The sequence below is a fragment of the Picosynechococcus sp. PCC 8807 genome, assembly GCF_001693295.1.
In the GTDB taxonomy this organism is placed as follows: domain Bacteria; phylum Cyanobacteriota; class Cyanobacteriia; order Cyanobacteriales; family MRBY01; genus MRBY01.
The window spans coordinates 2,910,187-3,025,529 of the sequence record NZ_CP016483.1 but is presented as its reverse complement, the minus strand read 5'-3'; the positions used below and the strand labels follow the sequence as shown (position 1 = coordinate 3,025,529).

General features: G+C 49.3%; 103 protein-coding genes, 2 tRNA genes and 3 rRNA genes (1 of these 108 running past the window's edge). 57 read left to right on the top strand and 51 right to left on the bottom strand.

Features of this window, described 5'->3' with window-relative positions:
* Positions 1–39: 39 nt before the first annotated feature.
* From AWQ24_RS14485 to ggpS, 6 genes are all read right to left on the bottom strand, one after another.
* Positions 40–717, bottom strand: a complete 678-nt coding sequence (locus AWQ24_RS14485; RefSeq protein WP_065717229.1) for an ATP-dependent Zn protease — start codon at positions 715–717, stop codon at positions 40–42.
* Positions 718–742: 25 nt separating this feature from the next.
* Positions 743–1,339 (bottom strand): molybdenum cofactor guanylyltransferase, encoded by a 597-nt coding sequence (locus AWQ24_RS14480; protein ID WP_065717228.1) that lies wholly within the window; start codon positions 1,337–1,339, stop codon positions 743–745.
* Positions 1,332–1,967 (bottom strand): phosphoribosylanthranilate isomerase, encoded by a 636-nt coding sequence (locus AWQ24_RS14475; protein WP_065717227.1) that lies wholly within the window; start codon positions 1,965–1,967, stop codon positions 1,332–1,334. The genes AWQ24_RS14480 and AWQ24_RS14475 overlap by 8 nt, the downstream gene beginning before the upstream one ends.
* Before the next feature lie 126 nt (positions 1,968–2,093).
* On the bottom strand, positions 2,094–3,035 hold the full coding sequence (locus AWQ24_RS14470) for an NAD(P)H-dependent glycerol-3-phosphate dehydrogenase (RefSeq protein ID WP_339367123.1): 942 nt from the start codon (positions 3,033–3,035) through the stop codon (positions 2,094–2,096).
* A 196-nt stretch (positions 3,036–3,231) separates the two neighbouring features.
* On the bottom strand, positions 3,232–4,932 hold the full coding sequence (gene glpD / locus AWQ24_RS14465; protein WP_065717226.1) for a glycerol-3-phosphate dehydrogenase: 1,701 nt from the start codon (positions 4,930–4,932) through the stop codon (positions 3,232–3,234).
* Between the two features lie 137 nt (positions 4,933–5,069).
* On the bottom strand, positions 5,070–6,572 hold the full coding sequence (gene ggpS / locus AWQ24_RS14460; protein WP_012308437.1) for a glucosylglycerol-phosphate synthase: 1,503 nt from the start codon (positions 6,570–6,572) through the stop codon (positions 5,070–5,072).
* A gap of 103 nt (positions 6,573–6,675) precedes the next feature.
* Between ggpS and AWQ24_RS14455 the strand changes: the two genes are divergently transcribed.
* Entirely contained in the window at positions 6,676–6,936 is a 261-nt protein-coding gene (locus tag AWQ24_RS14455; RefSeq protein ID WP_157096878.1) for a hypothetical protein, read from the top strand.
* Positions 6,937–7,462: 526 nt separating this feature from the next.
* A complete protein-coding gene (gene gghA, locus AWQ24_RS14450; protein ID WP_198161490.1) occupies positions 7,463–10,012 on the top strand; it encodes a glucosylglycerol hydrolase in 2,550 nt (849 codons plus the stop codon).
* 56 nt (positions 10,013–10,068) lie between these two features.
* On the opposite strand, the gene AWQ24_RS14445 is transcribed toward gghA (AWQ24_RS14450), so the two are convergent.
* The 4 genes from AWQ24_RS14445 to AWQ24_RS14430 form a co-directional block, all read right to left on the bottom strand.
* Positions 10,069–11,187: a mannan-binding protein gene (locus AWQ24_RS14445; RefSeq protein WP_065717223.1), complete on the bottom strand. Its 1,119-nt coding sequence runs from the start codon at positions 11,185–11,187 to the stop codon at positions 10,069–10,071.
* A 190-nt stretch (positions 11,188–11,377) separates the two neighbouring features.
* Positions 11,378–13,057 (bottom strand): PLAT/LH2 domain-containing protein, encoded by a 1,680-nt coding sequence (locus tag AWQ24_RS14440; RefSeq protein WP_065717222.1) that lies wholly within the window; start codon positions 13,055–13,057, stop codon positions 11,378–11,380.
* A gap of 426 nt (positions 13,058–13,483) precedes the next feature.
* Complete coding sequence (locus AWQ24_RS14435) at positions 13,484–15,382, bottom strand: hypothetical protein (RefSeq protein WP_065717221.1); 1,899 nt, start codon at positions 15,380–15,382, stop codon at positions 13,484–13,486.
* Positions 15,383–15,451: 69 nt separating this feature from the next.
* A complete protein-coding gene (locus AWQ24_RS14430) occupies positions 15,452–16,345 on the bottom strand; it encodes a hypothetical protein (protein WP_065717220.1) in 894 nt (297 codons plus the stop codon).
* Positions 16,346–16,401: 56 nt separating this feature from the next.
* Here AWQ24_RS14430 and AWQ24_RS16480 point away from each other — a divergent pair, with 56 nt between their 5' ends.
* Positions 16,402–16,620, top strand: a complete 219-nt coding sequence (locus tag AWQ24_RS16480; protein ID WP_198161489.1) for a hypothetical protein — start codon at positions 16,402–16,404, stop codon at positions 16,618–16,620.
* 78 nt (positions 16,621–16,698) lie between these two features.
* Here AWQ24_RS16480 and AWQ24_RS14425 read toward each other — a convergent pair whose 3' ends face one another.
* The 3 genes from AWQ24_RS14425 to AWQ24_RS14415 form a co-directional block, all read right to left on the bottom strand.
* Positions 16,699–17,328 carry a DUF1353 domain-containing protein gene (locus AWQ24_RS14425; protein ID WP_083993551.1) on the bottom strand — a complete coding sequence of 210 codons (630 nt, stop codon included), beginning with the start codon at positions 17,326–17,328 and terminating at the stop codon, positions 16,699–16,701.
* Positions 17,329–17,425: 97 nt separating this feature from the next.
* A complete protein-coding gene (locus AWQ24_RS14420; RefSeq protein ID WP_065717218.1) occupies positions 17,426–18,616 on the bottom strand; it encodes an MFS transporter in 1,191 nt (396 codons plus the stop codon).
* A gap of 160 nt (positions 18,617–18,776) precedes the next feature.
* Positions 18,777–20,210, bottom strand: a complete 1,434-nt coding sequence (locus AWQ24_RS14415) for an MFS transporter (protein ID WP_065717217.1) — start codon at positions 20,208–20,210, stop codon at positions 18,777–18,779.
* Between the two features lie 120 nt (positions 20,211–20,330).
* Between AWQ24_RS14415 and AWQ24_RS14410 the strand changes: the two genes are divergently transcribed.
* The 5 genes from AWQ24_RS14410 to AWQ24_RS14390 all read left to right on the top strand — a co-directional run bounded on the left by AWQ24_RS14410 (position 20,331) and on the right by AWQ24_RS14390 (position 26,696).
* Entirely contained in the window at positions 20,331–20,567 is a 237-nt protein-coding gene (locus AWQ24_RS14410) for a hypothetical protein (protein WP_030007702.1), read from the top strand.
* A gap of 179 nt (positions 20,568–20,746) precedes the next feature.
* A complete protein-coding gene (gghA, locus tag AWQ24_RS14405; protein WP_065717216.1) occupies positions 20,747–23,095 on the top strand; it encodes a glucosylglycerol hydrolase in 2,349 nt (782 codons plus the stop codon).
* Between the two features lie 78 nt (positions 23,096–23,173).
* The gene (gene glpK / locus AWQ24_RS14400; RefSeq protein WP_030007700.1) at positions 23,174–24,682 is read left to right on the top strand and encodes a glycerol kinase GlpK; all 1,509 of its coding nucleotides are present in this window, start codon (positions 23,174–23,176) and stop codon (positions 24,680–24,682) included.
* Between the two features lie 112 nt (positions 24,683–24,794).
* Positions 24,795–26,045: a glucosylglycerol 3-phosphatase gene (gene stpA, locus AWQ24_RS14395; RefSeq protein WP_065717215.1), complete on the top strand. Its 1,251-nt coding sequence runs from the start codon at positions 24,795–24,797 to the stop codon at positions 26,043–26,045.
* Positions 26,046–26,120: 75 nt separating this feature from the next.
* Positions 26,121–26,696 carry a Uma2 family endonuclease gene (locus tag AWQ24_RS14390; RefSeq protein WP_065717214.1) on the top strand — a complete coding sequence of 192 codons (576 nt, stop codon included), beginning with the start codon at positions 26,121–26,123 and terminating at the stop codon, positions 26,694–26,696.
* Between the two features lie 20 nt (positions 26,697–26,716).
* Here the strand turns inward: AWQ24_RS14390 and ccmA are convergent, their stop codons facing one another.
* On the bottom strand, positions 26,717–27,571 hold the full coding sequence (ccmA, locus tag AWQ24_RS14385; protein ID WP_012308426.1) for a heme ABC exporter ATP-binding protein CcmA: 855 nt from the start codon (positions 27,569–27,571) through the stop codon (positions 26,717–26,719).
* Between the two features lie 97 nt (positions 27,572–27,668).
* Between ccmA and AWQ24_RS14380 the strand changes: the two genes are divergently transcribed.
* The 6 genes from AWQ24_RS14380 (at position 27,669) to AWQ24_RS14355 (ending at position 33,925) form a co-directional block, all read left to right on the top strand.
* Entirely contained in the window at positions 27,669–28,556 is an 888-nt protein-coding gene (locus tag AWQ24_RS14380; protein WP_030007698.1) for a glycerophosphodiester phosphodiesterase, read from the top strand.
* A gap of 26 nt (positions 28,557–28,582) precedes the next feature.
* Positions 28,583–29,029 (top strand): hypothetical protein, encoded by a 447-nt coding sequence (locus AWQ24_RS14375; protein WP_065717213.1) that lies wholly within the window; start codon positions 28,583–28,585, stop codon positions 29,027–29,029.
* A 76-nt stretch (positions 29,030–29,105) separates the two neighbouring features.
* A complete protein-coding gene (locus tag AWQ24_RS14370) occupies positions 29,106–30,722 on the top strand; it encodes an RluA family pseudouridine synthase (RefSeq protein ID WP_065717212.1) in 1,617 nt (538 codons plus the stop codon).
* Positions 30,723–30,924: 202 nt separating this feature from the next.
* A complete protein-coding gene (locus AWQ24_RS14365) occupies positions 30,925–32,043 on the top strand; it encodes a response regulator (RefSeq protein WP_065717211.1) in 1,119 nt (372 codons plus the stop codon).
* A gap of 218 nt (positions 32,044–32,261) precedes the next feature.
* Positions 32,262–32,930, top strand: a complete 669-nt coding sequence (locus tag AWQ24_RS14360; protein ID WP_065717210.1) for a Mo-dependent nitrogenase C-terminal domain-containing protein — start codon at positions 32,262–32,264, stop codon at positions 32,928–32,930.
* Between the two features lie 92 nt (positions 32,931–33,022).
* Positions 33,023–33,925 carry an acyl-CoA desaturase gene (locus tag AWQ24_RS14355; protein WP_065717209.1) on the top strand — a complete coding sequence of 301 codons (903 nt, stop codon included), beginning with the start codon at positions 33,023–33,025 and terminating at the stop codon, positions 33,923–33,925.
* A gap of 21 nt (positions 33,926–33,946) precedes the next feature.
* Here AWQ24_RS14355 and AWQ24_RS14350 read toward each other — a convergent pair whose 3' ends face one another.
* Both AWQ24_RS14350 and hemW read right to left on the bottom strand, forming a co-directional pair.
* Positions 33,947–34,885 carry a GDP-L-fucose synthase gene (locus AWQ24_RS14350; RefSeq protein WP_065717208.1) on the bottom strand — a complete coding sequence of 313 codons (939 nt, stop codon included), beginning with the start codon at positions 34,883–34,885 and terminating at the stop codon, positions 33,947–33,949.
* Positions 34,886–34,915: 30 nt separating this feature from the next.
* Positions 34,916–36,106 (bottom strand): radical SAM family heme chaperone HemW, encoded by a 1,191-nt coding sequence (gene hemW / locus AWQ24_RS14345; RefSeq protein WP_065717207.1) that lies wholly within the window; start codon positions 36,104–36,106, stop codon positions 34,916–34,918.
* Between the two features lie 187 nt (positions 36,107–36,293).
* On the opposite strand from hemW, the gene AWQ24_RS14340 reads away from it, so the two are divergent.
* The 3 genes from AWQ24_RS14340 to AWQ24_RS14330 all read left to right on the top strand — a co-directional run bounded on the left by AWQ24_RS14340 (position 36,294) and on the right by AWQ24_RS14330 (position 39,238).
* Positions 36,294–37,373, top strand: a complete 1,080-nt coding sequence (locus AWQ24_RS14340) for a PIN/TRAM domain-containing protein (RefSeq protein WP_065717206.1) — start codon at positions 36,294–36,296, stop codon at positions 37,371–37,373.
* 46 nt (positions 37,374–37,419) lie between these two features.
* Positions 37,420–38,130, top strand: coding sequence for a DUF1176 domain-containing protein (locus AWQ24_RS14335; RefSeq protein ID WP_065717205.1), 711 nt, complete (start codon positions 37,420–37,422; stop codon positions 38,128–38,130).
* 124 nt (positions 38,131–38,254) lie between these two features.
* On the top strand, positions 38,255–39,238 hold the full coding sequence (locus AWQ24_RS14330) for a hypothetical protein (RefSeq protein WP_065717204.1): 984 nt from the start codon (positions 38,255–38,257) through the stop codon (positions 39,236–39,238).
* On the opposite strand, the gene nagA is transcribed toward AWQ24_RS14330, so the two are convergent.
* Complete coding sequence (gene nagA / locus AWQ24_RS14325) at positions 39,235–40,398, bottom strand: N-acetylglucosamine-6-phosphate deacetylase (RefSeq protein WP_065717407.1); 1,164 nt, start codon at positions 40,396–40,398, stop codon at positions 39,235–39,237. The genes AWQ24_RS14330 and nagA overlap by 4 nt on opposite strands.
* 22 nt (positions 40,399–40,420) lie before the next feature.
* On the opposite strand from nagA, the gene purE reads away from it, so the two are divergent.
* On the top strand, positions 40,421–40,945 hold the full coding sequence (gene purE, locus AWQ24_RS14320; protein WP_065717203.1) for a 5-(carboxyamino)imidazole ribonucleotide mutase: 525 nt from the start codon (positions 40,421–40,423) through the stop codon (positions 40,943–40,945).
* Between the two features lie 41 nt (positions 40,946–40,986).
* Positions 40,987–41,211 carry a YgiT-type zinc finger protein gene (locus AWQ24_RS14315; protein ID WP_065717202.1) on the top strand — a complete coding sequence of 75 codons (225 nt, stop codon included), beginning with the start codon at positions 40,987–40,989 and terminating at the stop codon, positions 41,209–41,211.
* A 10-nt stretch (positions 41,212–41,221) separates the two neighbouring features.
* On the opposite strand, the gene AWQ24_RS14310 is transcribed toward AWQ24_RS14315, so the two are convergent.
* The 5 genes from AWQ24_RS14310 to AWQ24_RS14290 all read right to left on the bottom strand — a co-directional run bounded on the left by AWQ24_RS14310 (position 41,222) and on the right by AWQ24_RS14290 (position 45,789).
* Complete coding sequence (locus AWQ24_RS14310; RefSeq protein WP_232318833.1) at positions 41,222–41,917, bottom strand: YkvA family protein; 696 nt, start codon at positions 41,915–41,917, stop codon at positions 41,222–41,224.
* A gap of 40 nt (positions 41,918–41,957) precedes the next feature.
* Positions 41,958–42,692, bottom strand: a complete 735-nt coding sequence (locus tag AWQ24_RS14305) for an ABC transporter ATP-binding protein (protein ID WP_062436324.1) — start codon at positions 42,690–42,692, stop codon at positions 41,958–41,960.
* A gap of 107 nt (positions 42,693–42,799) precedes the next feature.
* A complete protein-coding gene (locus AWQ24_RS14300; RefSeq protein ID WP_012308408.1) occupies positions 42,800–43,159 on the bottom strand; it encodes a phage holin family protein in 360 nt (119 codons plus the stop codon).
* A gap of 80 nt (positions 43,160–43,239) precedes the next feature.
* The gene (locus tag AWQ24_RS14295) at positions 43,240–43,998 is read right to left on the bottom strand and encodes a hypothetical protein (RefSeq protein ID WP_030007683.1); all 759 of its coding nucleotides are present in this window, start codon (positions 43,996–43,998) and stop codon (positions 43,240–43,242) included.
* A 201-nt stretch (positions 43,999–44,199) separates the two neighbouring features.
* On the bottom strand, positions 44,200–45,789 hold the full coding sequence (locus AWQ24_RS14290) for a glycoside hydrolase family 57 protein (RefSeq protein WP_065717201.1): 1,590 nt from the start codon (positions 45,787–45,789) through the stop codon (positions 44,200–44,202).
* A gap of 271 nt (positions 45,790–46,060) precedes the next feature.
* On the opposite strand from AWQ24_RS14290, the gene AWQ24_RS14285 reads away from it, so the two are divergent.
* Positions 46,061–47,248, top strand: coding sequence for a histidine kinase (locus AWQ24_RS14285; protein WP_012308405.1), 1,188 nt, complete (start codon positions 46,061–46,063; stop codon positions 47,246–47,248).
* On the opposite strand, the gene patD is transcribed toward AWQ24_RS14285, so the two are convergent.
* Entirely contained in the window at positions 47,214–47,585 is a 372-nt protein-coding gene (gene patD / locus AWQ24_RS14280) for a heterocyst frequency control protein PatD (RefSeq protein ID WP_065717200.1), read from the bottom strand. The genes AWQ24_RS14285 and patD overlap by 35 nt on opposite strands.
* 307 nt (positions 47,586–47,892) lie before the next feature.
* Here patD and AWQ24_RS14275 point away from each other — a divergent pair, with 307 nt between their 5' ends.
* Together AWQ24_RS14275 and AWQ24_RS14270 are read left to right on the top strand one after the other, a co-directional pair.
* On the top strand, positions 47,893–50,160 hold the full coding sequence (locus tag AWQ24_RS14275) for a bifunctional (p)ppGpp synthetase/guanosine-3',5'-bis(diphosphate) 3'-pyrophosphohydrolase (protein WP_065711539.1): 2,268 nt from the start codon (positions 47,893–47,895) through the stop codon (positions 50,158–50,160).
* Between the two features lie 119 nt (positions 50,161–50,279).
* A complete protein-coding gene (locus tag AWQ24_RS14270) occupies positions 50,280–51,350 on the top strand; it encodes a diguanylate cyclase domain-containing protein (protein ID WP_065717199.1) in 1,071 nt (356 codons plus the stop codon).
* Here AWQ24_RS14270 and AWQ24_RS14265 read toward each other — a convergent pair.
* The 4 genes from AWQ24_RS14265 to AWQ24_RS14250 all read right to left on the bottom strand — a co-directional run bounded on the left by AWQ24_RS14265 (position 51,328) and on the right by AWQ24_RS14250 (position 56,500).
* Entirely contained in the window at positions 51,328–52,194 is an 867-nt protein-coding gene (locus tag AWQ24_RS14265; protein WP_065717198.1) for an NAD(P)-dependent oxidoreductase, read from the bottom strand. The two genes, AWQ24_RS14270 and AWQ24_RS14265, sit on opposite strands and share 23 nt — an antisense overlap.
* A 250-nt stretch (positions 52,195–52,444) precedes the next feature.
* A complete protein-coding gene (locus AWQ24_RS14260; RefSeq protein WP_065717197.1) occupies positions 52,445–54,166 on the bottom strand; it encodes an iron uptake porin in 1,722 nt (573 codons plus the stop codon).
* 306 nt (positions 54,167–54,472) lie between these two features.
* On the bottom strand, positions 54,473–54,751 hold the full coding sequence (locus AWQ24_RS14255; RefSeq protein WP_012308399.1) for a 4a-hydroxytetrahydrobiopterin dehydratase: 279 nt from the start codon (positions 54,749–54,751) through the stop codon (positions 54,473–54,475).
* A 363-nt stretch (positions 54,752–55,114) separates the two neighbouring features.
* Positions 55,115–56,500: a TldD/PmbA family protein gene (locus AWQ24_RS14250; protein ID WP_065717196.1), complete on the bottom strand. Its 1,386-nt coding sequence runs from the start codon at positions 56,498–56,500 to the stop codon at positions 55,115–55,117.
* Positions 56,501–56,735: 235 nt separating this feature from the next.
* On the opposite strand from AWQ24_RS14250, the gene AWQ24_RS14245 reads away from it, so the two are divergent.
* The 3 genes from AWQ24_RS14245 (at position 56,736) to AWQ24_RS14235 (ending at position 59,060) form a co-directional block, all read left to right on the top strand.
* Positions 56,736–57,698 (top strand): orange carotenoid protein N-terminal domain-containing protein, encoded by a 963-nt coding sequence (locus tag AWQ24_RS14245; protein WP_012308397.1) that lies wholly within the window; start codon positions 56,736–56,738, stop codon positions 57,696–57,698.
* 111 nt (positions 57,699–57,809) lie between these two features.
* Positions 57,810–58,523, top strand: coding sequence for a fatty acid desaturase (locus tag AWQ24_RS14240; RefSeq protein ID WP_065717195.1), 714 nt, complete (start codon positions 57,810–57,812; stop codon positions 58,521–58,523).
* A 210-nt stretch (positions 58,524–58,733) separates the two neighbouring features.
* Entirely contained in the window at positions 58,734–59,060 is a 327-nt protein-coding gene (locus tag AWQ24_RS14235; protein ID WP_030007673.1) for a hypothetical protein, read from the top strand.
* Here AWQ24_RS14235 and AWQ24_RS14230 read toward each other — a convergent pair.
* The 3 genes from AWQ24_RS14230 to AWQ24_RS14220 all read right to left on the bottom strand — a co-directional run bounded on the left by AWQ24_RS14230 (position 59,052) and on the right by AWQ24_RS14220 (position 61,935).
* Entirely contained in the window at positions 59,052–60,005 is a 954-nt protein-coding gene (locus tag AWQ24_RS14230) for a ribonuclease Z (RefSeq protein WP_065717194.1), read from the bottom strand. The genes AWQ24_RS14235 and AWQ24_RS14230 overlap by 9 nt on opposite strands.
* Positions 60,006–60,168: 163 nt before the next feature.
* Positions 60,169–61,368, bottom strand: coding sequence for an argininosuccinate synthase (locus AWQ24_RS14225; protein ID WP_065717193.1), 1,200 nt, complete (start codon positions 61,366–61,368; stop codon positions 60,169–60,171).
* 180 nt (positions 61,369–61,548) lie between these two features.
* A complete protein-coding gene (locus tag AWQ24_RS14220; protein WP_065717192.1) occupies positions 61,549–61,935 on the bottom strand; it encodes an endonuclease domain-containing protein in 387 nt (128 codons plus the stop codon).
* A gap of 296 nt (positions 61,936–62,231) precedes the next feature.
* On the opposite strand from AWQ24_RS14220, the gene AWQ24_RS14215 reads away from it, so the two are divergent.
* Together AWQ24_RS14215 and AWQ24_RS14210 are read left to right on the top strand one after the other, a co-directional pair.
* Complete coding sequence (locus AWQ24_RS14215) at positions 62,232–62,831, top strand: type IV pilin-like G/H family protein (protein ID WP_065717405.1); 600 nt, start codon at positions 62,232–62,234, stop codon at positions 62,829–62,831.
* 196 nt (positions 62,832–63,027) lie between these two features.
* A complete protein-coding gene (locus tag AWQ24_RS14210; protein ID WP_083993549.1) occupies positions 63,028–63,672 on the top strand; it encodes a type IV pilin-like G/H family protein in 645 nt (214 codons plus the stop codon).
* A 38-nt stretch (positions 63,673–63,710) separates the two neighbouring features.
* Here AWQ24_RS14210 and AWQ24_RS16735 read toward each other — a convergent pair whose 3' ends face one another.
* The 3 genes from AWQ24_RS16735 to AWQ24_RS14200 form a co-directional block, all read right to left on the bottom strand.
* Positions 63,711–63,809: a hypothetical protein gene (locus AWQ24_RS16735; RefSeq protein WP_071932327.1), complete on the bottom strand. Its 99-nt coding sequence runs from the start codon at positions 63,807–63,809 to the stop codon at positions 63,711–63,713.
* Positions 63,810–63,940: 131 nt separating this feature from the next.
* Positions 63,941–64,303 carry a DUF5615 family PIN-like protein gene (locus tag AWQ24_RS14205; RefSeq protein ID WP_065717190.1) on the bottom strand — a complete coding sequence of 121 codons (363 nt, stop codon included), beginning with the start codon at positions 64,301–64,303 and terminating at the stop codon, positions 63,941–63,943.
* Entirely contained in the window at positions 64,300–64,530 is a 231-nt protein-coding gene (locus AWQ24_RS14200; RefSeq protein ID WP_012308388.1) for a DUF433 domain-containing protein, read from the bottom strand. The genes AWQ24_RS14205 and AWQ24_RS14200 overlap by 4 nt, the downstream gene beginning before the upstream one ends.
* Before the next feature lie 115 nt (positions 64,531–64,645).
* On the opposite strand from AWQ24_RS14200, the gene AWQ24_RS14195 reads away from it, so the two are divergent.
* Positions 64,646–64,936, top strand: coding sequence for a hypothetical protein (locus tag AWQ24_RS14195; RefSeq protein WP_065717189.1), 291 nt, complete (start codon positions 64,646–64,648; stop codon positions 64,934–64,936).
* A 221-nt stretch (positions 64,937–65,157) separates the two neighbouring features.
* On the opposite strand, the gene AWQ24_RS14190 is transcribed toward AWQ24_RS14195, so the two are convergent.
* Positions 65,158–66,447, bottom strand: a complete 1,290-nt coding sequence (locus AWQ24_RS14190; RefSeq protein ID WP_065717188.1) for a proton extrusion protein PcxA — start codon at positions 66,445–66,447, stop codon at positions 65,158–65,160.
* A gap of 153 nt (positions 66,448–66,600) precedes the next feature.
* Here AWQ24_RS14190 and AWQ24_RS14185 point away from each other — a divergent pair, with 153 nt between their 5' ends.
* The 3 genes from AWQ24_RS14185 to AWQ24_RS14175 all read left to right on the top strand — a co-directional run bounded on the left by AWQ24_RS14185 (position 66,601) and on the right by AWQ24_RS14175 (position 72,391).
* Positions 66,601–68,718, top strand: coding sequence for a hypothetical protein (locus AWQ24_RS14185; protein ID WP_232318830.1), 2,118 nt, complete (start codon positions 66,601–66,603; stop codon positions 68,716–68,718).
* Positions 68,719–69,067: 349 nt separating this feature from the next.
* Complete coding sequence (ilvB, locus tag AWQ24_RS14180) at positions 69,068–70,843, top strand: biosynthetic-type acetolactate synthase large subunit (protein ID WP_065717187.1); 1,776 nt, start codon at positions 69,068–69,070, stop codon at positions 70,841–70,843.
* 114 nt (positions 70,844–70,957) lie between these two features.
* Complete coding sequence (locus tag AWQ24_RS14175; protein ID WP_065717186.1) at positions 70,958–72,391, top strand: FAD-binding domain-containing protein; 1,434 nt, start codon at positions 70,958–70,960, stop codon at positions 72,389–72,391.
* On the opposite strand, the gene AWQ24_RS14170 is transcribed toward AWQ24_RS14175, so the two are convergent.
* Entirely contained in the window at positions 72,388–73,170 is a 783-nt protein-coding gene (locus tag AWQ24_RS14170) for a photosystem II S4 domain protein (protein ID WP_065717403.1), read from the bottom strand. The two genes, AWQ24_RS14175 and AWQ24_RS14170, sit on opposite strands and share 4 nt — an antisense overlap.
* Positions 73,171–73,349: 179 nt before the next feature.
* On the opposite strand from AWQ24_RS14170, the gene ftsY reads away from it, so the two are divergent.
* Positions 73,350–74,957 carry a signal recognition particle-docking protein FtsY gene (gene ftsY / locus AWQ24_RS14165; protein WP_198161486.1) on the top strand — a complete coding sequence of 536 codons (1,608 nt, stop codon included), beginning with the start codon at positions 73,350–73,352 and terminating at the stop codon, positions 74,955–74,957.
* Positions 74,958–75,081: 124 nt separating this feature from the next.
* Here ftsY and AWQ24_RS14160 read toward each other — a convergent pair whose 3' ends face one another.
* Entirely contained in the window at positions 75,082–75,417 is a 336-nt protein-coding gene (locus AWQ24_RS14160) for a hypothetical protein (protein ID WP_065717185.1), read from the bottom strand.
* A 40-nt stretch (positions 75,418–75,457) separates the two neighbouring features.
* Here AWQ24_RS14160 and AWQ24_RS14155 point away from each other — a divergent pair, with 40 nt between their 5' ends.
* Positions 75,458–76,375, top strand: coding sequence for a histone deacetylase (locus AWQ24_RS14155; protein ID WP_065717184.1), 918 nt, complete (start codon positions 75,458–75,460; stop codon positions 76,373–76,375).
* Here AWQ24_RS14155 and AWQ24_RS14150 read toward each other — a convergent pair.
* A complete protein-coding gene (locus tag AWQ24_RS14150; RefSeq protein WP_065717401.1) occupies positions 76,369–77,508 on the bottom strand; it encodes an anhydro-N-acetylmuramic acid kinase in 1,140 nt (379 codons plus the stop codon). The two genes, AWQ24_RS14155 and AWQ24_RS14150, sit on opposite strands and share 7 nt — an antisense overlap.
* Positions 77,509–77,648: 140 nt before the next feature.
* On the opposite strand from AWQ24_RS14150, the gene AWQ24_RS14145 reads away from it, so the two are divergent.
* From AWQ24_RS14145 to AWQ24_RS14115, 7 genes are all read left to right on the top strand, one after another.
* The gene (locus AWQ24_RS14145; RefSeq protein WP_065717183.1) at positions 77,649–79,400 is read left to right on the top strand and encodes an ABC transporter ATP-binding protein; all 1,752 of its coding nucleotides are present in this window, start codon (positions 77,649–77,651) and stop codon (positions 79,398–79,400) included.
* Positions 79,401–79,811: 411 nt separating this feature from the next.
* Positions 79,812–81,300: ribosomal RNA gene (locus AWQ24_RS14140) — 16S ribosomal RNA — on the top strand.
* Positions 81,301–81,421: 121 nt separating this feature from the next.
* Positions 81,422–81,495, top strand: a tRNA-Ile gene (locus tag AWQ24_RS14135).
* A 39-nt stretch (positions 81,496–81,534) separates the two neighbouring features.
* Positions 81,535–81,610, top strand: a tRNA-Ala gene (locus AWQ24_RS14130).
* Positions 81,611–81,816: 206 nt separating this feature from the next.
* Positions 81,817–84,628: ribosomal RNA gene (locus AWQ24_RS14125) — 23S ribosomal RNA — on the top strand.
* 79 nt (positions 84,629–84,707) lie between these two features.
* Positions 84,708–84,825, top strand: a 5S ribosomal RNA gene (gene rrf / locus AWQ24_RS14120).
* The 16S, 23S and 5S rRNA genes sit together here with 2 tRNA genes alongside, the layout of an rRNA operon.
* 191 nt (positions 84,826–85,016) lie before the next feature.
* Positions 85,017–85,454: a PPC domain-containing protein gene (locus AWQ24_RS14115; RefSeq protein WP_012308375.1), complete on the top strand. Its 438-nt coding sequence runs from the start codon at positions 85,017–85,019 to the stop codon at positions 85,452–85,454.
* Here AWQ24_RS14115 and cobS read toward each other — a convergent pair.
* Positions 85,434–86,222, bottom strand: coding sequence for an adenosylcobinamide-GDP ribazoletransferase (cobS, locus tag AWQ24_RS14110; RefSeq protein ID WP_065717182.1), 789 nt, complete (start codon positions 86,220–86,222; stop codon positions 85,434–85,436). The genes AWQ24_RS14115 and cobS overlap by 21 nt on opposite strands.
* A gap of 303 nt (positions 86,223–86,525) precedes the next feature.
* Between cobS and AWQ24_RS14105 the strand changes: the two genes are divergently transcribed.
* The 3 genes from AWQ24_RS14105 (at position 86,526) to AWQ24_RS14095 (ending at position 88,363) form a co-directional block, all read left to right on the top strand.
* Positions 86,526–86,981 (top strand): hypothetical protein, encoded by a 456-nt coding sequence (locus tag AWQ24_RS14105; protein WP_030008237.1) that lies wholly within the window; start codon positions 86,526–86,528, stop codon positions 86,979–86,981.
* Positions 86,982–87,062: 81 nt separating this feature from the next.
* Positions 87,063–88,199: a tRNA guanosine(34) transglycosylase Tgt gene (gene tgt / locus AWQ24_RS14100; protein WP_157096877.1), complete on the top strand. Its 1,137-nt coding sequence runs from the start codon at positions 87,063–87,065 to the stop codon at positions 88,197–88,199.
* A gap of 26 nt (positions 88,200–88,225) precedes the next feature.
* Positions 88,226–88,363 (top strand): photosystem II reaction center protein K, encoded by a 138-nt coding sequence (locus tag AWQ24_RS14095; RefSeq protein ID WP_012308371.1) that lies wholly within the window; start codon positions 88,226–88,228, stop codon positions 88,361–88,363.
* Positions 88,364–88,463: 100 nt separating this feature from the next.
* Here AWQ24_RS14095 and AWQ24_RS14090 read toward each other — a convergent pair whose 3' ends face one another.
* Both AWQ24_RS14090 and AWQ24_RS14085 read right to left on the bottom strand, forming a co-directional pair.
* A complete protein-coding gene (locus AWQ24_RS14090; RefSeq protein WP_065717180.1) occupies positions 88,464–89,024 on the bottom strand; it encodes a glutathione S-transferase family protein in 561 nt (186 codons plus the stop codon).
* A 43-nt stretch (positions 89,025–89,067) separates the two neighbouring features.
* A complete protein-coding gene (locus AWQ24_RS14085) occupies positions 89,068–89,532 on the bottom strand; it encodes a hypothetical protein (protein ID WP_065717179.1) in 465 nt (154 codons plus the stop codon).
* Positions 89,533–89,729: 197 nt separating this feature from the next.
* On the opposite strand from AWQ24_RS14085, the gene AWQ24_RS14080 reads away from it, so the two are divergent.
* The 3 genes from AWQ24_RS14080 to AWQ24_RS14070 all read left to right on the top strand — a co-directional run bounded on the left by AWQ24_RS14080 (position 89,730) and on the right by AWQ24_RS14070 (position 92,518).
* Positions 89,730–90,446 (top strand): hypothetical protein, encoded by a 717-nt coding sequence (locus AWQ24_RS14080; protein ID WP_232318829.1) that lies wholly within the window; start codon positions 89,730–89,732, stop codon positions 90,444–90,446.
* A 148-nt stretch (positions 90,447–90,594) separates the two neighbouring features.
* Positions 90,595–91,560, top strand: coding sequence for a tyrosine-type recombinase/integrase (locus AWQ24_RS14075; protein WP_065717177.1), 966 nt, complete (start codon positions 90,595–90,597; stop codon positions 91,558–91,560).
* Between the two features lie 115 nt (positions 91,561–91,675).
* Positions 91,676–92,518, top strand: coding sequence for a tetratricopeptide repeat protein (locus AWQ24_RS14070; RefSeq protein WP_065711483.1), 843 nt, complete (start codon positions 91,676–91,678; stop codon positions 92,516–92,518).
* A gap of 45 nt (positions 92,519–92,563) precedes the next feature.
* On the opposite strand, the gene ald is transcribed toward AWQ24_RS14070, so the two are convergent.
* Entirely contained in the window at positions 92,564–93,652 is a 1,089-nt protein-coding gene (gene ald / locus AWQ24_RS14065) for an alanine dehydrogenase (protein WP_065717176.1), read from the bottom strand.
* 233 nt (positions 93,653–93,885) lie between these two features.
* Between ald and AWQ24_RS14060 the strand changes: the two genes are divergently transcribed.
* From AWQ24_RS14060 to AWQ24_RS14040, 5 genes are all read left to right on the top strand, one after another.
* Entirely contained in the window at positions 93,886–95,433 is a 1,548-nt protein-coding gene (locus tag AWQ24_RS14060) for an AAA family ATPase (protein ID WP_065717175.1), read from the top strand.
* Positions 95,434–95,618: 185 nt separating this feature from the next.
* Positions 95,619–95,819: a hypothetical protein gene (locus AWQ24_RS14055; protein WP_065717174.1), complete on the top strand. Its 201-nt coding sequence runs from the start codon at positions 95,619–95,621 to the stop codon at positions 95,817–95,819.
* 111 nt (positions 95,820–95,930) lie between these two features.
* Positions 95,931–96,455 carry a phycobiliprotein lyase gene (locus AWQ24_RS14050; protein WP_065717173.1) on the top strand — a complete coding sequence of 175 codons (525 nt, stop codon included), beginning with the start codon at positions 95,931–95,933 and terminating at the stop codon, positions 96,453–96,455.
* A gap of 167 nt (positions 96,456–96,622) precedes the next feature.
* The gene (locus AWQ24_RS14045; protein ID WP_065717172.1) at positions 96,623–97,987 is read left to right on the top strand and encodes an NAD-dependent succinate-semialdehyde dehydrogenase; all 1,365 of its coding nucleotides are present in this window, start codon (positions 96,623–96,625) and stop codon (positions 97,985–97,987) included.
* 49 nt (positions 97,988–98,036) lie between these two features.
* Positions 98,037–99,674, top strand: coding sequence for an acetolactate synthase large subunit (locus AWQ24_RS14040; protein ID WP_030007761.1), 1,638 nt, complete (start codon positions 98,037–98,039; stop codon positions 99,672–99,674).
* Here AWQ24_RS14040 and cobA read toward each other — a convergent pair.
* Both cobA and AWQ24_RS16475 read right to left on the bottom strand, forming a co-directional pair.
* Positions 99,657–100,439 carry a uroporphyrinogen-III C-methyltransferase gene (gene cobA / locus AWQ24_RS14035; RefSeq protein WP_065717171.1) on the bottom strand — a complete coding sequence of 261 codons (783 nt, stop codon included), beginning with the start codon at positions 100,437–100,439 and terminating at the stop codon, positions 99,657–99,659. The two genes, AWQ24_RS14040 and cobA, sit on opposite strands and share 18 nt — an antisense overlap.
* A 234-nt stretch (positions 100,440–100,673) precedes the next feature.
* Entirely contained in the window at positions 100,674–100,814 is a 141-nt protein-coding gene (locus AWQ24_RS16475; protein ID WP_012308359.1) for a hypothetical protein, read from the bottom strand.
* 178 nt (positions 100,815–100,992) lie between these two features.
* Between AWQ24_RS16475 and gshA the strand changes: the two genes are divergently transcribed.
* The 5 genes from gshA (at position 100,993) to AWQ24_RS14005 (ending at position 106,484) form a co-directional block, all read left to right on the top strand.
* Positions 100,993–102,138 (top strand): glutamate--cysteine ligase, encoded by a 1,146-nt coding sequence (gene gshA / locus AWQ24_RS14030; protein ID WP_065717170.1) that lies wholly within the window; start codon positions 100,993–100,995, stop codon positions 102,136–102,138.
* Between the two features lie 56 nt (positions 102,139–102,194).
* Entirely contained in the window at positions 102,195–102,650 is a 456-nt protein-coding gene (locus AWQ24_RS14025) for a tRNA (cytidine(34)-2'-O)-methyltransferase (protein ID WP_065717169.1), read from the top strand.
* A gap of 749 nt (positions 102,651–103,399) precedes the next feature.
* Complete coding sequence (locus tag AWQ24_RS14015; protein WP_012308356.1) at positions 103,400–105,361, top strand: LysM peptidoglycan-binding domain-containing M23 family metallopeptidase; 1,962 nt, start codon at positions 103,400–103,402, stop codon at positions 105,359–105,361.
* Between the two features lie 145 nt (positions 105,362–105,506).
* Complete coding sequence (locus tag AWQ24_RS14010) at positions 105,507–106,244, top strand: dienelactone hydrolase family protein (protein ID WP_065717167.1); 738 nt, start codon at positions 105,507–105,509, stop codon at positions 106,242–106,244.
* A gap of 24 nt (positions 106,245–106,268) precedes the next feature.
* Positions 106,269–106,484: an RNA-binding S4 domain-containing protein gene (locus AWQ24_RS14005; RefSeq protein WP_012308354.1), complete on the top strand. Its 216-nt coding sequence runs from the start codon at positions 106,269–106,271 to the stop codon at positions 106,482–106,484.
* 16 nt (positions 106,485–106,500) lie between these two features.
* On the opposite strand, the gene AWQ24_RS14000 is transcribed toward AWQ24_RS14005, so the two are convergent.
* The 7 genes from AWQ24_RS14000 to AWQ24_RS13970 all read right to left on the bottom strand — a co-directional run bounded on the left by AWQ24_RS14000 (position 106,501) and on the right by AWQ24_RS13970 (position 112,641).
* Positions 106,501–107,745 (bottom strand): VWA domain-containing protein, encoded by a 1,245-nt coding sequence (locus AWQ24_RS14000; RefSeq protein WP_065717166.1) that lies wholly within the window; start codon positions 107,743–107,745, stop codon positions 106,501–106,503.
* 137 nt (positions 107,746–107,882) lie between these two features.
* Positions 107,883–109,541 carry an EAL domain-containing protein gene (locus AWQ24_RS13995; RefSeq protein ID WP_065717165.1) on the bottom strand — a complete coding sequence of 553 codons (1,659 nt, stop codon included), beginning with the start codon at positions 109,539–109,541 and terminating at the stop codon, positions 107,883–107,885.
* Positions 109,542–109,683: 142 nt separating this feature from the next.
* Positions 109,684–110,334, bottom strand: a complete 651-nt coding sequence (locus tag AWQ24_RS13990) for a cupin domain-containing protein (protein WP_062436245.1) — start codon at positions 110,332–110,334, stop codon at positions 109,684–109,686.
* 4 nt (positions 110,335–110,338) lie between these two features.
* Positions 110,339–111,550 carry a M20 family metallopeptidase gene (locus AWQ24_RS13985; RefSeq protein WP_065717164.1) on the bottom strand — a complete coding sequence of 404 codons (1,212 nt, stop codon included), beginning with the start codon at positions 111,548–111,550 and terminating at the stop codon, positions 110,339–110,341.
* A gap of 92 nt (positions 111,551–111,642) precedes the next feature.
* Positions 111,643–111,930 (bottom strand): TMEM165/GDT1 family protein, encoded by a 288-nt coding sequence (locus AWQ24_RS13980; protein WP_030007751.1) that lies wholly within the window; start codon positions 111,928–111,930, stop codon positions 111,643–111,645.
* Between the two features lie 79 nt (positions 111,931–112,009).
* Positions 112,010–112,327 (bottom strand): TMEM165/GDT1 family protein, encoded by a 318-nt coding sequence (locus AWQ24_RS13975; protein ID WP_012308349.1) that lies wholly within the window; start codon positions 112,325–112,327, stop codon positions 112,010–112,012.
* Positions 112,328–112,416: 89 nt separating this feature from the next.
* Positions 112,417–112,641 carry a hypothetical protein gene (locus AWQ24_RS13970; RefSeq protein ID WP_045442321.1) on the bottom strand — a complete coding sequence of 75 codons (225 nt, stop codon included), beginning with the start codon at positions 112,639–112,641 and terminating at the stop codon, positions 112,417–112,419.
* A 53-nt stretch (positions 112,642–112,694) separates the two neighbouring features.
* Here AWQ24_RS13970 and AWQ24_RS13965 point away from each other — a divergent pair, with 53 nt between their 5' ends.
* Positions 112,695–113,738, top strand: a complete 1,044-nt coding sequence (locus tag AWQ24_RS13965; RefSeq protein ID WP_065717163.1) for a fatty acid desaturase — start codon at positions 112,695–112,697, stop codon at positions 113,736–113,738.
* Between the two features lie 205 nt (positions 113,739–113,943).
* Here the strand turns inward: AWQ24_RS13965 and AWQ24_RS13960 are convergent, their stop codons facing one another.
* Positions 113,944–115,343 carry the 3' portion of an ammonium transporter gene (locus AWQ24_RS13960; protein WP_065717162.1) on the bottom strand. The gene runs 55 nt beyond the window's last position, so 1,400 of the gene's 1,455 nt are visible here — the last part of the coding sequence; its start codon lies off the right edge, out of view; the stop codon is at positions 113,944–113,946.

Below are 115,343 nucleotides of genomic sequence, written 5' to 3'. Positions count from 1 at the left end.
GCTTGTCAACAATACTTGCTTTTGAGTTTGATCAAGTCATTAGGCTTGGGATTCGGTATTTAAGAGGGAAAAGCATTCTTCTAAGGAGGCGCGTTCAGCCATTGCAGTGACCAAATTTTGGTAAGCGTCTTGGTGGCGATCCAAAAGGTTTTTCGCTTGGAGTAGGGCCCATTGCTCCCGTTGTTGGTAGCTGGTGACAGAAATGCCGAGTTTGGCTAACAGTTGGCGGAGTTGGTGGCGGTCGTTGGCTCCCCCCAGGGCTTTTCCGTAGATACTCGTTTCAGCGGCGATGCCCGCCATGAGGGTGGTGCTGAGACGTTCGAGTAAAAGATTCATCTGCTGGGGATTTTTGAGGGAAGCTTCGACGCTTTCGAGATCAAAACTGACGCCTCCCTGGCCCATTTGGCCCTGCTTAATCGCTTCCCAAGGGGTAAGGCTGTAGCCCGTAATCGGAATGCTGAGGAGATAACCCGCCAAGAAATGGCCCGCTTCGTGGTGCAAAATGCGTTGGCGCTGTTCGGCGGGGGTAAACAAATCAAGGAATAAGGTCATGCCTCGCCCTTGCCAATTGAACGTATCCACGGTGGCAAAGGCCATCACGGCAGCGGTAATGCCAGCGGGGACAAAGGGAGACAACTGAAAAATCCCTCCCAAAAGGCTGGTCATGGTCATCAAGAAAACACCGATGGCGATTAGGTTAAGGGCGGTTTGTTGCATGGCACTGGGTTGGTCAATTGATTGGCTACGGCGAGGGCGGTTGCGTCTTCAAGGTAGCGAAATCGGCGGGGGTGTTGCAATTAAAGAGCATTGCTGGGTTGGCGATCGCCAGCGGGAAAACAGGCACAGTGGCTAACCATTTTTGAAAAGAGCACCCCCCTTGATCGATAAATTGTTGGAGCGAAGTTTGGGCCGTATTGCGATAGAAACCACAACAGGGCTCATAAAATTGCCCCTGATTGACGAGGGCGGCTGTGTACCTTGTGGGAATTTCGTCTAGTTGCTGAATCCATTGCTCTAATTGCCCCTGATCAAGCTTGGGTAAGTCACAGGCGAGCAGTAAAACCCAGCCCTGGAGATTGAGGGTTTTCATACCCTGATGTAAAGCAACGAGTCCCCCCTGTTGAGCCGGATCATCGAGCCAGTGGACAGTGGCGCTGAGATAGGGTTGGTAGCGATCGCGCCAGGGGGTCAAGAGATAAATTTCGTCACTGAGGGCCGTGGCTATCTCAAGGGTACGCCGGAGCAGGGTTTGTTCACCCCATTGCAAAAGGGCTTTGTCGGTGCCCATGCGCTGGCTTTTCCCACCAAGCAAAATAAATATTGGCACAGAATTAGGCATGGAGGGGCTGGAGGGCGGCCATCAAGGCTTGAACTTTGCTGAGGTCTTTAATGCCGGGGGACAGTTCTACGCCGCTCGATAGGTCAATGCCATCGGGATGCAGTTGGCCCAGGGCGACGGCAATATTATCGGGATTGAGCCCCCCCGCGAGGAACCAAGGAATTGCTGGGCGAAATTGGCGCAGATCATCCCAATTAATCTGGTGGCCCGTCCCGCCGAGTTGTTGGGGATCGTAGGCATCGAGGAGCAGCGCATCGACCACGGTTTCATATTGTTTCGCCCGGGCCAAAGAATGGCGATCGCGGATTCGCAGGGCTTTAATAATTTCGAGGTCGGGCCGTTGCTGGCGGAGTTGCTGGCACAACTCTGGGGATTCATCGCCGTGGAGTTGGGCGGTGGTGAGGTTGCCCTGACTAATGATTTCCAGCATTTCAGGCAATGTCTGGTTCGCGAAAACACCCACTTTGCCAATGTGCGCGGGCAAGGCTTCCGTCAGGGCTGCCAGTTGGGTGGGCGTCACATACCGGGGCGATTTTTGGACACAAATAAATCCCAGATCCGTTACTCCCACCTTGGCGATCGCCTGGGCCTGATCTATCTGGGTCAGCCCACAAATTTTTATCCGCATGAAAGTTCTCTACGCCATAACCATGGTGCGAATTTAGCACAACACCACAAAAAAAAGAGGCGGCGATCGCCCCTAATCATGTTTGAAATCTTTGTAACTAGAGCTCTGGGGCCATAGAGATTACTTTTATTCCAGCAGATCACAGGCCTCTGGCTTCAGATCCCGTTCCATCAACATTGTCACCGCTTCCATGGGCGTAATTTTCCCCTTGAGAAGACGATAAACTTGCCGGGAAATGGGGATCGGAATTTCCTCACGGTTAGCCAGATCAAGCAATACGGCGGTGGTATTTACCCCTTCGGCGGTACTCCCCAGCTCTTCGAGAATCTGTTCGAGGGATTTGCCCTGGGCCAGACCGTAGCCCACGCGATAGTTGCGACTGAGGGGACTGGTACAAGTAGCAAGCATATCTCCCAGCCCTGCAAGACCCAGGAAGGTTTCCGGCTGGGCTCCCAGGTGCGCCCCTACGCGAATCATCTCCGGTAACGCCCGCGTAATTAAAGCTGATTTGGCATTGGTGCCGAGCTTGAGGCCTTCGCAGACCCCTACGGCGATCGCCATGACATTTTTCAGAGTGCCGCCTAATTCAGTGCCCAGGGGATCGTTGTTGGTGTAGACCCGGAAACAGTCGGACGCAAACACTTCTTGGACAGTTTCTGCGGCCTCTAGGTCAGTGCTGGCTACTACCGTCGCGGCGGGCAAACCAGCTTCAATTTCCTTCGAGAGGTTCGGCCCCGATAACACGACTACTGGGTGGTCAGGGAAAGTTTCTTGCCAAATTTGAGACGGAGTCCGGGTGGTCTTGGGATCTAAACCCTTGGTGGCCGTCACAATAATTGCCTTGGCGGGGAGGGAAATCGCCTTGAGTTGCTCTGCTACATCGGATACCCCCTTCATGGAGATGGCCGAAATGATGATGTCAGCGTCGGCGATCGCCTCTTCGAGAGAAAGCTCACCCCGGCGCGACCAGAGCCGCAGATCATGGTCATTCACGGCGGCTAGGGTGGCGAGGGCGGAACCCCAGGCCCCAGTCCCCAGCATGGCAATGGTTTTACGGTTTGTATTCACAGACTTTAGACGTATTGTCGGGACAACAGTATTAAGGGATTGGGCGTCTTGGTCAAGGTCATTGGGAGAAATGGTTGTCATCTATCTTCTCAGAAAAATCGGGTCTAACAAACTTGAGTCGGGAACGAGAACAACGCCAACCGCCTACCGGTGAAGTTGTTTGCTTTAGTGTAAGTAAGAATCTACGGCAAAACCGTTAGGAATAAACTTCTGTTTTTGAGGCCTGGGCCTGGGCCTCAATGCGATAGTCAGGCAGACAATTCTGTTCAATGAAGGTTTTGTAATCGGCCACTTGGCGATCGCCTTCGGCATCATCCCAACCACAGTGGGTTTTGAGGGTCTCCACGAGGGTCGGCAGGGCATCATAGCCGTAGTTCGCCAACATCGCGAGGGTGGTGCGGCGGCGGCAAATATCCTTGAGGTTATAGGCCAACTCAGAGCGCACCGCATAGACTGCTTGGGCCTTAATATCTGGGAGATAGGGCACTAGGCGATCGCCCAGGTCAGGGGCATCATCTACAAGGGCGAGGACTTCCGGGGCTTTAGCGCCATACATCCGGAACAGATGTTGGATCGTGGTGCGATCAACCGTGGGCGTATAACGACGGATCATGGTCTCAATGATGTGGGAATCGGCGGCGATCGCCCCCGGTAAAGTCCGTTTGCGGGTGGGACAAGGGGGAGCGGGACGATTCAACTTGCGGTAGACCAAATCCACCATTTCTTCGCCCACTTGCCGATAGGTGGTTAGTTTTCCGCCAATTAGGGAAATAAGATTTCTTGCCCCTTCAGGACTATGGTCAAACAAAATATGACTGCGGGTAATGCTGCCGGGTTTTTTGTCCCCCACATAGGGTAAGGGCCGCACCCCGGAATAGGTAAAGCGAATATCAGCCCGACTGAGCTGGGCCGATGGTAACACTCGGTTGGTTTCGGCGAGGAGATAATCGATTTCGTCGTTGTCGGCCTTCACATGATCGAGGCTCCCGGTATATTTCAGATCCGTGGTGCCAATGAGGTATTTACCCAACCAAGGAATGATGAAATAGGGGCGATTATCGCTGGCCGCTTCCACATAGAGGGCCGCTTGGGGAGCTCCAGGAAATGGATCAACGACAATGTGGCTTCCCTTGGTACCACCCATTTTTTGTTCTGTGCCGATGGGTTTAGCTTCGCCGGCGGCGCGGCCTAACTGACAGACTTCATCAACCCAGGGGCCGGAGGTATTTACGACCATGCTGCCTTTAGTTTGAACCGTAAAGGTTTGGCCCGTGAGTTGATCTTCACAGGCGATCGCCTGAATTGTAGCGGTATTCTCATCCCGTTGGAGAGCTGTGACGGCGGTGTAATTTAAAACCGTGGCCCCCGCTGCCTGGGCATCCAAAATATTTTCTAAACAGAGTCGCTCGGCGTATTCTACCTGGCCGTCGTAATATTGGGCGGCCCCAACCACATCCTGCGATCGCACCGTGCGGAAAAGATTCTGGAACTTGCGGGCGCTCAACATCCGGTGGGAGGGTACCGTTTTATCAAAACTCAAAATATCGTAGAGCAACATCCCTGCTTGGATGAGCCAGTAGCCCCGGGCCGCCCCTTTGTAGAGGGGGATCGTCATTTGAAGGGGTTGCACCAGGTGGGGCGCGGTACGCAGGAGCACTTCTCGCTCGTGGAGGGACTCCCGCACCAAATGAAACTCTAAATACTCTAGGTAACGGAGGCCCCCATGGATCAGACGGGTAGACCAACTGGTGGTGCCACTGGCGAAATCTTCCTTTTCAATGAGCAAGGTTTTTAAGCCCCGTAAGGCCCCGTCCCGGGCGATCCCAGCGCCATTAATGCCGCCACCAATGATGATTAGATCGTAGGTTGTGTTTTGAATGGTTTGAAAATCTCGCATTATTCAGGTTGGGAATTAGGGTCAAACTTGTGCGGTTAGTTGGCTTGGGTCATGACTGGTGCAATCCACCGTTTTTGTCTCACTACCCAACCCAGGGGATTTTGATGGCGGCGATCGCCTCTCCCCCAGGTTAAGACCTAGACGGGGGTCGGCTCCTTACCCAGGACTGCCGTTGCTTTGGCTTCCCGGAACATATGATTGGCCCACTGCTGCACGTCATAGCGTTGGATCGCCTGGTACATACTCTTCATGCGCCGTTGTTGTTCCTCGACGGGCATGGCCAGGGCTTGATCAATGGATTCATCCATCCGCTTCGCCGCGTAAGGATTGGTGAGGATCGCATCGGGCAGTTCCACCGCTGATCCCGCAAATTCTGACAGGATCAAGACCCCATCATCGCAACCATGGGCGACCACATACTCTTTGGCGACCAGATTCAAGCCATCCCGCAGCGGCGTAATCCAGGCAATATCTGCGGCCCCAAAGAAACCGAGAAGTTCCTCGTAGGAGAGGGCACTGGTAAAGAGCAAAATCGGAGTCCAGTTCAACTTGGCAAAGCGACCATTGATCCGACCTACGAGTCGCTCAATTTCACTTTGGGCGTTTTTATAAACTCTCATCCCAGAGGCAGCCTTGGCCGCGGCAACCACCAGATTCACCTTGGTTTGCAACTCCGGTCGCCGTTCTAGTAGGCGTTCATAGCAGACCAACATTTCCTTGGTGCCCTTCACGTAGTCCACCCGTCCAGCGGACAAAATCAGCTTGTTGCTGCCTAGTTCTTCCCGGATTTTGCGAATTCGCTCCTGGGTACTGGCTTTCTCTACTTGGGCGCGGATCTGGGTGGGGTTTGTGCCCACGGGGAAAGCATCCAAATTCACCAGGTGATCTTTGTATTTCAACTGGGTGGTAATTTCGGGTTCTGCGAGGGCGGTACCCACCGCAGTAAAGGCATGCTCATCGACGGGCACTTGGCGGGTAATTTCGACCTTGCGCAAACTCCGGGCGACGGCGACAAAATTTTGCACATAGCGGGGCAGATGGAAGCCACACAGGTCACAGCAGAGGAGACTATCTACGATCGCTTCACGCCACGGCAGAATGTTAAAAATATCAACACTCGGAAATGGCGTGTGGTGGAAAAAGGCAATTTTAGCGTTGGGTTTCTTCTGGCGGATGAAGTAGGGGGTCAGCCAGAGATTGTAATCATGGACCCAAAAGAGGGCGTCATCGTCGGCATCTTCGCAGGCAGCCTCGGCAAACATCTCGTTGATTTGTTTGAAGTTTTCCCAGTCCGAGGAGTCGTAGGTAAACTGCCAGGGGAAGGAGTGCAGAATCGGCCAGAAGGCTTCTTTTGAGGTGATGTGATAGAAATTTTTAACCTGGTCGGCGGACAAGGGGATACGGTGAACCACGGAGTTTTCCTGACCGGGAAATGCCATCTTGGCTTGGAAATTTTCTTGTTGTTTGCCAGAGATTTGTTTCCAAGCGACCCAGGTGCTTTGTTCGGCATTGGCAAAGAAGCTTTTGAGGGTCGGCATGATCCCGTTAGGGCTTGTTTTGTCACGGTAGAAGGTTTTACCGTTTTCGCGCACCTCATCATAGGGTTCCCTATGGTAGAGAATGACGAGAGAAGATTTCATTAAGACCTCCAGGGGTTGGTATGGTTCAGATAAAAAAAGGCCGCTTGCGGTAACAATGGGCCTGTGTCCAGCAGATGTTGTGGGCCGGGGGCACCGGGTAAAAATGATTTGCAACCTGGATCTTGGGGGGCAAACCGTTGGCGATCGCCGTTACACAGTACCCAAATCAACCATTGGCTCTAGCCTTGAACTCACTCCCCACAACCAGAGGCACAACACTGGGGCAATGCTCACCAACAAATATTTAGAGGCCCAGTGTAAAGGGCGTTGCCATTATTTCCCGACGAACGGCAAATTTAGTGGGGAAGCTCACCTGGGGAAGCTGGGTTTCAAAACTTCCGAGGGCTTGTTTCATGGGCCGTAAAAACTACAAAAATGGTCGATAAATGGCCATCGTATTCAATTGGACACTTTTTCATTATAACATTTTTCTCAGTTTATGTTTTTGGCTGAGTTAGTGATGGCTTGCCGGAGGGAAAGATAATGATTTATTATGGGTGGGACTTTTTATTTAAACGGTTATCTGTGGGGTGAAAGCCCGTCGAAAGGTTAATCTTTCGGGCAAAACTTAATCTTAAATTAAGGTGGTTTTAAGCTCAAAAAATCGATGCATCACAAAGATTCCTGATGCTTTCTGAAGTAATTAAGGTATGAATAGCCGCATTTTAAAGTGATTTTTTGGGGGCGATCGCCGATAAATTGATAGTCGAAAAAATAATTTGATTCTGTCAGGATATATTGATTTATCTCATCGACTCATCAGTTATCTTTGCTGTTTTGCGATCAAAAGATAAGTCATTCGGCAGATGCGAGGATGCATGGGTTGGCAATGGGCGATCGCCCCAGGCACCCGATCCGATGAATTAGTTGTTGTTACGGTTACTTAGATAGTGAATACGGCCTCTCAAATTCAGCTTAGCGAAGCAGACACCCAAATTTTGTTAGATTGGGCAGCCCAAGTGACCCATTCCAATGAAAGTTATTTCCACAAGGGGCAACGCCTCGCCAAACGCTTGGGGGCCCATTACCGGGCGGATGGCCTCACGGAGATCGGTTTCTGGACACCGGAACTGGCAGGGGAAGTGATCCAAACAAACCGCGACATCTTCTTGGAAGTCTTTACCCCCCTCGAAGCGGTGGACTTTAGCGCCCCCAGCCAAACCATTAAGTGCCGCCGGGACTGTGTAGAACTCAAACAGCAGGGGGAATTCTGTTGGGGTGTGGTTGCGGGGATGCACCCAGGCACGAGGGAGCAAATGGGCTCTCTGTATTGGTTGCGCTACTGCGATCGCCTCCAGAATGAAATTTCGATCATCCGCGACGTTTTGGCCTATTCTCTGCCCTATGGGGTTTTTGGGCCAGCGGAACTCTACGACATGGACAGCCTCCAGGGGCAACGAACAGACCTTGCCTATTTTGAGGCCCATTCGACCCCCCTCGACCCCGACCAAGCCCCCTGGGAACGGCCGATCCTCGATGATGCCAATGAAGTGCTGCCCCGGGTGCCAGCCCCTTTAAATATTTTGCAGGTTCACCTCAAAACAGCCTCCCCCGAAGGAACCCTGGCGGGCCTGACCCAAGTTTACCAGCGTCTCTCGGAAAAGATTGCTGCCGGAGAACCCCTCACCGCTGCCGAACAAAATTATGTCGGTTACGACGCGCTGCAATTGCTCCCCATTGAACCCACCATTGAATATCGCCTTGAGGGGGACAACCGCCACCACGAATTTTTTGCGATCGCCCCCAATGAAGCTATTGAAACCGGAGAAATGGCCTGTGGCCTCGAAGTAGAAGTCACCCTCCGCAAGGCCAAAACCCAAAATTGGGGCTATGATGTGCCGATTTTAGGGTCGGCGGCGACCAACCCAACGATCCTCAGTAGCCTCCGTCCCGATGAATTGGTGGACTTTATCAGTACCCTCCATAATTTTGCGGAGGGGCCGATCCAAATTATTTATGATCTGGTCTATGGCCACGCGGACAATCAATCGTTGGAGCTCCTGAACAATCAGTACCTCAAAGGCCCAAATATGTACGGGCAGGATCTGAACCACCAATTACCCCAGGTGCGGGCGATCCTTCTAGAGTTGCAACGGCGACGCATTAACTCCGGGGCTGACGGTATTCGCATTGATGGCGGGCAAGATTTTCGCTTCTTTAATCCCCTTTCCGGTCGCGTTGAGCAGGATGATGCTTATCTGTTGGCGATGAGTGATGTGATTCAGGATATTGGCGATCGCCAACGGTTACTCTTTACTATTTTTGAGGACGGTCGGCCCTGGCCCGAAGAAGGTTGGGAAAATTCTTCAACCTATCGCGATTTGATTGAATTGCGCCCAGAATCCTACCAGTGGGGGCCATTGATTTTTGCCCACAATACACCCACCATCGAAGGGTTTTGGGATTACAAATGGAACCGCATTATTGAAGTGATGTTCCAAGGCGATCGCTGGATCACCGGTTGTGCCAACCACGATACGGTGCGTCGGGGGAACCAAATCGATGCCCAAGCCGCCGCCATTAACTGGCATTTGGGCGCGACCCTCAACGAAGTTATTTTAAATGCCTACGATAATCCGGCGACTACCCTCTGGGTCTATGGCTTTATGCCCGGCCTGCCGATGGATTTTATTAATTCTTTGATGCGGGCACCCTGGGGCTTTTTCCGCAATACTGACGAACTTTATGGGGTCAAAGTCGCGGCGGAAGAAGTGGGCTTTTTGGACTGGCAGATTACTCCTGAATTATTTGCTAAACCCTGGGCCTTTCGGCATCTCAAACAGTTGGGCTTTGAGGATCTAGATTTTCTGAAGCGGTTTATGCGCGCCTTGAACGAGGCGATGATCGTCACAGATTACGATTTACAGAAAACCGCCGATCTGTGCCAACGCTGTATCGGCAATCCCGACGGGGTCTGTGAAGTTAAACCGATGCAAGAAATTGGGGAGTCCGATCACCAGGCTTTCCTCGACCATTTAACGGTGCCGAAACTGAAGACCATTGCCATGGCGTTTATGGAGGATGGCCACGAAACCTGTCGGGTTTCCCATTATCTCGACCGGGTTGATCCCGCCCAGACAGAATTTAATTTAGCCCTGCGGGAATATCGTCGCGCTCACCCTTGGCTGCGAGAAAATCTCCAGGAAGGCGATCGCTTTAATCGTCTCAGCAACGAAGAACACACAATCTTTTACGGTTTGCGCACGGAACCTCTTGCCGAAGAGAACGATCAAACCCCAGAGCAAATCGTGATGGTGACCCACATGGGCGGCGAACCAACCACCATTACCCTCGGTGATTGGCTCCAGTTGGATCTTTCTGAATGGCGTGTGGCGATCGCCACCCCTGGTTTAGACATTGGTCAAACAGAAGATGCGCTGAAGATCTTTGAATTAAAAGATAGCCAAGGCCTCGTTCTTGAGCGTATTTTTGACGAGTAAAAGCTAATGGTCTTGTTAGATCATTAATCCTAGAACCATCGAATGATGTTGCAAAATCAGAAAAGATAGGTTGCAGATAGTCCATAATGATCTGACAAGTCACGCACCATTGTTCCACCAAATAAATTCAAGAAATCACCTTTCCCTGGCAGTTCATACTGGGAGGTTGTACGAAACTTTGTAAGATCAAGTGTTGTGCGATTCGGTTGAATACTTTCATTACTGACTAATACATAGTCTAGCCATTCAGATGGATCATTTGGATAGCGATATTTTGCGAGATCATTCATGCGAGGATCAAAAGTATAACCCTGGGGAATATTTCCTAAAAACTGAGCATTTAAAGTCTCAAGAGCATTGTCATATTCAGCAGTTTGATAATTAAAGTTCAGGTCACCAGCGATAATGATTGCTTCCCCTCGTGCTTGTGCACCCCCTGTTTTTTGATTAATAAAAGTCTCCAATTGCCTTAATTGATTTGCTCTGACACCGCTATTTTCCGTATCTGCTTGTAGATGAGTCCCAAAAATATGATAGATGATCCCTTCTTTGTTAATTTTGGCGTACACAGCCCCCTTATTGGATTGACAATCAAAGCCACTACAATCAGAAAAAATAATCTGGTCAGTTGCCATGATCGGCCAACGACTTTGCAGATATACCCCACCATCTTCTAGTTTTCCATTATTTGTATCTACTACTTCAGTAGCAGAGAAATACCCCGCTTCTTTTAAACTGCGCGATAAGTTGTTTCGAGCTTCATTATCGAAGGCTTCATTAATGACAATGACATCCCATGGGTTTGAATTACGAATCGCTGTGGCAATTTCTTGGGCGCGGTAATTTTGCATGAGATTGCCTTGGCCGGGAATATTGCGGCTTAAGAGCATTACATTGTAATTGAGAATAGAGAAACTTTTGCTCTCAAGATTATTTGAAAATTCAAGCTGGCAGACAGACATAACCCCTGAAATCGTTGTCCACCAGTGACCAGTCCAGGTTCCTCCTTCTTCTTGGGCGAGTCGGGGACACTTGATATTCGCATCACTTTGATTCCAAATTGGTCCAGCTTCAACGGCGCGAATGGTATTTGCAGTTGCAGGTAAACTCAAAGAAAATAGGAGGCTAATCGTTGAAGTTGTGAAACAGGAAAAGAGAGCAAGTTTGTTAAACATAATTTTTGTCGCTTTGAATAGTAATTTTGTTGCTTTATCAAGGTGTATTTTGGAGTTGAATTTGACCTAAGTAATATTTGATCCGCTTACTTTGTGTTTGAGATGCTTACCGTAAAATACTTGATAAGTAAAATAGGCTCCTTGTTTTGAAGCCCTTAGATTACTAATTTGTCAATCGTCATATCCGGTATTAGCGGTAGAAAGAAGTCACAGCATATAGATCACTCTTCGGCTCGTTATTTTGTCCATAGGAGATCATCTTGCGGTAAACATCCAACTGAAGCTGAACATTCCGAGAGGGATCATTGAGATAGATAGACCAGTCGTCGCGTCCTGTTTCCTGGAAGGTAAATGTTACTTGACCGTTGGCATTGAACTCTTGCCAAACTCCGGGACTGGTTTCTCGTAGATGACCGTTTGCAAATCTCGCTAGGGTAATATCTGAGGCTGTAATCGGATATAGATCACTTTTCGGCCCGTTATTTTGCCCATAGAAGATCATCTTACGGTACAAATCTAACTGAAGCTGGACATTCCGAGAGGCGTCATTGAGATAAACAGACCAGTCGTCGCGTCCTGTTTCCTGGAAGGTGAATGTTACTTGACCGTTGGCATTGAACTCTTGCCAAACCCCAGAACTTGTTTCTTGCAGATAGCCATTCGCAAATTTGATCAGGGTTCCGGTTACGGCATTCGGTGTAGGGGTTGTTGGGTTTACGGGTGGCGTCGGGTTTGTGGGAGGTGCTGGCGTGGATGGTGTTTGACCAATGATTTGACCGCCTTGACCAGAGACAACCCAACCTGCTTGCAACCACTTGGGTAAATATTGACGACGAATCGTATCGACTTGGTCAGGATCAAGATGCGTAAACCATTCGTCTTCTAGAGTATCTAAGCCAATTGTTGTAATTGAACCATCTTCGTTGCGCTGAGGGATAACGAGGAAATCACCTGAACTAACGGGACGAATTTGCGCACCAACTTTGCGGATAGCACGACTTTCACCCGTAGAGGAGCGATACACCTGTTCAGCATAGGGAACTTCAAACGTTATCTTACGGATGATTGCTGTATGAGCTGGTGCCATAAATGCCCAATTAAATTCCGAAGCGCTCATTTTTTCCTGGGATTCGGAACTTGCTTCATTAATGGAACGTTGCCATTCTGCACGGGCCTCTGCCCCAAAGGTTCCAGCCACGGTCTCCGGACTTTCATAGGTGATCGAAATTCCAGCGCCGACGGTATTAGTCGTGTCTTTAGATACAGAAACGCCATCAACCCGACTCCAGCTTTCTGTAATGCGCATTACTTCCTGCTCAAGAGTACCTGGGTTATTGCTGAATTGGGCCAAAGTAATTCTGATCGGGTTATTCACAACGGGGCCAGCAGGCGTAACCGTTACCCTAGGCAGTGCTCCCCCTGTGCGATTGAAGGAGACGGGATCGTAATCTAAAAATTTGCGAATTGAGAATTCAGACCATCCGTCTGCATCATCTTTACGATTACAGGTGGTATCACGGTAAACCCGGACATAGTTGGCGGCCCATTTATCGGCTAGCCAGCCATCGACATCGATGGTGACTCTATTGATAAGGCCAATATCTAAGGTTTCATGGACAAATTCATCTAAATCATTATTTTCATGGCTACCTTGCAGTGTGAATTGTTCACTCGTGCCGTTTTCGCCGTGCATCGTCATGTAAATGGGATTATCTGTACCAGAGCCGGAATCTGTGTAAGTTTTGACAGAGATACAGTAGGGAATGGTGCTTTGGGCTTGGGCGGGTTGGACTGAACTAACTAGGCCAAGGGCAAGGAATGTGCCGAGGGCTGTCTTTTTGAGTAATGGAGAGTTATCGAAGTTAAACATGGGTTGTGAGGAGTAATAAAGTTAGCTTGCCTAGAAGTAGTGATAGCGATGGAGAGCTTATGCAGTTTGTAAAAAAATTGCAGCGATCAAACAACTCAGTTCGTCTTCAAAAATATTGCACTGACCCATTTCTAAGTAAGGACTCTTACGTCAAAATAGCCACTTGTCCAATTGTGTTAATTCTATAAAAATTTTCTCGTTAAGAGGCTTTACTTATTAAGTTTTAACTGTTTATTTTATATGAGGCCCTAGATTAGTTCTTTTGTATGCCGCCATGGCTTGATAGTCGATATCTAACAAATATAATTTTGGACATTAAACTACCTCCGGCGTTTTGATGGTAGCGATTTCAGCAACAGTAATCAGTTGAAAAATAGACCAATTCCGTTCCTAGAAATTTTATTCTGACAGGAAGTCACTAATTTATCAGCGTTGGTGGCGAAATGCAGCCGTGATGTCTTCGTCATCACTAACTCCTGGCCAATATTTTGACGTTCTGATAGGACCAGCAGTTTCATCGGTATCGATATCCCAGCGTATATATTCGCCTCCTTCAAGGAAAAAATAGGCTTTACCATTCCACCAGTTAACTGCTGCAGTAATATCGGTGTCATAATCACCTAAAATTCCCCAGGGTCCTTCAATAGATCGAGGGCCAAGGTCTATTCTATTTTTGGCAATGTTATAGCGAACATATTCCCCGTTTCCGAGTAAAGTTCCTCCAAAGGGACCCCGGTTTTCTAGGAAAAAGTAGATATTACCATTGCCCCAATTAATCACAGCTCTAATCCTTTCAGCGTAAGGTGCTAAACCAGGCCAATTATTGTCTGTAATTTTCACCGGATACCCCGGAGAAGTTGAACCATCTTTTTCGAGCCGACTGTAATACCCATTTTCTAAAAAGAGATAAACATGACCATTGTCATAGCGAACGGCTCCAAGAATCTCTTTATCATCACCCTCGACATCAAAATCCCAGTTTCTGCTGGTCGACGCCGGATAACCGGGATCTACCCCTTGGCTATCTGTATATCGATAATAGGTATTGTTCTCACGGAACAGGTAAGCTTTCTCTTCCGAAACACTCGCACTTTTGATTGGTTGTGGCAAGTCCTGGAAAGCAAACTCAAAACTATCTCCAAGACTAAGTACAGGTGGATTCTGACGACCTGACCACAATCCAAGCAAATCACCATTTCCTGCAGTTGCAATGGCTCCAGCAAATCTAAAACTAGGTCGATGGTGCACACATGGGTCAAATTGTGTCTTCCCAAGGTTTTCATTATGGACTATGGTGGCTGTTTCAGCATCATAGTCCAGTCGAGTCACGTATAGCTGATCATCAAAAATATCAATCCCAGACACAAGAGAAAGAGGACTAGCCCTTGAAATGTTGCACTGTATGCCGTAGGCGGTCCAATCGCCGCTGCCTGGCTCCTCACGTTCACTGAAAGTAGACACTAAATACATGGTGCCATCCTCTTGCATAATCAGGTTTGACCCCTGGCCAGAGACATAGACATCGTCGATTACTATGCAGTCAGTGAATACAGCACCTTGTGCTTTCCGGAGAGAGATATTTTGATCACTACGACAAAGTTGAATACTCTCTTCACTTGGTGTAACTGTGCCAGCCGCATTCAATAAATAAAAACGATTATCTATATGGTTATAGACAAGTCCCGTCGCATCTCGTCCATTCTTCTGGTTACCATCCTCATCTAATTGACGCTCACCGGCGGAGTTAACCACTGCCCAGGTTATCGCGGTATTAGGATGAAGCGACTCAATCCCATTGGATCCGAGATAGTAGAAGCGTGTACCGCGATGAGTCCCCACTGCAAGGATATCGCCACTGGCCTGAAGACTACTTGGATGAGCTTCTGGGCCTAATCCTGTTGGGGGGTTATTAGTATCTGTATTACTCGTCTCGCAGTAAAAATTCCAATCTAATTCTCTATTTGGACTAGCGGGATTGAAAGAACTGGAATATATAAGCATGCCTGAGCAATTTTCCTTTGAGGGATCTTGACGAGAATATGAGAGGACTATGCGACCGCTAGCTGTCATGGTAATCCCCTGAACGTGATCTGTTGATCTGACAGCATCGCCATATTTATTGGCAAATCCTTCTAGGGCGGTTTCCACAAGAGTTGAATCTGAACCCATCATCCGTTCGATGCCGAAAAGCAGGTCGGTTACAGGTGGGCTAATTTCATCGGCTGGTGTTTGTGGTGTTTGTGCCCGGACTCCAAAGGAGAAACTCAAGAGGCTGACACTGACAGCAGTTGAGTGTAATAAGCAGGCTTTCAGAATCTTTTTCATTTCTTTAAAGTTATGTAGGCTTAAAAGAGTGTATTAATGTAGTGGTCAAAGACGGAATCATTTAGACGCTTAAAAACTAAACTCGCGACTTGATACACAGGAGTCAACATAGTTTTTCCAAGTGCGAGTCGCATCACTTGGATCAGTGGAGAGACAATATCCTAAAAAGTTGTTTGTATCGTGTTGGGCGATCTGCTGACCATTTTTTGAAATTTGCATAGCATCAATAAAGAAAGCATTTTCGCCATTGGTCTTTAAAACAGCATGGCTGATATTTTGACTGGAAACATAGGTAATTGTTTGATTTTGACTAGAGCAGGCCGAATCACTGAAATTATCAGAAAATATGGAGTGGGCCATCGTGTTGCCAGACCAAAATTCAATGGTGATGCGATTGGTTGTACCTTCGTTGGTAATGCCCGCATGAGAACAGTCAATGGAGACAAGATAAGTTGATTGCCGTGGCTGATTGCGCTGGGCTTGGAACTCTTGAAACTTTTGCCAATGGCACTCGCGATCGCAAACCTCAACATCAATATTGCCCCAATTAGGGTCTCCAGCAATAAAGCTGGGTAGCGCATTGCTATCAGGGCCATAGGACAAGCTATAAAGTAAGTCGTCTGAACCCCTCAGACCACCGTCTTGATCCCAAACTTCAATCAAGATCTTGTCGTCTGCATTGGGGCCAAAATCTAATGTGGGAATGAAAAAATTATGTGAATCTCCTTCGGAAATTGTGACGACACCTGTCTCAAGGAGCAACTTGACTTTATTTCCCCACTTGGTTTGCCATATTTTGAGATAAACATCATCACCACCAATCTCGTCTTGGTCGTAAACGGTCACGTCGTTGATTTCGATTGAAGGTGGGGGATTCGTCCAGACTGAAGCCGAAGTCATTGAGGCCGAGCCAAGCAGAGAAACTAGCGCTAAGTTGAAGCCTTTAAACAGAGAGTTTTTCATTTTTCCTCTATGACAATTGTTTGCTTTCGCAATAGTAGTTCTCAAAAACTCAACCTATGCAGCTTCTGAAAAGTAGTTCTCCGGGCGATACTCAGGATTTTTTTGAACCAAAGTACCGAGTTGCATTCATTCAAAGCACTGAATTAGGTGATGCATATGTAGAGTTCCCCTATGCCAATAGGATCATTACATCAAGCAAAAACTCAAAAGATTTAGATTTTGACCTGAAAAGCAGTGGAGGTTGCTTGAGTTTTTTTGGACAAAAAATACTGTGACTACTGTTACACCCTAAATTGGAATCTTGTGGCAGAAAAGTAGTCTGGTTTACAAAGCACGCGATATTGAAATATTTCTTATGAATCTTCCCAAATCTTGGGATCTAATTTGTGCAGTTCATCAATGGAAAGATCCGGGTTCTCCTGACAGAATTCGGCCATTCTTGTTGCCGTCTCATCATCGACCTGGACTGTCTCCTGTTGTAGAATGCCATCATCCGTCCAGATCGGGCCGTAATGAAACACCGCTAAATATAATAAATTGGCTTGCCATGGCCCCAAGCCCGCTGCCCGACAGGCATCCCGAAAAACCCAGTGGGTCTCCTCCCAAGAACGCTCTTTACTATCGCAGTAAACATCATGGATAACCGAAGCATCACGATAAGGCCCTGTAGTCGGTGCCCCGACAATCGTCCAGAAAGCCCGTGGGATTGACGCCCCGTCAATAATTGAACCCGCTTTCGCCTGCCAGATACTTTGATCTGAAGCGATATATTCGACCGGTTCCAGTAGCCGAAACTGTCTTGAAGCCTCGGGATCGGTCGCACGAATCCACTCCGTTTTAATGGTGTTGCGAAAGCGGGCAACGGCGCTATTGTACTCAACTGGGACAAACTCCCCACTTGGGCTTCTCAAGCGCAGAATGAAGGCAATGACGGCGATCGCCAAAATGACCATTCCTACTCTTACTTTTAGTTTTTTTCTCATGGCATTTCCAAAATCTCAATTTTGTGTTGAAGAAAGTTAGCTTTGACCCAGAAAAAAAGAAAAGAATTAGGGCAATGATGAGCCAGAACTCCTACGGCTATGGTTTTGGAGTAGCGCTCCCATTTTTCCGATGGGGAATGAGCGCTAGAGTTGCAGCGATCGCCAAACAAACCACCCCGATCAAGCCCTGCAAACGGTTTGCTTCTGCTGGTACCCACTGGGACAAAACCATCCCCGCAAGGCCAGAAATTCCAAAAAAGATGCCGATGCCCAAGCCAGCCCAATCCCCCGGAATTGTCTTAAAAATGTAGGGTAAAGTGCCGTTTCTGACGGTCGCCAAGGCCCAGGCCCAGAGAAGAGCAATAACCATATAACCGCCATCCTGGGCGGGCGCCCCCAACAGCAGCAAGAGAATGACGGTCAACCAACCAAAGGCAACACCCAAGAGGGGATATCGCTGCCACCGGAGCGTTAGCCAACCTACAGGAATCGCCAAAATCGCCACCAGCAAATTTAAGCCCTGGCCGACACTGATCCCTAACGTCAACGGAATTGAACCAAATAAATCGAGCCACCGCTGTAAAACAATTGCACTCCCCCACGTGAGGGCGATCGCCATGAGGATTGTTTGTACAAAACCCAGCCAGGGTAAGGGGCTTGGGGTAGGGGCTTCCTCAATTAGGGGCGCAGCAGGCTTCGGTAGCACCAACCCTAAACACAAAGAGGCGATTAACAACGTCACTGATCCCGCGAGGAAAGCCGGTAAAGCTCCCACCGCTAACAATCCATTTTGAATACTCGGTTTCAGGACGCCCATCACCCCGATCACCATCGTCAGCACAGAGATGGCGAGGGGCAACTCGGCGCGGCTGGGGGTACTTTTGAGCAGTAGCACGTAAATCGGGGTACGAAACATCGTCATCGCCAAGGCCCAAGCAATGGCAACTGCGGGCAACACCCACCGCAATGGCAATTGAAACACTCCCAAGATTGGCAGGCCAATGAAAATAGCCGCCGCTAAAATCACCCCCAAGCTGATTAAAGGCAACCGACTCCCTAAAAAACGCTGTTGGCGATCACTCAAGGCCCCAAATACCGGTTCCATCACCACCGCCAGTAAAACCTCTACCGTCAACAGTTGCGCCGTAAAATCCTCTGAAAATCCCCACCCGCCCAACAACGTACCGAGATAGGCACGATAGGCAATCCACATTAAAGTAATCGCTGCCTGGATTGCGGCGATCGCCATTACCCGTCGCCAAAGAATATTGTTCTGTTTGGTTGCCATAAACTTGTTCTATGCCGCCACAATTTTTTTCACCATAGCGAAGAACGTTTAGCCCGCTATAAAAGCCTTACATCTTGCAATCTTGCGATAAAAAACTAAGCTATCCCAACCAATCTAGAGAACAAAAAATTAAGTATTTACTTACAGGATCAATCCTGTTTTATTTGGCTGGACTGGATAGGCGATCGCTCGCTTGGAGTTTGCGGCGGATCTCAGCATGAAACCCTTGGGTAATTGGATAAAAATAAGCCAAGATCAATCCCCCAATGAGCAATACCGTCCCCAAAGGGCCAATCACCAACCGAATCACCCAGAGGGCAGAATCTGGCTGTACCGCCGGGGGACTACCCGGAACCCGCTCAATGTAGCCCGCCCAATCAAGGGCTTTGCCGACAATATAAATCCCAAAGGCAATGCCGAGCTTTTGGAGCATCACCATAAACGCATAGAAAACCCCTTCCCGTCGCTGCCCGGTGCGCAGTTCATCGAGTTCGATCACATCCGGCAACATCGACCAGGGAATCAAATAGGCCGTTGAAACCCCCAGGCCCGCCATAAATCCCAACAAAAACAGCCATTTTTCTTGACCCGGTTGTAGGAAAAATAACCCTGCCTGGGCGATAATCCAGAACCCCATGCCTAGAGCATAAACGGTGCGTTTACCCCAACGGCGACTGAGGCGACTCCAGACAAATAACATTAGTAGGGCTGTTCCCTGCACCACCAGGGCAAACTGGGTAAAGACAAAATCCGAAAGCCCTAGCCAACTCACTACAAAATATTGCATCACCACCGCCGTAAGTTGCGCCCCCAGCCAGGAACAGAGATAAATGCCCATCACCAGCAGAAACGGGCGATTATTAAAAACAATCTGTAGTTGCTGCACCAAGGATAAACGGGGTTGGTGGCGCTGTTGGTGCTGTTGACGATACTGCTCCATGAACTGCACCCGCTGCCACGTACCACGCACGCACCAATACATACTGCCAAGGGCGATCGCCGCTGTGATTACCGCCAACACAAGATAACGCTGGGACACCACCGGCACCACCCGAAAAACTCCCTGGGCCAGCGCCAGCGCCAAAATACTGCTCCCAATGGCAAAGGTAAACCGAAAACTATTGAGTTGGGTGCGCTCATTATAATCAGACGTCAACTCTGGGGTGAGGGCGACATAGGGTAAAAAAATCACCGTGTAGGCTGTATTGAAAATCAGCGCCAAGGTAATGTAATAGATCAACAACCACTGGGTGTTCGTGGTAGGAATGCCCCACATAGCCACAAAGCACAACGCAAAGGGAACCACCCCAAAGATCATCCAGGGAAAACGCCGCCCCCAGCGAGAAGTAGTGTGATCGCTCAACCAGCCCACAACAGGATCACTAATGGCATCCATTACCTTGCCCACCATCAGAATTAAGGCGCTTTTATCCGGTGGTAAACCCGCCACATCCGTAAAGAAAAATAAGACAAAAAAGACCAGGATATTCCCAGTCATAGAAACACCAACGGTGCCTGCACCATAGGCCAGTTGGGTACTCAGTTTGAGGGGAGCAAGGGCCTGGTGGGGTGGATTAGAAGACGGATTGGACATTAACAAGTTCACGCAACAGTCTAAAAACTAACACTATTTGCCCAGAGCCGATGCCCTTGATGGTGTTTTAGCCACTTTACTGGGCAGTGTAAAATGAGATTATCCTAAGCAATGATGCCCATGCCTGAAAGTGGAACCAGTGAAAAACTAGACCGAATTGAAGCTACTTTGGAAAAATTGGGTTCTGAAATCAGTTCCCTTGGCGACAAGGTCGGCAAGTTAGATGGTGATGTGCGGATTATTAATGACCGCGTCGATACATACCAAAAAGCCTCTACCCAAGTCGTTAACCTTGCTTTTAGCCTGATTGTGGCGGCAACATTGGCGATTATTATTCCGATCATCTTTGGCAGATAATCCAAGGCGATCGCCACAGTCAAAAAAATTTTCTGTCCCATAATTGGGAGCACTGCATCGATCAACTTTATTGTGACAAACTAGCTTTGGAATTTTTTGTCACTAAGGTCAACATAGTAAAATGGCGACTGTAGCAAGCACGGGTAAATTGTCAATTACAGTTTTGCCCTAAGGTTCGCGTGAATATTTCACCCCCCATTCAACTTGTCGAAGCCCCCACCCAAGCTTTATTGACCTGGGCTAAGGCGATCGCCACGGGCACCCCAGACCCATTTCAGCGGGGGCAACAACTGAGTCAGAAATTGGGCGCAACCTATGGCAGTGATGGCCTGACCCAAGTGGGATTTTGGATTCCGGAGGTGGGCGATCGCCCCGTTTGCCTCGAAGTTTTTACGCCCATGGAGGCAATCGATTTTCGCCTTGCCGATCAAGTCATTCCGTTCCGTCGGGAGGTGCTAGAGCTGCCGCGCCAAGGGGAATTTGCCTGGGGTGTTGTGGCGGGTCTCAAGGCTGGCACCCGTACCCAAGCGGGATCGTTTTATTGGCTCCGCAGTGGTGAACAGATTATCCGCGACGTCTTTGCCCACTCCCTCCCCTACGGTGTGTTTGCGCCAGCCGAGCTGTACGACATGGCGCAACTGGAGCGCGACAGGGCCGACCGCGACTATTTTCACCAGGAAACTTGGGTTACGCCGCCCCGCAATATTTTGCAAATCCATGTCGGTACCGCTTCCCCCACGGGCACCCTGGCTGGACTTAGCCGCATTTACCGTGACCTCGCCCGCAAATTGGCCAATAGCCAACCCCTCACCGCCGCTGAAAAAAACTATGTGGGCTTTGATGCGATTGAACTGTTACCCATTGAACCCACGGTGGAATTTCGCCCCGCCGAAAATAAAATGATTCATGCTTTTTGGCAAATTCGGGCGATCGCCAACCAAGAAGTACAAGTTCACTTGAAAAAACCAGACACCCAAAATTGGGGCTATGACGATCTGATTTTAGGGGCCGCGGCCACCAGTCCCGCCCTCCTCAGTACCCTCAGACCCGCCGAAGTTGTGGATTTTATTGCCACGCTCCACACCGCCTTTGCCCGCCCGATCCAGATTATTTTTGACTTAGTTTATGGGCATATCCATCACCAAGCCCTGGGATTAATTAATACGCAATTTTTTCGGGGCGCAAATATGTATGGCCATGATACGAATCAGCAAAATCCGATGGTGCGGGCTGTTCTCCTGGAGTTGCAACGGCGAAAAATTAATCTGGGAGCCGATGGGATTCGGGTGGATGGGGGTCAAGATTTTCAAGTGTCCGACGCCATTTCCGGCCAACTAGACTATGACAATGATTTCCTGCTGAAGATGGCTGCGGTACCCCAAACCGTTGGCACGGCGACCCGCGAGCTGTACACCATTTATGAAGATGGTCGCCCCTGGCCCAATGTCGGTTGGGAAGATATGGCCACCCATTTGGATTTGATTTACCTAAAGCCCGATTGTTTTCAGTGGAGTCCGTTGATCTTTGAGCATAATACGCCCACGTTACAGGGATTTTGGCAACGGGAATGGCGGGATGTGTGCAAAATTATGGCCCATGGCGATCGCTGGGTGACCGGTTGTGCCAACCATGACACGGTACGCAAGGGCAACCACATTAACACCGTCGCAATTCGCATTAATGAATATTTAGGGGATTCTTTGCCAGAAATTTTACAAAATGCCTACGATAACCCGGCAACCCAATTGTGGATCCACGGCTTTAGTCCAGGGATTCCGATGGATTTTTTAAATGCATTAATGCATACTCCCTGGGGCTTTTTTCGGAATACAGATGACCAATATGCCGTCAAAATTATGGCGGACGAAATTGGCTTTCTCTATTGGCAAATTACGCCGGAAATTTACCGACAATCCTGGGCATTTCGGCGGTTTAAAACCATGGGCTTTTATGATCTCTCGTTAATGCGGCAGTTCTTTAAGGCAGTGGAACAGGCCATTGAAGCGATTGGCTATGATCTACCAAAGCTGGCGATTTTTCTGCAAACCGAATTAGAACCACAATTTGATTTTTTAAAGCCGATTACCATTGCCAACCTGAAGGAAATAGCGATCGCCTTTATGGAGGATGGCCACGAGGCTTGTCGGGTCTCCCATTATTGTGGAGCGGTGCCGGATGAGCGGGCGAGCTTTAATTTACGTTTGCGGCAATATCGCCAGGCCCAGCCTTGGCTGCGAAATCATCTCGATCCTGCAAGGGGCGATCGCCTGCACCATTGGTCGGATCACCAACGCACCATTTTCTACGGCAGGCGCACCAATCCCGACACCCAACAGCGGCTTGTGTTAGTGGCGCACATGGCCGGGGCTCCGAAGACCGTTGAGATTAGCAAATGGCTCGCCCTGGATTTGGATCGTTGGCAGGTGGCGATCGCCACACCGACTTTGAAGCTCAACACCATCCATGACTTAGCCCAAATTCACCTGCACAATGGCGAAGGTTTTCTGTTATCTGAAATTCCTCCTTAAATAATGTCTTTCGAGCCTAGAAAACACACTTTTTTAACCTCATTTAACCCATTTAAAAAACCTTATTTAATAATGACCATGGCCCATCAAAAATACATTCTTGCGTTAGACCTCGGCACCACTGGTAATCGTGCCCTTTTGTTTAACCACAAAGGTGATATTGTTGCCCAAGCCTATAAAGAATTAACCCAATATTATCCCCAGCCCGGTTGGGTCGAACATGACGCGACGGAAATTTGGAACGACACCAAAGCCGTCATGCAACAGGTCGTCAACAATAGCAGCATTGAAACCCAGGATATCGCGGCGATTGGCCTGACGGTGCAGCGGGAAACCTGTGTCCTCTGGGATAAAACCACTGGCAAACCACTTCATAAAGCAATTGTCTGGCAGGATCGACGGACGGCTCCCCTCTGTCAAACCCTCAGTGCGGCAGGCAAAGCGGCAGAAATTTACGATAAAACGGGCTTGGTGTTGGATGCTTATTTTTCGGCGACGAAACTGAATTGGTTATTAAGCTGGGCTAAGGAAAATAGCGCCATTAACCCCAATAATGTCCTCGCTGGAACCATTGACACCTGGGCCTTGTGGAACCTCACGGGAGGCAAAGTCCACGCCACAGATCACAGCAACGCCAGCCGGACAATGTTGCTTAATCTCAACCAAAAAGATTGGGATCCGGATTTGTTGGATTTATTCGATATTCCTCGCCAGATGATGCCAACGGTGCAGTCGAGCCTAGGGGAATTTGGCAAAACCGATCCAAGTTTATTGGGGGCGGCAATTCCGATCACCGCCATCTTTGGGGATCAACAGGCGGCCCTCTATGCCCATGGTTGCGATCGCCCCGGCTTATTGAAATGCACCTATGGCACAGGAGCGTTTTTGGTGGCGCACACGGGCGACGAGATTAAACGCTCCAAACATAAGCTCCTAACGACCATCGCCTGCACCCAAGCCCATCATGATGGCACAAATCTCGATATCGGCTATGCCCTCGAAGGGAGTATGTTTACCGCTGGGGCTTGTATCCAATGGTTGCGCGACGGCCTACAAATTATCGAAACGGCGGCGGAAACGAATGATCTTGCCCAAGGGGTGAACGATAATGGCGGCGCTTACTTTGTCCCTGCCCTGAGTGGCCTAGGGGCACCCCACTGGGATATGAGTGCTAGGGGCGCATTTCTCGGTTTAACGAGAGGTGTAAAAAAGGAACACATGGTGCGGGCTGTCCTAGAGGCGATCGCCTACCAAGCCAAAGAAGTAGTCGAAGCGATTAACCAAGATTCTGGTACCCCGATCCAAGAATTAAAAGTCGATGGCGGCGCGTGCAATAACGACTTTCTGATGCAATTCCAAGCCGATGTATTGGGCATTCCTGTAGAACGTCCCGCTGTCCTCGATGCCACGGCCCAGGGGGCAGCCTTTGCCGCCGGATTAGCCGTCGGTTTTTGGGATGATTACCAAACCCTGGTGCAAAACCGCAAAATTGATTACGTCTTTAAACCCAGTGCCAACGCCTCCCAAGCCCAAGCCCATTTCAAAGTCTGGCAAAAAGCCGTTGAACGAGCGAAAAACTGGGCCTAAACTTCCTCCTTGGGGAGGGCTTCTGCCCACAGCAAGTCCCCCTTCACAAAGAAGATCTAGGGAATGCGAATTCCCCCAACTACTGCACACCCATTGAATTTAAAAAGACTTTATGACTGCTTTACTGCTCCATGACCAACATTATTCCCTTGATCATGAAGCTTTCCTTTCAACCCTCAGCAACACAGAAAATCTACTCATTATTCAGGATCTTGATGGGGTTTGCATGGGGTTAGTCAAAGACCCTTTAACCCGCAAAATAGATCCTGGCTATATTCGTGCCACACGCAAGTTTAAAGACCACTTTTTTGTCCTCACCAACGGTGAACATGAAGGCAGAAGGGGAGTAAATCGCATCGTCGAACGGGCATTTCGCAATGTTGAAGCCAAAGATGAAACAAGCTATTTACCCGGTTTAGCGGCGGGGGGCGTGCAATGGCAGACGGATAACGGTCAAATTTCCCATCCCGGTGTCAGCCAAGCAGAGCTAGATTTTCTTGGGACAGTGCCAGATTTGATTGGTCAATGTTTAGGGCGATTTTTTACTAAATATGCTGATGTTTTCCCCACTGAGCTTCAACCTGAGCTGATCCATGCGTCGGTTTTAGATAATCTCGTTTCACCAACGGCAAATTTAAATGTCCTGGCCGAATATTTAGGCGATCGCCTTGAGATTTACCAAGACCTCCAGCACACCATGGAAATCCTGATGAATGATTTGCTTGAAAAAGCTGGCCAACAGGGTTTAGACAATAGTTTTTTCGTGCACTATGCGCCCAATTTAGGCAGAAATAATGTGGGGAAAGAAATTGTTCGCTTTGCCACAGCCAAGGATTCTGGCACCACAGATTTTCAGTTTATGGTGCGTGGTGCCGTCAAAGAAGCGGGGGTTTTAGTGCTGCTGAATTATTACTATGCCCAACGCACGGGCCACTATCCCCTAGGGGAAACCTTTAACGCTCGCCAAGCGCCCCAAAACCACGAGGAACTATTGCAACTGGTGCAAGACAATTTTGATCCGCAATTGATGCCCTTAATTGTTGGCGTCGGCGATACGGTCACAAGTCACACCGAAGGCGATCAAGTTCGACGGGGGGGGAGCGATCGCCTATTCCTTCAGCTCGTCCAAGACATTGGTAAATGGGCAAAGAGCGGCAATCTCGTCGTGTATATCGACAGCTCCCATGGGGAATTAAAAAATCGGATTCCCTTAAAACTGGGGACAATCAATGGTCAAACCCAAGTGATTGAGGGCATTACTGATCCGGCTGATCCGTTACGAATTAACGTTGCTTTTCCGGGAGGTTTTGAACAATACACAGCTCTTTTTCAACAAGCTGCGACAAACCGGGCTGAAAAATAAGAGGTGAATTTGAGCCTTGAACAAGCTCACTATAATGGCAGTAGTAGCCCACCGGTGGAAGTTTAGGCAATGGACATGACCCTTCCTTTAGAGTTAAATCTTGAAAATTGCAATTTCAGCGACGAACAATTTTTTCAACTCTGCCAGCAAAATAAAAATTTTCGTTTTGAGCGGAATGCCCAAGGAGATTTAGCGATTATGTCCCCCACTAGTGGCGAAACTAGCAACCGCAATATTGATCTGTCCTATCAACTGCAGGCTTGGAACCGTCGTACAAAGCTAGGTATGGCCTTTGATTCTTCCGGCGGGTTTATTTTGCCCAATGGGGCGATGCGATCGCCCGATGCTGCCTGGATTCCCTTGGTGCGCTGGGAAGCCCTCGCACCGGAAGTAAAGACGAGATTTTTACCCCTTTGTCCGGATTTTATTGTGGAGCTATTGTCACCGACGGATTCCCTGGCCCGCACCCAAGCAAAATTACAGGAATTTATCGACAATGGGTCGCGGTTGGGTTGGCTAATTAATCGTCAAAATCGGCAAGTTGAGGTGTATCGCAGCGGTCAACCCGTAGAAATTCTTGAGCAACCTGAGTTTCTCGATGGTGAAACTGTCTTACCGAATTTTCAATTGGATTTGAGTACCATTTGGTAAGCGTTTACTTCGTTCAAAACTTAGTCCAACTGCCGCCCGGTGAGTTCGACGAAAATATCTTCGAGGTTGGATTCGCGCACCATCATGCTGGTTTTATCGGGCAAGTTGTCGAGATAATGTTCTGCCTCTTGGAGGGTCGGGAAAAATTTGTATTCCCAGCGATCGCCTTTTTGTTTGACGACTAAACCTTTGCCATGTTTTGCCTGGAGTTCCTCGAAAGTGCCCTCATCGATCAGGCGGCCCGCTTCCATAATGCCAATGCGATCGCAGAGGGTAGCAGCTTCCTCCATGTAGTGGGTGGTCAGGAGAATCGTCATGCCGTTTTTGTTGAGGTCACGAATGATTTCCCAGAGACGACGGCGGGTTTGGGGATCCAGGCCAACGGTGGGTTCATCGAGAAAGAGAATTTTGGGTTCATGCAACAGAGCACGGGCAATCTGGACGCGGCGTTTCATCCCCCCCGATAGGGTTTTCACCAGAGCATCGCGGCGATCGCTCAGTTCCACATATTCTAAAGACTGGCGAATTAACCGTTGCCGACGGGGATTGGGAATATGGTGCAGGCGGCCATGGAATTCCAAGTTTTCCCAAACAGTGAGATCCACATCCACACTCATCTGTTGCAACACCACGCCGATATTGCGTTTGGCATGGGCGCGATTTTGCATCACATCTTCCCCAGCAATGGAAATTTTGCCGCTTGTGGGTTCGGTGAGGGTGATCAACATCCGAATCGTGGTGGATTTCCCCGCCCCGTTTGGCCCCAACAAACCGTACATTTCCCCAGCTTGAATCGCAAAGGAAAGCTCATTGACCACCGGGACTTTACTAAAAACCTTGGTGACTTTATCGAGGGAAACCGCCGCAGATGTCATGGAATTTGTAACTGTTTGTAAAGTTTACTGTCCCCATTATGCCCTGTCGCGCTGTTACTTTTTACCGTGGGAGAAGTGATTAGAGGATTTTTCCGCGATGCAATCGAGATTTTTTCAGCCGTCCGCACATCCCCTAATCTTCGGCCATCGGGGAGTTGTGACCGATCACCAAGAAAATACCATGGCGGGTTTCCAAAAGGCGATCGCCTTGGGTTTAGACGGCGTTGAACTCGATACTTTCCTCACAAAGGATGGCAAATTGGTAGTTTTCCATGACCTCTATACCAAACGGCTGACGGGGGTCACAGGAAAAATTACTGAAATGACCTGGCCAGAGATCCAGACCCTGCGCATTAAAGAGTCCCTCAAAATCGGCAAACAAACCTACACCTATCCCCAACCCGAAAAAATTCCTCTCCTTGAAGATGTGTTGAGCGAACTGCGGGGCAAATTGTTAATCAATATCGAGATGAAAGCCCCCCGCCTCAACCTCCAGCAACGGAAAACGGGCATTGCCGTCGCCCAATTGATCGAAAAAATGGAGCTGCAACAGGAAGCATTTGTTACCTCCTTTAGTATTTGGGCTTTGATCTGGCTGAAGCTCACCCATCACCCCATTGAAACAGGTATTCTCTACTCGCCTTTGGTGACCAAAAATTTCTTCATTCGCAAATTTACCGAAAGCCACATTTTAGAAAAAATCCTCGATGCCAGCTTAGTCAGTCTTAACGTTAATCTATTTAAAAAACAAACCATTCAGCGACTCCATCAACACCAATTAGCCGTCGGCGCTTGGACAATCTTTTCACCGCCCCATAAAAGTCAAAACCCGAAAAAATTGGCCCAAGAATTAGCCCAGATTGATCGCCTTGTAGAACAAAACATTGATTATTTCATTACTGATCATCCCCGTCACCTCCAGCAGCATCTCCAGCAGCAACCGCAACCAATGGCTCAGCTCCTAGACGGCGGCGAAGTATTCTAAAGACGCAACCAAGACCAAACTAAACGATGACTTTTCGCCCTTTTACTCAGTTAATTCTCAAAACACATCTTCAACCAGCAGCAGTACGACAAAGATTAGCCGATGCCATTCAAAATCGCATTGTTCGAGGTACCGTCAGCCAAAACACATTTGAAATTCGACGTGTGATCCATTACACAAATTCTTTTCTGCCGATCATGAAAGGTAAAATCAAATCCACAAGGGAAGGAAGCATTATTAAAGTGACAATAGCCCCGCATATTTTAATAATCTGCTTCATGGTTGGTTGGCTGGGTTTTGCTTCTGGATTGTTAGCGATCGCCGCTTTTCATTTACTAGAATTATCTATTGTTCTAATCGGTTTTATTCCCGTGGGTATGCTTATTTTCGGCTATATTTTTGTCACGGCAGCATTTAAGTTTGAGGCACGCCAATCAATATTATGTTTGCGCCAACTATTGGCAATCGCATAGGTCACCAGCGGACAAACGGTGTGCTCACGCCTAAAATAAAGGGCTTACGTTTACAAAAGATGAGCGTCGTATTGTCATGGCTTCGCCCCGATTCCCCTATCAACCACAATTGGAACCCGATGTTGTTACTGCTTGGTATGAGGGGGTTTGTCCGGCCACTAAACAACTTTGTCGTCTCCCCCGCACCAAAAATGCTGAGGCGATCGCCCAACAGTTAATGACAGAGCTTCGGGAAAATCCGGATTTCAATTGGGAAGGGAAAATGTACGGGGTATTGCTAGCAGAAACGGCCACCGGGCAACGGGTATTTCTCAAGGCATTTTCAGGACTACTTAAAGGCGAAAAAGTTCTCCCCGGTTGGGTGCCGCCAATGGATGGGGGCGATCGCCTGATTTTAGAAGAACAAGAAATTCTCGCCCAGTTACGCCAGATCCGCCGGGAAATCCAACGCCTAGAAACCCTACCAGAACGAAAAACTTACCAAACGTTACAGCAACAATGGCAAACAAAAATCGCGCAGTTTAATCAAGAACGTCGTCAGAAAAAACAGGTACGCCGCCAAAAACGCGAGGTTTACCAGACCCATTTAACAGGAGCCGAATTAGCGCAAGCGATCGCCGCCCTTGAAGAAGAAAGTCGCCAGGAAAGCAACCACAAACGCGATCTCAAACAGGCCAGGGATCAAGAGATTAATCATCTCACGGTGATTATTGACCAAGCTGATCAAGACTTACAAAGCCTCCGCCAACGCCGCAAAACCCTGTCGCGCACCCTCCAAAAACGGATGCACCAGGTCTATCACCTCAAAAATTTTCAAGGAGAATCAAAGGCGATCTCCGATTTATTTCCCACTGGTTTACCCACCGGCACCGGCGATTGTTGTGCGCCCAAACTCTTCAACTACGCTGCGAAACAGAACCTTAAACCCTTGGCCATGGCCGAGTTTTGGTGGGGTAAAAACAGCCCTGACAAACAAGTAGGCGAATTCTATTTAGCTTGTGAAGAGCGTTGCCAACCGATCCTCGGTTTTTTGCTTTCGGGCTTGGGGGGAAAGTCGTTTCAAGATATTTTGACAACCCCAGAAATCCCCCTAGAAATCATCTACGAAGACCACAGCCTAATTGCCATCCATAAACCCGCTGGTCTCCCCTCGATTCCAGGGCGCAGTAGCCAGACCTATGACAGTGCATTTTCCCGATTGCGCCGCGATTATCAGGATATTTTCCTTGTCCATCGCCTCGACCAAGATACATCCGGAATTCTTTTATTTGCCAAAAATGCTGAAACCCAACAGAATCTGCAAACCCAGTTTCGCCGCCGCAAAATTCATAAGGAATACGAAGCCCTCCTAGAGGAAAAAATTCAGCGTCCAGAAGGAATGATTACCCTTCCCCTCTGGGCAGACCCTGGCGATCGCCCCCGGCAAAAAGTAGATGCGCAACGGGGCAAACCCAGCGAAACTCATTTCGTTAAATTAGATTCCCATCGCCTCAAACTCAAGCCAATCACAGGCCGCACCCATCAACTCCGGGTTCATTGCGCCCACCCCGACGGGCTAAACAATCCGATCCTTGGCGATCGCCTCTATGGCAACCGGGCCGCCTCCCGTCTACATCTCCAGGCCACAGCCTTAACTTTTATGCACCCCGAAACCAAAAACCCACACACAATCCAGAGCGCCCCAGAATTTTAACGTTTGTATCATCAGAATAAGCATCATGAAAGCCGGATGGCATACTTTTTGAACTCTTTACATTTTTCTAAAAAAATTAATGGAATAATAAAAGAAAACTAGGGTTTAAGCCAAACCAATGTTTTAACGCACGTAATTCTCATCATTTCAATGCCATCCTGCCAGGGGTAATTCCAAAGCCAATGTGGTGAACTTAAGCATTATGATTCAAGATTCTTATCTGCAGCACCGAGGCGATATTTTAATTGTTGATGATGTTCCTGAAAACCTACAACTTCTTTCAGAAATTTTGGTTGAAAAGGGCCACGAAGTGCGACAGGTGATCAATGGCAAACAAGCCCTCAAAGCAGTGGCAGCGGATCCCCCTGATTTGATCCTGCTGGATATTAAAATGCCCATCTTAGATGGTTACGGCGTTTGTCAACGACTAAAGGCTAATCCAGACACCGCCAAAATTCCCATTATTTTCATCAGTGCTTTAAATGATGTTTTCGATAAGGTGAAGGCTTTTTCCTTAGGGGGCGTTGACTATATCAATAAGCCCTTTGATATGTATGAGGTGCTTGTGCGCGTTGAAAATCAACTTAAGATTTTGCGTAATGCCCAGGAGCTTGAAGAAAAAAATAACCAGTTAGCCCAGATCAACCAAGATCTAAAATCCTTTAACTATATGGTTTCCCACGATTTACGGCGACCATTAACGAAATTATTAGGGTTTTGTGACTTGCTCTTAGGTGATGTTGATACCTTTGACGAAGAAACCTTAGAGACGTTAGAGATTATTGCGAATTCTGCTAAGGAAATGAATCATATCATCTCTGACTTGATGCGCCTTGCAGAAATTAAAGAAAAGCAATTAACCCTTGAGAAGATTAATTTAAGTGAAATTGCCATAGAAATTATTCAGGATCTCCAAGGTGAAACCCCTGATCGAGCCATAGAAATTAAAATCGAACCGGATGTGATTATCCTAGGCGATCGCCCGCTCCTTAAGATGGCCTTTGAAAACCTATTTGAAAATGCCTGGAAATACACCAGCAAGGTCAAAAATCCTCAAATAAAGTTCTATAAAATCGATTCTCAAACCTACTGTCTAGAAGATAATGGTGTTGGTTTTACCGCAGAACATCTAGAAGAGATTTTCCTGCCATTTAAGCGACTTCACACCCAATCTGAATTTGAAGGAACAGGAGTTGGTTTAGCAATTGTTAGGCGTATTATCGAAGTGCATCGGGGACAGATCTGGGCCGAAACACGGGTTAACCAAGGGGCTAAATTTTGCTTTACTTTTGGTTTTGATCTACCCCCAAAAAATACTTAAAAAATATTCTGTGAATCACAAAACAGTGTTTAGAAAATTGGCTTATTAAAAATCAATAAATAACATCGATTTTACCTCATTAATTTAGTTAAATCAGCCCAAAAATTGATAATTAGATCTTAATCTTGTTGGGGCATGGATTAATTTCAGCGTATTTTCTATGGCTTCTTGATTTCTTGCCTACAATGGGGAAAGAGTTACAGATTTTTGAAACAGCTATGAGTTCTGCGAGCACAACTGTCTACAGCGATCGCCAAATCACGGCTTGGTTACGGGGACTACTGACCATTGCCTGGGCCGATGGTCATTTTGATGCCGAAGAGCAAGAGCTTATTACGCGACTGACCCAGGACGAACTCGCCCCCCACAGTAGCCTAGGGGACTTAGAACCGATTGCGGGTCAAGAGTTGGCGGCTGACCTCGGAGAAGATCTCAATACCCGCGAAAATTTTCTCCGGACAGCGGTAATGATGGCGATCGCCGATGGGGTCTATTCTATTGTTGAAGCCGATCAAATCAAAGCCTTTGGGAAAGCCCTTGGGGTAGATCTCAGCGCCCTCCATAACCTTGAAAAAACCCTCTACGACCCCGAAACTGTCACCACCGAAACCCCCCAACCAGAAATTCACCTTGATGCCCTTAAACCAATCCGCAACTGGCTCGATGGCATGGACATCGACGATCCCCGCGTGGCCCGCTTCATCTGTAAAATGGTGCCACCCCAATGCCCCTTTGAGCGGGATATCAAGCTATTTGGCAAAAAAATTGTCCATATTCCGCCAATGTGCAAACTCAACCCCCTCTATGAACAATTGGTCGGCCTCCGCTTCCGTTCCTTATCTTATTTAGCCGATGACTGTGACGAAGACATTTCCGAATTTATTTGACCCGACCGCAAGGGATTCGGGACTCACGAGTTGTAAAGTTATGTAAAAACACAGTTTCATAGAAGATATTCTCAACTCGTTAGGAAAGCATTTTGACGCATTACAGCAACGTTCTTGACCCGATTCCCTCTACACCACCACAACCTAATCCCCGTCCCCACAACTATTCTCGACTGACTCGCCTCAGCTATGCCACTGGCCCAGTTTGGATTATCCTTTGTCATCTCGGCATGGCGATCGCCTTTTTTACAGGTCTCAGTTGGGGAGCTGTTCTTTGGATTATCTTTTGGTACTGGCTGAGAATGCTCGGCACCACTGCCATCTACCACCGTCTCCTGACCCACAAAGCCTACCAAGCTTCCCCCTGGGTGAAATGGATCGGCAGTTTTATTACCGCCTCGGCGGGGCAAATGGGGCCGAGTTGGTGGAAAGCCCACCACAAAGATCACCATCGGTTTAGCGACCATCCCGGTGATCCCCACAGCTCCAAAGAGGGGTTTTGGTGGGCCCATTACCGCTGGCTCATTTCTCCCAATACCTTCCCGAAAAAATTGCCCGCTGACATTGAGCGAGATCCAATCCTGAAACTGATTGATCGCTTCCATTTTGTGCCCCTCATTGCCCTAGGCGCATTGTCCTATGGGGTCGGCGGCCTGGAATATCTGGCCGCATTTTTCATCAGCACCACCCTCCTGTTCCATGGTGTCGCTTTCGTGAATTCCGTTTGTCACAAATGGGGCGATCGCCCTTTCCAAACCACCGATCACAGCCGTAACAATAGTTGGGTTGCTGTCCTTGCCCTTGGGGAAGGTTGGCACAATCTGCACCATGCCTTTGGTTGGTCGGTACGCCACGGAATCACGATTCAAAAAGGTAAGGTGAAATACCTACCGGACTTTACCTACTCTTTTATTTGTCTCCTGGAGCGTATGGGATTAGCCAGTAAGCTAAAACAACCCACCGTTACCGATCTACAAAACGCGGCCAATCCCTAGATTTTCCCCAAAGGGAAATATTTATTCTGGGTTCTGGCAATACCAATCAATGGTCTCCTGTAAACCCTGCCGTAAACCAATCACTGCCTCGAAACCAAATTTCTCTTTGGCTTTCTGGGTATCTAGGCAACGGCGGGGTTGTCCATTGGGTTTATCCGTTTTCCAGATAATCTCTCCGTCAAAGGCCATTAGTTCACAAATTAGCTCGACCAAATCCTTAATAGAAATTTCTGTATTGGTTCCCAGATTGATGGGGGCTGCCTCATTATATTTTTGCGTTGCTAAAACAATGCCCTGGGCCGCATCCGTTGCGTGGAGAAATTCCCGTGTTGGGCTGCCATCCCCCCAAACCTTGAGCTGTTCAACACCATCCCGTTGCGCTTCGTAGACTTTACGGATTAAAGCGGGGATCACGTGGGAGCTTTCCGGTTTGAAGTTATCCCCAGGGCCGTAGAGGTTTACCGGGAGTAGATAAATACCATTAAAGCCGTATTGCAGGCGGTAGGCTTCTAGTTGCACAAGGAGCGCTTTTTTGGCGATGCCGTAGGGGGCATTGGTTTCTTCGGGATAGCCTGCCCAAAGATTTTCTTCTTTGAAAGGTACAGGGGTAAATTTCGGGTAAGCGCAAATCGTCCCGACACAGACAAATTTTTCGACCCCCGCTTCGTAGGCACTGTGAATGAGCTGGGTACCCATCATTAAATTGTCATAAAAAAGTTCAGCGGGTTTCTCGCGGTTGAGGCCAATCCCCCCCACGTGGGCCGCCAGGTGAATGACGATGTCCTGACCTTGGACTGCTTGCTGACAGGCTTCGAGACGACGCAGATCACAACTGGAAGAACGGGGGACGGTAATATTTCCCGGTTGAGCACCGGCTTGGATCAATTGGTGAATTACCTGTTGGCCGAGGAAGCCAGCGCCGCCAGTGACAAGAATTTTTTTCTGGGAAAGATCAATCATGGGTAGGGAAAGAGAAAGGGAAAGGCGTGATTATTCTACGGGGTTTTCTGGGTCGAGGTGGTGGAAAAGTTCCGCGAGAATGGTGTTGGAAAACAGTAATCCTTCTGGATCGCTTAGGGCAAGACGTGGTGGCGTTGTGGGGGAAAGGAAAGCCCAGCCTTTCTGGAAAGCGGGTTTTAGGATTTCTAGAATCTGATCCACACGACTTTGGCCAAATTCTGTGATCAGTTGGGATAAATCCAAACCTTCCGTTAAACGGAGACCCAACATCAAGGTTTCAAGGAGGCGATCGCCTTTTGTTAAAGCTTCCACATTTAAGATGCCGTGATTTTGTTCATATTGTTCAACCCAGGCGTAATATTCGGCGCGGGTGCGGGGCCGAGAAAAGCGCTGATTTCGGGTAAAACTGGCGGCCCCCATGCCAAAACCATAGTAGAGGCGATTTTCCCAATACACGCGATTGTGCTGACATTGGTAGCCGGGTTTGGCGTAGTTAGAAATTTCGTAGTGGTCATAGCCTGCTTTGCGGAGGGTTTCACTGGCGAGGCGATACATGGCAGCGGTATTTTCATCGGAAGGAAGGGGGCGTTCACCGGGTTCGTATTGTTTGCCAAAGGGGGTTTGGGGTTCGATCACTAGGTCATAGCAGGAAATGTGGTGGGGATTAAGGGCGATCGCCTGATCAAGGGAAGCTTGCCAATCGTCGCGGGTTTGATCTGGCAATCCAGAGATCAGATCCAAACTCCAGGGGATCTGCGATCGCTCCAGGTGATCACACGCAGTAAATATATTTATTACCCTGTGCGATCGCCCACAGTTTGCCAGCAAATTATCCTGAAAAGCTTGTACCCCAAGGCTTAGGCGAGAAATACCAATATTTTTGTACCGGATCAATTGTTCTAAAGAAAAAGTGCCTGGGTCGATCTCCAGGGAAATTTCTGCTGACTGGGCAATGCCAAATCGCTGATCAAGGGTTCTTAAAACTTTTTCCAAGAGATCCACTGGAAATAAAGAGGGTGTGCCACCTCCAAAGAACACCGTCTTTAACTCGCCCCCCAGGATCGGTGTTGCGCGGATTTCCCGACAGAGCCACTCCCCGTATTCCTCCATCTGGGTGCGAATCCCCGCAGTTTGTTTTTCCCCCGTCACCGTAATCGGAAAATCACAGTAGAAACAACGGCGTAAACAGAAGGGGAGATGGAGGTAGGCACTGGTAACCACGGTAGAACAGTCTCAATGGGGAATAGGAAGCATTTAGCTGGAAAATTGGCGCAGAAATCAACAAATTTTGTTAATTCCCAGAGGCGCGAAGGAATGGAAGGCCCACCGATATAATGAGGGCATTATTCTCCATTATCCTAAACCCCAAATTACCCCTAAAACTGGGACTTATAGCCGGGTAAGACCTATGTTCGATATTTTCCTTGTTCTGATCTTTGTGGTGGCGATCGCCCTTGTGGGATTTGATGTCATTGATTTACTTCCTGCCTCTGTGCGCGACCAAGCCTCCAACATTGACGCCCTCCGGTGGGTGGGGGCCGGTTTTGCCTCACTCCTGGGCCTTTCCATCGGTCTCCTCGCCCAGAGCACCTATCGTCGTTTTGAACAACAATTTCGGCGCACTCCCATCGAAATTATCGTCACCCGGGCCGTCGGTTTGGTAATTGGGCTCTTGGTCGCAAACTTGATGCTCGCCCCCATTTTTTTGTTGCCGATTCCTTCGGAGTTTGGTTTTCTCAAGCCCACTTTTGCCATTCTCGGTAGTATTACCTTTGCCTACCTTGGCGTAAGCCTCGCCGATGTTCACGGGCGCACTTTTCTGCGGCTGATCAACCCCAATAGTTTAGATACCCTCCTCGTTGCCGAAGGCACCCTTCGTCCTTCTCCTACAAAGATTATCGACACAAGCTGTATCATTGACGGTCGCCTAGAAGAACTTCTCAAAACAGGGTTTATCGAAGGACAAATCCTCATTCCAATTTTTGTCCTCAACGAATTACAGCAACTTGCCGATGCCAGCAACGACCAGAAACGCGCCAAAGGTCGTCGCGGTTTAGATATTCTCCAGAGTATGCAAAATCGTTTTCCCAAACGGGTTTCTGTAAACCCCGCAGACTACGATGATATTAGTACCGTCGATGCCAAGTTAGTCCACTTGGCCCAGGAGATTAATGGTGTTTTATTAACCAATGATTACAATCTCCAAAAAGTTGCGAATCTCCAAAAAGTCGAGATTTTAAATATCAATGACCTTGCCCAAGCGATTCGCCCCATCTATCTTCCTGGAGATAATTTAGATGTAAAAATTCTTAAACAAGGAAAAGAAGAAAAACAAGGGGTTGGTTATTTAGAAGATGGCACTATGGTTGTTGTCGAGGAAGGAAAACAATTTATGGGTTCCGATGTTGCTGTAACCGTTACTTCATCTTTACAAACCTCTGCAGGACGGATGATTTTCGCGAAATTAAGCTCTTCCCTGGCTCTTTAATTAACTAGTTAATTTTCTTATGACTTAGTGCATGGAGGTCAGATATATGAGGTTTAAATTCATTGCTTTTAGTACCCTGGTCAGCCTTGGCTTGGGGTTAGGCAGTTGCCAAAATCAGTCTAATCCTTCTGCCCCTGAACCCGACGGAACAACACCTACCGATCCGACAGAAGAACCAATTCCTGTTCCCGCTGAACCATTGCCCCTAGTTAATTCTCAAGGGACCGATACGAAGGAAGTAGAAGCAGTAGATCAGAATTATTCCTCCCCTGATATTAGCCAAGCAATCATTCCGGAGCTTATGGAAAACCGGGAAGATTTGGGGCTTTGCCAAGAGTTTAGATTTGAATCGGAGCTCACAGAAGCGGCCTCTAATGTTTACCGCGTGGGTGAAGATGAGTATCTTGTGCACCTTGTTTGTGGCTCGACGGCCTATCAACTGCTCCAGAATTATTTTTTATACCGAAGAGACGAAGATCAATTCGATCTGACGCCACTACCGATTACTTATTTCTACCAAGATACGGATCAACAATTGATTAAAGAAACAGAAGTAACCAGAGCTGGGTATTCAGAATATGATCCGAGTAGCCAAACCATTAGTATTTTTACGAAAGGCAGAGGTTTAGGGGATTGTGGTAGCTTGGGTTTTTATCAATTTACAGGTACAGATCTCAGCTTAAATCGGTTTCTCCTTAAAGATGAATGTGATGGTAACTATATTGAACCCATTAACTATCCTCAAGTTTATCCCTAGAAAAATTATGAAGTGTTTTGCGTTGATTTGTTTAGCTCTGTGAAGTCCTAATTACTTGGCTAAAATATTACCAAAATAGGACACAATGGGTAGATATATGGTTCTATTTTTGAGTCCATTACCCATGGAACAGAAAAATCTGAAAGCTTACCTTGATTTGGTACAAAAACTCTTAAACTGCCGCCGGGGTGAAGAGTGGATTGTCCTGCGGCAAAACGAGCAGTTGGTGGATGCCCAATTTATTGAAGTGATGGAACAGGTGGCTAACTACCTTGCGGCGGAAGGTGAACTGAATGGGGCTCGCTATCTCCACAACTGGGCGGGCAAATTACATCATATTCTCACCCAACCGAATCCGGTCGCGCCCCAGCCAGATGCCACTACCCAAGCCTATGCCCAATTGATCGAAGCGCTTTTAAATTGTCGTCGGGGAGAAGAGCAGCAGATTTTAGCAGCGAATCAAAAATTGATCACCCCGGATTTGGTGAAGTTTATGCAGGAGGTAGCCCGGCAGTTTGAAGACCAAGGTAAATCCCAAACGGCAGCTTACCTCCAGGATTTGGCCACTGCGGTTAATCGTACCTGGATTCAAACCCACGATTTTCAGCCGAACTTACAAAAGGCAAATCAATTAGCCCCAGATCCTTGGGATGATTCGCCATCAGCGACTTCCCCTGAACCTATGCCAACTGTTTCGTCATCTCAGCCTGGGACAATAGCAGGGCCAGAAGTTCTAGAAAAAGCAGATCCTCTACCAACGGATGCACCGACGGTGACAACAATTGCTCTAGAGGAGGTCGTGCAAAATTTAAGTGATCAGCTAGGGGACATGAGAACGGAAATGGCGGCGATCGCCCAGAAGCTTGCCAGAGTAGAAGCGGCTCTTTCGGAATCCCGTCAAGCGTCTAATCCCCTCGCTTATCTCAGCGTTTTAGAACAGGCCGCCACAGCAGGTTGGATGATTTCAACGGATGAAGTGGCCCAATTGATTGGCGTTCAACCCAGTCCCAAAAAAGGGAAAAATAGCTTTGAGCGGGGCAATTGGCGGTTTGTCAAAGCGGGTAAGATTGGTGCCCAAACCGGTTGGCACGTGGAAAAAATTCACTAAAGTCGGCTAAATTCAACGGTGCCATCTACTCCTTGCCAACGCAAAAGGTTGATCGGTTTGCCCGTCGTCCAAGTCGCCATCCCCAGGGCTTTTCGGGGGGCGATAGTCCCTAAGGCGATCGCCTTTTCTAAATCACAAATACCCCACCGGACAAGGTTTTTGACCCCGGCAAACAGCGGTAACGTCGTGCCGGATAACGTGCCATTGTCCAAGCGAGCCGTGCCGTGGGTGACGGTAATTTGGCGATCGTCCCAGGGATATACCCCATCCGGGAGACCGATGGGGGCGAGGGCATCACTAACTAAAAAAGGTTGTTTGGCGGCCCGCAAAAAAATCTCCAACATCGTGGGATTGACGTGCTGGCCATCGGCGATCAGGCCGCAGTAAACGTCAGGATTCACCATTGCTGCTCCCAATAAACCCGCCTCCCGGTGATGCAAACTGGGCATCGCGTTAAAGGCATGGGTGATCATCGTTGCGCCATGGGCAAAGGCTTGATTGGCTTCTGTTTCTGTGGCGAGGGAGTGACCTAAACTAACAACAATCCCCAAAGAGCGCAGATATTCCACACATTTATGGCTGGGATCGAGTTCCGGGGCAAGGGTGATGATTTTGATCATTGGGGCAAATTCGCCGATTACCTGTTGCAGATTCTTCAGGGTCAACGGCTGTAAATGTTGGGCTGGGTGGGCACCTCGTTTTTCGTAATTGAGAAATGGCCCTTCTAAATGTATTCCCAAGATTTTTGCTGTATTGGGTTGCGGGTTTCTCCAAAGTTCAGCAAAGACAGCCAGCGATCGCCGGATGTTTTCTAGAGAAGTGGTGACGATGGTCGGACAAAATGCGTCAATGCCCTGGCCCCAAAGATAATCACAAATTTCTTGAAGTTTCGGCAGATCCGTCTGGGTCACTTCCGGAAACGCTAAACCCAAACCACCGTTAATCTGTAAATCTACTCCCCCTAGGGACAATAAATCTCCGGCAATATCCAAGACATTTTCCTGAAATTCTAGTGGAATTTCGGTTTCCATTGGCTCCAGATGCGTTAAACAACGATTTGCATCGAATCGCAACCAAAATTGACCTTCTAAACCAACAAGACGCGCCCTGATCAGGGTTTGTGCAGAGTTCTCCCTTTGTTTATGATGGTTAGTCGGCATGACATACATGAGCTAAAAACCTATGAGTGTAATTAATCCCCTGGTTGGCATCATTATGGGGAGCGATTCTGATCTTCCCACGATGGAAGCGGCGATCGCCATCTGTAGACAATTTAATATTCCCCACGAGGTTGGTATTGTGTCTGCCCATCGTACCCCGGAGCGCATGGTGGAATATGCCCAAACAGCCCATGAACGGGGTTTAAAGGTGATTATTGCTGGGGCAGGTGGGGCCGCGCATTTACCAGGGATGGTTGCTGCTCTGACGCCTTTGCCGGTGATTGGGGTGCCCGTCAAAACCAGTACCCTCAGCGGTGTGGATTCTCTCTATTCAATTGTGCAAATGCCGCGCGGTATTCCGGTGGCGACAGTGGCGATCGGAAATGCGACCAATGCCGGTTTGTTGGCGGTGCAAATGTTGGGGGCGTTCGATCCAGCGCTTTTACAACAAGTGCAAGCCTATCGTCAAAGTCTCAAGGAGATGGTACTCGATAAACAAACTCAATTAACGGCGATTGGTTATGAGGATTACCTCAAGCAAATGTAGTGTTTTGCAAAATGGGGGAAGTTGCTACAGGAAATTAGTAGATGGACGATACTGCTTTTCGAGAAACGTTTGTTGATTCTTTGGTTACCTATTCTGTGGAAATTGCCGGGAAGATTTACGTTGTGGAAAATATCCCGGCTAGGGTCTGCCAGGAGACGGGCGAGAAATTATTTGCGCCGGAGACGGTGGATCGGTTGCAGGAAATTATCTGGGGTCAACAACCGCCCCTCAAAGTTGTCGAAACGCCTGTGTATTCTTTTTCTTGAAACTTGTTGGTTAGGACGACAAAATATTCAGGATTATTTTAACGAGAATGGCGATCGCCGCTGCGGCAATACTGCCGAGAAGTGTGATTCTGACGTTGGTGGTGTGCTTTTTAATTTCGATTTCGGCCTTTTTTTCCGCCTGACGGGTCATGTATTTTTCTAACTCAAAGGCGAGGGTCGAACCCACTGCAATAATCACCGCTGCATCATCGGCTAACCCTGCAAAGGGAATCACATCCGGCACCGCATCGAGGGGCGAAACTAAATACAACAATGCGGCGATCGCCATGGTTTTTGACCGCCAGGCCACATTCGGATCCTTAATCAGTTGGGCGAGGCCTTGCACCTTTTGCCAAATATCTTTGATTGGCCCCCGGCGCATCTCCCCTAAATGAGCTTTGATTTTTTCAATATCCGCTGGCGTTACCCCCTGGGCAAACCGCTGGAATACCTGGGCAATGCGAGTTTTATCCTGTTCCCGTAAATTGGCTTTAACCTGTTCTTCGAGGTCGTCGTGGAGAGTTATGACCGCTGGCTGGGCCGGGCGAAATCTCTCAATGACCCGTTGCCAAGGCTTGGGGGATGTTTTCTGGGAGGGCGCCTCGATGGGTTCTGCGGCCACATCAATAATTTCTGGGGTTTCTGCTTCCGGCGATCGCCACCATTGTTGCCAAGAGGTTTTCAGATTGTCCAGAAACTTCACCACGACCGCAATTACCCAAGCTCTAGTTTTTACTGTAGCGAATCTAGGTCTCTTTGTAGGCGGCACCGAGGTAGAGTTCTCCGACCTTCGGGTTCGTTAGCAAATCTTGCCCTGTGCCCTCAAAGCGATCGCAGCCACTTTCTAAAACATAGCCCCGGTCAGCAAATTCCAACGCCTTTTTTGCATTTTGTTCCACGAGCATAATCGCTTTACCCAGTTGATTGACCGCTTTGATTTGTTCAAAAACACTAGCCACCAGAATTGGTGAAAGAGCTGCCGACGGTTCATCAAGGACGAGAAGATCCGGGTCTAACATCAAAGCCCGACCCATGGCTAACATTTGCCTTTCACCCCCAGAGAGAGTACCCGCCCGTTGTTTGCGCCGTTGTTTCAGCACGGGGAACATCGTATAAATTTGTTCCTTGAGATTTTCGAGGGAGCCAGACCGCACAAAGGCCCCCATTTCTAAATTTTCTTCGATACTCAAGTTGGCAAAGACGTTTTGAATCTGGGGGACATAGCACATACCCCGTTGCACAATTTGGTTGGGACGCAGGCCAGTAATGGGCTTTCCTTTGAACGTAATGTTGCCTTGGTTGGGGGTCAGGAGGCCAAAAATCGTTTTAGCGAGGGTCGATTTTCCTGCGCCATTGGGGCCAATGACCACTACTAATTCTCCGGGAGCGATCCGAAAGTTAATGCCCTGGAGAATGTTTAGATCTTTGATATATCCTGCATAGACGTCATTGACGACCAAGAGATTTTCCGCAGTTGCCATAGATTTTGGGTAAAGATTGCCGATTTTCTCCCTAGCATAAAAGCAAATTGCCCCCCGGTTCACTACTGGGAGGCGAAATTTTGGATAGAGTGAGTGACGAAAAAAGATTATTCGGTGAGTTCGTCGTCTTGGCCGAGGAGTTGATTGATCAAGCTGGAAATAAAGGTCAGCACCAGGGAACCAATCACCGCCGGGAAAAAGCCATTGACTTCTAAGCCCGGTGTCAGGTAGCCGACTAACCCCAAGGCGATCGCATTGACCACAAGCAGAAACAGGCCGAGGGTCAAAATGGTCAGGGGCAGGGTAAAGAGGATCAAAATTGGTTTAACGATGGCATTCACAAACCCAAGGGCGATCGCCCCGATCAAGGCTGTGGTCAGGCCATTAATTTCTAAACCGGGGACAATCGTGGCCGTGAGAAAGAGGGAGCCAGCCGTCGCTAACCAGGTCAACAAAAACTGAGGCATAGTGAGTGCGGGGATGATATTTTGCTCCCATTCTATCGGGACTTTTTGACCATTAGGGCGTGACGGCGCAAACCTTAAACCTAAGCTTGTTTCCAGAAGTGAATAATTTCCCGCACATGGTTCAGCACTTGGCTATCTTCACTGAGTTGGGCGATCGCCGTTGTCGCTTCCCGGGCAAGTTGTCGGTGAGCTGCTTCATTGGTGGCTTCTAGTTGTTCGAGGGCGGCCCGCATTTTCGCTAAATCGCGTCGAAGGCTATGCCATTCTTCCTGGTGGGTTTGGCTATTTTTTTCGGTTGTTTCTTGTAGGTTTTGAACCCCAGCCTCTAGGGTCACAACCCGGTGACGCAATTCCACCATATCTTCCCGGGGATATTGAATTTGTTGGCGAATCGACATAAGACGTTGGGCAATAAACTGGTAAGCCCGCACCGCTGGCCGCAATGCTGTGAGCAATAACATTGCCCCGCCTGTGACATACCCCACCGGACTAATGCCCCAGGCCGCCAGACCATATAATCCCAAAGCCGAAAGCAGATGGAGGGCGATCGCCAACAGCAAACCAAACCGAGCAATTTTTGCCACATAGGCTAACTGTTGAGCATCAACGGGGATATTTTTCTGGCGAGAAATCACCGCCTCGGCCTTTGTCTCCTCCGCCTCGAAATAAATATTCCACGGAATCGTTACCACCGCCAACAGCCACCAAAAACTGGCAATGCCCACCAGCCAATCGACTAAACTCCCCGCCGGAATCTGAAGCCACTGCAAAATGAAAAAGACCACCAGTGCCAAAAATCCTGACCCAAATCCAAAACTCACAAAACTGTAACTAACCATCAGATTTTTTTCTCCTGCCCCAAGGGCGATCGCCTTTATTACCACCATTGTGGCGACCCAATCCCAGAAATTTTCTTGCCCTGTGCCACTTTTTGAACCGTCCAAAAAAAATCCTCCCTTGAGGGAGGTGGCCGATAGGCCGGAGGGTGCCATTCTCCCCTTGAGGGGAGCTAGAGGGGTGTTTCTTGAGGGGTGTTCTGCCTACAAAGGCCGATACACCCGATAATCAATATTCGGGAAAATGTTGTCCATCTTCTCAATCTTTTCGAGCCAACCCGCATCAATCTTGCCGACTTTTACATCCTCATAGATTTTTTCCAGGCGTAACACATGACTCTTAGTACGTCGTTCCGCGTAGGGCACCATGGTACCTGTGCGCATAATAAACGCCCAATCCGATGACTGTGCCAACAGCAACTCCCTCGCAGCTTGGTTCAAGGCCCGTTCTTCTAGTTCATCGGCTGGTTCCCGCGTCGAAAGCTCGATCATGCGTTCCGCAGCCTTATGGAGATAGGGATAAATCCAAGCATTCGTCTGGTTGAGCCAATATTCATGGAATCCCTTGTATCCCCAACTCGATTGGGACGGCACAGCCACCTGTTGCGTCGGCTCCATTTTTAGATAATCTGCCAAGTGGGTCATCTGGTAGGTATTTTGGTCGTACCAAGACTTGCGGAAAAAGTAATCCAAGAACCAGGGGCCTTCGTACCACCAGTGGCCAAACAATTCCGCATCATAGGGAGACACCACAATCGGGTGACGCCCCATCATCTTATTCAGACGCCCAATTTGTTGCTCCCGGTTGTACATGAAGTTGCCCGCATGTTCTGCCGCTTTTTCCCTCGCCCAGTAGGGATCATAAAGGCCTTTTTCGGATAAACCACCATCACGACTGGTGATCTTGTGGTACTTGATCCCCGTATTTTTCCGCTGGCCGTTGGGCATAATGTAGGGCTTGATATATTCGTAGTCTGCTTCCCAACCGAGATCTTTATAAAACTCCCGGTAACAGACATCGCCCGGATAACCCACTTTCGATGACCAAACTTGCTGGGAAGACTCATGGTCTCGGCCAAAGGCAGCCACCCCTGTTTCGGTGAAAATCGGCGCATAGTTACCATAGCGGGGACGGGGGCGTGCATAGAGAATGCCGTGGCCATCGGTGAGAAAGTACCGCAGTCCCGCATCGGCGAGCATCCGCTCCAAACCTTCATAATAAGCACATTCAGGCAACCAAATGCCCTTGGGAGGACGCCCAAAATTCTCTTCGTAGCTTTCACAGGCCACCTGCAATTGTGCCCAAACTGCCTGGGGGTACATTTTCATCAGGGGGAGGTAGCCATGGGTGGCACCACAGGTGATGATTTCGAGGTTGTTACTGTCCTGGAACTGCTTAAAGGCCGTCACGAGATCCCGGTCATAGCGTTCCCAGGTGTCGAGGATGGCGCTAAATTCTTTGTGGTAATACTCCGCTAAATATTTAATGTGACCGTTGTATTTGTTATGAACAATTTCCTTTTCGACCAGCTCCATTAACAGCTTCATGTGGGCGTCGTAGCGGTCTTGGAGGAGAGGATCCCGGAGCATCGCCACCAAAGGTGGGGTCATGCTCATCGTAATTTTAAAGTCGATCCCATCTTGCTTTAGCCCTTCAAATACATGAAGCAAAGGGATATAGGTTTCGGTAATTGCTTCAAATAACCACTCTTCTTCAAGGACAAAATCACTTTCGGGGTGACGGACAAAGGGGAGGTGGGCATGGAGAACGAGGGCAACGTAGCCTAAAGCCATAGTGGTATTCCTTCCTTAAAAAGAGTCGCTTGCTGAACGATTTTGAGGCGTCGGTGTCAATTTCCATTAGATTCTAAAACGATTTGGTCAATGCACCGCATCTAACTCAAGTTTGAGGCTCTGGGAACATGGGGTAATTGGTCCTCTACGGATTACAATGGGTTTTGGAGTAAGCTCACCATAAACTGTTCTTTTCCCCTAGATTGTGCATGGTAGACAGATTGTGGATCACTTACTTTCTTGGGGCGAATTTGTCTTGTTTGAACTGCCTGTGTCTGCTGAAGATCAATCTCAACTTTCACCTGTTACGGCCGATATACAACTGCGATTGTTGTTGTTTACGGATGAGCGTTTGGCCCATCGGAGTGAGATCAAGCGGGTGCAAGATTATCTTGAGCGTTTGCGGCAAGAAACGGATTTTTCTTTGGAAATTATCAATATCAAAGATCAACCCCAATTGGTGGAATTGTATCGTTTGGTGGCGACGCCTTCTCTGGTCAAGGTTTTTCCGGAGCCGTTGCAGGTCTTTGCAGGTAGCAATATTTTGCCGGATCTAGAACGGTGGTGGGGTCAGTGGTTGGATACGGTGGCGACACTCAGAAAACAGCTTGGCGATCGCCAATTGGCTGAGGTTGAACGATGCGATCGCCGCTTGGCCGCGTCTCAGACAGAGCATTCTAAGGAAGTAATGCGCCTGTCCGACGAAATCTTCCAATTGCAACGGGAAAAAGAAGCTCTCCTCAAGCAGATAGAATTTAAAGATCAGATTTTGGCGATGCTGGCCCATGATTTGCGCAGTCCTCTCACCGGAACGTCCATCGCCATCGAAACCTTAGAAATCCTCTCAAAACGTCCGGAAACGGAAAAAACAGTTGGATTGCGGGGGCAGCTTTATCAGCAGGCGAAAAACCAACTCCAGATCATGAACCGGATGATCACAGAGCTGCTCCAAGAGTCACGGCAACTGCTGACCAAATTAGATGTTAAGCCCCAGCCGATGGCCCTGAGTCCCCTATGCCAACAAATCACAGAGCAAATTCAGGAGCGGTTTCAACGTAAATCGATTCAATTGGTCTTGGATATCCCCCGGGATCTGCCAGAGGTTTATGGAGACCGGGAATTGATCCGGCAGGTCATTGTCAATTTGCTAGACAACGCCATCAAATATAGTCCTGAAGGGGGGCTTGTGCGGCTTGTGGGTCTCCATCGCACCCTCCAACAGGTACAGGTGAGTGTGATTGATACGGGCCATGGTATCCCAGAGGAGGAACAGGAAAAAATTTTCGAGGGGCATTTTCGTCTTAAGCGAGATGCCACCCAAGAGGGCTACGGTCTGGGCTTAGCTGTCTGTCGACAAATTATCCAAGCCCATCAAGGTCGCATCTGGGTCGATAGTACCCCAGGCCAGGGCAGTGAGTTTCACTTTACGCTTCCGGTGTCAGGCGATCGCCAAGCTTAATGATTTCTGTGCAGTATTGATCGAGTTGGGTCAGGCGGGCTTGGATCTGCTGTTGTTTTTGGCTTTGGGTGTTGGAGCTACGACTACCCTGGAGAAAGATTAAATCGGTATTGAGGAGCCGCAACCCCCGATACAATTCCGTGTGGAGCGATCGCCAAGCACTATAGATTTTTTCGGGCAGCCGTTCTCCGGTGAGGGGGGCCAACTGGGTTTCCCAAAAGCTGAGGAACCCTTGGCCCTGACGGACTAAAGCCCCCGATTCCTGTTGGAGGGGCGTTAAATCTGTGGCCAGGGTTTGCAAATCGATTTTTAATTGTTGATAGGCAGAAAAATTCATCGGGTAGATAGTGCAAATTTAGAGAACAAACAAGCCATCAAAACTGTATCAAAATTAATCTTTCCAAAAATATTTTGTGCAAATCTAAACTTTTAAGTAAGAATTAAGATACTTAAAGCAAATTTAATCTCTGTTTTAAGCTTTTTGTTCAAGTCTCCAGCTTCATCCTTTTGGTTTCAGGAGTCGGCCCCTCGCTTCCCCTTCGACCGAGGAATGCGGGTTAAGGTTGCCCCAAATATCGCCTTCTATTACAACCTTTTTAAGCTCGTCCGCTGTCGTTGTTGTTTTTCTTCTCCCCTGTGTTTCTATGACTGCTTCTCCCGTTCAATTAACTGCCGCATCCGAAACAGAAAAATTTGATGTGCCGCTACCTGCTTGGTTGAAAAACTACCTCTATCAGCCAGAGCAATTGGTCGGGGTCTCCGAAGGTGATCGCCAACTTATCGGTGAAGCCTTTCGCTTTGCCCATGCCCTCCACGAAGGTCAAACCCGTAAATCTGGTGAGCCTTATATTGCCCATCCCATTGCCGTGGCAGGATTATTGCTCGACTTGGGTGGTAATGGCGCAATGATTGCGGCGGGATTTCTCCATGATGTGGTCGAAGATACAGAAGTTAGTCCCGAAGAAATTGAAGAACGCTTTGGCGCTGAAACCCGCAAGCTTGTCGAAGGGGTAACCAAGCTCACCAAATTTACTTTTTCCAGCAAAACAGAACGCCAAGCAGAAAATTTCCGGCGGATGTTTCTTTCCATGGCCGAGGATATCCGCGTGATCGTCGTGAAACTCGCCGATCGCCTCCACAATATGCGCACCCTCGAACATCTGCGCCCCGACAAACAAGAACGCATTGCCCTCGAAACCCGCGAAATCTTTGCGCCCCTGGCCAATCGCTTAGGGATTTGGCGCTTCAAATGGGAACTAGAAGACCTCTGTTTTAAGTATCTCGAGCGGGAAGCCTACCGTTCGATGCAAAAACACATTTCCGAAAAACGCACCGAGCGGGAAGCCAAACTCGAAGAAGCTATTGAAATTATCCGCGATCGCCTGCGTCATCTGGGCCTCCACGTCTGGGAAATCAAGGGTCGCCCGAAGCACCTCTACAGCATCTATCACAAGATGCAACGACAGCACAAAGAATTTGATGAAATCTTTGACATCGCTGGGATTCGGATTATCGTCGAAACCAATGATGAATGTTACCGCGCCCTGGCGGTGATTCACGATGCCTTTAAACCGATTCCTGGACGCTTTAAAGACTACATTGGCCTGCCGAAGCCCAACCGCTACCAATCTCTCCACACCACCGTTGTCGGCTTAAATGGTCGCCCCCTCGAAGTGCAAATTCGCACCATGGAAATGCACCACATCGCCGAATACGGGATTGCCGCCCACTGGAAATATAAAGAAGCCGGTCATTCCGCCGCTAGTTTCACCTCCGAAGACGAAAAATTCACTTGGTTGCGGCAACTGATCGAATGGCAAAGCGACCTCAAGGATGCTGAAGAATACATCGACAACCTCAAGGACAATCTCTTTGAAGATGATGTGTATGTCTTTACCCCCAATGGGGATGTGGTGGCCCTGGCCAAAGGCGCTACTTCCATCGACTTCGCCTACCGCATTCACACCGAAGTGGGGAACCACATGAAAGGGGCGCGGATCAATGGTCGTTGGTCAGTGTTAGAGAAAAAACTCCGCAATGGCGATATCGTCGAAATTATCACCCAAAAAAATGCCCACCCCAGCCTCGATTGGCTCAATTATGTGGTTACTCCCAGTGCCAAAAATAGAATTCGCCAATGGTTTAAGCGATCGCGGCGGGATGAAAACTTAGCACGGGGCCGCAGCTTACTCGAAAAAGAACTAGGGAAAACGGGCCTCGATTCGATCCTCAAATCCGAAGCGATGCAAACCGTTGCCCACAAGTGCAATTACCAAAATACCGAGGATCTGTTGGCGGCCCTGGGTTACGGCGAAGTCACCCTCAACCAAGTGGTGAACCGCTGGCGGGATCAAGTGCGCGACCAGGAAGAAGAACATCTCCCCCAACTGGAGCTAGAAGCTTCTTTAAACACAGCGACGAAACCGGCCAAGCCCCTCCAAGATAGCCATAAATACCCCATTGCTGGCATTGAAGGGTTGGTTTATACCATCGCTAGTTGTTGTGCGCCCTTGCCCGGCGAACCGATTATTGGCATTGTCACCCGTAGCCATAAGGGGATTTCCATTCACCACCGCAGCTGTGCCAATGTGCAAAACTTCGATGGCGATCGCCTGATTCCTGTGAGTTGGAATCCCAGCATCGACCAAAAGCACGCCCCGGTCTACCCTGTGGATCTCCGCATTGAAGTCATTGACCGGGTGGGAGTGTTGCGGGATATCCTGTCACGCCTGAGCGATCAGCACATCAACGTGCGGAGTACCAACGTGAAAACGAGCCACGGCCAACCAGCGATTATTTCTTTGCGGATTGAAATTCGTAATGCCCAACAACTGGCCCACAGCATTAATCAAATTAAAAACATGAGCGATACTTTGAACGTGCGCCGCGTCACCCAAATCGAGCAGGAATAGCAACCTAAGTGATCATACTGAAAATCTCTGAAAGGTCGTCAAATTAACATCAGAAGGCCGATTGCCTAGGGCAGTAACCCGTTAGAATAACCATATAGTTCTTTTTGCGCCTAGAATCTATGACCGCTGATTCTGCCTCAATGCAGGATGATCAACCGTTAATTCTTGTCATTGATGACGATCCAATTTCGCGTCGCCTGATTCGTTTTTGGATGGAAAAAGAAGGTTATGCAGTCGCTGAAGCAACCAATGGTCAAGAGGGACTAGAAATATTCCAAAAAACCATGCCCGATATTATCCTGTTGGATTTTATGATGCCGGTCATGGATGGCTTGGAATTTTGCAATGCCTTTCGACAACTCCAAGCCAGCACTGAAATTTCTCCTGCAAAAAATACTGAATTTTCCCAGGAAACTTTCCTGCTTCGTCAAGACTTGGTGGCCTACCAACAAGCAGAAGATCTGCTGACAAAGATCGCCCGCACTCCCATCTTGATGATTACTGCCCGGGAGGATGACGAATCAGTCACCAAGGCCTTTACCGCCGGGGCAACGGATTTCATCACCAAACCAATCCACTGGACAATTTTGCGCCAACGGGTGCGCCATCTCATTTATCAGGCAAAGCTCTACCAACGTTTGGAAGCAACGAATGTGCAATTGCAACGGTTAGCGGCTTTAGATCCTTTGACCCAACTGGCGAATCGTCGGGTTTTTGATTTGGTTTTAGAGCGTCAATGGCGACTGATGCTCCGCAATCAAATACCTCTCTCGATTATTTTCATTGATGTAGATTTTTTTAAAAATTACAATGATACCTATGGTCACCAGGCTGGTGATCATTGCTTGTTTGAAGTAGCCCAGGCGATCGCCAGCCAAGTGAAGCGACCCACAGATTTAGTTTCCCGTTATGGTGGCGAAGAGATCATCGTCATCTTGCCAGACACCCCCGGTGTTGGGGCGCAATTATTAGGAGAAAATATCATCGAGCAAGTCCGCAGTTTGCAGATTCCCCACCAGAGCTCTTTGGTCGCGCCGATTGTCACGGTCAGTTTGGGGATTGCCTCCATTGAACCAGGCTGTGTGACGACGAATCCAGAAAAATTTGTCGCCCTGGCGGATGTCGCGCTATACGAAGCCAAGGCCCGTGGTCGTAATCAAATGGTCGCTAAGGTGTGGGGTCAGGATTAATCACTTGATAAATGGCGGAGTAGTCTGCCTCGGCGAGATTCAAGGCGATCGCCTGCTCGATAATCTCTCGAATGCCTTCTAGCCCCGTGGTTTCAAGGCCGACGGTTTTTGCGGCGGCTAAAAAGAGCCTAGTATCTTTGAGTAAATGCTTCGTGGGGAAGTTGGGATTTGCAAAGGTGCGATCGCCCATGCGCGGCAGTTTTTTATCAAAGGTGGGGGCATAGAGGGCACTATCTCGCAAAATCCCCATAAATTTATCAAGATCAACTTTTTCCCGTTGAATCAAACCTAAACTCAGGGAAAAACTAGCCGTTAAGCCCGCAATCAACTGATTTAAAGCCAATTTCAGGGCTGCTGCCTGACCCACTGCCCCAATATATTTCGGGTCTTGCCCCAGGGTTTTAAAAATTGGCAAACAGGCTTGGAATAATGTTTCTTCGCCCCCGACCATCACGAGCAATGTTCCCTTTTTTGCTTCGGGAATACTGCCGAGGACTGGTGCTTCTAGATATTGACCCTGGCGTTCTTGCACTGCTTTGGCGATCGCCTTACTTTCTTCTGGGGCAATCGTCCCCATCTGGATAATTGTTTTCCCTGTAAAGGAAGTATCTGCGTTTTCTAATAAGACCGTTTGGATTGCCGCCGCATCACTGAGGGTCAAAATTAAATAATCACTGTTGGCGATCGCCGTTTGAGGATTCGTCGTTACCGTTAAACCTTGTTCTTCCAGAGGATTCAGTTTTTCTGCTGTCCGGTTGTAGGCGGTCACCAAAAAATTTTCCTGGGCTAATTTTAGGGCGATCGGTGTCCCCATTAGCCCCATCCCAAAAACACTAATTCTCATCAAATTCTGATTCCATAAACATCACTTACCATCTTCTCTCAATACCCTCCCTTAGAAAAACAGAGTATGAAAGGAAGTGGAGAAGCATTAATCCTCCCTCTAGGGAGGTGCCGCAGGCGGAGAGTGTCTCTCCCTTAGAGGGGAGCCAGAGGGGTGGGGGGTGTCCAAAAAGAAAACCCCACCCGGAGGCGAGGCTTTCTCAAAATCAAAAAGTGTGAGAATTAAATCTGTCTAAACAAAGTTAACTGGTTTAGAAAGTGAAGGTAGTGCGGAGAGTACCGATGATGGCATCTTCTTCACCCAGCACACCCTGAGCAGCATCCTTCAACCAGATTACGCCAGGAGTGATGGAGATTCCGTCGGTGAGTTGGTACTTATAGAAACCTTCAACTTGCAGAGGAGTCTTGAGATCACCTTCTGCGAGGTAAGGAGGAGCACCAGCAAAGAGACCAAGAACGTTACCTTCTTTACCAAGGTCGTTGAAGGCTACACCAAGACCATAGCTCCAGATGTCGAACTCGTCGCTAGAACCAGAAACTTTGGCATCAGTGTACATCCCGTAAGCGGCTAAGGAAATACGGTCAGTAATGTCAAACTTACCTTGAACACCGTAACTATTGGCTTCAGTGCCGAACAAGCCAAGAGCGTTCGCCCAAGCTGTACCATTTACTGCAGAACCACCACCGAAGTCATAGATAGCACCGCTGTCGTGGTAGCTGTTGACGTAGGTTACACCCAACTCAGCCCGATCGCCGAGGTTGAAAGCAATCTGTGCTAGTGCACCGTATTCACCGTTGAACAGACCATTGCTTTCAGTGGAATCGGCTGCTTCATCAGCGAGGTAGCCCAAGGAGATATCAACGGGGCCGAGAGGCATGTTGAAACCAAGACCGGAGCCACCACCGATGGTGTAGATGGGGCTAGATGCAGCGAGTTGAGTTAGAGAACCGCTACCACCGGTGAAGTCTTCAAGACCAGTTGCGCCGAAGGTTGTGCTGGTGTAGTCACTGTGGAGACCACCAAAAGCTGCGAGGTAAACATTTGCTCTGCGGAGAGGGAAGTAATAGGCCAACCAGTCGATGACAACGTCGTTGCCAGTGTCGAGGTTAAAGGTTTGGAAGCCTACACCAGAGCCGAGATCAGGACCATCATCAACAACTGCACCTGCAGTGGGGGAGAAAGATGAAGAGTTCCCAGCAGTCAAGCGAGTGATTAAAGTATCTTTACCGGTGAAGCTGGTTTCAAGGGTCAGGCGAACGCGGTCAGTGAAAGTCGTTTGAGTATCATCATCATCATTGGCAACGATGGTGGCACCGTTAAACCCGCTGGCTACACCATCTCTCAAGAAGCTAGGCGTCAAATCAACATCATCAATTGTGATGTCTCCTTCACCCCCTTCAAGGCGAAAGTCTAGGGCATTCACGTCGCCGAAACTATCACCAATTGCGAAGACAACTTCACCTTTCAGTTTAGTTGTGGTGGAGAATTGATTATCTTCAAGGAATTCAACGCGACCTTCGAGGTCATCGACGCGAGCGCCTAGGGTAGCGAGTTCTGCTTCAAATTCGTTGATCAAGCGACGCAGTGCAGCGAGATCTTCGGGGGTTACTTCAGAACCACCACTTTGAATCATCCGCTCGATTTGTTGTAAACAAGCGTTCAGACCAGCCGCAAACTCATAACGGCTAAGGGGACGGTTACCACGGAAAGTGCCATCGGGATAACCAACGATACAGTTGTAGTTTTCGACTAGGTTACGAAGCGCATCAAAAGCCCAGTCAGAGGGAGAAACATCGCTGAGTTGAAAAACGCTGTTTACCTGAGCAATGTCACCTTGGCTGTAGGTGTTGATTTGGTTAAGGAGTTCGCTGTTATTTGCTTGGGCTTGGGCGGTGCCAGCAGTGGCAACGGAGACGCCGACAGCAGCAGAAGCAATGGATAGAGACTTCCAGAGAGATAAAGATGTTTTCATTTGTTTTTCCTCACACATTAGGCACTAGATTCTGAGATTTTAGATTAGGCCTTTGTATCAATCATATTAGCTCAAAATTTTGGATTGGGAATGGATTCGTCATAAGAATTTTTTGATGATTCCTTTACCTATCCATTAAGTAAAAGTTACCTGAGAAGTTTTGTCAGAAATGTTACAGCATAGCCTCCTGGATTTTGAATCGATAGAGTGCTTGCGCTTATTTTTTTTCTTCTAGATAGAAAATCTAAAAACTTCCCAGATGTTTTTCCTTAAGGTTTTGTTTGAGGTGTTGGCGGCTTTTGACGTTTACAGTTGATCGAAAGTTCCGGCGAGATCAAAATCTTTTTGGGTAAGGCCGCCAGCGTCGTGGGTGGTTAGGTTTACGGTGACTTTGTTGTAGGAAATCTCGATGTCGGGGTGATGGTCGGCAGCTTCGGCCGGTTCGACGAGTTTGTTTACAAAGTCAATTGCCTCAATAAAGTTTTTGAACTTAAATCGGCGTTGAATTTTGTTATCAACCTTTGACCATTCAGGAAATTGACTCAATTGTGCTTGGATTTCGGTGTCGGTCAATCGGGTTGCCATGGAGAAAACCTCCTCTAAAAAACTATCCGCCCTTACTAGGGTTATCTCTTACGATAACGAAGCAAGGGCGGTCTAGTCGGGTCTCTTTAGTTAAAATCTGACTGCCGGAAGGAACTCCGACTCTCTTAACCTACTCAGCAGAGTAAGCAAAATTTTAGAGAACAGCCCCGGCACGCAGCCGATTTACTTTAACTGTGAGACCCATGTTGTTACTACTGTCATTCATGGGCATCACCTCCTATTCTCCGGCAGGTTTTATCCGGTAGAACCTCTTTATGCTGGCACAAGCATTTTGAAAATTCAACATTCTCCACTCTAGGGACACCACCCTCCGGCTTCGCCACCTCCCTCAAGGGAGGATGTTTAGCCGACGACGACATCACGGATGCGCAGGGAGGGGCCGCCACAACCGACAGGTAAACCGCTTTGGCCCCCCTTGCCGCAACCACCGGATTCGTCCCAGTAGAAATCGTCGGCGATCGCCTCAATATTTTTTAAGGTTTTAAAGACGTTGCCAGAGAGGGTGACATCCTTGACGGGTTCAGCAATTTTGCCATCGCGGATCATCCAAGCTTCCCCGGCGCTAAAGGTAAACATTTCGCCGTTGGTCATGCCGCCGAGCCAGTTTTTCGCATACACTCCTTCTTTGATGTCCGTGGGTAAGTCGGCAACGGGCGTTTTACCCCGCTCGATCCAGGTGTTGGTCATGCGGACAATGGGCGGATAGTGATAGTTCAAACAGCGGGCGTTGCCTGTCGGTTTTTCGTCAAGCTTGCCAGCGGTTTCGCGGGAATGGAGACGGCCCACAAGTTTGCCATCTTGAATCAGTTGGGTCGTGGTAGCCGGAACGCCTTCATCATCGTATAGATAACTACCACGATGGCCTGCTGGGGCGGCTCCATCAAAAATCTGGAGATCTTCGCCACCAAATTGTCGGCCCATGCTCATGGTTTCGAGGAGATCGGGATTTTCATAGGCCATATCCGCTTCGGAGAGATGCCCAAAAGCTTCGTGGACAAATAGCCCGGTCAAAATGGGGTCAATGACAACGGTATAGGTGCCGCCTTTGGCTGCGAGGAGGGTCAATGAGTTAACGGCCCGCTGGGCTGCGCCTTTAACTTGCTCATCGAGGTTTTCTAGATCTTCGTAGGCTTTGCGGGAGCCAGTGGTTTCCCGCCCCGTTTGAACTGTCTCACCATCACGGGCCGTGGCGGAAAAACGCATTTCTAGATCAACCCAGGACTGTTCGATAAGGGTGTCTTCTGAAGTCGCCAAGATGATGTGCTGGGTACTGTCGCCGTAACTGACCCTGGTGCTGGTAATCTTACCGCTCTGGCTCAAGAGCAAATCACTGTAGCGATCGCATAATTCTTTTTTCCGTTGTAAAGGGATGTGGCGTGGGTCGCTTCCGCTGAGGGGTAAAGAGCAAACCGCTTGGATTGGGTCAATGGGAGCCAAAAGTGTTTCATCATCACCGATTAAAATCGCGGCGGCGATCGCCTCTTCGATCCGAAGCTTCAGATTTTCGAGATTATTAAAGGCCGCAAACCCCCAACCGCCTCTGTGACAAACGCGCACCTGGCCCCCAAGGGAGGTACTTTCACTGAGGGTCTCGATCTTATTTGACCGCAAGACAATACTGCTCCCCGCTGACTGCTCCAAGCGAATCGCTAGAAAATCCACTTGATTTTTATACCGTTGGATCAGATCCGTTAGCTGATCCTTGTACCCAGCCACAATTTTCTCCATTGCCTTCCCCTTAATCTGAGCGCTAAACATAGAACAATTTTGACATTAGCCTTAGATAATTGAGAAAGTGTCGGTGAGATCCAAAAGGCTTGCCTTGTCTAAGTTTCCCACTTTGGCTAATCAAAGGTAATGCCATTGCCAACATATTCTTATCCAAGATGTAAACAATTGTTAAGTTTTTGTGTGTTAACCTTGACTCAAGGACAAAAACTAAACTTTCATGGAGCACATTTGTATGCCTTATACTCTCGATGCAGCAAGAAACATCTTCCCCAGTACATTAACTGCGGATGTTGTGCCGGCCACCAGCGCTCGGTTTAGTCAGCTGAGTGCAGAGGATCAACTGGCATTAATCTGGTTCGCTTACCTGGAAATGGGTAAGTCAATCACTATTGCTGCTCCTGGTGCGGCAAATATGCAGTTTGCAGAATCTACCCTTTTGCAAATCAAGCAGCTCTCCTTTAAGGATCAAGCCCAGGTAATGTGCGACCTGGCGAACCGTATCGATACGCCCATCAACCGCACCTATGCGACTTGGTCTGTAAATATTAAGCTCGGTTTCTGGTACCGCCTCGGCGAATGGATGGAAGAAGGCAGTGTTGCACCGATTCCCGCTGGCTACAAGCTGTCTGCCAATGCTTCTGCGGTTTTAGATACGATCCGTAGCCTTGAACCCGGTCAACAAATTACGGTTCTGAGAAATGCCGTTGTGGATATGGGTTTTGACCCAGCCAAGATGGAAGGTTATCAGCGTGTTTCTGAGCCGGTTGTCGTGCCGACGGAAATTGCCCAGCGGGAAAAAATCGAAATTGAAGGTGTCGATAACCCCACGATTAATCAATACATGACCAACCTCAATGCTAATGATTTTCCGGCATTGATCAGCCTCTTTGCAGAAGATGGTGCTCTCCAGCCGCCGTTCCAGCGTCCGATTGTCGGCAAAGATGCCGTATTACGTTTCTTCCAAGAGGAATGTCAAAATCTGAAGCTCAACCCGAAGAAAGGGGTTGTAGAACCTACTGATGATGGTTACACCCAAATTAAAGTCACTGGTACCTGTGAAACGCCCTGGTTTGGTGCGGCGGTAGGCATGAATGTGGCTTGGCGCTTCCTCCTCAATCCGGAAGGGAAAATCTTCTTTGTGGCCGTTGATTTGCTCGCGTCTGCAAAGGAACTCCTCAACCTTGTGCGTAAGTAGTGAATGCTTGGATGAATTGCCCTAATTCTCAATAAATTCATCCCTGGTAACGTCCCAATTGGGGCGTTTTTTTGTCAGTATGGCGTGGTTGGAGGCAATATTTTGAAATTGATGCGGCAAGAAGAGGGTCTGGGACTACTGTGGGCGATCGCCATTTTCTCAGCTTGGCTGGGAAGTGCTGTGTATTGGTTGAGTCATCCGCTAATGGGGCTGTCCTGGCCTGGAATTGTTGCGGGAATTTTTGTGAGAACTTTTTTCCACACAGGTTTATTTATCCTGGCCCACGACGCCATGCACGGTAATTTATTGCCGAGTTCCCCCCGTTGGAACCATCGCCTGGGCCGTTGGGGGGTCAGTTTGTACGCTTGCTTGTCCTACAAAGACTGCATTCGCAACCATGCCAAGCACCATCGTCACCCCGCCCAACCCGGAGATCCGGACTTTCATAATGGACGGCACCGCCATCCGCTGCTGTGGTACTGGCATTTTATGGGGAAATATTTAGCGTGGCGGCAATTCTGGGGATTTGTGCTAATTTTTGGGGCGATCGCCTTACCGTTAAATGTGCTGGGCCATGTGCCCTACGAAAATTTTTTTGTGTTTTGCCTGCTGCCGATTTTTCTCAGTTCTTGGCAACTGTTTTTCTTTGGGACTTATCTGCCCCACCGCGATCGCTCCTCTCTCCCTAAACGCATCAGGAAACAGTCAATTCGGTGGCGAATTTGGTCATTTTTAAGCTGCTACCACTTCGGCACATTTCACGAAGAACACCATCGTCATCCCCATAAACCTTGGTTTCAGTTACCGGATCACGGTGTTTCTTAACAAAATTGTAATAAAAACCTTAAATTCCTGTGAGCACTTCGCTTGAGAGGTATTCGTGTCTCGGCGATCGCCGCCAAATTGCGGAATTATGAGAATTTAGACTGCGCTTTTGATACAAAACTTATTATAATCAAGCCCATTAGTTTGAACTTACTAAAGTCAAAACGATACTTATTTTAAAATTCACTTTTTTACTCACCCATGCTAACGATGCCCACTGCGAATACTCAATGGTCACTGCAAGAAAAAACAATCGCCAAAGAAGCGTTTGAATTATCCTACCGCCGAGAAATTGCCGCAGTGATGGCCGAAGCAAAACGCCAGGCAACCCTCGCCGCAGACCCCGCTGATCTCTGGCAGCTCAATGATTTTTTGAGTGCCCGGCGGCATTATCTAGATGGCAAATACGATTTCAGTCCCGAAAGCCTCGTCTTTACCTTCGCTCAACTCATTAAAGAGGGTTGGTTAGAACTGCAAGAATTAGACGGTTTAGCAGCCGATAAACTCTCGAAAATCCGCATCCTCACCCTAATGTAAGCTCTGGGCTAGGGCCTTGCGACGCGGAATCGCATAGTTTAAAAAGTCCTTCGCCATGATCGTGTTGGGAAAAATAGCCCGAGCCTCAGCCAAAAGATCATCTAACGTCAACTCATTTCCCGGCATATAACGGGGGCTAAAGTGGGTCATGATCAGTTGTTTCACCTGGGCTAAAAGGGCAACCTGGGCGGCCATCGTCGAAGTGGAATGGAGGCGATCAAAGGCCATCTCTGCATCATTGTGGGCGAAAGTTGCCTCGTGAATTAAGACGTCCGCATCCTGGGCCAACTCCACCGCTGCATCACAAAAAACAGTGTCGGTACAATAGACCATTTTTCGGCCAATTTCCGGTTGACCACAAAGGTCTGAACCGTTGATTTTGCGGCCATCGTCGAGGGTGACGACTTTCCCTTTTTTGAGGTCGCCATAAATGGGGCCTGGGGGAATCCCCAATTTTTGCGCTTTAGCGAGGTTAAATCTGCCGGGACGATCCTTTTCAGTCACCCGATACCCAAAGGCGGTGACCCGGTGTTTGAGAGGTAAACAGGTCACTTGAAATTCTTTATCTTCGAAGACTAAGCCGGGTTTGACTAAATGTACCCGCAGGCGATCGCCGATGCGCATGTAGGAATACTTTTCGCAGGCCCGCAGATATTCTTCTAAACCAGGGGGGCCATAAATTTCTAAGGGATGTCCCGTCCCGGCGAGGCCCATACTGGCGATCAAACCCATCAGCCCAAAGATGTGATCACCGTGCATATGGGTAATAAAAATGCGGCTAATTTGGGACGAACGGAGATCACTACGGAGAAGTTGGTGTTGGGTTCCTTCGCCACAGTCAAAGAGCCAAGCCTCGGCCCGCTGCGGTAATCGCAACGCCACACTCGATACATTGCGCGCCCGCGTCGGCACGCCAGAACTGGTTCCTAAAAATGTGATTTCCATTCAGGCGATCGCCCATAATCTACATCCTATCCATCATAAATCTTCCCCAGAAGCAAAGCCGCTTAAAAAAATCCTCCCTTGAGGGAGGTGCCGAAGGCGGAGGGTGTTAATTTCCCCTTGAGGGGAACTAGAGGGAAGTGGTCGAAGACCGGAGGGTGTTCGTTTACTTATTTGCCTGAGCCCAAACGCGGGTCGGCAGACCCCAAATATAAATAAAACCTTCTGCTGACTCGTGGTTAAACTTGTCATCAGCCCCGTAGGTTGCCAGATCCGGCGTGTAGATCGATTTCTCAGAGCGACGACCGACGATCCGCGCTGTTCCTTTATGGAGTTTGAGGCGCACCACACCCGTTACCCGTGCTTGGGTTTGTTCAATAAAAGCATCCACCGCTTGCTTCAGGGGCGAGAACCACAGACCCCGATAAATCAACTCAGAATAAGTCTGCTCCATGCCGCGCTTATATTGGGTTACATCGGCGGTGAGGGTTAAACTTTCCAAATCGCGGTGGGCATCCACAAGCACGCACATGGCCGGAGATTCATAGATTTCGCGGGATTTAATCCCCACAACGCGGTTTTCGATCATGTCGATCCGGCCAATGCCATGGTTCCCGACGATCTCATTCAACTTAGCAATCAAAGTCACCGGGCCAAGGGCTTCCCCGTTTACCGTCACCGGGACGCCTTTTTCAAAGCCAATCTCTAAATATTCCGGTTCATCAGGGGTGTCAGAAATAGCTTTCACCATTTCAAAAACCTCTTCGGGGGGTTCGCACATCGGGTCTTCGAGGGGGCCAGCTTCAATACTGCGACCGAGCAAGTTTTTGTCGATACTAAACGGCGAAGATTTTTTCACGGGGAAGGTCAGCCCATATTGTTCACCGTAGGTAATCGCTTCTTCGCGGCTCATGCCCCATTCCCGCGCTGGTGCGAGCACCTTGATTTCTGGGTTTTGTGCCAAAATACCCAGGTCGAAGCGCACTTGGTCATTTCCTTTTGCGGTACAACCATGGGCGACGGCATCGGCTCCATATTTTTCGGCGGCACGGACGAGCATTTTCGCAATGAGGGGACGCGCTAGAGCGGTAGCGAGAGGATAGCGATTTTCGTAGAGGGCATTGGCCTTAATCGCTGGGAAAGCGTAATCGGTAATAAATTCTTCGCGGCCATCTTCAACGAGGGAAACCACAGCCCCAGAATTTAAGGCTTTTTGTTTAATTGGGCCTAGCTCTTCACCCTGTCCTAAATCTGCGGCAAGGGTAATTACTTCCTTTACGCCCCATTCGTGCATGAGATAGGGAATACAAACGGATGTATCGACACCGCCGGAATAGGCGAGGACAACTTTTTCTGCGCGACCCATAGTTTAAATACCGTATATAGATGAATCAAGGCAGATTATAGCTTGACACTGCCCTGGAAAAAGCTTGAAAAAACCGGACTTTTGCTGCTATCACAAAATGCTGACAACCTTCCCCCTCAAGAGACACCCCTCTAGCTCCCCTACGAGGGGAAGACACCCTCCGGTCTTCGACCACCTCCCTCAAGGGAGGATTTTTTGGGGATGGGTGAGAAGCCAGGCTTTGATGGTTTCGGCGATCGCCTCTGGGTGATTTTGGGCCTCGTATTCGCTGAAGCGGAGAAAAGAAACGCCCAAGGCTTCGAGTTTGGCTTGGCGATAGGCATCTCGTTCTTGGGCGGCGAGGCTATCGTGGCTACTGCCGTCGATTTCGATGGCGAGCATCCAGTCCTTGCAATAGAAGTCAACGATAAATTGGTCGATGGGGCGTTGGCGCAGAAAGCTGACACCAAGGATTTGTTTTTTGCGGAGGTGTTGCCAGAGGATTATTTCGCCTTTGGTCATAGTTTTGCGGAGTTGGCGGGCGCGTCCGACGAGATGTTTGTTGTAGGGCAGAATTTTACGGCGCATGGGAAGGATGGTTTTTCTTTTAATCTTATGTTCTACTTTTTTTGCTTTTCCAAAACACCGGCCAATTATCCCCTCTTGGGAGGGGTTAGGGGAGGGTCATCCACCAACTGCGAAACATACATACAAATAACTCACTCTTTTTCCCTGGAGGTTGAACCCCTCTCTGCCTGACGGCATCTCCCCCCGAAGGGGAGATCTATTTTTTGGGGGGGTGATAGGAAAAGAAAGTGGGTGGGTAATTTAGGGTTAACGGATACATGATTCCGGTTGAAGCCGGGATAAGGAGATGCCCCCAAATGAAAAATTTCACTTTTAAGCTTCTGCAACAACTCAACAAGAAGAAAGCTGACAAAGGTTTTACCCTGATCGAACTGCTCGTTGTAATCATCATCATCGGTATTTTGTCTGCTATCGCCCTACCTGCATTCTTGAACCAGGCTGCTAAAGCACGTCAATCTGAAGCTAGACAAGCACTGGCTTCTTTGAACAAAGCACAGCAAGCTAACTACTTAGAAAATCAAGAATTTGCTGCTAACATCGGCAGCCTTGGTTTAGGTTTGGCTGCTACTACAGAAAACTTCTCGTACGGTGATGCTGCTAACGATGACACCGGCGCATTTGACCTTGATCCAGACGGTACAGCTGAAATTTTCGCGACAGCAGTAGACCAACAGGCAGTAAAAGATTATGCCGGTGGAGCAGTCGTGTTTGCAGAGACTGCTGATGGGAACGCCGTTGCTGATGACAACCCAGGCCAAACAACGACAACCACCGCAATCTGCGAAGAAGATGATGTATCTGCTGCTACACCGGTAACCCCAACAATGTCTTTTACTACTACTGCAAACGCTGCTGTGGATGCCATTGGTTGTCAGGATGGTAGTACTCAGCTATAGATAAAGTGATTGCTCAAACTTGTGGCAGTTTTTTGTCGATGTCGATATTCATAAGTTAAAACTCTTCTGGGTATTAGGCCTCTAGAGGAGTGTTGTAGCCAGCTTTTGTGTAGTTTCACCTGAGCTGGCTTTTTGATTAGTAAACTTTGATAAATCTTCTAAGTAGTAATTTATATTTTTTCCCATAGGTGAAAATATGAAGATGAAATTTTTTTTAACCTCAATAGTTTGCTATCGACATAATAGGCAAATGAGGTTGATAAGAAAATATCAAATTCAAGGATTAACTGTACTTGAGTTATTAATTGCAATGGTGATGATTGCGATTTTATCTGGTATTGCTTGGCCTGCTTATTTGAATATGTCCGCCAAAGCTCGCCAGACAGAAGCCCGTAATACCATGGGTGTAATCAATCGCAGTCAACTCGGTTTTTATCAAGAAAATAGTCGTTTCGCTGATTCCATCTCTGAACTTGTCTTTGGGATCAGGGTCGTCAGTGATAATTACAGCTACACAAATGTCTACTCTGGCGGAACACCAGGATTAATTGAAAATACAGCAATTCCCTATGCAACATATTTATTTGCGAATCCCCAAGATCCTTTAGCAGTTAAAAATTATGCTGGTGGTGTTGTTTTATATGTCAACAATGGTGTTGTTACCCTAAAGTCTATCGTCTGCGAAGAACAAAGTACTGCTGCTAATATTACCCTAGAAGTGATTGATGGTTCTGGTAGTTTTAGCACCGGGGGTATGCAGCTCAACCCTGCTGCGAATTTTGATGCTGATGCCGTGCGCTGTGACGGAACCCACTACAAAACTGTTCTCACTGACCGTTAATTTTTTTAAAATTTAGCACTTATTTACAAACTTTAAATCTACTCATTCATATTCCGACAAGTCACCATCGCAGAAGACGCAAGGCACTTGAGATAACGAAAAATCCAATACTTTAAGGCCGTATTTAATTTCAGCAATCTACGCCCCAGATTTCATCCTCTAATCTAGATCCGCCACAGTCTTCGGAAATACACCACTCCGTACCAGCTTTTCAAAAACAGCATAACAATCCCCCTTATCGCCCACCTTCCTCGGAAAATACAACCATCTAAAGAGGTAAAATCCTGACCTTTGTTCGCTTCAAATCTAGCGTGATCAACGCTCCCGATTTCAATTCCGGCGAAAATCTTTGCAAACTCGCCATAACGATTTGTCCAATCGATACAGGCAGCAAATCTTGAGTGCGTACCTGAAATACACTCGGTGAATTTGCTTGGGACGCCGCCAAAATCGCCCCAAAATCTAAATCATTCGTAAAAATAATCGCTTGATTTTCCTTTGCCCATTGAAAAATCACTGTATCAGGTGCATTAGGCTTACCGATTGTTGACCAGTGGCTCACCTCGAACCCATATTTTTGTAGATATGGAACCCAGAGTGGGCTAAGGTTCATGTCAATAATAATTCTCATGCCGTTGCTACGTTGACCTCATATTCCTCAGATCGCCAGGCCGCAAAGGCTAGTGCCGCAAGAATATCTTCCCTCTCCAGATATGGATAAGCTTCCAAAATCGCCTCTATCGAATAACCTGCCGCCATCAAACCAATAACCGTTCCTACCGTTACCCTTAAACCGCGAATACAAGGCTTACCGCCCATCACTTGAGGGTTTAGGGTGATGCGTTCTAAATGTTGCATAGTCGTTACTATCGTGCTCGATGATTATCTTGATTCTATCTGCTTGACCCAAGTTGATTATTCTCCTCTACTGCTGAGATAAAATTGGGCTAACTGAGAAAAGAAAAACTTAAGGATGCAGATTAAAGGGATTAAACGGGGTCAGCAAATTGAGTTACTGGAATCATTAGATGTGCCCGACGGGACACTTGTTTATTTAGAAGTTGTCCCCGAGCGATCATCGCTTACACTTTGGTGGCAAGCTTTAAGTGAAATGCGAAGAGAGATTGAGGCAACGGGGGAAGGATTAGTTGATAATTCATTTTTAAGGACGCGAGATGAGTTATTTGCGGGTGAAACCGTAGAGTCTTTAGGGGAGCAGATCTTGACGTTTGAAGCGGAACGTTCCCAGGAAAAGTCTGCATGATGGCACCCCTCTAGCTCCCCTCCAGGGACACCCCTCTAACTCCCCTCAATGGGAGAAGGCACCCTCCGCCTGCAGCACCTCCCTCAAGGGAGGATTTTTAGGACTCGCCAGCACACCCGCCAACTGTTCCCCTCTTGAGAGGGGTTAGGCTTCGACGTGAGCTCAGCCGAACGGGAGTGTCACCCTCCGGTCTTCGACCACCTCCCTCAAGGGAGGATTTTTTACTCGTTCATGTTGCGGTACGTGGCGACAGCGGAAGGCGAAATACGATTGAGATAACGGAAAATCCAATACTTTAAGACCGTATCAAGAATAACTGGAAACGTTGCAATAAAAAGGAAATTAAAGTCCCGGCTCTCGGCAATACCAAAATGTTTTGCCACATTTTCGAGGATAATTTCCCAGCCATGGGGGGAGTGATAGCCCACAAAAATATCCGTAAACAAAATAATTAAAAATGCCTTTGCCGAGTCACTAAGGCCATAGACAATCTCATCTAAAAAGCCCTTTAACATCGCAATTTCGCGTTTGCTAATTAACAAAATCCCCACAAAAGCAAAGAAGCTAAAAATATCTGAAAAAATATTTTCGTAGGCATTGTAACTTTCGGCGCGATAATCCTGGGCAATTTCTGTTGCTTTCTCCTGAATTTTTTCAGTGATTTCTGCCTCTGTGAGAGCCGGTGCCAATCCTACCAACTGACGCATTTCTAAGGTTGCTCGGTAGTGCTCTAATTCTTCAAAGGCTTCATTTTCTAGATCGGAATTTACAAACAATGCCGGGCTTGCCTCTGTGAAAAAATGCTCTTCCACGAAAGGCGTAATCGCAATTTTCGCCAACTGATGCACCAACAAGGGTACTATGACGAGGGTGAGAAGAAACCGAATCGAAACAGCGGTTTTGTTGCGCGATCGCCGAAATTTTGTGACGACTTCTGCTTCTGCTTCGTTGGACTTGGGATCGATCTCCCGCTGGATTCGGGAGAATGTCCGCATGATGGAGCGGGGCACGAGACCAGTTTTGTCCGATACCGTTTCCACCTTGGGTTTGTTGTCGGGGCGATCGCCATTGGTTTGGGGAGCCTCTGGGCCATTCAGGGGAACAAGGGCGACGGATTGTTTCGACAGACCACGGCCATAGCGTCCGGTGATTTCGTCAATAAAGCGTAGTTTCTCGATAATCAGGGTCGGCTTGTCGGCAGCATCAGGGTAGTAGATATTGCTCGCTTTTTTTTGGATTGTTTCCTCGGAGACGGGCACGACAGTATTAAAGGAGCGAAATTCCCGCAGGCGCACCTCGATAATTTTGAGTTGTTTGCGCACCTCCCCTTGGAAATAGCGGATCACACTGTCGCTGTAGTCAGCATTGTGGCCAGAAACGGGTTTGCCACCAAAGTGTTCGAGTTCAATGGCCTGGATATTGAGGGCGGCACGGTAGGCTTGCTCCAGGGCACGGTCTGGGGTGTCGTAAAACCAGCGGCGGGCTTTTTTGATGAAAGTGCTTAGATTCATTGGGTTTAGATTTGCTTGTATGGCCTGGGCAGACACCCTCCGCCTGCGGCACCTCACTCAAGGGGAGAAGACACTCTCCGGCCTGACGGCCACCTCCCTCTAGGGAGGATTTTGGGGAGGTTTTGTGTTAGTTGGTTATTGTAATCGAAGTAGATGGGATTGTTTGGTGGTCTGATGGGGGCAATTTGGTTACGGGGTCAGTCGCGCTCTGGGAAAACGACGGCATTGGTGGCGCGGCTAAAAGCTTGGGTGGCAGGGCAGGATCCCCAGGCGGTATTGGTGCCGGGATTATTGGTCTTGGCGGCAAATAATCAAAATCAGCGGCTGCTGGCGGACTTGATTCACCAAGAAATTCGCGGCAGCTATCCTTTTGTGAGTAAAACCCCAGTGGCGTTCATGGCCGATGAGGTGGAGCTATTTTTCCCATTAATCTGCGAACAGTTGGCGATCGCCCCTCCATTTCCCCTGCGGTTGCGGCCAGAGATGGAACAAAAGTTAGCGCGGGAACTGTGGGCCGATACCCTAGCTACCTGGGAGTTACTGCCCAATGAACGGTTTCAAAATCGCTTGGTGCGACGGCTGTTGGATATTTTGCTGTTGGCGGGAGCAGCGGGTATTGCCCTAGAAGAGATTTCCCAGCGGCTGATGGCTGGGCAATTATCCTTACTGACGGGAACAGTGGCCATTGGCGCAGAGACAAACCGAGAGGAATTTACAGAAACGGCGGGCAAACTGATCCAACAGTGGCGGGACTGGTGTCTAGAAAGAGGTTTTCTTACCTATGGCGTTATTTACAATCTCTATGGGCAATATTTACTCAAAAATGAACAATACCAAGCGTCTCTAGGACAACGATTTGGGGCAATTTTTGCCGATGATGGCCAAGATTATCCGGCGATCGCCAAGGATTTAGTGGACATTTTATTAAATCAAGGTTGCACCGGGGTCTTTACAGAAAATCCCGTTGGGAGAATTCGCCTCGGTTTAAGCGGTGATCCTGATTATTGGAGCCAATTGGCGCAACGGTGCGAGGTGATTTACCTAGAACGACCTGCGGGCCTGGGGGCGACCCTCACAGCGCAAATTCACAAGACCGTGACCCAACCCCGGTTTGGGGGACAACTACCCGCCACCATCCAATCGATTCAAACGGTTGCCCGCGCCCAACTGCTGACACGAGTTAGTGAACAAATTCAATTTTTAGTGAAAGACCAGGGGGTTGCGCCAGCGGACATTGCGATTATTGCGCCTGGCCTCGATGAGGTGGCCCGCTATACCTTGATGGAAAGCCTTGCCGTTGCCCAAATCTCCCTAGAACCCCTGCGAGAACAGCGGCCCATTGCAAGTTCTCCCTGGGGGCGATCGCTGCTGACTTTGTTGGCGTTAATTTATCCGGGCAGTGGACGGCTAATCCAAAGCCAAGCTGTGGCGGAAATGCTCATGATGCTATCCCAGACCGCTAGCGAAAAGCCATTAATTGATCCTGTGCGGGCTGGCCTCTTGGTGGATTATTGTTTCCAGCCCGACCCGGAGCGGCCCCAATTGCTCCCCGCAACGACGATGCCCAGGGGCGATCGCCTCGGTTATCAAACCACCCAGGCCTACGAAGCAATCCGCCAGTGGATCGAGCAAACCCAAGCCACTCATAATGTCACCCCCCAGGGCATTTTGCAGACCCTGAACCAGGCAATCCAAACCTTTTACCTCCAAAAACTGGCCCCCAGCTACGGCCAACTGGCGACTCTGCGGGAACTCAGCGAGACAGCCCAGCACTTTTGGCAATGTGGCGATCGCATAGGGAGCCCAGACACAACGGCAGCCCAGCTTGCTGACCTGCTGCAACTAATCCAAGCAGAAACCATTACCGCCAATCCGCGCCCCCAGTACAACTTTAACCACCAACTCCCCAATTCCATTACCCTCGCCACCATCTTTCAATATCGCTCCGCCCGTCGTCACCACTCCTATCAGTTTTGGCTAGATGCGGGATCACGTCTCTGGGAAAAAGGTGGTGCCGCAACCCTGTTTGGCTATGGCGTTTTTCAACGCAGTTGGCAAGGGGAGCCTTGGTCTCTGGCAATAGAACAACAAGGCGATCGCCAACGGCTCCAGGATATTATCCAAGACCTCTTGGCCCGCGCTGATACCCAAATTTATCTGTGCCACAGTGATTTTGGCACCAATGGCAGTGAACAGCTTGGCCCCCTCTATCCCCTCATCCAAGCCACCCAAGAATGCCTCCAATCCTCCCTTGAGGGAGGTGGCCGCTAGGCCGGAAAAGACCCACGAAAGATCCTCCCTTGAGGGAGGTGGCCGCCAGGCCGGAGGGTGCCATTCTCCCCTCATAGGGGAGTTAGAGGGGTGTCATTCATGATTGTTCGCTGACATCCATGTAACAAACCCTTTACAGGGGATTGCTTCTCAAAAATAAGCTGATCTAAGTTAAAAGCAGCCTATGATACAGTATCTCGACAGTCTGCATGAATTCTTTTAAAATGTAGGCTTCAATACAACAAAACGCCAAAATAATCTATCCCCCTATCGGAAAAAATTATAGGGAAGCAGAGATCTTATTTCTGGTGTATTCTTCGTCCTTTAAGTTATTCCTTAGGTAACTCCCGTGGTTTCAACAACTTCCCCCGCAGCAACTGAGACTGCTGTCCGTTCAGAGGTTCGTTCCGGTGCATACATTTTGATCGATAGCCTCAAGCACCATGGTGTCGAATACATTTTTGGCTATCCCGGTGGTGCGATCCTGCCCATCTACGATGCCCTACACCCAGTGGAAGAACGGGGAGAAATTAAGCACATCCTTGTGCGCCACGAACAGGGAGCTTCCCATGCCGCCGATGGCTATGCCCGCGCGACTGGCAAAGTGGGGGTTTGTTTTGGTACCTCTGGCCCTGGGGCAACAAACCTCGTCACAGGGATTGCCACAGCCCATATGGACTCAATCCCCATGGTAGTGATTACAGGCCAAGTCACCCGCGCGGCGATCGGTACAGATGCCTTCCAGGAGACAGATATTTTTGGCATTACCCTACCCGTAGTGAAACATTCCTACGTAGTGCGGGATCCGAAGGATATGGCCCGGATCGTTGCCGAAGCCTTTTACATTGCAAGCACGGGTCGGCCCGGCCCTGTATTAGTGGATGTCCCCAAGGATGTCGGTCTGGAACTATGTGAGTATGTGCCCGTTGAACCCGGTGATGTGGATATCCCTGGTTACAAACCCCGCACCGAAGGAGATACCTCCAAAATTGGGGAAGCGGTACGTCTAATTTCTGAATCCCGCAAGCCATTGCTTTACGTCGGGGGCGGTGCCATTACCTCTGGTGCCCACGCAGAAATTAAAGAATTAGCTGAACAGTTCCAAATTCCGGTGACTACAACCCTGATGGGCTTGGGCGCTTTTGATGAACATAATCCCCTCTCCGTGGGGATGTTAGGGATGCATGGTTCGGCCTATGCTAATTTCGCCGTGAGTGAATGTGATCTTTTGATTGCGGTGGGTGCCCGTTTCGATGACCGGGTGACTGGCAAATTAGACGAGTTTGCCTCGGAAGCGAAGGTGATTCACATCGATATCGATCCCGCTGAGGTGGGTAAAAATCGTTTACCGGAAGTCGCCATTGTTGGTGATGTGCGCCATGTGTTGATTGAAATGTTGCAACAGCTAGGCGGCAAGGGTTTACCCCTCGGTAATAAGCCCACGGAAGAATGGCTCAATAAAATTCAAGGTTGGAAAGAAAAACATCCTTTGGTCGCGCCTCGCTTTGCGGATTCGATCTCGCCCCAGTCGGTGATTGTGGAGTTAGACCGCCAGGCTCCCCATGCCTACTACACGACGGATGTGGGTCAACACCAGATGTGGGCGGCTCAGTTCTTGAAGAATGGTCCCCGCCGCTGGATTTCTAGTGCGGGCTTGGGCACTATGGGCTTTGGTCTCCCGGCGGCTCTAGGAGCAAAGGTGGCGATCGCCGACGAAGAGGTGATTTGTATCAGTGGCGATGCGAGCTTCCAGATGTGTTTACAGGAGCTGGCAACCCTGGCCCAATATCAAATTAAAGTAAAGACGGTGATCCTAAACAACGGCTGGCAGGGGATGGTGCGCCAGTGGCAGCAGAACTTCTACGGTCAGCGCTATTCTTCCTCCAATATGGAAGCGGGGATGCCGAACTTTGAGCTACTCGCCCAAGCCTTCGGAGTGAAGGGCATGGTGGTGGATCATCCGGATGATCTGTCGGGGGCGATCGCCGAAATGTTGGCCCATGATGGCCCTGTATTGTTGGACGTGCGGGTGAAAAAAGACGAAAACTGTTATCCGATGGTCATCCCCGGCAAGAGCAACGCCCACATGATGGGTTTACAAGAGTCCTCTGGAAAGGCTGAATAATTTTTTCCCAGTGAAATAATAAAGAGATAAATGCCAGGAGTCGGGCTTTGCCTTGCTCCTTTTTTGTGGCTCGATTAGGATATAAGCCGCAGCGAATGGGGCAATTTTTTAAGAATGGCTGAACTGGTTTTACATTGGCATCGGCGAGATTTGCGGCTACAGGATAATGTTGCCTTGGCAGAAGCACGGCAACAGTCGGCCAAGGTGGTCGGCATTTTCTGCCTCGATCCGGCCATTTTAGAAAAAGAAGATGTGGCTCCAGCGCGGGTGAAATATCTGTTAGCGTGCCTGGCAGAATTGGCAGAAAATTACCAAAAAGCGGGCAGTCAACTACTGATTTTCCAGGGGAATCCCTTAGAGGTCTTGCCCAAAGTTGCAGAATCTCTCAAAGTCCATACGGTCTACTGGAATCTGGACGTGGAACCCTATGCCCAACAGCGGGATCACCAGATGGCGATCGCCTTGCGTGAGGTGGGAGCCAAGGTAGAAACCTTTTGGGATCAGCTTCTCCATGCCCCGGGGAAAGTCTTCACCCAGTCGAAAAAGCCCTATAGCGTGTATTCGCCGTTCTGGAAAAACTGGTCACAAAAGCCCAAAGCCGTCCCCGTTACTGCCCTCAAAGATTGCCAAGGACTGAGTGATGCAGAACAGAAATCAGCGAAAGACCTAGGGGCGATCGCCTTACCGAGTTTGGCTGATCTGGGCTTCAGTTGGGATAAACCATTTACCGTGCCTGTGGGGGAAGCTGCCAGCCTGGAGAAACTCACTCGTTTTACGGAAAATTTTATTGAGAAATATGATGGCGATCGCAACTTCCCGGCGATCGATGGTACCTCTTGCCTCAGTGCCGCGTTGAAATTTGGGGCGATCGGCATTCGGACGGTCTGGCAAGCCACAGAAACGGCCCTAAAACATTGCCGCAGTAAAGAAGCAGAAGCTGGCGTCACCACCTGGCAGCAGGAATTAGCCTGGCGAGAATTTTATCAACACTGTCTCTTTTTCTTTCCGGAGCTTGCCCAGGGGCCATACCGAGAAGAGTTTAAAGACTTTCCCTGGGAAAATGACGAGCAGAAATTTCAAGCTTGGTGCGCTGGTCAAACGGGCTATCCGATTATTGATGCAGCGATGCGCCAACTCAATGAAACGGGCTGGATGCACAACCGCTGTCGGATGATTGTTGCCAGTTTTCTCACCAAGGATTTGATTATCGATTGGCGTTGGGGCGAAAAATATTTCATGCAAACCCTCGTTGATGGTGATCTTGCGGCGAATAATGGCGGTTGGCAGTGGAGTGCTTCCAGCGGCATGGATCCTAAACCCCTGCGAATTTTTAACCCTTATACCCAAGCTCAAAAATTTGACCCCGAAGCAGACTACATTCGCCACTGGTTGCCAGAGCTCAGCAGTTTGGATACCCAGGTTTTACTCACGGGCCAAATTCCCCGTTTACTCTGTCAGCAGCATGATTACCCAGAGCCGATTGTGGAACACCGGGTACGCCAGCGGGAATTTAAGCGGCTCTACAAATTAGTCAAAGACAAGGCCTAAACAAAACGGGTGAGATTAACGCGATAACGTTCTTTTTTAGTCATGTTGATCTCGCCAACTTCGACGCGGCCTTTGCCCCTGAGGGAAATCAGATCGCCCGCTTTGACGTTGTAGCTGCTTTGGGTAATGGTTTTCCAATTGACCCGCACATTTCCGCCGGCGATCGCCTCGGCCATTTTTGCCCGGGACATCCCTAAACCAGCCGAACCAATGGCATCCAAACGGAGGGACGCTTCGACGGTAGTGAGTTCTTTCTTTTTCGGGGGGCGTACTTTTAATTCTTCGAGGGGAATCGGCCGCGTTTTCACTGGTACGGAGCGCACCTGCACTAGGGATGTTTCTAAAAAGGGCACGAGTTCCGGAATGACCAAAGCCTGGGCACCGCGATCGCCTAAGACGAGAATGTCACCAACTTTGTCCCGCACGAGCCCAGTACCGAGGAGCGAACCCAGGAAATCCCGGTGGGTCGCCGTATCAAACAAAAAATTACCGGCAATGTCCAAGGCGGCAATTTCTACATGGCTGGCATCGAGGGGAATTTCTTCGCGGGCGATCGCCAACCGTTGCCGTTCCGCTTGGGGGTAGCCGCCCCCATGGACAACCTGGACTTCCGTGAGCTTGCCAAAAATTTCTAAGGCTTCGTAGAGCACCGGCGGCGAGAGAAAATCCGTCTGGACAATTTCCCAAGTGCGAATCGCCTGATCCGCTTGGTCGAGGATCCGACTGAGTTCTGCACGGTTTTCAACGCCCTTGAGCAAATCATCCTTCGGTAAATTCATAGGCTGGGAAAAGGCGATCGCCAAATAACAAAATAGAATTTCTAGTGGAAAAGCACCATCGCTCGATCATACCAAACCACCCCGTCGCCAATGCCTAAACGGTCGGGAAACCCTCCGTTTACAAACCCCAATCAAGCCATAATAATGAAAACAGTTCATTTACTCTCCTAGGAATTTCTGTGGCTATCTTTGATTGGTTTCGGCGCAAGACAACTGACAAATCCCAAGACACCTCTGAACCAACCGTTACAGAAAAACAGGTGCCAGAATCCCCCCCAGAGGAAGCTGCTGCCCCCGAACCTGAGACGCCATCAACCCCAGAAATTGACTACCTAAACTGGGCGAAATCCGCTTACAAAAATATCCAAGAAAAAAAGGGTATTGAAACAACTGAGACCCCTCAACCGGAAGCCACAGAACCCCAGGAACCAGAACTAGAATCAACGCCTGCTGAAACTGAACCAGAAACACCAGCCCCCGAACCAACGGCAGAAGCTCCAGAAACCATTGAAGAAATCGTTCCTCAACCGGAAGCCCCAGCAGAAGCAGTTCCCCCAGAACCAGATAGTGAGCCAACCGAGGTTGAAGCCACCGCAACCGTTGCGCCCGTTGCTCCAGAACCAGAGCCGGAAGTAATTGCTGCCGAAGTAGAGAGTGCCCCAGATAGCGGGACAGTAGCGGAACCAGAACCGGAAACTACCCCAGCAACACCCGCTTGGATGCAAAAGTCCGACGGCCTCGAAAAGCTCAAAGAAACGGCGATCGATACGGAAGGACTAGAGTTTGACGAAAATTTCCTCTGGTCTGCCAAGGTGCTTGCTGATCAAGGCCGTGATGCCAGTGATATTTCCCTCGAAGAAATTGAATGGCTTAAAAAACTCCGGGATGGTCTCGGTAAAACCCGCCGCAGCTTGGTCAATCAACTCAAGGCTGTAGTGGGTCAAGGGCCGCTCAATGACGAAGCCGTATTAGAAATTGAATCGCTCTTACTCCAGGCTGATGTCGGTATTGAAGCTACTGATTACATTATCGAAACCCTCCAGGAAAGACTCCGCCAGGAAGCCCTCCCCCCCGAAGCGGCGATCGCCTACCTCAAAGAAATCCTGCGGGACATCCTCGACAAACCCCTAGCGAAACTACCCAACACCGACTTTGCTCCCGAAGCCGACAAGCTCAATGTCTGGATGCTCACTGGTGTCAACGGTGCCGGGAAAACCACCACCATCGGTAAACTGGCTCACCTTGCTAACCAATCGGGTTATCGCTGCGTCATTGCTGCTGCCGATACCTTCCGGGCCGCTGCCGTCGAACAGGTAAAAGTCTGGGGCGAAAGAACTGACACTCCTGTAATCGCCAACCCTGGTAAAAATACTGATCCCGCAGCGGTAGTTTTTGATGGTATTACCGCCGCCCAAGCACGGCAGGCACAAATTTTGCTGGTGGATACGGCTGGCCGCTTACAAAATAAGAAAAACTTGATGGATGAACTGGCGAAAATCCGGCGGATTGTCGATAAAAAAGCTCCCGATGCCCAGGTGGAATCCCTCTTAGTCCTAGATGCAACCCTCGGCCAAAATGGTCTACGGCAAGCCCAAGTTTTCTCGGAAGCCGCAAAACTCAGTGGTGTTGTCCTGACAAAATTAGATGGTACGGCCCGGGGCGGTGTTGCTCTAGCGGTGAGCCAACAACTCGGTTTACCAATTCGCTTTATCGGCGCTGGGGAAGGGATTGAAGATCTCCGGCCCTTCTCTAGTTATGAATTTGTTGAAGCGCTGCTAGATGGCTAGACTCCAGTAAAATCAAAAATCTTGAGAGGCGGCTATTTGCACTAAGCAACCGCCTTTTTTTGTGGCTTGTAGAATCCTTAGCTTTTGTCACAAAGGATTTAGGCAGATGAAAAATCCCAGTATGCTAAAGGTTAATTCGGCCAGTGCGCAGCAGTTGGTAACCGGAGGTCATGGAGGCAAGAGAAATAAAGAGTTGCCAGAGACTGACAGGGGTGAGAATCGCGCGTCCCCCTGCAAAAATCAAAAGAATTGAGGCCCCAATTAAAATCCAACCCAATGTACGGTTGTTTTCTGGGAGGGTGAAGAGGGAAACGACACCACCAGCCAGGGTCATGACGGCTAGATCAGCCGCGACTCCCCGCCAGCCATAACCACCAGTTGTAAAAAAGATATTTTTACCCAGAAAATAAATGCCCAAAAGAATCAAGCCAAGGCCGATTAATTTACCGAGAAATTTCATTGTTTTTTGTTCCTAACAATGCTTTAGTGTAGCGAATACCATGATTCATCTGATTTATTCTGATCAATTTCTTGACCATGACACGGGGCGCTCCCACCCAGAAAGTCCGCGACGGTTAACGGCGATCGCCCAAGCCCTGAAAACAGTCCCCTGGGCGAACCAAATTCAGTGGCACGAACCCACGGCGATCGCCTTTCGAGATCCTTTGCCCTGGGTGCGCCAATTGCATGACGACTACTATTTGAAAGAACTGCAAAAATTGGCAGAATCTGGCGGTGGCTATTGGGATCCGGATACTCCTGTTTCACCCCAAAGTTTTAATGTGGCGCTTTTGGCAGTGAATGCCTGTTTGGATGGGGTCGATTTAGCGCTTCAGACAAAGGAGCCTGTTTTTACCTTGGTGCGGCCCCCTGGCCATCACGCCACCCGCAGCACTGGAATGGGATTTTGTCTGCTGGGAAATGTGGCGATCGCCGCCCACTATGCTTTGAGTTTAGCGGGGGTTAAAAAAGTGGCGATCCTCGATTGGGATGTCCACCACGGCAACGGCACAGAATATTTAGTCGAGGAAAATCCCCAGATTGTCTATTGTTCTCTCCATCAGGATCCGGCTTATCCCGGCACTGGCCAGGCCCACCATCACGGTCGCCACCAAAATATTTTAAATATTCCCCTCAAACCAGGTGCAGATCAAAGGATCTATACCCAAAAGTTCCAGGACGTGATTTTACCTTACTTGCAAAAGTTTCAGCCGGATCTATTAATTGTCAGTGCGGGCTACGATGCCACTGCGAAAGATCCCTTAGCAGGAATGAATCTCCAACCCCAGGATTACAAAGTCTTTAGCGAATTTTGCCAGCAGTTACCTTGTCCAATCCTGTTCGCCCTGGAAGGGGGCTATCATCTCCAAACCTTGGCAGAATCGGTGGTGGCCACCCTTGAACCCTTTGTTCAGTAAGGACGATGAATTTCTCCCAGCAGAACCGGACATTGCGCCCCCGTCACCTTCGGCAGATTTCCCGGAAATTCCTGAACGCGCCAGTAGGCTAGTACTGCAAAGGCGATCGCCTCTTTTGCATCATGGTTTAAGCCCAGGTCATCGGTGCTTCTGACGGGAATCTGATTTCCGAAGGCGGCCTGTAAGCGTTCTCTGAGATAACTATTTCGACATCCACCTCCACAAAGGAAAATTTCATCGGGCAGTTGCGGTAAAAAGAGTTCATAGTTTCGCTGTACCGTTAAAGCTGTAAATTCTGTCAAACTCGCCAACCAATCCGCTTCTGAGAGTTGGAGATCCTGGGCGTCACGCCAGCATTTTTCGAGGAAATCGACACCAAAATATTCCCGACCCGTGGACTTGGGCGGCAATTGCTCAATAAAAGGATCCCCTAGCCAGCGCTCTACCAAATCTAAATGGGGGGTCCCCTGGGATGCCCAAATGCCATCTTGATCGTAGGCTTGGGCACCGTTGGTTAACTTTTGAATTGCTAAATCTAACAGCACGTTACCGGGGCCAGTATCCCAACCGATCACGTAATTTTCCCAATTGGTCTGGTTTTTTGGCGGCAAATAGGTGACATTACCAATGCCCCCCAGGTTTTGAATACAGCGGTGTTTTGTTGGGTCAGCTAGAAGGTAAGCATCAACCTTCGGCACAAGTGGTGCGCCCTGTCCTCCGGCGGCAAGATCGGCCCGACGAAAATTACTGACGGTTTTAAGTTTGGTTTGTTGGGCGATCGCCTCACCACGACCCAGTTGCCAACTCAAACCCAAGTTGTCGTTGGGGGGACGATGGAAAATAGTTTGTCCGTGGGAGCCGATTAATTCGGCTTTGCCGTAACGTTCCTGGAGTTGCCTCGCCGCAGTGGCAAAACTGTGGGCAATTTCGTCATCGAGGGCGGCGAATTCAAAGGCACTGAATTTTTCTCCGGCACAAACGGCGAGGATTTTTTCCCGGAGTGGGGGCGCGTAGGAATAGGTCGTAAAGCCGAGTAATTCAATCTCGATGGCGTCAGCTTCCCCCTGAATCTCCACCAGAGCCGCATCAATGCCATCTACCGAAGTGCCACTCATTAAACCAATTACCCGCATAAATTTTTTTCCCCAAAAGGCGATCGCCACTTTATTATTACCCAACCTTTGAGATGCAGAAATTCTCCATTTCCATGAAGCGTTGGAATCGATCCGTCACAATAGAAGAATTGTCCATGTTTTAGAATCACACACCTGCTATGGCTGCTTCCTCTCGCTTGCGCCGACTTCTGGCCTACCTCAAACCCTATCAACGGGACATTTGGCTGGGGATTGGCGCCCTTATTCTCGTTAATGGCCTGGGCGTTTATCTGCCGATTATCCTCAGTAATACAGTAGATTCGCTCCAAACAGATGTCGGTTTAGGCAATTTAACCCGTGCTGTTTTGTTAATGTTGCTCCTCGCCTCAGTCATGTGGGGCATCCGGATGCTCTCCCGCGTGGCGATTTTCGGTGTGGGTCGGCAAGTGGAGTTTGATCTAAAGCAAAAAATTTTCCAACATCTCCTCACCCTAGAGCCCGCATATTTTGCCAGTCAATCCTCCGGAGATTTAATCAACCGGGCCACCAGTGATGTGGATAATGTGCGGCGTCTCCTGGGTTTTTCCGTGCTTAGTCTAGCCAATACGGTGTTCGCTTATGCGATGACTTTACCGGTAATGTTGTCGCTCCATGGCAAGCTTAGCGTGATGGCGATCGCCGTTTATCCAGCCATGCTACTCACGGTACAACTGTTTAGTGGTCGGTTGCGGGACGAACAAAAAGAAGTCCAAGAGGAGCTTTCAGAACTCAGTCAATTGATCCAAGAAGACATGAGTGGCATTTCTTTGATCAAAATCTATGCCCAGGAAGCCAACGAACGCCAAGCCTTTGACAAGCAAAATCAAAAGTTATTACAAGCCAATCTTGGCCTCGCCCGGATTCGGAATCTCCTCTTTCCAATTATTGAAGGAATTTCCTATATCAGCCTATTGATCCTGCTGATCTTTGGGACGAGGGCCATTACCGCTGATGAACTGACGGTGGGGAACTTTATCGCCCTCATCTTATTGGTAGAACGCTTGGTTGTACCCACAGCTTTATTGGGTTTTACGATTACGTCCTATCAACGGGGTGAGGTGAGTATTGATCGCATTGAAGCCATCCTCGACAATCAACCCCTCATCCAAGACCGCACCACTGCTCATCCCTTGGATCGTCACCAGGTCGAAGGCCAAATTATTGCCAAGCATCTTTCTTTTACTTACCCCGGTGACAATCGTCCAGCCCTAGATGATCTCAATTTCACCATTAACCCCGGTGAAATTATTGCCATTGTGGGGTCTATTGGGGCAGGGAAATCGACCCTAGCCAATGCTCTGCCGCGCTTGATTGATATTGAATCCGGTCAATTATTCCTCGATGGGCAAGATCTCACTGATATTCGTCTCCAAGATTTACGTCAGGCGATCGCCTATGTTCCCCAAGAAAGTTTTCTCTTCAGCAGCCAAATCCGCGACAACATCGCCTATGGTTTACCCGGTAGCGACCAACCCGAAATTGAATCTTCCGCTCAACAGGCCCAAATTCACCACGAAATTCTGAACTTCCCAAGGCAATACAACACCCTTGTCGGTGAACGCGGCATCACCCTTTCCGGTGGACAACGCCAGCGTAGCTCCTTGGCCCGCGCGTTCATGATTGATGCCCCTGTCCTCATCCTCGATGATGCTCTATCTAGCGTCGATAACAAAACAGCCACCGAAATTCTCGACTACCTCTCCCAATCCCCACAAAACAAAACCGTCATCTTTATCACTCACCAACTCTCCGCCGCCGCCAAAGGCGATCGTATTTTCGTCATGGATCACGGCAAAATCGTCCAAACAGGCATTCACGAAGAGCTAATTAACCAAGACGGACTATACAAACAACTCTGGGAGCAAAACCAACTCGCTGAAATCCTCACCTAATCGAGAGGAATAGAACGTGGTTGTCAAATCCAGATTGAGGGGCTTAAGAACTTAAAATCCCAAATTTTTCCAGCCACCAAACCCCTTGTCCTGAGTGCATTCCAGGGATTTTTCATCCAAATAGCGAAAAAAGATTGGAAAAAGGTGTTGACATCTCCAGGTTGTGTGGTTAATATAGTTAAGCGCGGTTGAGAGAGACGCACTGAACCGCCGCCCCGAACCGAGACAAAAGAATAGAATTTGAAAGTGACTATCCGCCCCCTTGTTTTAAACAAGATTATAACAAGTGAGCTGGTTGAGATTGAAACAATCGATACCAAGGAGCTTAGTTTTAGTTAAGGATAAAGAGAGCCTTAAAAAACATCTCTTGCTAAAGACAAATGAAAATTCTAAGGAATGAGTAAAAAGTCTAATATGGAGAGTTTGATCCTGGCTCAGGATGAACGCTGGCGGTATGCCTAACACATGCAAGTCGAACGAAGCCTTCGGGCTTAGTGGCGGACGGGTGAGTAACGCGTGAGAATCTGCCTTCAGGACGGGGACAACAGTTGGAAACGACTGCTAATACCCGATATGCCGAGAGGTGAAATCTTTTTTGGCCTGAAGATGAGCTCGCGTCTGATTAGCTAGTTGGTGGTGTAAGGGACCACCAAGGCGACGATCAGTAGCTGGTCTGAGAGGATGAGCAGCCACACTGGGACTGAGACACGGCCCAGACTCCTACGGGAGGCAGCAGTGGGGAATTTTCCGCAATGGGCGAAAGCCTGACGGAGCAATACCGCGTGAGGGAGGAAGGTCTTTGGATTGTAAACCTCTTTTCTCAGGGAAGAATATTGACGGTACCTGAGGAATAAGCACCGGCTAACTCCGTGCCAGCAGCCGCGGTAATACGGAGGGTGCAAGCGTTATCCGGAATTATTGGGCGTAAAGAGTCCGTAGGTGGTCATGCAAGTCTGCTGTCAAAGCCCACAGCTCAACTGTGGATCGGCGGTGGAAACTGTGTGACTTGAGTACGGTAGGGGTAGAGGGAATTCCCAGTGTAGCGGTGAAATGCGTAGATATTGGGAAGAACACCGGTGGCGAAAGCGCTCTACTGGACCGTAACTGACACTGAGGGACGAAAGCTAAGGTAGCGAAAGGGATTAGATACCCCTGTAGTCTTAGCCGTAAACGATGGATACTAGGCGTTGTCTGTATCGACCCGGACAGTGCCGAAGCTAACGCGTTAAGTATCCCGCCTGGGGAGTACGCACGCAAGTGTGAAACTCAAAGGAATTGACGGGGGCCCGCACAAGCGGTGGAGTATGTGGTTTAATTCGATGCAACGCGAAGAACCTTACCAAGATTTGACATCCCGTGAATCTTGCAGAGATGCGAGAGTGCCTTCGGGAGCACGGAGACAGGTGGTGCATGGCTGTCGTCAGCTCGTGTCGTGAGATGTTGGGTTAAGTCCCGCAACGAGCGCAACCCTCGTCCTTAGTTGCCAGCATTAAGTTGGGCACTCTAGGGAGACTGCCGGGGACAACTCGGAGGAAGGTGGGGATGACGTCAAGTCATCATGCCCCTTACATTTTGGGCTACACACGTACTACAATGGTCGGGACAAAGGGCAGCAACCCCGCGAGGGCAAGCGAATCTCATCAAACCCGGCCTCAGTTCAGATTGCAGGCTGCAACTCGCCTGCATGAAGGAGGAATCGCTAGTAATCGCAGGTCAGCATACTGCGGTGAATCCGTTCCCGGGCCTTGTACACACCGCCCGTCACACCATGGAAGCTGGCAACGCCCGAAGTCGTTACTCTAACCGTTCGCGGAGGAGGGCGCCGAAGGCAGTGCTAGTGACTGGGGTGAAGTCGTAACAAGGTAGCCGTACCGGAAGGTGTGGCTGGATCACCTCCTTTTAGGGAGACCTAACCTACTGAAGTTTGAAAGCAATCAGCAAATAGAACGCAGTAAGGTCATCTCGAAGGTCGTGCGAGGGGGAGAAACGGGAGTCACTTTCAAATTTAGGTTCGTGGACATGGGCTATTAGCTCAGGTGGTTAGAGCGCACCCCTGATAAGGGTGAGGTCCCTGGTTCAAGTCCAGGATGGCCCACTTATCAACCGTTGATAATCATCAATTGTTGATATCAATGGGGGTATAGCTCAGTTGGTAGAGCGCCTGCTTTGCAAGCAGGATGTCAGCGGTTCGAGTCCGCTTACCTCCACCAAAACCACGAAATAATGAAACGAACTCAGCATCAGCACCATAGTCTAAAAAAAAAGACGAAAGATGTTGTTGAATGCTGAAAGAGATTTCAGCAAAGCACCTTGAAAACTGCACAAAAGAATATTAGATAGTCGAAATAATAGCTAGGTAGGAAAGTACGAAAGTACAAGCAATCCAAAAATAGCCAAGAGTCTGACCTCGAAAAAAGGTCAAGCTACAAAGGGCTAACGGTGGATACCTAGGCACACAGAGGCGATGAAGGACGTGGTTACCGACGATATACTCCGGGGAGCTGGAAGCAAGCATTGAGCCGGAGGTTTCCGAATGGGGCAACCCTAAATACAGCCATCTGAATATATAGGATGGTATGAGCCAACTCAGCGAATTGAAACATCTTAGTAGCTGAAGGAAGAGAAAGAAAAATCGATTCCCTTAGTAGCGGCGAGCGAAGCGGGAAGAGCCTAAACCAACTGCTTAGGCGGTTGGGGTTGTGGGACAGTGATGTGGACTATAGAGGTTAGATGAAGTAGTTGAAAGCTACACCAAAGAAGGTGAAAGTCCTGTAGTCGAAAATCGAAGTAGCCTAACTGTATCCCGAGTAGGCCGGAGCACGTGAAATTCCGGTTGAATCAGCGAGGACCACCTCGTAAGGCTAAATACTACTGTGTGACCGATAGTGTAAAAGTACCGCGAGGGAAAGGTGAAAAGAACCCCGGGAGGGGAGTGAAATAGAACATGAAACCGTTAGCCTACAAGCAATGGGAGGACGATTTAACGTCTGACCGTGTGCCTGTTGAAGAATGAGCCGGCGACTTACAGGCTGTGGCAGGTTAAGGTGAAAAGCCGAAGCCAAAGTGAAAACGAGTCTGAAAAGGGCGTTAGTCACAGTTTGTAGACCCGAACCCGGGTGATCTAACCATGGCCAGGATGAAGCTTGGGTAATACCAAGTGGAGGTCCGAACCGACTTCTGTTGAAAAAGGAGCGGATGAGCTGTGGTTAGGGGTGAAATGCCAATCGAACCCGGAGCTAGCTGGTTCTCCCCGAAATGTGTTTAGGCGCAGCGGTTGGTTTCCTTGCATGGGGGTAAAGCACTGTTTCGCTGCGGGCTGCGAGAGCGGTACCAAAGTGAGACAAACTAAGAATACCATGTAAAATTCAGCCAGTAAGACGGTGGGGGATAAGCTTCATCGTCGAGAGGGAAACAGCCCAGACCGCCAGCTAAGGTCCCAAAATACTTGCTAAGTGATAAAGGAGGTGGGAGTGCATAGACAACCAGGAGGTTTGCCTAGAAGCAGCAATCCTTGAAAGAGTGCGTAATAGCTCACTGGTCAAGCGCTCCTGCGCCGAAAATGAACGGGGCTAAGCAAGTTACCGAAGCTGCGGACTCGAAAGAGTGGTAGGGGAGCGTTCTATATGGTGTGAAGCATTAGCGGTGAGCAGATGTGGACTGTATAGAAGTGAGAATGTCGGCTTAAGTAGCGAAAATATGTGTGAGAATCACATACCCCGAAACCCTAAGGGTTCCTCCGGAAGGCTCGTCCGCGGAGGGTTAGTCGGGACCTAAGGCGAGGCCGAAAGGCGTAGTCGATGGACATGAGGTTAATATTCCTCAACTCCTGTGTGGGAGCATAACTATGACGCATGAAAGATAGCTACACCCTGAATGGATTGGGAGGAGACTACGGTCTCCGCGTAGTAAAGGATAGTGCCTAGAAAAGCTAGTTATGTGTTGAAAGCATAGGACCCGTACCCGAAACCGACACAGGTAGGGTGGTAGAGTATACCGAGGGGCGCGAGGTAACTCTCTCTAAGGAACTCGGCAAAATTGCTCCGTAACTTTGGGAGAAGGAGTGCCAGCGAGAGCTGGTCGCAGTGAAGAGGCCCAGGCGACTGTTTACCAAAAACACAGGTCTCTGCAAACTCGTAAGAGGACGTATAGGGGCTGACGCCTGCCCAGTGCCGGAAGGTTAAGGAAGTTGGTTAGCTTAGGCGAAGCTGACGACTGAAGCCCCGGTGAACGGCGGCCGTAACTATAACGGTCCTAAGGTAGCGAAATTCCTTGTCGGGTAAGTTCCGACCCGCACGAAAGGCGTAACGATCTGGGCACTGTCTCGGAGAGAGGCTCGGCGAAATAGGATTGTCTGTGAAGATACGGACTACCTGCACCTGGACAGAAAGACCCTATGAAGCTTTACTGTAGCTTGGTATTGGGTTCGGGCTTTGTTTGCGCAGGATAGGTGGGAGACGTTGAGATTACTCTTGTGGGAGTAATGGAGTCACTGGTGAGATACCACTCTAACAAGGCTAGAATTCTAACTTTAAACCGTGAAGCCGGTGAAAGGACAGTATCAGGTGGGCAGTTTGACTGGGGCGGTCGCCTCCTAAATGATAACGGAGGCGCACAAAGGTTCCCTCAGGCTGGTTGGAAATCAGCCATCGAGTGCAAAAGCAGAAGGGAGCTTGACTGCGAGACCTACAAGTCAAGCAGGGACGAAAGTCGGTTTTAGTGATCCGACGGCGCTGCGTGGAAGGGCCGTCGCTCAACGGATAAAAGTTACTCTAGGGATAACAGGCTGATCTCCCCCAAGAGTTCACATCGACGGGGAGGTTTGGCACCTCGATGTCGGCTCATCGCAACCTGGGGCTGAAGTAGGTCCCAAGGGTTGGGCTGTTCGCCCATTAAAGCGGTACGTGAGCTGGGTTCAGAACGTCGTGAGACAGTTCGGTCCATATCCGGTGCAGGCGTAAGAGCATTGAGAGGAGTCTTCCTTAGTACGAGAGGACCGGGAAGGACGCACCGCTGGTGTACCTGTTATCGTGCCAACGGTAAACGCAGGGTAGCCAAGTGCGGAGCGGATAACCGCTGAAAGCATCTAAGTGGGAAGCCCACCTCAAGATGAGTGCTCTCATGGAGTTAATCCAGTAAGGTCACGGGAAGAACACCCGTTAATAGGCATTAGGTGGAAGTGTGGCAACATATGGAGCCGAGATGTCCTAACAGACCGAGGGCTTGTCCTTAAACAGATGGTTAGACTAAGTATTTCGATGAACTAATGAGTATTTTGTGCAGTCTTGAGGGTGTGAGACCACACCACTGCTTGGTGTTTCTAGCATAGTGGAACCACACTGATTCCATCCCGAACTCAGATGTGAAACGCTATAGCGGCGACGATACCTGTGGGGTAGCCTACCGGGAAAATAGCTCAATGCCAAGCTTCTCTCTTTTATGAAAAACTGAATATCTTATTCTTCAACTTTATATTCTAATCAAAGCTCTCAATCTACAGGTTGAGGGCTTTATTTTATTTTGCTTTCTTTCTCCTTTGTAGTGAGTGAAGTCCCATTCCGTTGCTTGGGTAGTGTTGTAGAGTATGAAGAGTAAGCCAATAAGTTGATAGGTATTTGAATGAATCGGATTTACTGGGGTTGTATATTCGGATTTTTTAGTGTTGTAGGGCTGGCAAATCAAGCGATCGCCAATGAGATGATGTATCGACCCCTTGGAATTCGCTCTGGTCAAGAGATTAACCAGCGGCTTTCGGATCAGGATATCCCCACGGGGGAAGGGGGGTTTGCCAGGGATTATGCAATTACTCTCCAAGAGGGTGATCAAGTTGCCATTGACTTGCTTTCGGACGATTTTGATACGATTGTGTTGCTGCTGGCGGCGGATGGGTCGACGATTGCGGAAAATGACGATGCCGCTGATGGTTCAACGAATTCATTACTATTTGTGCGCATTAACGAAACGGGACGCTATATTGTGCGGGTACGGGCCTTTGGGGAAACGGGAAATGGTGATTTTTCGCTCAAAGTAACGCGTCTACAGCCTATTCGCGAGTAAAACGATGCTGACGAGACAAGCGACTTCAGTCCATTCCACAGTGGCACCGTAGGTATCGCCTGTATGACCTTGGAATTTATGACCAAACCAAGTGCTGACAGCGATCGCCACTGCCATAAACCAAAGATTAGTGAGCATAACACTCAACCATTGGCCAATTGGCAGGAAAAAGTAGCTCAAAAATACGAATAAGAGCATGGGGCAGATACTCCAGCACAAATCTGGATATAACTGGAACTGCTGCTTGTGGAATGCCCCTTTGCCTTCAGCTTTCAGGTAGGGATAAAAGGCGATCGCCACCACCTGAGACCATCGCCCCCAAGCCGGTATCAACACAAAAAAATACCAAGACTCTAATCCTAAACTTTCGAGGGCAGCGACCTTGAGCAACAGGATTAAGATCCCTGTCATCACCCCAAATGCACCAGAAACACTATCAGCCATCACCGTTAAACGGCGTTTCGGTTCCGTCACTGCTAAGCCATCGGCCGCATCCATCGCCCCATCTAAATGTAAGCCTCCCGTCAAACCCAACCAAAAGGCAACTAAAATCGCACTTCTGAGTAAAGTGGGAACCTTTAAACTCTCTAAACCCCAAAAACTCCCCAGCAATATGCCCCCAATAATCAAGCCCACCCAAGGACACCAACGGGCAATGCGAATAAAACTAGGCTGCACTCCCTTGGGCAGTGGTAGCAGCGTGTAAAAAAGAATGGCCCCCAATAGCGATCGCCAAAGCTGTAGCAAGCCTGATAGAAAACGAACCATAAATTGATTGAGATGCTCAGAATTGGATAGATTGTGGGTTTTCAGATGTCAAAATTCAAACCTTAAGTTAAGATTATGGCGAGGCATTGGAAACCGTTAATAAACATCCTCCGCCATAACACCAAGACAATACTGTAAAACCACAGCCCTTGTCCTTGGGTGCTAGCTTTTGTACAAGTAAAATGACAATCGCATAGGCTCATCCTGATGTGGTGGCGCTCATTTGCTTGCCATGTCTAGGCAGTGTTATGGATGATTTACCTTCAGTCTGTCATATTTTTTGTTTACCCTTAGTCAATTCCCATGAGTCATCAATGTCATCCCACTTCCTTACCCGCTCCTTGTGTGGTCTCTACCGGTATTCTTGTCAATAAAAGTGACATGAAACGTCTACTCCAAGATCTCGCATGGGTCCGCTATTCCCATTACCTTGATGGCGAAGTGCAAAAACAGGGCGAAGGTTGGATTGTAGAAGTCTTTGATGATGAACAACAGGCTACTTTGGTGGTCAATCAGTCTTTATATCTAAATTTACATAGCTTCGATTACCTTGCCCTGAAACAGGCTGAAACCGATAAGACTTATTTTGAACTCGTGCAGGATAATCGTGTCTTACGTTTGGAAGTGGCAGAAAATCCCCAAGCCAATCCTTTCAATACCAAAGCAGTTCCCGAAAGTACCTTAGAAGAGATGGTGACTCAGGTTTTATCGGCCCGCTGGGATGTCCACATGGATGACGATGAAAATTTCAATTTCTAGGTTCTGTTTCCTGAACTCGGTAGAATAAGCGGTGGCTTTTGCTGCCGTTTTTATTTTTTATTGATCCTCGGAACATCATCTGTGAGCCATTTTCATTTTTCGCTACATAAGGAATGTCGCCATACAAATGCCCGGGTCGGCGTGTTTCATACCCCCCACGGAATTGTGGAAACACCCCGATTTATGCCTGTGGGTACCCTTGCGAATGTGAAAGGCATCACGCCAGATCATTTAGTCCAGGCCCAGGCCCAGATGGTTTTATCAAATACTTACCACCTCCACTTACAACCGGGGGAAGGGATTGTCCAGAAAGCCGGAGGACTGCATCGGTTTATGGCTTGGGAGGGGCCGATCCTCACGGATTCCGGGGGATTCCAGGTTTTTAGTCTCAGTGAAATGCGTAAGATTCGTGAGGAAGGGGTGGTGTTCCGTTCGCCGAAGGATGGACGTTTGATTGATATGACCCCGGAGCGATCAATCCAGATTCAAAATGCCCTGGGTGCTGATGTGATCATGGCCTTTGATGAATGTCCACCAGGAGATGCGGGCCGGGAGGCGGTGGCGGCGGCAACAGCACGAACCTATCGTTGGCTAGAGCGATGTATTGAAGCCCATGAACGGGACGATCAAGCGTTGTTTGGGATTGTCCAGGGGGGCATTTTCTTAGATTTACGCTCCCAAGCGGTGACAGATTTAACGAAATTAGACCTACCGGGCTATGCCATCGGGGGCGTTAGTGTGGGGGAATCGCCGGAAAATATTCGTAAAGTGGTACAGCATACAGCGCCGCTCCTGCCGAAAAACAAGATTCGTTATTTGATGGGGGTGGGCACCTATCGGGAAATGGCCCAGGCGATCGCCGCGGGGATTGATGTGTTTGATTGTGTGATTCCGACGCGGTTGGGGCGTCATGGTGCGGCTCTAGTCAAAGGCGATCGCTGGAATTTAAAAAATGCCCAGTTTAAAGAAGATTTTCGCCCCCTGGATGAAAGCTGTCCTTGTTATACGTGCCAGAATTTCACGCGGGCCTATTTGCACCATTTAATCAAAGCGAAAGAAATGTTAGCCTACATGCTACTTTCTTTACATAACGTTACAGAATTGATTCAATTTACCGTGAGAATTCGTGAATCAATCCTTAGCGATCGCTTCGTGGAAGAATTCGGCGAATGGCTAGAACCCGAACCAACTCATGCTAGGATTGACTGCAAACCATAAGAAAAATCAGTTCAACAAGGAAATATATGGAAGCGGCATTATTACTTGCGAAATTACCTGAGGCCTACTCAATTTTCGATCCCCTCGTGGATGTTTTGCCTCTAATTCCTTTGTTCTTCTTGCTGTTGGCATTTGTATGGCAAGCGGCAGTGGGCTTCAAATAAACACCATTTTTGAATTATTTAAAAAAGAAATTGATTAAGCATCCTTGCGGGGATGCTTTTTTGTTTTTTGCGACTAATTTGTAACTAAATGTAACGAGAATTAACCGCGATTCATAATTGCTTTTTGGAAAGCGGGGCGATCGCCCAATCGTTTTAAGTAGGCTTGTAGGGCTGGATAGGCGCTGAGATCCACATCTTGGAACATCAAAGGAATGTAGGCGAGGATTGAACCGACGGCCACATCCGCCACCGTAAATGCTTCTCCTAAGAGAAAAGATGTGTTTTGCAAGAGATCGTTTAGGGGCTGCAAATAACGGGCCATAACTTCATTGCGATTTTCAGCCGGGGTGAGTCCAATGGAAAAGGTCGAGTTGGCAAATAACACCCATTGGTAGGCGATCGCCTTATCTGCCGGGGAAGGGCCGAGGTGACTAAATTTTTCTACGAGGTAGAGCAAAATCGCACCGGATTCAAATAAAGTGACCTCGTCATCGCTTAGGACAGGCACTTTCCCAAAGGGATTTAAGGCAAGGAAATCCGGTTGTTTATGTTCGCCCGCCTGCATATCGAGAAGGACAAATTCATAGTCAGCACCGAGCTCTTCGAGATACCAACGCACAATTGAGGCACGGCTACGCGCCCCACCGTAGAGTTTTAGCATAGTGTGAGTTTTGTTAGGCCAATAAATTCGTCTACAAATTCATTTAGAGAACTTTGTGGGTATGGGCATGTTGCTTCACATTGTCCTCTGTGTTGACGATATTAACCTGATTAAGGACGCGCTTTTTCGCGGTGGAATGGTTGAACTCCTGGTGGAGTGTCCCTAGGGGGATATGGCCCTGGGCTTCGGGGCGGCGTTTGTAGGTACGGGCGGCGGCGGCGGTGCGTTCTAAAAAGTCATCGGGAATTTGCAGGCGATCGCCTAGGGCTGTGGGTAAGGTGATTTGATCCGCTTGGATAACATCCCCAAGGGGCAGGGCTTGGGCAACTCGATAAGATGTGGGAATTCCTTTTAACAGTGCTTCGAGGGCCGCTGAGGGAATCGGTTCTAGGATAGAAACCGCCTGGGTTTCGCCCTCCTCCCGGACAAAACAACTGGCGACGCCAAAAACACAATAATCGTTATTCGTTAAATGATGGGTCTGAAAAAAATCTTGTAATGTAGGCATAAGAATTTTTACTTACTGAAACTAAATATAAGGATTGAATTTTCCGTTTTGATCCTAACGAGCTTTTGGGGCGTACGAGACAGAAAGAAAGGATTCTTTAATTGCAGCGAATGATCTCTAATACCCAACCTTTACCTCTGACCATATTCAAGCCTGGGCCAGTATTCTAAGGTGAAACACAAAAAAGTCATGTCTTGATGGTAATGAATCTAAAATTAAACTTTTTTTGGGGATTTTGGCTGCTTTATGTAGGGACTTTACTCCTTGCCCCCAGTCATTTCCCCTTCGGCGGAGAACCCCTATGGCAACTGCAACCTGAGACTTTGACAGAGGTGAAACAAGCATCGCTTAATTTCTTTTTTGTGCTGCCGATTTTAAATTATTTGGGTTGGCGATCGCCTTTAGCCCCAGTGCTCAATCCTGTAGATGAGGCCCTCTTTAATTTTGCTGTCGCCTGGATGTGGCTTTTTCTGCCAGTAATGGCGAGCGATCGCAAGGGTCAACATCTGCCATACCTCGCCTTCTGGGGTTGCGGGATGTTTCTTACCAATGTTTTTTTGCTGCCCTACATGGCACTCCGACGAGCCATTGCCCCTCAGCCTTTTTTACCTAAACCGTGGTTTACGCGCTTTTTTGCGTGGGTCGGAATCTGCGTCGGCATTATTGCCATTGGTTGGTTTGGTCTAGCTCGTCCTGAATTTGGTCTTCTCGGCGATCGCCTTGATTACTTTCTCTTGCGTCTGGGAGATAGCCGCCTCACCGTCGCCTTCATGGTGGATCTCCTTTGTTTTTGGTTTATCCAAATTTTCCTCATGGGTGATCTCACCGCCAAAGATAGCTTCTGGCAAACCCTACGTTTTGTGCCATTTTTTGGTGTGGCCTGTTGGTTGCTCTTTGACCACCGTTCTTCCTAAAACCTCTTTACTCAGCCCCAATTTGAACGCTTAAGTTGGGGTTGAGACCGCTAATCAATGCTTTTAAAACAAGCTATCGAAAACTGTTATTATCGTAAGCTAAACCGTTAAGATGTAGATTAAATCAAGATTTAAGCGATCACCGATTATGGAAACATCCCTGGCTAGCCTTGGCCCTTTTTCTGTCCCTGCGGACAATCCTGACATTCTGAGTCAACTCCTTGAGAACCAAAAATCGCCCCACACCTGGCGAGCCTACAAAAAAGATATTCGTGATTTTTTTCGGTTTGTGGCCGATGCCAACGAACCCACACCGCTCCTGGTCGAAGCCTTTCTGAATCTGGAGCAACCCCAGGCCCTCGCCCTCGTCTTGCGCTACAAAAATCATCTACGGGATGTCCGCTGCCTCAAGGAAGCCACCATTAATCGTCGTCTTGCCGCCCTCAAAGCATTGGTTCGTTTGGCAAATCAGTTGGGGCAATGTCGCTATACCCTCGGTGGCATCAAAGGAGAAAAGGTCAGTCGCTATCGGGATACCACTGGGATTTCACAAACTGTTTATCGACAAATTTTAAAAATTCCTAACCAAAAAACCATTAAGGGCAAACGTGATTACGCTATTTTGAGATTGCTTTGGGATAATGCGCTGCGGCGTAATGAAATTGTCCAAACCAACTTAGAAGATTTAGACCTCGAACGGCGATCGCTCGCAATTTTAGGGAAGGGAAAAGGCCGCCAAAAACAATGGGTGACACTCTCTGCCGCAACAGTGACAGCTCTAAAGGCTTGGTTAGCTGTCCGTCCGGGATCTAAAAATAAAATTCAGCCACTATTTGTTGCCCTTGATCGTGCTCACCTGGGCCACCGTCTCACAGGGACGGCTATTTACCAGTTAGTCCGGAACACAGCCAAGGCCGCAGGCGTCACAAAATTATTATCACCCCACCGCATTCGTCACTCTGGGATTACAGCGGCCCTTGATGCGACCAATGGAGACGTGCGTAAGGTGCAAAAATTTTCTCGTCATGCCGACCTCAATACCTTGATGATTTATGATGACAACCGCAGGGATATCCAAGGGGAAATTACAGATCTCTTGGCGAATTTGATCTAGGGGCTTTTTGATCCAGAAAAGACAAAACGAACCTATTGCGCTGTGATGAATATCAGTATCTATCGTACTCAAAGAGCTTTGACTCAACATGGTTAGAAGATTTAATTTGAAGATTATGAATCAGGCTCATTTTTTGCGTTTTTGTTTCGCTAACCGACTGATCTTGAAGGTCTTTGTGGGGTTAGCCATTGGTGCTTCGAGTTTATTGCTCGTGGAAATTCCCCTGGGACGAGCCCAAAGCGCTGCTGATTTGCTGCCTGATGTACCCCAAGAACAGCCATTGAGTGAGGCTGAAAAATCCCTAGAGGAAGGTCTTATCGCCCTTGCCCAAGGTCAATATGAGCAGGCGATCGCCGCTTTTGATCAAGCGATTCAACGGGACCCAAATTTTGTTGAAGCTTACAATAACCGGGGGATTGCCTACGGAGAATTAGAGCAATACGAACAGGCGATCGCTGACTTTAATCGTGCCCTTGTTTTAGATCCAAATTCTGCAGCCTCTTATTTTGGTCGGGGAACCGTCTCCCATAAACTTGGCCAGGCACAACAAGCCTATGACGACTTGACCCAGGCGATTACGCTCATGCCTGAGTGGGTTGATCCTTACATCAACCGTGGCTTGATCTTAACCAATGCCGGCCTACGGGAAGAAGCGCTTCAGGATTTTAGCCAAGCACTCCGCCTCAATCCCCAAAACGTCATTGCTTTAATCAACCGGTCTAGTTTGTATGTGCGGACGGGCGAATATGAAAAAGCACTCCAGGATGCGAATGTTCTTATTGATCTCAATGAGGGACTTGCCGTTGCTTACAACAATCGCGGTATTGCCTTGGCCGGTCTGGGGCAAAATCAAGAGGCCCGTCAAGATCTAGAGAAGGCGATCGCGATGTTTGATGCCCAAGGAGATATGGAGGGCAAACGACGGGCAGAAACTTTTGTGCGGGTGTTATTCCAGTAAACAAAGAGCGAGCTTCATTTACGAAAATTTAAGCATGGCTTAACTTTAGTCGGCTAAATCGGGAAAGACTTCTCGCACCGAAGGGTGGACTAAACGCCGCTCGGCAATATTTAATCCTTGGGCGATCGCCGGATTTTGTTTAATCGCTCCCAGACCTTGATTGGCTAGTTGGAGAACGTAGGGCAAAGTGCTGTTATTAAGGGCTTGGGTTGCTGTCCAAGGTACGGCCCCCGGCATATTGGGCACCCCAAAATGGACAACCCCTTCTTCGAGATAGGTGGGGGCACTGTGACTGGTGGGCCGCAGGGTTTCGATACAGCCCCCTTGGTCTACGGCCACGTCAATAATGACAGAACCCCGTTTCATCTGTTTGACTGCGGCACGGGACACTAAAATTGGTGCACGTTTGCCCGGTAAAAGCACGGCCCCAATCACCAGATCGGCGAGGGGTAACCAGCGTTGAATTTGGGTCGGTGTGCTGTAGAGTAGTTCCACCCGGGAGCCGAATAGCGCTTCTAAATCACTGAGGCGATCGACGTTAATGTCGAGGATCTGTACCTGGGCCCCAAGACCCACGGCCATTTTTGCCGCTTCGGTGCCGACAGTCCCCCCACCAAGAATCATCACACGACCCGGCCCAACGCCAGGGACACCTCCGAGTAAAACGCCTCTGCCGCCCTGCTGTTTTTCGAGATAGCGCGCCCCAAACTGCACGGCCAAGCGCCCAGCGATGACACTCATCGGCGCAAGAAGTGGTAAATGACCTTTGCCGTCGGTGACCGTTTCGTAGGCGATCGCCGTCACGCCCGATCGCATTAAATTTTCTGTGAGTTGGCGATCAGCCGCTAAATGGAGATAGGTAAATAGGATTTGGCCAGGGCGCAACGAGGCATATTCTGAGGGAAGCGGTTCTTTGACTTTAACGACCATGTCTTGTTCCCAGGCGATCGCCGCCGTAGAAACAATTTCGGCTCCGGCCTGTTGGTATTCCGAATCCGTAAATCCAGAACCGAGGCCCGCCCCCGTTTCAATCAAAATATGATGACCAGCACTGGCGAGGACTTGCACACTGCTCGGTGACAAACCAACCCGAAATTCTTGGTCTTTGATTTCCTTGGGGACACCGATTTTCATCCTCAACGCCTCTATGTTTTGTCTTGGGATCTGTGCTTTTCATTTAAGGACTTTTTTGATGCCCTGTCAGCACCTACTCCCCAAACGACACAAATTCAACTTGAACCAAGCATTGCTTCATAAAAAGACTAAATTAACTTAGACAAAATAGTAGCGATTCAGACTCTGGGCAAAGGTAACCAGAGCAAGATGGCACAATAAACCTCAATATCTTCTACGGTGAAATTTTTTAGATGTCCCATTCGATCTCTGCCTTGATTGAAGCGCTACAACAGCCAGCGCTGTATCCCCACCCGACCCAGGAGGCGATCGCCTTAGTGCAAACCCATGTGTCCTACGTGTTTTTAACTGGGGACTATGCCTACAAACTAAAAAAAGCAGTTAATTTTGGCTTCCTGGATTTTTCGACTCTAGACAAACGTCAACATTTCTGCGAAGTAGAATTGGAGCTAAATCGTGCCCTGGCTGCTGACCTGTACCTAGAAGTGCTGCCCATTACCTATGACGGCCAAACCTACGCCTTTGACGGGGCGGGAGAAGTGGTGGAATATGCCGTGAAAATGCGTCAATTCCCCCAGGAAAATCTGTTGAGTGAGATGTTTACAGCAGGCACTCTTACCGAAGATCACATGGTGCAACTGGGAAAAGCTGTCGCTGATTTCCATCAACAGGCAACTACCAACGACTACATCCTGAGCTTTGGGGAAATTGCCAAAATCCGTCAGGCCATTGATGAAAACTACGCCCAAACGGCCAAATATATTGGCACCGTCCAGACCCAAGACCGCTTCGAGCAAACCAAACAATTTACAGATAATTTCTTTGCTAGCCGGGAGGAAATTTTTGCCAAACGCCGCCGCGAAGCAAAAATCAAAGAATGCCATGGCGATCTGCACCTGCGCAATATTTGTTTTTGGCAAGATCAGATTCAACTATTTGACCGCATCGAATTCAATGAGCCTTTCCGGTTCGTCGATACCATGTATGACGTGGCTTTTACGGTGATGGATTTAGATGCGCGGGGGGCCAGGGAGCTGGGGAATGCTTTTCTCAATACCTATGTCGAACGTACTGGAGATTGGGAAGGACTCCAGGTTTTACCCCTCTACCTGAGTCGCCAGGCCTATGTGCGGGCGAAAGTGACTTCATTTCTTTTGGATGATCCGGCGATCGCCCCTGAAGCAAAAATCCAGGCTGCGGCGATCGCTTCAGATTACTACGATTTAGCTTGGCGCTATACCCAACGCCCCCAGGGAAAAGTGATTGTAATGTGTGGTTTATCCGGTGCTGGCAAGTCAACGGTGGCCCGGGCGGCAGCTCGCCAATGGAATGGAATTCAACTGCGCTCCGATGCTGTGCGTAAACATTTAGCAGGCTTATCTTTAGAAGCAAAAGGCGATGACAGCCTCTACAGTGAAGCGATGAATGAACAAACCTATGCTCGCCTACAAGAGCTTGGTTTACTGTTGGCAAAACAGGGTTTTACCGTCATCCTCGATGCCAAATATGACAAACTTGTCTATCGTAAAAATGTGATTAAAGCTTGTGCTGACCAGGACATTCCCCTGGAAATTTTCCACTGCCAAGCACCATTGCCGATTCTGGCCCAGCGGTTAACGACCCGCACCAACGATATTTCCGATGCGACAGCCGATCTGCTCACGAGCCAACAGGAACATTTTGAATCCTTTATCCCAGAGGAACATCCCCTGGTTAAAACCCTGGATACCACCCAGACTCCCGCCGCAATTATGGCCCAACTGACGGAGGAACCTGTTTAAGCCAAAGCAACTGCTGAGAGAAAGGAAAAAGGCGATCGCCCACTTGGGTTGAAATATTACGAAAAGTTAACACTTCCGCATATTTCTCCCTGCTCCCGTAACAAATCCCACGGAAACCCTGGGTTATTTCCCCAAAATGATAGTTATAAATACTCATTGACTATTTCGAGTAAGGAGTAAAAACCATGCAAGCAGCAGGACAAATGACCTGGAGTCCCAACGGCGGTGCGTCTGAAGGGATACTACACCTTAGGTTAAAAGCCTTTGATCCCTGGCGTCCCTACACGGAGTTCCCGGAATTTTACAAACCCGATTTTCCGTCCACCTCTGCGGGGTACGCCACCTTTCTTTCCCTCATTCGCAATCAGTGGCAGTACGTGAAGTAGGGCCGCGCCTGGGTGAGGCGATCGCCCTTGCCTTGCCCAGGATTACAAGAAAATGTAACAATATATAAACTAAGCATTGACATTTGCCGCAGCTCTCGAAGCTCTCTGCCCATGAATTTACTTGCGACTTCGCCCAGTGCCAGCATTGCTTTTTTTCAGCGATCCGCCGGTCGGTGGCATTCCCAGCGCCGCTACTACACCCTCAACAGTGACCAGGAGCCCCTAGAGGCCATTTCGGCAATCGAAGTCGTCTTTTTCCCCGCCGAGCATCCCCACCTCAAACCCTTGGCGATCGCCCACCAACTATCCCCAGAGCAAGCCTTTCAATGTGGAGCGAAAGTCACTTGGGCAAGCACCTATACCAATGTGAAACGCAAACCCCTAAAGGGAGAGACGATCTTTGGGATTCGGGATCAGTTGATGTACCGCGACCGTGGTTTTTCGACAACAGCCCCGATTGTGGCCGAATTTGAATTGATCCAACCCCACGTGATGCGACTCCAGACTGCCTACGACGGCGCCAGTTTTGAAGAAGAAATTAAATTTGTTGGGGATAAACACCGCACACGCCAAACTATTACTTCCCGTGCGGGACAAGAACTGATGATCGCGCAATATTTAGAAACGCGTCTTTAGGAATCCTAAATTTGCCGTTTTAGAAAATCTCCCTTGCATAAAAATATCCGTGTCGGGTGTATGTCACGGATTGTTTAGGTTTATCGGTATCGCTAAAAATTGCAAAAATTCCCGCTTACACTGAGAAGAGTGGAGGCCTCAAGCCCGCAGCGGCAAAGGAGAGAGTTATGGCGATCGCCACGATCAATCCCACGACCGGAGAAATATGTCAGCGTTTTAAAGCCCTGACCCCAGCAGAAATTGACGCAAAATTAGCCAAGGCCCAGGAAGCATTTCAAGCATATCGGCGCACCAGTTTTAGCCAACGGCGACAGTGGCTCGAAAATGCAGCGGCCATCCTCGAACGGGACGCCAGTAAGTTTGCGGAGATTATGACCACTGAAATGGGAAAAACCCATCAAAGTGCGATCGCCGAAGCCGAAAAATCTGCTTTAGTCTGTCGTTACTATGCCGAATATGGTGAACAGTTTTTGGCCAACGAATACACAGAAACCCAGGCCACAGAAAGTTATGTGTGCTATCAGCCCTTGGGCATTCTGCTCGCGGTGATGCCGTGGAATTTTCCCTTCTGGCAGGTGTTTCGTTTTGCGGCCCCAGCATTAATGGCCGGGAATGTGGCGGTGTTAAAACATGCGTCCAATGTGCCCCAGTGCGCCCTGGCGGTGGAAGCGATTTTAGAGGCGGCAGGATTTCCGGAAGGAGTATTTCAAACCTTGTTAATTGGCGCGTCCCAGGTAGAGCAGGTGATTAAAGATCCCCGGGTGAAGGCCGCTACTTTGACAGGCAGCGAACCAGCGGGGGCGAGTTTAGCCAGTCTAGCGGGCCAGGAAATCAAACCGACGCTGTTGGAACTGGGTGGCAGTGATCCCTTTGTGGTCTTTCCGTCGGCGGATCTCGATGAAGCAGTCGAGGTCGGTACTGTAGCCCGTACGATGAACAATGGTCAATCTTGCATTGCCGCGAAACGATTTATTCTCCACGAGGCGATCGCCGCCGAATTTCTCGAAAAACTCCACCTCAAATTTGCCAGTCTTAAGATCGGCGATCCCATGGCACCGGAGACGGATATCGGCCCCTTGGCAACGGAGGGCATCTTGCAGGATATCAGCCGCCAAGTGGATCAAGCGGTGGCTGCTGGGGCCAAGGTTTTGTTGGGCGGGCGACCCCTAGACCGCGCCGGTTATTTTTATCCGCCGACCATTTTGACGGAGATTCCCCCAGGGACGAAGATTCTCCAGGAGGAACTGTTTGCGCCGGTGGCGATGGTCTTTACGGTTAAAGATCTCGATCAGGCGATCGCCCTCGCCAATGATATTCCCTTTGGTTTAGGGGCCAGCGCCTGGACAAATGATCCGGCAGAACAACAACGCTTTATTCAAGAGCTCGATGCTGGGGCCGTTTTTATCAATGGCATGGTGAAATCTGACCCCCGCCTTCCCTTTGGTGGGACGAAACGCTCTGGTTATGGGCGAGAATTGGGCCTCGCTGGGATTCGCACCTTTGTGAATGCCAAAACGGTGTGGCTAAAATAACCCCCCGACTTTATCCCAACGATTTTGGTGCCTGAGGAGGCGATCGCCCGTGAATACTGCAGAATTATTGATCCGATGTCTAGAAAATGAAGGGGTGGAGTATATTTTTGGGCTGCCGGGGGAAGAAAATCTCCATATCCTCGAAGCCCTTAAGGAGTCTCCCATCCGTTTTATCACCGTCCGCCATGAACAGGGTGCCGCTTTTATGGCCGATGTGTATGGTCGTTTAACCGGGAAAGCGGGGGTTTGTCTGTCTACCCTGGGGCCTGGGGCTACCAATTTAATGACCGGGGTTGCCGATGCGAACCTCGATGGGGCTCCCCTGATTGCGATTACAGGGCAGGTGGGTACCGACCGCATGCACATTGAATCCCACCAATATCTTGATCTGGTGGCGATGTTTGCCCCCGTCACCAAGTGGAATAAACAAATTGTCCGACCGAACACGACCCCGGAGGTGGTACGTCGTGCCTTTAAAATTGCCCAGCAGGAAAAACCAGGGGCAGTACACATCGATCTCCCTGAAAATATTGCGGCGATGCCCGTAGAAGGTCAGCCCCTCCAGCGGGATGGTCGTGAAAAAATCTATGCTTCAAGCCGGAGTTTAAACCGGGCTGCCGAGGCGATCGCCCATGCCAAGAGTCCTTTAATCCTGGTGGGTAATGGCATTATTCGCGCCGATGCGGCCGAAGCCCTCACCGATTTTGCCACCCAGCTGAATATTCCCGTGGTCAACACCTTTATGGGAAAAGGGGCAATTCCCTACACCCATCCCCTGTCCCTGTGGACGGTGGGACTCCAACAGCGCGATTTTGTCACCTGTGCCTTTGAACAGAGCGATTTGGTGATTGCAGTGGGCTACGATCTGATCGAATATTCTCCCAAACGCTGGAACCCAGAGGGAACGACCCCAATTATCCACATTGGTGAAGTGGCCGCCGAAATTGATAGTAGTTATATTCCCCTCACAGAAGTTGTTGGCGACATTGGTGATGCCTTAAATGAAATTCGTAAACGCACAGACCGTGAGGGCAAAACCGCACCAAAATTTCTCAATGTCCGGGCTGAGATTCGGGAGGACTATGAACGCCACGGCACCGATGCTAGTTTTCCGGTCAAACCCCAAAAAATCATCTACGATCTCCGCCAAGTGATGGCCCCAGAGGACATCGTCATTTCCGATGTGGGGGCTCACAAAATGTGGATGGCCCGCCATTACCATTGCGATCGCCCCAATACTTGCCTGATTTCCAATGGATTTGCGGCGATGGGCATTGCGATTCCCGGTGCTGTGGCGGCTAAATTAGTCCACCCAGAAAAAAATGTCGTGGCTGTCACGGGGGACGGGGGATTTATGATGAACTGCCAGGAGCTAGAAACGGCCCTGCGCATTGGGGCGAATTTTGTCACCCTAATTTTTAACGACGGTGGCTATGGCTTGATCGGTTGGAAACAGATTAACCAGTTCGGCGCACCAGCTTTTGTGGAGTTTGGCAATCCCGATTTTGTGCAGTTTGCCGAAAGTATGGGCCTCAAGGGTTATCGGATTACCGCCGCCGCCGACCTTGTGCCGACCTTAAAAGAAGCCCTAGCCCAGGATGTGCCAGCGGTGATCGATTGCCCCGTGGACTACAGCGAAAATGTGAAATTCTCCCAAAAATCAGGGGATTTAATTTGCCGTATGTAACAGGGTGTCATACTGGGGATGGAGTTCCACTACCCGACCCACAATGGCGATCGCCGGTGCAGCAAAGCCCGTTGCTTCGACTTTTTGGACAATGTCTCCAAGATTACCCAGAAGTTCTTCTTGATCCGGGCGCGTTCCCCAACGAATTAGAGCAATAGGAGTGTCTGTGGTTAAGCCCCCTGCGAGGAGCTGGGGAATAATTTGGGGCAGATTGTGGATGCCCATGTAGATCACGAGGGTCTCGGAACCCTGGGCGATCGCCTGCCAATTAACCTGGGGTCGATACTTGCCAGCGGCCTCATGGCCTGTGACAAAGGTTGCCGAACAACTATAGCCACGGCTGGTGAGGGGAATGCCACAGTAGGCGGGAGCCGCAATACCAGAGGTAATGCCTGGGACAATTTCGACAGGAATATTTGCAGCTTGGAGATCGGCCATTTCTTCGCCGCCTCGCCCAAAAACAAACGGATCGCCTCCTTTCAAGCGCACCACAATGGCAAATTCCTGGGCTTTTTCGATCAAAATTTTTGTGGTTTCTTCCTGGGGGAGTGAATGTCTGCCCCGGCGTTTCCCCGCATGGATCCGTTCGGCCTGGGGATTGATCATCGCCAAAATTGGCTCACTGACCAAGGCATCATAAACAACCACATCAGCCATTTCGAGGAGGGTTTTGCCCTTTAGGGTAAAGAGGCCAGGGTCACCGGGGCCTGCCCCAACAAGGTAAACTTTGCCGACTGGAGTGCTAGGGGTCATGGAATTTGCCATGGAGGAGGGGTTCAGGGAGAAAATAAATTTAAGGGAAATGGCTGAGGAGCCGTAAGGTATCTCAGATTAACACGGGCAATTTTTTTTTCTGTATCTTTGGTTGCCCTTTCTAAAGAAATACTTAATTTTTCCCTTGACAAGGCGATCGCCCCTTTCGTTTTCCGCCAAAAAATCCCTAAAAATCTCAAAATAAGGAGCCATGGCCCCAATGAAAACCATGACGCCCCATTTATCCTAGGCTCGCTCCTGCTTCTGGGGATTAGACCGGATTTGCTGGAGCAATAGTTCCAATTCCGCTTGGATCGAGAGATATTTTACCCGGGTATCTAGGGGTAATGTATTGGCGGCTTTATCCTGGACTGTACATTGACTCATGGTTTGATCTAAAGCAATTTTAAAATGGCGTTTATTAAGAGAATGAGTATATTAACTTAAAATTCCCCACCGTCAGGGAGAAATTTTCGCACAAGGAGAGAGAAGGGCAGCATAAAATAGTGTATTGCTGGATAATCTGCATGATTCATCCCCCATTGCCAGGATTTGAGGATACATTTTGCTGCTATCAAAAGGTTTAGAGATTGAAATCTACACAGGCACCCCCACCGGAGAAATTATCGGCCTCTCCGATCAAGTGGTAAAGGCCCTTGAAGGCTTTGTGCGGGAACCTGATAATCGCAATGTCGAATACACTACGCCCCCTTGTTGCAGCTATGAAAGTTTGCTCTGTGCAATTTTGCAGCCCCGACTGCAACTGCGTCAGTTTTTGAAAACCCTGGGGAACTACACCCTCATTCCTGGCAGTACCCTCTCTTTGGGCGATGCGAGTCGCTTTTTTCGCTCGGATCCCCAAAATCCCTACCATGCCTATATTGAACAGACCTATGGCACCGATGTGGTGACGGCCAGTGTCCACATTAATATTGGCATTGAAGATCCAGAAATTTTGATGCGGGCCTGTCGGTTAATGCGCCTCGAAGCCCCGTTGATCCTGGCGCTGAGTGCGGCCTCGCCGTTTCTAGATGGTCGCGTGACGGGTTCCCATTCCCGCCGCTGGCAAGTGTTCCCGAAAACTCCGGCCCAGGTGCCCCTATTTACCAACCATCAACATTTTATTGATTGGACTAATGAGCAACTCCGCCTGGGGACGATGCAAAATGTCCGACATTTGTGGTCTTCGGTGCGTCCCAATGGCGATCGCCGCCCTTATTCCCTGAATCGTTTGGAATTGAGAATTTGTGATTTGGTGATCCATCCCCTGCAATTGCTGGCCATTGTCGCCTTCGTCGAAGCAAGAATCCAGCAGCTTTTAGCCCAGCCCCACCTCGACCCCCTCAAGTCCAGTCAGCTAAATCCAGCCCGCCTCTTGGAAATTACCGATGCCAATGAGCAACTGGCGGCCCAATCTAGCCTAGAGGCGACCCTCTATCACTGGCGCACAGGCCAGCCGATTCAAGCGGTGGATTGGATCCAAGAAATTTATACAGAAGTCTATCCCTTTGCGAAACAGGCGGGATTTGCTTGTTTTCTCAGCCCCTTGCAAAAGTTACTCCGGGAGGGGAATCAGGCTCAACAATGGCTCCAGGCCCATCGTCAAGGTCAACCTTTAGAGATGATTATCCAAAAGGCGATCGCCGAAGCCGAAACCCTCGATCAAGAATTAGCCCGATATTTGTGCGAACCCGCTGCCCTTGTGGCCTAGGTGATTGAATGGGTATCTTTAACTGTTTGTAAGACTTTGTTTATTAATCTGCGCCGATGCCCCAACTGGTTCTTGTTCACCCCCAAATTCCCCCCAATACAGGTAATATTGCCCGTACCTGTGCGGCGACCGATACGGAACTACACCTCGTCGGCCCCCTAGGTTTTGAAATTAGCGATCGCCACCTAAAACGCGCCGGCCTAGATTACTGGCCCCATGTCAAACTTTCTTTCTATCCCGACCTTGAGCATTTCCTCCAAGCCCAGGCCACCAGAGGAGGGCGTCTCCTGGGTTACAGCGTCCGGGGCACGAGCCAATACACAGAATTCACTTACCAAGATGATGACTGGTTGCTATTTGGTAGCGAAACCCAAGGCCTCCCCGCAGAACTACTCCAACGCTGCGATGCAACCCTAACTATTCCTATCAATAAGACCCATGTTCGGAGCCTTAATCTTTCCGTGAGTGCAGCGGTGGGTCTCTTTGAAGTGCGGCGTCAATTAGGGCTTTAGTTTTCCCCGATAAGATATTTCTATCACCGCCCCCCCGTAGTGCGCCGAAAACATTAACAGATCTCCCCTGAATCGGTGGAGATTTTATTCTTTTAAAACAAAAATACTATCGCTAAATGTGCACTTAGAAAGCTTAAAAAGCTTATGCAATAGGTGTCTGGGCTAGAGAAGCTGTCAAAACCGAAAAAATATGCTAAGCGATCGCCAGTGGGGAAAAGTGCAACTAAATATTAACTGAAATCACCCTTGTTCTGTATCCTGGACTACCCATTGATCCCAGTGTTTTTCCCCCAGAAAAATCAAAATATATCAACCCAGACTTGTTAAAAAGAAGAAACCAGGGTAACCTTTCCTAGACATTCACCAAATGTCCAATTCAAGTGATCTCAATCACGAGAAGTCGGTAGAATTGTTACTTCAATTGTTTCAGTTGAAGCAGAATGAAACCACTGCTCGACACAAGTAGGAGGTTGTTTTTGAAGGACGTATCCCAAAAGCACCGCATTGTATCCCCTGAAGGTACTGCAGCTTTGGCAACGTCGGTAAAGTCGAACCAAGCGTCTGTTTTCCCATCAGCCTGCTCCCCCTGGAGTCTTGTTGGTTTTCTGGAAAACGTGCCTCACTTCTCACATTTTTTGTCTTCCCATTGAGGGCTACAAAAAATTTCACCGATTTCGGTGTTGACCACGGAAGTAACGGCTTTGCCCAATTCACGAACAGACCGTCTTTTTTCCCAAGGAGAAACATTTATGATTCCTGCTCCAGTTACTTTAGCAACGGCTCCGGAGGTCGAATCCCCCCAACTCGTCGCTGCTGTAAGTTCAAATTCTGTCAGTAGGGTTGAGCCTGAACTACCCGCCATCAAGCACATTGTTGCTGAAGCTGATACGTTTTGGTCCATTGCTCAACGGTATGGCGTGGCCCCTGAGGCGATCGCCACCTTAAACGATCTCACTGTCGAAAGTACTCTAGTGGTTGGGCAAGCACTAAAAATTCCGGCCCCTTCCCAACAACCGATCGCTCGTTATGAAATTGACTCTCCGGCGATCGCCCCCAGCGAGCAACCCACGCTCCCCAAGCCCAGCGTCGAAGTTGCCGCCCTTGAGCTTCCTTCCCAAGCCCTCATGGATGCCGATTCTGCCCGCCTTGAGGCCGACGCACCTACCGCTACATTACGCGCCGAACAGGACAAACTCGTCGAAAGTATTCAAGCCCTAAAAAGCCAGCCTGTGGAAAAGGTGATTTTTGAGGCCAAAACAGAGGCGCCTCAACCCGAAACCTTGGTTAGCTCCACTGCTTTGACTCCCCAGGCACCCACCGCTGCCCCCAAGGGCGTTGTCACGATTCCTGTACCGAAACCCCAGGACTTCAGTGCGCCCACGGCCAAAGCGGAACCCACACCGGAAACCTTAATCGCTAATAATGCGGTTTCTAGCCCCCAGCGTTTACCGGAACCCCCCCAGCTCCAATCTCCTACCCCTGAATTGGTATTGGAAGCGAAAAAAGAAGAAAAAGCAGAACAGGCCCGCTCTGTCACCCTGACTGTTCCGCCAGCCCAGAGCAATGCCTCGACGCCTCTGGTGCGCCCCCAGGAAAAGGCCGCTACTCCAGCAGCCCCAGCGGAAGTCTTGGTTGCAGCAAACACCAACGCCGTGCCCAAAACCCATGTGGTTCGTCCCGGGGAAACTTTATATGCGATCGCCCGTCGTTATGGCATCTCAGGGCGTGAATTGATTGCCGCTAATAAGCTGCTCAATCCCAACGTAATCTACGTCAACCAAAAGCTAGCGATTCCGGCTCGCGCCCAGCAACCCCAGCCCCAGAAAGAATTTGTGGCCCTTGTTCCCCAAATGGAGGTAACCCAAGGCGTGAATCGTAATAGTGCAACCCTAGCGAATGCCGTTTCTCTGCCGCAGCCCAAATTACAGGCAGAAACTGGTTCTGTAACCGCACCGGACAGCGACCGAATCACCACGGAAGCCGCCGTAGAAAAGCTTAAAACTGACATCGCGCGGCTACGTCGGGAATATCAACAGCAATCAACGCCCATTGCCCTCAAGGTTCCGGCTCCCAATGTCGAATTCACCAGCAATGAGCGCGCTGTGGCACCGGCACCGGTAGTTAACCCAGAATGGCAAGGACAACCTGAGCCTTCCGCTACGGCCCCCCGCACCGTGGAAGTGCCCGAAGCACCCCAGGAAATTGCAGCGGCTTCTCCTGGCAACGTCGCCAACTACAACGCGCTTCTGCGTCTCTCTGTTGGTGAAACCGTGAGCCCGGATCTGCCTCCCCTGGCCTCTCCCGATGAATATTTACCGGGCGCTGAAATCTTCAATGGTTATATTTGGCCGGCGAAAGGAACCTTTACCTCTGGTTATGGCCCCCGCTGGGGTCGGATGCACCGGGGGATTGATATCGCTGCCCCCACAGGCACGCCCATTTTTGCAGCGGCCAATGGTGAAGTGATTACGGCTGGCTGGAACTCTGGTGGTTATGGCAACCTCGTCAAGATCCGCCACGGTGATGGCAGTGTCACGCTATATGCCCACAATAGCCGGATCATGGTACGCAAAGGCCAACAGGTCAAGCAAGGCCAACAAATTGCAGCCATGGGGAGCACTGGTTTTAGCACGGGCCCACACCTCCATTTTGAGATTCATCCGAAGGGTCAGGGAGCAGTTAACCCGATGGCCTTCTTGCCGAAGCGTTAGGGCAAAATATTTAACTTTTAAGTTCAATACATTGATTTAAGAGAGGGAGTCTTTCCCTCTTTTTTTGTGGCCATGGGCAAAGCAATCTCGCAGGGAACACCTTCTAAAATGGGAACAATGAAGTTATTTATCCAGTGTTTTTGTGATGTCTCCACTCCAAACAGAAACGGTTCAAATTCCCAATGGCGATCTGCAGATTGCGGCTTACTTGAGCTATCCAGTTAGTGCGGAACCCTTGCCCGCTGTGATTGTGGTGCAGGAAATTTTTGGGGTTAATGGCCACATTCGTGATGTCACTGACCGCATTGCCCGCTTGGGTTATGTGGCGATCGCCCCGGCAATTTATCAACGGTTGGCCCCAGGATTTGAAACAGGGTACACTCCAGAAGACGTGAAAGTCGGACGGCAATACAAAGAACAGACTAAGGCCACAGAACTGCTTAGTGATCTCCAGGCAACCATTGATTATCTTTACGGTCGTCCCCAGGTGAAGCCCACGGGAGTCGGTAGCATTGGGTTTTGCTTTGGCGGCCACGTGACCTATCTGGGAGCGACTCTGCCGGAGATTAAGGCAACAGCGTCTTTTTATGGTGCTGGGATTACCACCTGGTGTCCCGGGGAAGCAACCCAGACAACCCTGGACTATACCTCTGAAATCCAAGGCAAACTCTACGGTTTCTTTGGGATGGCCGATGCGTCGATTCCGGCGGCTCAAGTAGATCAGATCGAGACGGCTTTAAAAATGCACCAAATCGAGCACAAGATTTTTCGCTATGAAGGGGCAGGCCATGGCTTCTTTTGCGATCGCCGTGCCAGTTACAATGAACAGGCCGCCCAAGCAGCATGGCAAGAGGTACAGACTCTCTTTGCTGAAACCCTCTAAATTTTTTATTTTTGTCTAACTCCGATGACCCAGATGCCGACCGACGACCCCACAATTCAGCTTGATCAATTTCTGAAAATTATGAACCTTGTGGCGACGGGGGGCCAGGCCAAAATGGTCATCCAGGGGGGCTTCGTGGAGGTCAATGGAGAAACAGAAACCCGCCGCAAACGGAAATTACGCCACGGGGATTTGGTCAGTTTTGAAGGGACAACGCTCCAAGTTGAATTTGACGAGTAGGGTGGTTTCCTAAAGCTCAAGGTTGAATCATTGTTTTTGCGGCGATGCGGGTGCGTTTGCGATCGCCTTCGGAGAGGTCTTGGCCCCCTTGGAGTTGGGTCGCATTTTGCTGGAGGACAGTGGCCGCATTGGTATCACCCAGTTGAATCGCCGTTTTTGCTGCCGTTTGGAGGAGAGTCGCGGCCCCTTGGCGATCGCCCGCCTTGAGCTTGTCTTCGGCCAGTTGGGTTTGTCGGTATTTAGCAAGGGCGAGAATCGATTGCTGCACCACCGGATTCGGGGCTGGTTGATAGTTTTCTTGGACGTCTACGGTGATCGGAATCGCTTCTGAGATGAGTCGGGTTCGGCCCGTGGCCGGGTCATCGTAGCGGACTTGGGCCTGGGCGATGGCTTGGTGGCCGGGGGGCAGTTGGTCGATGTAGAGATTGGCCAAAATGATCCGGGGCGCTTCGGTTAAGAGATCCCCAAGGCGGACACCGTAAAAATCGCCTTCTTTGACCACGGGCAACTCGATGGTTTCTGGGGCCACCTGGGCGAGGGGTTTGAGGTCTGCCAAGCGACTACCGGGAGAAAGTTGCAAAAGCAGTTGGGCATTGGTTAAACCAACCGATTGGGCGCGCTGGAGCAGTCGTTCAAATTCGGTGAGGGCCTGATTGGGGGTTTCAATATAAGCCAAGCTGCCATTGGCCGCATCAGCAATTTTTTCGAGGACATCTTGGTTCCAATTTTCGCCAAAACCGAGACTATTGAGGGTGACGCCATGTTCGGCAGCGACGGCGGCAATTTCCAAACAGCGGCCATTGTCGCCATGTTCATTTTCGCCATCGGTGAGCATAAACACCTGGGCGGCGCGTTTACCGGGGCTATTGGCCAGCTCCTGTAACCCAAGCTTGATGCCATCGTCGATACAGGTGCCCCCGGCGGCCTCAAGGCGATCAATCTGGGCTTTGATGTGGGCTTTGTCCGTGACATCTTGGTTGGGGACAATCACCTTTGCTTTGTGATCAAAGGCAATCACCGAGAGGCGATCGCCTTCCCGCAGTTGGTCAACCAGTTGTATTGCGGCTTCTTTAACGGTGCGGAGGGGTTGCCCAGCCATTGAACCACTGTGATCGAGCACTAAACAAAGATTGAGCGGCAGGGTGGCGTCTTGGAAATCACTGGCGATCGCCTCAATGGAGAGGGAGAGTTGCCGTTGACTCTGGGCCTGGGTGGCATCCAAATGGGCATCACTAAGGAGCGCTTGCAGTCCGACTTGCATCATGGCTATTTCTTGATAAGGCGTGAATTATTGGGGGCAAACCCCGCAGACAGAGGCAAATATTTTCGCAATTTCAGCATAACTGTTTCCCTCGGGGAACGGGCAACGACGACTGGGTTTCGTAATGATTCGGAGTTTTAGGCTGGATAATTTGCTAAAAATGTTTCGAAGGCCGCCGTCGGCAGGGGGCGACTAATGAAAAACCCCTGGAATGTGTAACAGTGATGTTGGCGCAAAAATTCCATTTCTTCAGCCGTTTCTACCCCTTCAGCGACGACCGAAAAGTTAAGCTGCTGGGCCATGTTGATCAAGGCTTTGGTGATCGCGGCATTTTTAGGGTTTTGGTGAATATTTTCCACGAAGCAGCGATCAATTTTGAGGATATCAAAGGGGAAATGTTGCAGGTACCCCAGGGAGGCATAACCCGTCCCAAAATCATCAATGGCGATCGCCACGCCTAGTTCCTTAATCAGCCGAAATTGGGCCATCGTAAAATCAACATTCTCCACTAGGGCACTTTCGGTCAGTTCTAGTTTGAGCCAGCGGGCCTCAAGTCCTGTTTCCGCCAAAATTGCCTTGAGGCAGGGCACCAGTTGGGGACTTTGTAGTTGCTTACTCGAAAGATTGACCGAAATTTGCAAGGGAGTCAGGCCCCGTTGTTGCCATTGGACGGCTTGGGTACAGGCGGCCTTGAGGATCCATTCCCCCAGGGGCACAATAAAGCCTGTCATTTCGGCGAGGGGGATAAACTCCCCCGGTGAAACCAAACCCTGTTCCGGTGATTGCCAGCGCACCAACACTTCCGCCCCAATGATCCGCTGGCTTTCGATGTCGAGTTGGGGCTGGTAATAGAGTAGAAATTCGCCGTTTTTCAGGGCCTGCTGGAGGTGAAGATTTTTGTGGGGTAAGAGGCGATCGCGATCTTCGCTCAGTTGTTTGACTCGATGCTGCAAAATTTCCAACATCCCGAACAGTTCTAGGGGATCGAGAATTTGCGAGAGATTACTTTCTGTCAAAATGCCCCGTAATTCCCCGTCTTTTCCGGTAACAACGATCCGCCGTACCCGATGCCGTTGGAGTTTTTCTTGGGCGATCGCCAAGGAATCCGCAGGATGTAACTGGATGAGGGGCGCACTCATCACTTCCCCAACGCCCAAGGCCTCTAAATCAGCACCAGAGCCTTGTAATTTGACGATATCTCTTTCTGTGACAATACCAATAGGCTTAATGAAATATCCAGCTTCGATGGCCACCACTATGCAGCTAATCCGTCGCCTCGCCATCAATTGCGCGACTTCGAGGACAGAGGTTTCTGGTGGGGCGGAAATCACTTGACTAGACATCACCTCCCGCACTTCCCGAAACCGGAGAAAATAGCCCAAATGTAACGCCTGCCGCAATAGACTGAGGGTTGTAACCCCAATCACACGCTGCTGTTCATCCACGACGGGCAAATGGCGGATCTGGTGTCGTCGCATTAAGTTATAGGCCGAAAAAACGTCAATTAAATTTTTCTGCTCAATGGTCACCACCGGGCTGGTCATAATTTCCCGCACCAAGGTTTGGTGGAGCGCTTTCGGTGAGAGGGACAGCCGCACCAAGTCCCGCTCCGTTAAAATTCCCACCATTTGTTCCCCCTCCGTAATGATTAAACAACTTTGGGGAGAATCTTTTTCCTGGCCCGTCATGAGGGCGATCGCCTCGGTCAGAGGCATCTGGCCATCGAGGAAAATCGGCTGCTCAAAGCTGATCCCTTGACCCGTAGCCAGGTCATCATTCTGCCAAAAAAAAGTCATATGGCTCCGGGGAAAATTACCTACGGTTCTATGGGTTAACGCTACTCAATGATAGTGTCTGCACCTATGTTGGGTTTTAGCACAGATTTTCAAAGCGAGATCCCACAAAAACGCAAAAACCCCCTGGTATTTGATGAATGCCTTACAAATGGCCCGTTTTCACATAAATAATGCAGCCTGCTCGACTAAAGGGAGTATGAATACTATCAGGGGGATTGCGCAACCAACTGCCAGCGGGGTAGCTGCCCTGTTCGTCCTCAAAAGTTCCTTCCAGGACAAAAATTTCCTCACCCCCCCAATGGCGATGGGTTTGAAAATAAGTGCCCGGTTCCCACCGCACCAGGGCAACATTCTCCCCCTGGAAATTGTGCAACGGCAGCACCGATAAACCTTTTACTAAGCCGGGTACCCAGGATTGAGCTTTGGTATTCACCCGCACAAAAGTTTGATCCGCCGGATCCATTTGCCAGAGTTTCACAAAAATGGTGCAGCCCGTTTTGCTGTGGGGACGGTGGCTAGAACCGACGGGATTACGCACATAGGTGCCGGGGGGATATTCCCCATGTTCATCGGCAAAGGTGCCTTCGAGGACAAAAAATTCTTCGCCGCCGCCGTGGGTATGTTCCGAAAAATAGCTATCAGGGGCATAGCGTACCAGGGAAGTGGCACGGGCAACTTCGGCCCCATCCCGGTCTAACATTCGCCGTTCGACCCCGGCCATGGGTGAGGCTTGCCAGGGTAAAGCGTTGGTATCGAGGACGACTCGTTCTTCTAAATTGGCGTGGAGTTGCATGGGGTTAGGCTAAAAATTTTTCGACACAACGGACAAACATTTCTACCCCCATTCCCAGGGCTGTTTCATCGAAGTTAAAGCGGGGATGGTGGTGGGGATAGGCCAGATCAAAGTAGGGGTTCGCTGAACCAAGGAAGAAGTAACAGCCGGGCACTTCCCGCAGGAAAAAGGACATATCTTCGCTGCCCATGGTTTGGCATTCGGGCATCACGCCTAGGGGCGTTTCGATGGTTGCCTCGGCGACGGAACGCACCAACTCGGCCATGGCGGGATCGTTGATCGTCGGCGGGTAAAGATGTACATGGTCTAATTTGTAGCTGGCTCCGTAGCTCTGGCAAATGCCGCTGACGATGGTTTCGAGGCGATCGCCAATGGTTTTTTCCAGTTGGGGATTAAAGTAGCGGATGGTGCCTTTGAGATCTGCATAATCGGCGATCACATTCATGGCGTGGCCCGCTTTAAACTCGCCCACCGTAACCACTGCTGCATCGAGGGGATTCACAATACGGGACACAAGGGTTTGCAGCGCCCCGACAATTTGCGCCCCAACCACAATCGCATCGACAGTCTGGTGAGGGAGAGCACCATGGCCCCCTTTCCCTTGTACCCGCAGGTCAAAGCTTTCGACCGCCGCCATCAACGCCCCTGGTCGTACCCCCACCGTACCCAAGGGAAGATTATTCCACAGGTGCAGGCCAATAATCGCATCCACATCGGGATTATGAAGCACTCCCGCCTGGATCATTGGTTTCGCACCGCCGGGACTTTCCTCAGCGGGTTGGAAAATAATTTTCACAGCCCCCCGGAAACTGTCACGGTTTTCCTGGAGGTATTTGGCTGTCCCCAAGGCGATCGCCACATGGCCATCGTGACCGCAGGCGTGCATCACCCCTGGATGTTGGGAGCGATAGTCCACTTCATTTTCCTCTTGGATCGGTAGGGCATCCATATCGGCGCGAATCCCCAGCACTTTTCCCTTTTGATGACCTTCGATGAGGGCGACAATACCAGTTTCAGCGATGCCAGTTTGGTGAGAAATGCCCCATGCCGTGAGCTTGTGACCAATAAATTCTGCGGTTAGATTTTCCCGAAACGCTAATTCCGGTTTCTGGTGGATCTGGCGACGCCACTGGACAATTTCTGATTGGAGCGCTTGGATCGTGGGACGAATCCGGTGTTTGTGGAGAACGGCATCTAAGCTAACGGTGGCAACCATGGGAAACCCAACGCAAGGGCGTAAAAATCTGCCCTTCTAGTGTAGAAGATTCTTTTTTCTCCCGTCGATCTGCGGACTGGGGAAATAGAGGCCTAATCTTCGTCTGCTGGGGTCGGATGCCACAGTAACCGTACGGCGAGGGTCGCAAAACCGATGGCCGCTAGACCCTTGAGAATCTGGGCAGGGATAAACGCAGCGAAAGCTCCCCCAGCAATGACACCCAAAAGACTGGTGGTAATTAGGGCTGTCACGGAGCCAAAAAATACGGCAATGGGTGATTTGGAACTGCCCCCTAAGGCGATCGCCGCCAGTTGACTCTTGTCACCAATCTCCGCCAAGAAGACGGTAATAAAAGTGAGACTTAGTAATTGCCAATCGATATCTACCATGGGTGAGAAAACTGTTTTATCGGTGAATCACGTTAATCAAAAACCAGAAACGGTTCCCTGGGAAAAGGCATTAGGCTGCCAGCATATCCACAATCAGAAGACCCGCAATCACGAGCAGCAGCACGCCAACAAACATATCCAAAATATCGGGGGCCAACTTCCGGGCGAGCCAATAGCCAATGATTACCCCCAGTAAGCTCGTACTGACCAGGGCAAGGGCGGCCCCCAGAAAGACCACCCAAGGAGAAGCCGCTTGGGCCGAAATCAAGAGGGTGGCTAACTGGGTTTTGTCCCCCATTTCTGCAATGAAAATCGTCAAAAAAGTGGAGCCGAAAACAGTCCAAATACTCCAGGGTCTTTCCTGTTTGGGGGGGTGACTGGCCGTCATATTACTTGGGGAAAATCTCGCTTAAAACCATGGCTTAGTTTATCAGGTATGTTTCGTGAATATGAAACAAAAGTGAAAGTCTAGGGAGGCTAAAGGGGATGGTTCGGCGGACTTTTCTCAGGATCGGTGGGGGAATTATGAGGCGATCGCCCCAGGGCAAAAATGAGCGTTGGCGTCCCTCCCAAAAGGCCCCAACCCAACCAACGCCGGAAGCTGTAACCCTTGCGCCAAGAGACCAATGCCGCCATCACCCCCATCAAACAATGGAGACTCGCCAAGAGCCAGACCCGGTAATCGAAAAAAAACGCTTGCATAGTGATCGTGGTATAACCTTTAGAAACCATGTTACATTTCGCAAACAATATCAATGACATCAGTTACTGTGCGCCCTAGTGCCACAACTCTTTTAGAAAAGCATCCAAATCTACGGCTCCGGGATATCCTCGATACATTGCCCCGTTCCGTCTACGAAATAAATCCGCTAAAAGCTTGGTCTAGGGTGCTGTTAAGTGTGGCGGCGGTGGTGGGTTGTTATGCCCTCTTGGCGATCGCCCCTTGGTATTTACTTTTACCCGTTTGGTTTTTAACTGGAACTGCCCTAACGGGTTTTTTTGTGATTGGCCATGATTGCGGCCACCGCTCCTTTTCCCGCAAAAATTGGATCAATAATTTAGTCGGTCACCTGGCTTTCTTGCCGCTCATTTATCCTTTCCATAGCTGGCGCATTCTCCATAATCATCACCATCGCTACACCAACAATATGGATGAGGACAATGCCTGGGCTCCCTTTACCCCTGAGCTATACGATGACTCTCCGGCCTTTATCAAAGCCGTTTACCGGGCGATCCGGGGCAAACTCTGGTGGCTTGCTTCAGTGATTCACCAACTGAAACTACACTTTAACTGGTTCCAATTTACCGGGAAGCAACGAGAGCAGGTTCGTTTTTCGGCCCTATTTGTGATTATCGCTGGGGCGATCGCCTTTCCGGTTATGTTCTACACCCTCGGCGTTTGGGGCGTTGTAAAATTCTGGCTGATGCCTTGGCTTGGCTATCATTTCTGGATGAGCACCTTTACCCTTGTCCACCACACCGTACCGGAAATTCCCTTTAGCTACCGGGACAAATGGAATGAGGCGATCGCCCAACTGTCTGGAACCGTCCATTGCGACTATCCCAAGTGGGTTGAAGTCCTTTGCCACGACATCAATGTCCATGTGCCCCACCACCTTTCCACCGGGATTCCCTCCTACAATCTCCGCAAAGCCTACGCCAGCATCAAGCAAAATTGGGGTGAATATCTCTACGAAACCAAATTTTCTTGGGAGTTGATGAAAGCGATTACCGAGCAATGTCACCTCTACGACGCTGAGCACAATTACATTTCCTTTGCGCAACATCAAAAACGCTAATTTCAGTAAAACAATTTTTTAAAAAACGAAAATATTGCCGACTGAGCTTTTGTTTCGACACCCTAGGTTTTAGGGTGTTTTTTATGTAAAAAAAATCCCCTCTAAAGGAGATTTTGTTGGTGATGCTAAAGAGCCTCCTAACATTCTCCCTGGAGGGAGGTGCCGAAGGCAGAGGGTGAGTCCCTAAGGAAAGGAGGTGCTGAGATTATTCCCGGAAGAAGCGGTGGTACGCTTCCATACCATGTTCACCAATATCGAGGCCTTCTAGCTCCTCTTCTTTGCTCACCCGGAGGCCCATACTCAGTTCTAGGACTAACCAGATGGCGAAGCTAAAGCCAGCGGTAAACATACCCACCACGACAATGCCAATAAATTGACTGAGCAGTTGGGCAACGCCACCCCCGAATAATAATCCGGCGCTGGGGCCAGCATCGGCGGCATACCAAGGGTAAACATCGCCACCCACACTGAATAAACCCACAGCAAGAGTGCCCCAGATACCACAGACGAGATGTACCGAGAGAGCACCAACGGGGTCATCAAAGCGTAAACCCTCGAAGGTCAGCACCGAAAAAACCACGATCACCCCGGCGATCACCCCGATCACAATGGCCGAAGGAACATTTACATAGGCACAGGCGGCAGTAATCCCCACCAACCCAGCCAGGACACCGTTAATGATCATCGAAAGGTCTGGTTTACCAAATTGAATCCAGGAGGTAATGGTCGCGGCGATCGCCCCAGCGGCAGCAGCCATATTGGTCGTAACGATGATGTGGCTAATGGCATCGGGATCAGCGGCCATCGTCGAACCTGGATTAAACCCAAACCAACCCAACCAGAGGATTAATCCCCCTAAAGTGGCGGTACTCATGTTGTGACCCGGAATGGCATTGATGCGATCGCCAGCAAATTTTTCGAGGCGCGGCCCCAAGAGGATCACCCCCATCAAAGCAGCCCAACCGCCCACCGAATGTACCACCGTTGATCCGGCAAAATCATAGAAACCGAGGGTCGCTAACCAACCGCCCCCCCAAACCCAGTGGCCGGTAATACCATAGGAAAATCCCACTAAGAACAGGCTAAAAATCACGAAAGAAGCAAACTTAATCCGTTCCGCCACGGCCCCAGAAACGATGGTGGCTGCCGTTCCCGCAAAGGCCAATTGGAAGAAAAACTTGGTGTAAAGGGGAATCCCCGCCCAGCTTAGGGACGAAAAAATCCCACTGTAGGCCGAATCCGTGAGGGGACTATTATCTGCCCCAGTAAGGAAAAAGCCATTCCAGCCTAAAACGGCATTGCCATCGCCAAACATCAGGGCAAAACCGATCGCCCAAAAAGCAAGACTCGAAAGGGCAAAGACAATTAGGTTTTTCGCCAAAATATTGACGGTATTTTTCGCCCGACAAAAGCCGCTTTCTAACATCGCAAACCCCGCATTCATAAAGAACACGAGCATTGCTGCGAAAATCACCCAGAGGGTATCTAGGGTGACCTGAACGGCTGGGGGAATTTCACCAACGCTACCCTGGGCGATCGCCACCCCCTGCCAAAGGAGCGGTAACACACAGGCCAAAAGCAATAAGCGGCCCTGGCGGCGAAATG

What these genes read in the sequence shown, in the direction of transcription:
- AWQ24_RS14485 (WP_065717229.1), bottom strand. Translation starts at nt 717, where the DNA reads ATGCAACAAACCGCCCTTAACCTAATCGCCATCGGTGTTTTCTTGATG.
- AWQ24_RS14480 (WP_065717228.1), bottom strand. Translation starts at nt 1,339, where the DNA reads ATGCCTAATTCTGTGCCAATATTTATTTTGCTTGGTGGGAAAAGCCAG.
- AWQ24_RS14475 (WP_065717227.1), bottom strand. Translation starts at nt 1,967, where the DNA reads ATGCGGATAAAAATTTGTGGGCTGACCCAGATAGATCAGGCCCAGGCG.
- glpD (WP_065717226.1), bottom strand. Translation starts at nt 4,932, where the DNA reads ATGCGAGATTTTCAAACCATTCAAAACACAACCTACGATCTAATCATC.
- ggpS (WP_012308437.1), bottom strand. Translation starts at nt 6,572, where the DNA reads ATGAAATCTTCTCTCGTCATTCTCTACCATAGGGAACCCTATGATGAG.
- AWQ24_RS14455 (WP_157096878.1), top strand. Translation starts at nt 6,676, where the DNA reads ATGATTTGCAACCTGGATCTTGGGGGGCAAACCGTTGGCGATCGCCGT.
- AWQ24_RS14445 (WP_065717223.1), bottom strand. Translation starts at nt 11,187, where the DNA reads ATGTTTAACAAACTTGCTCTCTTTTCCTGTTTCACAACTTCAACGATT.
- AWQ24_RS14440 (WP_065717222.1), bottom strand. Translation starts at nt 13,057, where the DNA reads ATGTTTAACTTCGATAACTCTCCATTACTCAAAAAGACAGCCCTCGGC.
- AWQ24_RS14435 (WP_065717221.1), bottom strand. Translation starts at nt 15,382, where the DNA reads ATGAAAAAGATTCTGAAAGCCTGCTTATTACACTCAACTGCTGTCAGT.
- AWQ24_RS14430 (WP_065717220.1), bottom strand. Translation starts at nt 16,345, where the DNA reads ATGAAAAACTCTCTGTTTAAAGGCTTCAACTTAGCGCTAGTTTCTCTG.
- AWQ24_RS16480 (WP_198161489.1), top strand. Translation starts at nt 16,402, where the DNA reads ATGCAGCTTCTGAAAAGTAGTTCTCCGGGCGATACTCAGGATTTTTTT.
- AWQ24_RS14425 (WP_083993551.1), bottom strand. Translation starts at nt 17,328, where the DNA reads ATGAGAAAAAAACTAAAAGTAAGAGTAGGAATGGTCATTTTGGCGATC.
- AWQ24_RS14420 (WP_065717218.1), bottom strand. Translation starts at nt 18,616, where the DNA reads ATGGCAACCAAACAGAACAATATTCTTTGGCGACGGGTAATGGCGATC.
- AWQ24_RS14415 (WP_065717217.1), bottom strand. Translation starts at nt 20,210, where the DNA reads ATGTCCAATCCGTCTTCTAATCCACCCCACCAGGCCCTTGCTCCCCTC.
- AWQ24_RS14410 (WP_030007702.1), top strand. Translation starts at nt 20,331, where the DNA reads ATGCCTGAAAGTGGAACCAGTGAAAAACTAGACCGAATTGAAGCTACT.
- glpK (WP_030007700.1), top strand. Translation starts at nt 23,174, where the DNA reads ATGGCCCATCAAAAATACATTCTTGCGTTAGACCTCGGCACCACTGGT.
- stpA (WP_065717215.1), top strand. Translation starts at nt 24,795, where the DNA reads ATGACTGCTTTACTGCTCCATGACCAACATTATTCCCTTGATCATGAA.
- AWQ24_RS14390 (WP_065717214.1), top strand. Translation starts at nt 26,121, where the DNA reads ATGACCCTTCCTTTAGAGTTAAATCTTGAAAATTGCAATTTCAGCGAC.
- ccmA (WP_012308426.1), bottom strand. Translation starts at nt 27,571, where the DNA reads ATGACATCTGCGGCGGTTTCCCTCGATAAAGTCACCAAGGTTTTTAGT.
- AWQ24_RS14380 (WP_030007698.1), top strand. Translation starts at nt 27,669, where the DNA reads ATGCAATCGAGATTTTTTCAGCCGTCCGCACATCCCCTAATCTTCGGC.
- AWQ24_RS14375 (WP_065717213.1), top strand. Translation starts at nt 28,583, where the DNA reads ATGACTTTTCGCCCTTTTACTCAGTTAATTCTCAAAACACATCTTCAA.
- AWQ24_RS14370 (WP_065717212.1), top strand. Translation starts at nt 29,106, where the DNA reads ATGGCTTCGCCCCGATTCCCCTATCAACCACAATTGGAACCCGATGTT.
- AWQ24_RS14365 (WP_065717211.1), top strand. Translation starts at nt 30,925, where the DNA reads ATGATTCAAGATTCTTATCTGCAGCACCGAGGCGATATTTTAATTGTT.
- AWQ24_RS14360 (WP_065717210.1), top strand. Translation starts at nt 32,262, where the DNA reads ATGAGTTCTGCGAGCACAACTGTCTACAGCGATCGCCAAATCACGGCT.
- AWQ24_RS14350 (WP_065717208.1), bottom strand. Translation starts at nt 34,885, where the DNA reads ATGATTGATCTTTCCCAGAAAAAAATTCTTGTCACTGGCGGCGCTGGC.
- AWQ24_RS14340 (WP_065717206.1), top strand. Translation starts at nt 36,294, where the DNA reads ATGTTCGATATTTTCCTTGTTCTGATCTTTGTGGTGGCGATCGCCCTT.
- AWQ24_RS14335 (WP_065717205.1), top strand. Translation starts at nt 37,420, where the DNA reads ATGAGGTTTAAATTCATTGCTTTTAGTACCCTGGTCAGCCTTGGCTTG.
- AWQ24_RS14330 (WP_065717204.1), top strand. Translation starts at nt 38,255, where the DNA reads ATGGAACAGAAAAATCTGAAAGCTTACCTTGATTTGGTACAAAAACTC.
- nagA (WP_065717407.1), bottom strand. Translation starts at nt 40,398, where the DNA reads ATGCCGACTAACCATCATAAACAAAGGGAGAACTCTGCACAAACCCTG.
- purE (WP_065717203.1), top strand. Translation starts at nt 40,421, where the DNA reads ATGAGTGTAATTAATCCCCTGGTTGGCATCATTATGGGGAGCGATTCT.
- AWQ24_RS14315 (WP_065717202.1), top strand. Translation starts at nt 40,987, where the DNA reads ATGGACGATACTGCTTTTCGAGAAACGTTTGTTGATTCTTTGGTTACC.
- AWQ24_RS14305 (WP_062436324.1), bottom strand. Translation starts at nt 42,692, where the DNA reads ATGGCAACTGCGGAAAATCTCTTGGTCGTCAATGACGTCTATGCAGGA.
- AWQ24_RS14300 (WP_012308408.1), bottom strand. Translation starts at nt 43,159, where the DNA reads ATGCCTCAGTTTTTGTTGACCTGGTTAGCGACGGCTGGCTCCCTCTTT.
- AWQ24_RS14295 (WP_030007683.1), bottom strand. Translation starts at nt 43,998, where the DNA reads ATGGTTAGTTACAGTTTTGTGAGTTTTGGATTTGGGTCAGGATTTTTG.
- AWQ24_RS14290 (WP_065717201.1), bottom strand. Translation starts at nt 45,789, where the DNA reads ATGGCTTTAGGCTACGTTGCCCTCGTTCTCCATGCCCACCTCCCCTTT.
- patD (WP_065717200.1), bottom strand. Translation starts at nt 47,585, where the DNA reads ATGAATTTTTCTGCCTATCAACAATTAAAAATCGATTTGCAAACCCTG.
- AWQ24_RS14275 (WP_065711539.1), top strand. Translation starts at nt 47,893, where the DNA reads ATGACTGCTTCTCCCGTTCAATTAACTGCCGCATCCGAAACAGAAAAA.
- AWQ24_RS14270 (WP_065717199.1), top strand. Translation starts at nt 50,280, where the DNA reads ATGACCGCTGATTCTGCCTCAATGCAGGATGATCAACCGTTAATTCTT.
- AWQ24_RS14265 (WP_065717198.1), bottom strand. Translation starts at nt 52,194, where the DNA reads ATGAGAATTAGTGTTTTTGGGATGGGGCTAATGGGGACACCGATCGCC.
- AWQ24_RS14260 (WP_065717197.1), bottom strand. Translation starts at nt 54,166, where the DNA reads ATGAAAACATCTTTATCTCTCTGGAAGTCTCTATCCATTGCTTCTGCT.
- AWQ24_RS14255 (WP_012308399.1), bottom strand. Translation starts at nt 54,751, where the DNA reads ATGGCAACCCGATTGACCGACACCGAAATCCAAGCACAATTGAGTCAA.
- AWQ24_RS14250 (WP_065717196.1), bottom strand. Translation starts at nt 56,500, where the DNA reads ATGGAGAAAATTGTGGCTGGGTACAAGGATCAGCTAACGGATCTGATC.
- AWQ24_RS14245 (WP_012308397.1), top strand. Translation starts at nt 56,736, where the DNA reads ATGCCTTATACTCTCGATGCAGCAAGAAACATCTTCCCCAGTACATTA.
- AWQ24_RS14240 (WP_065717195.1), top strand. Translation starts at nt 57,810, where the DNA reads ATGCGGCAAGAAGAGGGTCTGGGACTACTGTGGGCGATCGCCATTTTC.
- AWQ24_RS14235 (WP_030007673.1), top strand. Translation starts at nt 58,734, where the DNA reads ATGCCCACTGCGAATACTCAATGGTCACTGCAAGAAAAAACAATCGCC.
- AWQ24_RS14230 (WP_065717194.1), bottom strand. Translation starts at nt 60,005, where the DNA reads ATGGAAATCACATTTTTAGGAACCAGTTCTGGCGTGCCGACGCGGGCG.
- AWQ24_RS14225 (WP_065717193.1), bottom strand. Translation starts at nt 61,368, where the DNA reads ATGGGTCGCGCAGAAAAAGTTGTCCTCGCCTATTCCGGCGGTGTCGAT.
- AWQ24_RS14220 (WP_065717192.1), bottom strand. Translation starts at nt 61,935, where the DNA reads ATGCGCCGTAAAATTCTGCCCTACAACAAACATCTCGTCGGACGCGCC.
- AWQ24_RS14215 (WP_065717405.1), top strand. Translation starts at nt 62,232, where the DNA reads ATGAAAAATTTCACTTTTAAGCTTCTGCAACAACTCAACAAGAAGAAA.
- AWQ24_RS14210 (WP_083993549.1), top strand. Translation starts at nt 63,028, where the DNA reads ATGAAGATGAAATTTTTTTTAACCTCAATAGTTTGCTATCGACATAAT.
- AWQ24_RS14205 (WP_065717190.1), bottom strand. Translation starts at nt 64,303, where the DNA reads ATGAGAATTATTATTGACATGAACCTTAGCCCACTCTGGGTTCCATAT.
- AWQ24_RS14200 (WP_012308388.1), bottom strand. Translation starts at nt 64,530, where the DNA reads ATGCAACATTTAGAACGCATCACCCTAAACCCTCAAGTGATGGGCGGT.
- AWQ24_RS14195 (WP_065717189.1), top strand. Translation starts at nt 64,646, where the DNA reads ATGCAGATTAAAGGGATTAAACGGGGTCAGCAAATTGAGTTACTGGAA.
- AWQ24_RS14190 (WP_065717188.1), bottom strand. Translation starts at nt 66,447, where the DNA reads ATGAATCTAAGCACTTTCATCAAAAAAGCCCGCCGCTGGTTTTACGAC.
- AWQ24_RS14185 (WP_232318830.1), top strand. Translation starts at nt 66,601, where the DNA reads ATGGGATTGTTTGGTGGTCTGATGGGGGCAATTTGGTTACGGGGTCAG.
- AWQ24_RS14175 (WP_065717186.1), top strand. Translation starts at nt 70,958, where the DNA reads ATGGCTGAACTGGTTTTACATTGGCATCGGCGAGATTTGCGGCTACAG.
- AWQ24_RS14170 (WP_065717403.1), bottom strand. Translation starts at nt 73,170, where the DNA reads ATGAATTTACCGAAGGATGATTTGCTCAAGGGCGTTGAAAACCGTGCA.
- AWQ24_RS14160 (WP_065717185.1), bottom strand. Translation starts at nt 75,417, where the DNA reads ATGAAATTTCTCGGTAAATTAATCGGCCTTGGCTTGATTCTTTTGGGC.
- AWQ24_RS14155 (WP_065717184.1), top strand. Translation starts at nt 75,458, where the DNA reads ATGATTCATCTGATTTATTCTGATCAATTTCTTGACCATGACACGGGG.
- AWQ24_RS14150 (WP_065717401.1), bottom strand. Translation starts at nt 77,508, where the DNA reads ATGCGGGTAATTGGTTTAATGAGTGGCACTTCGGTAGATGGCATTGAT.
- AWQ24_RS14145 (WP_065717183.1), top strand. Translation starts at nt 77,649, where the DNA reads ATGGCTGCTTCCTCTCGCTTGCGCCGACTTCTGGCCTACCTCAAACCC.
- AWQ24_RS14115 (WP_012308375.1), top strand. Translation starts at nt 85,017, where the DNA reads ATGAATCGGATTTACTGGGGTTGTATATTCGGATTTTTTAGTGTTGTA.
- cobS (WP_065717182.1), bottom strand. Translation starts at nt 86,222, where the DNA reads ATGGTTCGTTTTCTATCAGGCTTGCTACAGCTTTGGCGATCGCTATTG.
- AWQ24_RS14105 (WP_030008237.1), top strand. Translation starts at nt 86,526, where the DNA reads ATGAGTCATCAATGTCATCCCACTTCCTTACCCGCTCCTTGTGTGGTC.
- AWQ24_RS14095 (WP_012308371.1), top strand. Translation starts at nt 88,226, where the DNA reads ATGGAAGCGGCATTATTACTTGCGAAATTACCTGAGGCCTACTCAATT.
- AWQ24_RS14090 (WP_065717180.1), bottom strand. Translation starts at nt 89,024, where the DNA reads ATGCTAAAACTCTACGGTGGGGCGCGTAGCCGTGCCTCAATTGTGCGT.
- AWQ24_RS14085 (WP_065717179.1), bottom strand. Translation starts at nt 89,532, where the DNA reads ATGCCTACATTACAAGATTTTTTTCAGACCCATCATTTAACGAATAAC.
- AWQ24_RS14080 (WP_232318829.1), top strand. Translation starts at nt 89,730, where the DNA reads ATGGTAATGAATCTAAAATTAAACTTTTTTTGGGGATTTTGGCTGCTT.
- AWQ24_RS14075 (WP_065717177.1), top strand. Translation starts at nt 90,595, where the DNA reads ATGGAAACATCCCTGGCTAGCCTTGGCCCTTTTTCTGTCCCTGCGGAC.
- AWQ24_RS14070 (WP_065711483.1), top strand. Translation starts at nt 91,676, where the DNA reads ATGAATCAGGCTCATTTTTTGCGTTTTTGTTTCGCTAACCGACTGATC.
- ald (WP_065717176.1), bottom strand. Translation starts at nt 93,652, where the DNA reads ATGAAAATCGGTGTCCCCAAGGAAATCAAAGACCAAGAATTTCGGGTT.
- AWQ24_RS14060 (WP_065717175.1), top strand. Translation starts at nt 93,886, where the DNA reads ATGTCCCATTCGATCTCTGCCTTGATTGAAGCGCTACAACAGCCAGCG.
- AWQ24_RS14055 (WP_065717174.1), top strand. Translation starts at nt 95,619, where the DNA reads ATGCAAGCAGCAGGACAAATGACCTGGAGTCCCAACGGCGGTGCGTCT.
- AWQ24_RS14050 (WP_065717173.1), top strand. Translation starts at nt 95,931, where the DNA reads ATGAATTTACTTGCGACTTCGCCCAGTGCCAGCATTGCTTTTTTTCAG.
- AWQ24_RS14045 (WP_065717172.1), top strand. Translation starts at nt 96,623, where the DNA reads ATGGCGATCGCCACGATCAATCCCACGACCGGAGAAATATGTCAGCGT.
- cobA (WP_065717171.1), bottom strand. Translation starts at nt 100,439, where the DNA reads ATGGCAAATTCCATGACCCCTAGCACTCCAGTCGGCAAAGTTTACCTT.
- AWQ24_RS16475 (WP_012308359.1), bottom strand. Translation starts at nt 100,814, where the DNA reads ATGAGTCAATGTACAGTCCAGGATAAAGCCGCCAATACATTACCCCTA.
- AWQ24_RS14025 (WP_065717169.1), top strand. Translation starts at nt 102,195, where the DNA reads ATGCCCCAACTGGTTCTTGTTCACCCCCAAATTCCCCCCAATACAGGT.
- AWQ24_RS14015 (WP_012308356.1), top strand. Translation starts at nt 103,400, where the DNA reads ATGATTCCTGCTCCAGTTACTTTAGCAACGGCTCCGGAGGTCGAATCC.
- AWQ24_RS14010 (WP_065717167.1), top strand. Translation starts at nt 105,507, where the DNA reads ATGTCTCCACTCCAAACAGAAACGGTTCAAATTCCCAATGGCGATCTG.
- AWQ24_RS14005 (WP_012308354.1), top strand. Translation starts at nt 106,269, where the DNA reads ATGACCCAGATGCCGACCGACGACCCCACAATTCAGCTTGATCAATTT.
- AWQ24_RS14000 (WP_065717166.1), bottom strand. Translation starts at nt 107,745, where the DNA reads ATGCAAGTCGGACTGCAAGCGCTCCTTAGTGATGCCCATTTGGATGCC.
- AWQ24_RS13995 (WP_065717165.1), bottom strand. Translation starts at nt 109,541, where the DNA reads ATGACTTTTTTTTGGCAGAATGATGACCTGGCTACGGGTCAAGGGATC.
- AWQ24_RS13990 (WP_062436245.1), bottom strand. Translation starts at nt 110,334, where the DNA reads ATGCAACTCCACGCCAATTTAGAAGAACGAGTCGTCCTCGATACCAAC.
- AWQ24_RS13985 (WP_065717164.1), bottom strand. Translation starts at nt 111,550, where the DNA reads ATGGTTGCCACCGTTAGCTTAGATGCCGTTCTCCACAAACACCGGATT.
- AWQ24_RS13975 (WP_012308349.1), bottom strand. Translation starts at nt 112,327, where the DNA reads ATGACGGCCAGTCACCCCCCCAAACAGGAAAGACCCTGGAGTATTTGG.
- AWQ24_RS13970 (WP_045442321.1), bottom strand. Translation starts at nt 112,641, where the DNA reads ATGCAAGCGTTTTTTTTCGATTACCGGGTCTGGCTCTTGGCGAGTCTC.
- AWQ24_RS13965 (WP_065717163.1), top strand. Translation starts at nt 112,695, where the DNA reads ATGACATCAGTTACTGTGCGCCCTAGTGCCACAACTCTTTTAGAAAAG.